Annotated in this window: 90 protein-coding genes and 1 pseudogene (2 of these 91 cut by a window edge); 52 read left to right on the forward strand and 39 right to left on the reverse strand. The window is 47.7% G+C overall.

The window, feature by feature from the left end; all coding sequences use genetic code 11:
- The 3 genes from BM082_RS01665 to BM082_RS01675 all read left to right on the forward strand — a co-directional run.
- Nucleotides 1-1,743 carry the 3' portion of a bifunctional 5-dehydro-2-deoxygluconokinase/5-dehydro-2-deoxyphosphogluconate aldolase gene (locus BM082_RS01665; RefSeq protein WP_026025198.1) on the forward strand. 195 nt of this gene lie to the left of the window's left edge, so only the last 1,743 of its 1,938 coding nucleotides appear in the window; its start codon lies off the left edge, out of view; its stop codon occupies nucleotides 1,741-1,743.
- 52 nt (nucleotides 1,744-1,795) lie between these two features.
- Nucleotides 1,796-2,686 (forward strand): myo-inosose-2 dehydratase, encoded by an 891-nt coding sequence (gene iolE, locus BM082_RS01670; RefSeq protein WP_017017376.1) that lies wholly within the window; start codon nucleotides 1,796-1,798, stop codon nucleotides 2,684-2,686.
- A gap of 101 nt (nucleotides 2,687-2,787) precedes the next feature.
- A complete protein-coding gene (locus tag BM082_RS01675) occupies nucleotides 2,788-4,299 on the forward strand; it encodes a CoA-acylating methylmalonate-semialdehyde dehydrogenase (RefSeq protein WP_017017375.1) in 1,512 nt (503 codons plus the stop codon).
- Between the two features lie 66 nt (nucleotides 4,300-4,365).
- Here the strand turns inward: BM082_RS01675 and BM082_RS01680 are convergent, their stop codons facing one another.
- Complete coding sequence (locus BM082_RS01680) at nucleotides 4,366-5,733, reverse strand: calcium-binding protein (RefSeq protein WP_074925010.1); 1,368 nt, start codon at nucleotides 5,731-5,733, stop codon at nucleotides 4,366-4,368.
- 486 nt (nucleotides 5,734-6,219) lie between these two features.
- A complete protein-coding gene (locus tag BM082_RS01685; RefSeq protein ID WP_017009659.1) occupies nucleotides 6,220-6,705 on the reverse strand; it encodes an acyl-CoA thioesterase in 486 nt (161 codons plus the stop codon).
- A 118-nt stretch (nucleotides 6,706-6,823) separates the two neighbouring features.
- Here BM082_RS01685 and BM082_RS01690 point away from each other — a divergent pair, with 118 nt between their 5' ends.
- Nucleotides 6,824-7,624: an RluA family pseudouridine synthase gene (locus tag BM082_RS01690; RefSeq protein ID WP_017013880.1), complete on the forward strand. Its 801-nt coding sequence runs from the start codon at nucleotides 6,824-6,826 to the stop codon at nucleotides 7,622-7,624.
- Between the two features lie 64 nt (nucleotides 7,625-7,688).
- Here the strand turns inward: BM082_RS01690 and BM082_RS01695 are convergent, their stop codons facing one another.
- Both BM082_RS01695 and miaE read right to left on the reverse strand, forming a co-directional pair.
- Nucleotides 7,689-8,429 (reverse strand): sporulation protein, encoded by a 741-nt coding sequence (locus BM082_RS01695; RefSeq protein WP_074925130.1) that lies wholly within the window; start codon nucleotides 8,427-8,429, stop codon nucleotides 7,689-7,691.
- A 245-nt stretch (nucleotides 8,430-8,674) separates the two neighbouring features.
- On the reverse strand, nucleotides 8,675-9,454 hold the full coding sequence (miaE, locus tag BM082_RS01700) for a tRNA isopentenyl-2-thiomethyl-A-37 hydroxylase MiaE (protein WP_026024554.1): 780 nt from the start codon (nucleotides 9,452-9,454) through the stop codon (nucleotides 8,675-8,677).
- Nucleotides 9,455-9,591: 137 nt separating this feature from the next.
- On the opposite strand from miaE, the gene BM082_RS01705 reads away from it, so the two are divergent.
- From BM082_RS01705 to BM082_RS01720, 4 genes are all read left to right on the forward strand, one after another.
- Entirely contained in the window at nucleotides 9,592-9,918 is a 327-nt protein-coding gene (locus BM082_RS01705) for a hypothetical protein (protein WP_017009655.1), read from the forward strand.
- 12 nt (nucleotides 9,919-9,930) lie between these two features.
- A complete protein-coding gene (locus BM082_RS01710; protein WP_017013878.1) occupies nucleotides 9,931-10,620 on the forward strand; it encodes a helix-turn-helix transcriptional regulator in 690 nt (229 codons plus the stop codon).
- A gap of 112 nt (nucleotides 10,621-10,732) precedes the next feature.
- Nucleotides 10,733-11,257, forward strand: a complete 525-nt coding sequence (locus BM082_RS01715; RefSeq protein ID WP_017013877.1) for a fasciclin domain-containing protein — start codon at nucleotides 10,733-10,735, stop codon at nucleotides 11,255-11,257.
- A 263-nt stretch (nucleotides 11,258-11,520) separates the two neighbouring features.
- Nucleotides 11,521-12,144 (forward strand): YajG family lipoprotein, encoded by a 624-nt coding sequence (locus BM082_RS01720; protein ID WP_017013876.1) that lies wholly within the window; start codon nucleotides 11,521-11,523, stop codon nucleotides 12,142-12,144.
- Between the two features lie 76 nt (nucleotides 12,145-12,220).
- On the opposite strand, the gene BM082_RS01725 is transcribed toward BM082_RS01720, so the two are convergent.
- Nucleotides 12,221-13,777: a SulP family inorganic anion transporter gene (locus tag BM082_RS01725; RefSeq protein ID WP_074925013.1), complete on the reverse strand. Its 1,557-nt coding sequence runs from the start codon at nucleotides 13,775-13,777 to the stop codon at nucleotides 12,221-12,223.
- A 408-nt stretch (nucleotides 13,778-14,185) separates the two neighbouring features.
- Entirely contained in the window at nucleotides 14,186-17,299 is a 3,114-nt protein-coding gene (gene rne, locus BM082_RS01730) for a ribonuclease E (RefSeq protein WP_074925015.1), read from the reverse strand.
- A gap of 525 nt (nucleotides 17,300-17,824) precedes the next feature.
- On the opposite strand from rne, the gene rluC reads away from it, so the two are divergent.
- A complete protein-coding gene (gene rluC / locus BM082_RS01735) occupies nucleotides 17,825-18,769 on the forward strand; it encodes a 23S rRNA pseudouridine(955/2504/2580) synthase RluC (protein WP_074925017.1) in 945 nt (314 codons plus the stop codon).
- 17 nt (nucleotides 18,770-18,786) lie between these two features.
- Nucleotides 18,787-19,416: an HAD family hydrolase gene (locus BM082_RS01740; protein WP_280138434.1), complete on the forward strand. Its 630-nt coding sequence runs from the start codon at nucleotides 18,787-18,789 to the stop codon at nucleotides 19,414-19,416.
- A gap of 78 nt (nucleotides 19,417-19,494) precedes the next feature.
- On the opposite strand, the gene BM082_RS01745 is transcribed toward BM082_RS01740, so the two are convergent.
- Nucleotides 19,495-20,082 (reverse strand): Maf family protein, encoded by a 588-nt coding sequence (locus tag BM082_RS01745; RefSeq protein WP_017013873.1) that lies wholly within the window; start codon nucleotides 20,080-20,082, stop codon nucleotides 19,495-19,497.
- A 246-nt stretch (nucleotides 20,083-20,328) separates the two neighbouring features.
- Between BM082_RS01745 and yceD the strand changes: the two genes are divergently transcribed.
- From yceD to ptsG, 14 genes are all read left to right on the forward strand, one after another.
- Entirely contained in the window at nucleotides 20,329-20,850 is a 522-nt protein-coding gene (yceD, locus tag BM082_RS01750; protein ID WP_017010180.1) for a 23S rRNA accumulation protein YceD, read from the forward strand.
- Nucleotides 20,851-20,865: 15 nt separating this feature from the next.
- Nucleotides 20,866-21,036 carry a 50S ribosomal protein L32 gene (rpmF, locus tag BM082_RS01755; protein ID WP_016961383.1) on the forward strand — a complete coding sequence of 57 codons (171 nt, stop codon included), beginning with the start codon at nucleotides 20,866-20,868 and terminating at the stop codon, nucleotides 21,034-21,036.
- A 9-nt stretch (nucleotides 21,037-21,045) separates the two neighbouring features.
- Nucleotides 21,046-22,071 carry a phosphate acyltransferase PlsX gene (gene plsX, locus BM082_RS01760; RefSeq protein ID WP_017013872.1) on the forward strand — a complete coding sequence of 342 codons (1,026 nt, stop codon included), beginning with the start codon at nucleotides 21,046-21,048 and terminating at the stop codon, nucleotides 22,069-22,071.
- A 5-nt stretch (nucleotides 22,072-22,076) separates the two neighbouring features.
- Nucleotides 22,077-23,039, forward strand: coding sequence for a beta-ketoacyl-ACP synthase III (locus BM082_RS01765; protein WP_017010178.1), 963 nt, complete (start codon nucleotides 22,077-22,079; stop codon nucleotides 23,037-23,039).
- Nucleotides 23,040-23,053: 14 nt separating this feature from the next.
- The gene (gene fabD, locus BM082_RS01770; RefSeq protein WP_074925019.1) at nucleotides 23,054-23,977 is read left to right on the forward strand and encodes an ACP S-malonyltransferase; all 924 of its coding nucleotides are present in this window, start codon (nucleotides 23,054-23,056) and stop codon (nucleotides 23,975-23,977) included.
- 56 nt (nucleotides 23,978-24,033) lie between these two features.
- Entirely contained in the window at nucleotides 24,034-24,768 is a 735-nt protein-coding gene (gene fabG / locus BM082_RS01775) for a 3-oxoacyl-ACP reductase FabG (protein WP_017010176.1), read from the forward strand.
- Between the two features lie 157 nt (nucleotides 24,769-24,925).
- Nucleotides 24,926-25,162: an acyl carrier protein gene (acpP, locus tag BM082_RS01780; RefSeq protein ID WP_007467184.1), complete on the forward strand. Its 237-nt coding sequence runs from the start codon at nucleotides 24,926-24,928 to the stop codon at nucleotides 25,160-25,162.
- Nucleotides 25,163-25,260: 98 nt separating this feature from the next.
- Nucleotides 25,261-26,499 carry a beta-ketoacyl-ACP synthase II gene (gene fabF, locus BM082_RS01785; RefSeq protein WP_017010175.1) on the forward strand — a complete coding sequence of 413 codons (1,239 nt, stop codon included), beginning with the start codon at nucleotides 25,261-25,263 and terminating at the stop codon, nucleotides 26,497-26,499.
- Nucleotides 26,500-26,575: 76 nt separating this feature from the next.
- Complete coding sequence (gene pabC, locus BM082_RS01790; RefSeq protein WP_017010174.1) at nucleotides 26,576-27,385, forward strand: aminodeoxychorismate lyase; 810 nt, start codon at nucleotides 26,576-26,578, stop codon at nucleotides 27,383-27,385.
- Nucleotides 27,382-28,395 (forward strand): endolytic transglycosylase MltG, encoded by a 1,014-nt coding sequence (mltG, locus tag BM082_RS01795; protein ID WP_074925021.1) that lies wholly within the window; start codon nucleotides 27,382-27,384, stop codon nucleotides 28,393-28,395. The genes pabC and mltG overlap by 4 nt, the downstream gene beginning before the upstream one ends.
- On the forward strand, nucleotides 28,392-29,024 hold the full coding sequence (gene tmk, locus BM082_RS01800; RefSeq protein WP_017010172.1) for a dTMP kinase: 633 nt from the start codon (nucleotides 28,392-28,394) through the stop codon (nucleotides 29,022-29,024). The genes mltG and tmk overlap by 4 nt, the downstream gene beginning before the upstream one ends.
- Nucleotides 29,014-29,976, forward strand: a complete 963-nt coding sequence (holB, locus tag BM082_RS01805) for a DNA polymerase III subunit delta' (protein ID WP_017010171.1) — start codon at nucleotides 29,014-29,016, stop codon at nucleotides 29,974-29,976. The genes tmk and holB overlap by 11 nt, the downstream gene beginning before the upstream one ends.
- A gap of 44 nt (nucleotides 29,977-30,020) precedes the next feature.
- On the forward strand, nucleotides 30,021-30,797 hold the full coding sequence (locus BM082_RS01810) for a TatD family hydrolase (protein WP_074925024.1): 777 nt from the start codon (nucleotides 30,021-30,023) through the stop codon (nucleotides 30,795-30,797).
- Nucleotides 30,798-31,329: 532 nt separating this feature from the next.
- A complete protein-coding gene (ptsG, locus tag BM082_RS01815; protein ID WP_017010169.1) occupies nucleotides 31,330-32,760 on the forward strand; it encodes a PTS glucose transporter subunit IIBC in 1,431 nt (476 codons plus the stop codon).
- Between the two features lie 112 nt (nucleotides 32,761-32,872).
- On the opposite strand, the gene BM082_RS01820 is transcribed toward ptsG, so the two are convergent.
- A complete protein-coding gene (locus tag BM082_RS01820; protein ID WP_074925026.1) occupies nucleotides 32,873-33,772 on the reverse strand; it encodes a LysO family transporter in 900 nt (299 codons plus the stop codon).
- A 131-nt stretch (nucleotides 33,773-33,903) separates the two neighbouring features.
- Nucleotides 33,904-34,824 (reverse strand): HDOD domain-containing protein, encoded by a 921-nt coding sequence (locus tag BM082_RS01825; RefSeq protein ID WP_017010167.1) that lies wholly within the window; start codon nucleotides 34,822-34,824, stop codon nucleotides 33,904-33,906.
- Nucleotides 34,825-35,273: 449 nt separating this feature from the next.
- Here BM082_RS01825 and BM082_RS01830 point away from each other — a divergent pair, with 449 nt between their 5' ends.
- From BM082_RS01830 to BM082_RS01845, 4 genes are all read left to right on the forward strand, one after another.
- The gene (locus tag BM082_RS01830; protein WP_017010166.1) at nucleotides 35,274-35,858 is read left to right on the forward strand and encodes a TfoX/Sxy family DNA transformation protein; all 585 of its coding nucleotides are present in this window, start codon (nucleotides 35,274-35,276) and stop codon (nucleotides 35,856-35,858) included.
- A gap of 175 nt (nucleotides 35,859-36,033) precedes the next feature.
- Complete coding sequence (gene dsdC, locus BM082_RS01835) at nucleotides 36,034-36,954, forward strand: DNA-binding transcriptional regulator DsdC (RefSeq protein ID WP_074925027.1); 921 nt, start codon at nucleotides 36,034-36,036, stop codon at nucleotides 36,952-36,954.
- A 114-nt stretch (nucleotides 36,955-37,068) separates the two neighbouring features.
- Complete coding sequence (locus tag BM082_RS01840) at nucleotides 37,069-37,521, forward strand: TetR/AcrR family transcriptional regulator (protein ID WP_017013863.1); 453 nt, start codon at nucleotides 37,069-37,071, stop codon at nucleotides 37,519-37,521.
- A 46-nt stretch (nucleotides 37,522-37,567) separates the two neighbouring features.
- Entirely contained in the window at nucleotides 37,568-37,939 is a 372-nt protein-coding gene (locus BM082_RS01845; RefSeq protein WP_017010163.1) for a hypothetical protein, read from the forward strand.
- Nucleotides 37,940-38,030: 91 nt separating this feature from the next.
- On the opposite strand, the gene BM082_RS01850 is transcribed toward BM082_RS01845, so the two are convergent.
- From BM082_RS01850 to BM082_RS01860, 3 genes are all read right to left on the reverse strand, one after another.
- Nucleotides 38,031-38,588: a porin family protein gene (locus BM082_RS01850; RefSeq protein WP_017010162.1), complete on the reverse strand. Its 558-nt coding sequence runs from the start codon at nucleotides 38,586-38,588 to the stop codon at nucleotides 38,031-38,033.
- A gap of 178 nt (nucleotides 38,589-38,766) precedes the next feature.
- On the reverse strand, nucleotides 38,767-39,267 hold the full coding sequence (locus BM082_RS01855) for a response regulator (protein WP_074925029.1): 501 nt from the start codon (nucleotides 39,265-39,267) through the stop codon (nucleotides 38,767-38,769).
- Entirely contained in the window at nucleotides 39,264-41,219 is a 1,956-nt protein-coding gene (locus BM082_RS01860; protein ID WP_074925031.1) for an ATP-binding protein, read from the reverse strand. Before BM082_RS01860 ends, BM082_RS01855 begins: the two co-directional genes overlap by 4 nt.
- 190 nt (nucleotides 41,220-41,409) lie before the next feature.
- Between BM082_RS01860 and BM082_RS01865 the strand changes: the two genes are divergently transcribed.
- The 8 genes and pseudogenes from BM082_RS01865 to udp all read left to right on the forward strand — a co-directional run bounded on the left by BM082_RS01865 (nucleotide 41,410) and on the right by udp (nucleotide 52,081).
- Nucleotides 41,410-42,726: a DUF945 family protein gene (locus tag BM082_RS01865; protein WP_074925033.1), complete on the forward strand. Its 1,317-nt coding sequence runs from the start codon at nucleotides 41,410-41,412 to the stop codon at nucleotides 42,724-42,726.
- A gap of 229 nt (nucleotides 42,727-42,955) precedes the next feature.
- The gene (locus BM082_RS01870; protein WP_017010158.1) at nucleotides 42,956-43,372 is read left to right on the forward strand and encodes a CBS domain-containing protein; all 417 of its coding nucleotides are present in this window, start codon (nucleotides 42,956-42,958) and stop codon (nucleotides 43,370-43,372) included.
- A gap of 225 nt (nucleotides 43,373-43,597) precedes the next feature.
- Nucleotides 43,598-45,064, forward strand: coding sequence for an MATE family efflux transporter (locus tag BM082_RS01875; RefSeq protein WP_017010157.1), 1,467 nt, complete (start codon nucleotides 43,598-43,600; stop codon nucleotides 45,062-45,064).
- Nucleotides 45,065-45,233: 169 nt separating this feature from the next.
- Nucleotides 45,234-46,649 (forward strand): SLC13 family permease, encoded by a 1,416-nt coding sequence (locus BM082_RS01880; RefSeq protein WP_017017364.1) that lies wholly within the window; start codon nucleotides 45,234-45,236, stop codon nucleotides 46,647-46,649.
- Nucleotides 46,646-48,003, forward strand: a pseudogene (locus BM082_RS01885) (ATP-binding protein). The gene BM082_RS01880 and the pseudogene BM082_RS01885 overlap by 4 nt, the downstream one beginning before the upstream one ends.
- Before the next feature lies 1 nt (nucleotide 48,004).
- Nucleotides 48,005-48,478: a response regulator gene (locus tag BM082_RS01890; RefSeq protein WP_074925035.1), complete on the forward strand. Its 474-nt coding sequence runs from the start codon at nucleotides 48,005-48,007 to the stop codon at nucleotides 48,476-48,478.
- 178 nt (nucleotides 48,479-48,656) lie between these two features.
- Nucleotides 48,657-51,059 (forward strand): zinc/cadmium/mercury/lead-transporting ATPase, encoded by a 2,403-nt coding sequence (locus tag BM082_RS01895; protein ID WP_017017361.1) that lies wholly within the window; start codon nucleotides 48,657-48,659, stop codon nucleotides 51,057-51,059.
- 248 nt (nucleotides 51,060-51,307) lie between these two features.
- Nucleotides 51,308-52,081 (forward strand): uridine phosphorylase, encoded by a 774-nt coding sequence (gene udp / locus BM082_RS01900; protein WP_017010152.1) that lies wholly within the window; start codon nucleotides 51,308-51,310, stop codon nucleotides 52,079-52,081.
- Between the two features lie 88 nt (nucleotides 52,082-52,169).
- Here udp and BM082_RS01905 read toward each other — a convergent pair whose 3' ends face one another.
- Nucleotides 52,170-53,339, reverse strand: a complete 1,170-nt coding sequence (locus BM082_RS01905) for a Card1-like endonuclease domain-containing protein (protein ID WP_017010151.1) — start codon at nucleotides 53,337-53,339, stop codon at nucleotides 52,170-52,172.
- Between the two features lie 392 nt (nucleotides 53,340-53,731).
- Between BM082_RS01905 and BM082_RS01910 the strand changes: the two genes are divergently transcribed.
- From BM082_RS01910 to BM082_RS01920, 3 genes are all read left to right on the forward strand, one after another.
- Entirely contained in the window at nucleotides 53,732-65,341 is an 11,610-nt protein-coding gene (locus BM082_RS01910; RefSeq protein WP_074925038.1) for a retention module-containing protein, read from the forward strand.
- A gap of 129 nt (nucleotides 65,342-65,470) precedes the next feature.
- The gene (locus tag BM082_RS01915; protein ID WP_017017359.1) at nucleotides 65,471-66,226 is read left to right on the forward strand and encodes a glycerophosphodiester phosphodiesterase family protein; all 756 of its coding nucleotides are present in this window, start codon (nucleotides 65,471-65,473) and stop codon (nucleotides 66,224-66,226) included.
- 139 nt (nucleotides 66,227-66,365) lie between these two features.
- Nucleotides 66,366-66,839 carry a Dps family protein gene (locus BM082_RS01920; RefSeq protein WP_074925040.1) on the forward strand — a complete coding sequence of 158 codons (474 nt, stop codon included), beginning with the start codon at nucleotides 66,366-66,368 and terminating at the stop codon, nucleotides 66,837-66,839.
- A 95-nt stretch (nucleotides 66,840-66,934) separates the two neighbouring features.
- On the opposite strand, the gene copI is transcribed toward BM082_RS01920, so the two are convergent.
- From copI to BM082_RS01945, 5 genes are all read right to left on the reverse strand, one after another.
- Nucleotides 66,935-67,483 carry a copper-resistant cuproprotein CopI gene (gene copI, locus BM082_RS01925; protein ID WP_074925043.1) on the reverse strand — a complete coding sequence of 183 codons (549 nt, stop codon included), beginning with the start codon at nucleotides 67,481-67,483 and terminating at the stop codon, nucleotides 66,935-66,937.
- A 69-nt stretch (nucleotides 67,484-67,552) separates the two neighbouring features.
- Complete coding sequence (locus BM082_RS01930; RefSeq protein WP_074925046.1) at nucleotides 67,553-70,672, reverse strand: efflux RND transporter permease subunit; 3,120 nt, start codon at nucleotides 70,670-70,672, stop codon at nucleotides 67,553-67,555.
- Nucleotides 70,669-72,390, reverse strand: coding sequence for an efflux RND transporter periplasmic adaptor subunit (locus BM082_RS01935; RefSeq protein WP_074925049.1), 1,722 nt, complete (start codon nucleotides 72,388-72,390; stop codon nucleotides 70,669-70,671). Before BM082_RS01935 ends, BM082_RS01930 begins: the two co-directional genes overlap by 4 nt.
- Before the next feature lie 17 nt (nucleotides 72,391-72,407).
- Nucleotides 72,408-73,790 (reverse strand): TolC family protein, encoded by a 1,383-nt coding sequence (locus tag BM082_RS01940; protein ID WP_074925052.1) that lies wholly within the window; start codon nucleotides 73,788-73,790, stop codon nucleotides 72,408-72,410.
- A 109-nt stretch (nucleotides 73,791-73,899) separates the two neighbouring features.
- Nucleotides 73,900-74,319, reverse strand: coding sequence for a hypothetical protein (locus BM082_RS01945; protein ID WP_244275885.1), 420 nt, complete (start codon nucleotides 74,317-74,319; stop codon nucleotides 73,900-73,902).
- 331 nt (nucleotides 74,320-74,650) lie between these two features.
- Here BM082_RS01945 and BM082_RS01950 point away from each other — a divergent pair, with 331 nt between their 5' ends.
- The gene (locus tag BM082_RS01950) at nucleotides 74,651-76,366 is read left to right on the forward strand and encodes an NAD-dependent malic enzyme (protein ID WP_074925056.1); all 1,716 of its coding nucleotides are present in this window, start codon (nucleotides 74,651-74,653) and stop codon (nucleotides 76,364-76,366) included.
- A 99-nt stretch (nucleotides 76,367-76,465) separates the two neighbouring features.
- Here the strand turns inward: BM082_RS01950 and BM082_RS01955 are convergent, their stop codons facing one another.
- Nucleotides 76,466-77,362: a LysR family transcriptional regulator gene (locus BM082_RS01955; protein ID WP_074925059.1), complete on the reverse strand. Its 897-nt coding sequence runs from the start codon at nucleotides 77,360-77,362 to the stop codon at nucleotides 76,466-76,468.
- Nucleotides 77,363-77,491: 129 nt separating this feature from the next.
- Here BM082_RS01955 and BM082_RS01960 point away from each other — a divergent pair, with 129 nt between their 5' ends.
- Nucleotides 77,492-78,370: a DMT family transporter gene (locus BM082_RS01960; RefSeq protein ID WP_074925061.1), complete on the forward strand. Its 879-nt coding sequence runs from the start codon at nucleotides 77,492-77,494 to the stop codon at nucleotides 78,368-78,370.
- 54 nt (nucleotides 78,371-78,424) lie between these two features.
- On the opposite strand, the gene yccS is transcribed toward BM082_RS01960, so the two are convergent.
- Entirely contained in the window at nucleotides 78,425-80,596 is a 2,172-nt protein-coding gene (gene yccS / locus BM082_RS01965) for a YccS family putative transporter (protein ID WP_074925063.1), read from the reverse strand.
- 245 nt (nucleotides 80,597-80,841) lie between these two features.
- Here yccS and helD point away from each other — a divergent pair, with 245 nt between their 5' ends.
- On the forward strand, nucleotides 80,842-82,998 hold the full coding sequence (gene helD, locus BM082_RS01970) for a DNA helicase IV (RefSeq protein ID WP_074925065.1): 2,157 nt from the start codon (nucleotides 80,842-80,844) through the stop codon (nucleotides 82,996-82,998).
- A gap of 6 nt (nucleotides 82,999-83,004) precedes the next feature.
- On the opposite strand, the gene BM082_RS01975 is transcribed toward helD, so the two are convergent.
- Entirely contained in the window at nucleotides 83,005-83,535 is a 531-nt protein-coding gene (locus BM082_RS01975) for a hypothetical protein (RefSeq protein ID WP_244275887.1), read from the reverse strand.
- A gap of 403 nt (nucleotides 83,536-83,938) precedes the next feature.
- Between BM082_RS01975 and BM082_RS01980 the strand changes: the two genes are divergently transcribed.
- Nucleotides 83,939-84,685, forward strand: a complete 747-nt coding sequence (locus BM082_RS01980; RefSeq protein WP_017010527.1) for a flagellar brake domain-containing protein — start codon at nucleotides 83,939-83,941, stop codon at nucleotides 84,683-84,685.
- Nucleotides 84,686-84,770: 85 nt separating this feature from the next.
- Here the strand turns inward: BM082_RS01980 and BM082_RS01985 are convergent, their stop codons facing one another.
- Together BM082_RS01985 and BM082_RS01990 are read right to left on the reverse strand one after the other, a co-directional pair.
- A complete protein-coding gene (locus BM082_RS01985) occupies nucleotides 84,771-85,181 on the reverse strand; it encodes a BLUF domain-containing protein (RefSeq protein ID WP_017010526.1) in 411 nt (136 codons plus the stop codon).
- 111 nt (nucleotides 85,182-85,292) lie between these two features.
- Nucleotides 85,293-86,954, reverse strand: a complete 1,662-nt coding sequence (locus BM082_RS01990; protein WP_074925070.1) for a VRR-NUC domain-containing protein — start codon at nucleotides 86,952-86,954, stop codon at nucleotides 85,293-85,295.
- Between the two features lie 76 nt (nucleotides 86,955-87,030).
- On the opposite strand from BM082_RS01990, the gene BM082_RS01995 reads away from it, so the two are divergent.
- From BM082_RS01995 to BM082_RS02005, 3 genes are all read left to right on the forward strand, one after another.
- On the forward strand, nucleotides 87,031-88,521 hold the full coding sequence (locus BM082_RS01995; RefSeq protein ID WP_244275889.1) for a bifunctional NUDIX hydrolase/phosphatase PAP2 family protein: 1,491 nt from the start codon (nucleotides 87,031-87,033) through the stop codon (nucleotides 88,519-88,521).
- A gap of 224 nt (nucleotides 88,522-88,745) precedes the next feature.
- Nucleotides 88,746-91,799 carry a D-2-hydroxyglutarate dehydrogenase YdiJ gene (ydiJ, locus tag BM082_RS02000; RefSeq protein ID WP_074925074.1) on the forward strand — a complete coding sequence of 1,018 codons (3,054 nt, stop codon included), beginning with the start codon at nucleotides 88,746-88,748 and terminating at the stop codon, nucleotides 91,797-91,799.
- Nucleotides 91,800-92,125: 326 nt separating this feature from the next.
- Nucleotides 92,126-92,545: a VOC family protein gene (locus BM082_RS02005; RefSeq protein WP_017010521.1), complete on the forward strand. Its 420-nt coding sequence runs from the start codon at nucleotides 92,126-92,128 to the stop codon at nucleotides 92,543-92,545.
- A gap of 99 nt (nucleotides 92,546-92,644) precedes the next feature.
- On the opposite strand, the gene aqpZ is transcribed toward BM082_RS02005, so the two are convergent.
- Entirely contained in the window at nucleotides 92,645-93,337 is a 693-nt protein-coding gene (gene aqpZ, locus BM082_RS02010) for an aquaporin Z (RefSeq protein ID WP_074925076.1), read from the reverse strand.
- A 354-nt stretch (nucleotides 93,338-93,691) separates the two neighbouring features.
- Between aqpZ and BM082_RS25030 the strand changes: the two genes are divergently transcribed.
- Nucleotides 93,692-93,847 (forward strand): hypothetical protein, encoded by a 156-nt coding sequence (locus tag BM082_RS25030; protein ID WP_017010519.1) that lies wholly within the window; start codon nucleotides 93,692-93,694, stop codon nucleotides 93,845-93,847.
- Nucleotides 93,848-93,952: 105 nt separating this feature from the next.
- Here the strand turns inward: BM082_RS25030 and BM082_RS02015 are convergent, their stop codons facing one another.
- Complete coding sequence (locus BM082_RS02015; protein ID WP_017010518.1) at nucleotides 93,953-96,331, reverse strand: YgiQ family radical SAM protein; 2,379 nt, start codon at nucleotides 96,329-96,331, stop codon at nucleotides 93,953-93,955.
- A 454-nt stretch (nucleotides 96,332-96,785) separates the two neighbouring features.
- On the opposite strand from BM082_RS02015, the gene BM082_RS02020 reads away from it, so the two are divergent.
- Nucleotides 96,786-97,016, forward strand: coding sequence for a hypothetical protein (locus tag BM082_RS02020; RefSeq protein ID WP_017010517.1), 231 nt, complete (start codon nucleotides 96,786-96,788; stop codon nucleotides 97,014-97,016).
- A gap of 106 nt (nucleotides 97,017-97,122) precedes the next feature.
- On the opposite strand, the gene BM082_RS02025 is transcribed toward BM082_RS02020, so the two are convergent.
- The 4 genes from BM082_RS02025 to BM082_RS02040 form a co-directional block, all read right to left on the reverse strand.
- A complete protein-coding gene (locus tag BM082_RS02025) occupies nucleotides 97,123-97,317 on the reverse strand; it encodes a hypothetical protein (protein ID WP_017010516.1) in 195 nt (64 codons plus the stop codon).
- A gap of 436 nt (nucleotides 97,318-97,753) precedes the next feature.
- Nucleotides 97,754-98,743: a DUF2860 domain-containing protein gene (locus BM082_RS02030; RefSeq protein WP_074925078.1), complete on the reverse strand. Its 990-nt coding sequence runs from the start codon at nucleotides 98,741-98,743 to the stop codon at nucleotides 97,754-97,756.
- A 175-nt stretch (nucleotides 98,744-98,918) separates the two neighbouring features.
- On the reverse strand, nucleotides 98,919-99,479 hold the full coding sequence (locus BM082_RS02035) for a DUF6942 family protein (protein ID WP_017013835.1): 561 nt from the start codon (nucleotides 99,477-99,479) through the stop codon (nucleotides 98,919-98,921).
- A 7-nt stretch (nucleotides 99,480-99,486) separates the two neighbouring features.
- On the reverse strand, nucleotides 99,487-100,356 hold the full coding sequence (locus BM082_RS02040; RefSeq protein ID WP_017010513.1) for a LysR family transcriptional regulator: 870 nt from the start codon (nucleotides 100,354-100,356) through the stop codon (nucleotides 99,487-99,489).
- Between the two features lie 148 nt (nucleotides 100,357-100,504).
- Here BM082_RS02040 and BM082_RS02045 point away from each other — a divergent pair, with 148 nt between their 5' ends.
- A complete protein-coding gene (locus BM082_RS02045) occupies nucleotides 100,505-101,719 on the forward strand; it encodes an MFS transporter (protein ID WP_074925132.1) in 1,215 nt (404 codons plus the stop codon).
- A 20-nt stretch (nucleotides 101,720-101,739) separates the two neighbouring features.
- Here the strand turns inward: BM082_RS02045 and BM082_RS02050 are convergent, their stop codons facing one another.
- On the reverse strand, nucleotides 101,740-102,912 hold the full coding sequence (locus BM082_RS02050) for a GGDEF domain-containing protein (RefSeq protein ID WP_074925080.1): 1,173 nt from the start codon (nucleotides 102,910-102,912) through the stop codon (nucleotides 101,740-101,742).
- A gap of 228 nt (nucleotides 102,913-103,140) precedes the next feature.
- Here BM082_RS02050 and BM082_RS02055 point away from each other — a divergent pair, with 228 nt between their 5' ends.
- Nucleotides 103,141-103,815, forward strand: a complete 675-nt coding sequence (locus tag BM082_RS02055; RefSeq protein ID WP_074925082.1) for a hypothetical protein — start codon at nucleotides 103,141-103,143, stop codon at nucleotides 103,813-103,815.
- A gap of 186 nt (nucleotides 103,816-104,001) precedes the next feature.
- Complete coding sequence (locus BM082_RS02060) at nucleotides 104,002-104,196, forward strand: DUF4250 domain-containing protein (RefSeq protein WP_017010509.1); 195 nt, start codon at nucleotides 104,002-104,004, stop codon at nucleotides 104,194-104,196.
- A gap of 38 nt (nucleotides 104,197-104,234) precedes the next feature.
- Here the strand turns inward: BM082_RS02060 and metR are convergent, their stop codons facing one another.
- Nucleotides 104,235-105,146, reverse strand: a complete 912-nt coding sequence (gene metR, locus BM082_RS02065) for an HTH-type transcriptional regulator MetR (RefSeq protein WP_017010508.1) — start codon at nucleotides 105,144-105,146, stop codon at nucleotides 104,235-104,237.
- Nucleotides 105,147-105,464: 318 nt separating this feature from the next.
- On the opposite strand from metR, the gene BM082_RS02070 reads away from it, so the two are divergent.
- Complete coding sequence (locus BM082_RS02070; protein WP_244275893.1) at nucleotides 105,465-107,069, forward strand: CHASE domain-containing protein; 1,605 nt, start codon at nucleotides 105,465-105,467, stop codon at nucleotides 107,067-107,069.
- A 50-nt stretch (nucleotides 107,070-107,119) separates the two neighbouring features.
- Here the strand turns inward: BM082_RS02070 and BM082_RS02075 are convergent, their stop codons facing one another.
- The 8 genes from BM082_RS02075 to moeA form a co-directional block, all read right to left on the reverse strand.
- The gene (locus BM082_RS02075) at nucleotides 107,120-107,563 is read right to left on the reverse strand and encodes an META domain-containing protein (RefSeq protein ID WP_074925086.1); all 444 of its coding nucleotides are present in this window, start codon (nucleotides 107,561-107,563) and stop codon (nucleotides 107,120-107,122) included.
- A gap of 395 nt (nucleotides 107,564-107,958) precedes the next feature.
- The gene (gene pstB, locus BM082_RS02080; protein ID WP_017010505.1) at nucleotides 107,959-108,714 is read right to left on the reverse strand and encodes a phosphate ABC transporter ATP-binding protein PstB; all 756 of its coding nucleotides are present in this window, start codon (nucleotides 108,712-108,714) and stop codon (nucleotides 107,959-107,961) included.
- A 17-nt stretch (nucleotides 108,715-108,731) separates the two neighbouring features.
- Entirely contained in the window at nucleotides 108,732-109,616 is an 885-nt protein-coding gene (pstA, locus tag BM082_RS02085) for a phosphate ABC transporter permease PstA (RefSeq protein WP_074925088.1), read from the reverse strand.
- The gene (pstC, locus tag BM082_RS02090; RefSeq protein WP_017013829.1) at nucleotides 109,616-110,527 is read right to left on the reverse strand and encodes a phosphate ABC transporter permease subunit PstC; all 912 of its coding nucleotides are present in this window, start codon (nucleotides 110,525-110,527) and stop codon (nucleotides 109,616-109,618) included. Before pstC ends, pstA begins: the two co-directional genes overlap by 1 nt.
- 83 nt (nucleotides 110,528-110,610) lie before the next feature.
- On the reverse strand, nucleotides 110,611-111,432 hold the full coding sequence (locus BM082_RS02095) for a phosphate ABC transporter substrate-binding protein (RefSeq protein WP_017013828.1): 822 nt from the start codon (nucleotides 111,430-111,432) through the stop codon (nucleotides 110,611-110,613).
- A gap of 339 nt (nucleotides 111,433-111,771) precedes the next feature.
- Entirely contained in the window at nucleotides 111,772-113,391 is a 1,620-nt protein-coding gene (locus tag BM082_RS02100; protein WP_017010501.1) for a putative bifunctional diguanylate cyclase/phosphodiesterase, read from the reverse strand.
- Nucleotides 113,392-113,524: 133 nt separating this feature from the next.
- Nucleotides 113,525-114,274, reverse strand: a complete 750-nt coding sequence (gene moeB / locus BM082_RS02105) for a molybdopterin-synthase adenylyltransferase MoeB (protein ID WP_074925090.1) — start codon at nucleotides 114,272-114,274, stop codon at nucleotides 113,525-113,527.
- A 9-nt stretch (nucleotides 114,275-114,283) separates the two neighbouring features.
- Nucleotides 114,284-115,343, reverse strand: partial view of a molybdopterin molybdotransferase MoeA gene (gene moeA, locus BM082_RS02110; RefSeq protein ID WP_074925092.1) — the 3' portion only. It continues 176 nt past the right edge of the window; only the last 1,060 of its 1,236 coding nucleotides appear in the window; its start codon lies beyond the right edge, outside the window; its stop codon occupies nucleotides 114,284-114,286.

Raw genomic sequence — 115,343 nt, forward strand, 5'->3', positions numbered from 1 at the left:
GAGCACATGGGGCGTTTTGTTCGTGAAGAGTTAGAACGTGTTGGCGTAGATACCAGCCATATCATCACAGACAAAGAGCGTCTGACGGCATTGGTGTTACTCGGCATCAAAGACAAAGATACTTTCCCGCTGATTTTCTTTCGCGAAAACTGCGCTGACCAAGCGATCACGCCCGAAGACATCAGCGAAGAATACATCGCATCAGCAAAATGCTTGGCGATCACAGGCACACACCTTTCAAATCCAAGCTCACGACAAGCCGTGATCACCGCCCTTAACTACGCGCGTAAACATGGTGTACGCACCGCATTGGATGTGGATTTTCGTCCTGTGCTTTGGGGCTTAACCTCATTGGGTGACGGTGAAACTCGGTTCATTGCATCTGATGATGTCACCAACCAGTTGCAGGAAGTGCTGGGCTTGTTCGACCTGATTGTCGGCACAGAAGAAGAGTTTCACATCGCTGGCGGTACTGAAGATTCCATCGGTGCGTTGAAAAAAGTGCGCGAATTCACGGATGCCACCTTGGTGTGTAAACGTGGCCCATTGGGTTGCAGCGTATTTACACACGAAATTGGCACTCAACTGGATGATGGCATCACGGTGAAAGGTGTGCGTGTCGAAGTGCTTAATGTGCTGGGGGCGGGTGACGCCTTTATGTCCGGTTTGCTGCGCGGATATCTGAACGACGAATCGTGGGAGCAAAGCTGCCGCTATGCCAATGCATGTGGCGCCCTGGTCGTATCTCGCCACGGTTGTTCTCCTGCGATGCCGACCAAAGAAGAGCTTGATAACTACCTGCTGCGTGAGCATGAAGTGCCACGTCCTGATCGTGATGCGATGTTGAACCATCTTCACCGTGTGACTACCCGTGAAAAAGCATGGCCAGAACTGTGTGTATTGGCGTTTGATCACCGTTCGCAGTTTGTCGAAATGGCGCTCAGTGCCGGGATTGATGTGGCACACATACCGCATTTGAAATCACTCATTTGGCAGGCAGTACAAGAAGTCACGGCAGAAAGTGGGCTGACCGGTAAAGCGGGTATTTTGTGTGATTCTACCTTTGGTATGGATGTGCTGAATGACGCGACAGGGTATGGCGATTCCGTGGCAGAGCGCTATTGGGTTGGTCGACCTATCGAGCTGCCTGGGTCGCGTCCACTTCGCCTCGAAAATGGCAATATCGGCACGCAATTGGCGAACTGGCCACGCGAGCAAGTGGTGAAATGTTTAATGTTTTACCATCCTGATGATGAGCGTGAGCTTCAACTTGATCAGGAAGAAACCTTGAAAGAGGTGTACAACGCTTGCTGTGAAAGCACCAATGAATTGCTGATTGAAATCATTCTTCCTAAAGATGCGCCCGTCGGCTCAGCCCACGATGCAGATGCCATGTATCAACGCGTGATGGAGCGCCTTTATAACCTTGGCATTAAACCCGATTGGTGGAAGTTGCCGCCACTCACTGCGAAAGGTTGGAAAGACGTCGATACCTTGATTGAGCAACGTGATTCGCATTGCCGTGGTGTTGTGCTGTTGGGGTTAGACCAACCAGCAGAACAGCTTAAAGCGGGTTTCTCTGCGGCATCGCAGTCTCGTACTGTTCGAGGTTTCGCTGTGGGACGCACTATCTTTGGCGAACCGAGCCGACAATGGATGCGTGGGGAGTTAACGGGAGAGCAGTTCGTGAATGCCGTGAAACGAAACTACATTGATTTGATTGATACATGGCGTCAGCGTTAATGGTTACTTTTTATTACGGCAGATCGGCAATCGCAGAGATGAGGAAACAGACATGGCAGTTCAATTAGGCATCAACCCACTGACATGGACGAATGATGATCTTCCCTCTCTGGGGGCAGAAACGCCCCTTGATGTATGTTTAGCGGAAGGAAAATTAGCAGGATTCACGGGGTTCGAATTGGGCAACAAATTCCCAAGAACGCCGGAAAGACTTGGTCCCATTCTGCGTAAGCATGAATTGGCGTTGGTATCCGGCTGGTATTCAGGAGAGCTACTCAGCCGATCCGTTGAGCAGGAAATCGACGCGGTGCAATCTCACCTTCATTTGCTTAAAACGCTGGGCGCAACTGTCATGGTGTTTGCAGAAGTGACAGGATGTGTGCATGGCAACCTCAATATGCCCGTTGAGCGTCGGCCTCGTTTCCCCGAGAATCGTTGGCAAGAATACGGCGAAAAACTGACCGAGTTTGCAAAGTACACCCAATCACAGGGTGTTCAAATTGCTTATCACCATCACATGGGCACAGTGATTGAAAGCGAAGCAGATATTGACAGATTAATGGATGTGACGGGCGAAGAAGTGGGTTTGTTGCTGGATACGGGCCATCTTCATTTTGCCGGGGGAGATCCGGTTGCTGTTGCGAAACGTCATGCTGCGCGCATCAATCACGTGCATTGCAAGGACATTCGACAATCCATTCTCGATGATGCTCACAATCGCCGACTCAGCTTTTTGGATGCAGTTCTCAATGGTGTCTTCACTGTACCTGGCGATGGGTGCATTGATTATTCGGGGGTGATGCAGGTGTTGAAAGACAACGAATATGAAGGTTGGCTGGTGGTGGAAGCAGAGCAAGATCCTGCCATCGCTCATCCGCTGACGTATGCGAAGAAAGGGCATAAAAATCTTGAAGCTTACGCAAGAGAGGCTGGATTGCTCTAGACAAATCAGTTCTGCACTGCGGGTTAAAAGAGGCAGTGCTGATAAAGAAAAATGAAAGTTAAATGACCCAGCATGAGGCTCAATACAGGGAGACCCAAGACATGGAAACGGCTCATAATTATATCAATGGCAGCATTGCCGAAAGTCAGACAACCCGCTTTGGTGCGGTGTTTAACCCCGCGACAGGCGAGCAAACCAAACAAGTCGCACTGAGTAGCGCCCAAGAAACGGAACAGGCGATTGCAGCAGCACAAGCTGCTTTTCCTGCTTGGGCGAAAACACCGTCACTTCGTCGTGCACGCGTCATGTTTAAATTCAAGGCTCTGCTTGAAAAGCATCAAGATACGCTGGCGCGTTTGATCAGTAATGAACACGGTAAAGTGTATTCAGATGCCGTAGGCGAGTTGACCCGTGGTTTAGAAGTGGTGGAATTTGCCTGTGGCATTCCTCACCTGCAAAAAGGGGAGAGCTCAGCGAACGTTGGCTCCGGCGTTGATAGCCATTCCTTGATGCAGCCGTTAGGTGTTTGCGCAGGGATCACGCCGTTTAACTTTCCCGCTATGGTGCCTATGTGGATGTTTCCGATTGCCATTGCAACGGGAAACACCTTTGTGTTGAAACCGTCTGAGAAAGATCCCTCATTGGGTTTGGTGCTGGGAGCGCTTTTGAAAGAAGCAGGCTTACCTGACGGCGTGTTTAATGTTGTGAATGGCGACAAAGAAGCGGTAGATGTGTTGCTGACCGATCCTCGTGTTCAAGCTGTTAGCTTTGTGGGTTCAACGCCGATTGCTGAATACATCTATGCCACGGCGTCTGCGCACGGCAAACGCTGCCAAGCGCTGGGAGGTGCGAAAAACCATTGTATCTTAATGCCGGATGCTGACATGGACATGGCCTCTAGCGCCATCATGGGGGCTGGGTTTGGCGCTGCGGGTGAACGCTGCATGGCATTGTCTGTCGTGGTTGCTGTGGGCGATGAAACGGCAGATACCTTGGTCGGCTCTCTGTCTGACAGCATTGCTAACATGCGTGTCGGTCCGGGCATTGTGGATGGTCCTGAAAACGACATGGGCCCCGTGATCTCCGCACAACATAAAGATAAAATTTTGGGTTATATCAATGCTGGTGAAGCGCAGGGTGCCAAGCTGGTGGTGGATGGTCGAAACTGCCAGGTTGAAGGACATGACGACGGCTTCTACGTTGGCCCAACTTTGTTTGATGATGTCACACCTGACATGAGTATCTATCAAGAAGAGATCTTTGGTCCCGTGTTGTCTGTGGTTCGTGTGCCTGATTACCAAACAGCGCTCGAACTCATCAATGGTCATGAATATGGGAACGGTTCAGCGATCTTCACACGAGACGGAGAAACCGCGCGCCAGTTCAGTGAAGATGTGTTGGCAGGTATGGTGGGTGTGAATGTGCCAATTCCTGTCCCAATGGCATTCCATAGTTTCGGCGGTTGGAAGCGTTCAATCTTTGGGCCATTGAATGTACACGGCAACGACGGCGTACGTTTCTATACCCGAATGAAAACCGTCACCACGCGATGGCCAGCGAGTGTTCGTTTGGAAAAGCACGACAGTCACTTCACCATGCCCACCATGGGATAAGTATTATTTGAATGATAAAAAGGCCGCTGATGCGGCCTTTTTTAACTGTATAATTTCATTCGGAAATTAGACGAAATCAAACATGTCGCTAGATACTTTGTTGGCATTAAAGTCTTCAAGGGTAACGGTTGTTTTGTTACCGAAGTCTAAAATAGTGTCGCTGCCAGATTGCGTCACGCCAACTTGTTTGAACGATGTCAGCAGTGAACTGTCAATCTGAAGCGTGTCACCTTGGCCTTTAGAGAAGTCCGCAATGGTGTTGTTGCCATCGCGATACTCAAAGAAGAAGGTATCCGCACCGAATCCACCAACCATGTAATCGTTGCCGTTACCGCCGACCAAGTAATCGTCGCCGTTTTCACCGTACAGGTGATCGTCATTACCGCCGCCATAGAGTTTGTCGTGTGCGGTGCCACCTTTGAGGGTATCGTTGCCTAAGTGACCTTCTAGGATATCGTTGTGGAAACCACCATCAAGAAAATCATTACCTTTACCGCCGTTGAGGAAATCGTCGCCGGCATCGCCGTACAGGGTGTCATCGCCCTCTGAACCACGCAGTTCGTCGTTATTGTTACCGCCATGCAGTTCATCGTTACCTGTGCCACCATGAAGGTAATCAAGGTTGTTACCGCCATACATGGTGTCGTTGCCTTCACCACCTAGCATTCTGTCGTTGTTGCCTTCACCAAACATGGTGTCATGACCGTCACCGCCAACAAGGTAATCATTACCACCGCCGCCGTTTAACATGTCGTTGCCTTCATCACCGAACAGTTGGTCGCCGCCGTTACCACCAAACAGATTGTCATCACCTAGACCGCCGCCGAGTTTATCTGCGCCGTCTTCACCTTGAAGGCTGTCGTTATCAGCACCGCCGTAGAGTTGGTCTGCTTCTGAGCCACCCCAAAGTGAATCTTCGCCTGCACCACCGCGAATAAAGTCTTCACCTTCATTGCCCCACAGAACATCGTTACCTTCATCGCCGTTGATTTCATCGTTGCCAGTGTGGCCGAAAAGAACATCATTACCGCGACCGCCAGATAAGAAGTCGTTACCATCGTTGCCTTGTGCTTTATCGTCGCCATCACCGCCATAGATTTTGTCGTTCCCTTCGTTGCCAAAGAGACGATCATGGCCAGTACCGCCAGAAACGTAATCATCGCCCAAACCACCTTCGACAAGGTCGTCTCCCGCATCGCCGTAAAGGTTATCATTGAGGAAGCCACCACGAACCCAATCGTTGCCTGCATCGCCGTGGACTTCATCAGTGCCGTCACCGCCGATTACCGTATCGTCACCATCGCCACCGTAGATAAAATCAGTGTCGCCGTCGCCCTGAATGTAATCGTTGCCGCCGTTCCCATAAATGAAATCAACACCTGGTGTGCCGATGATTTTGTCGTCGTTTTCCGTACCGTTAATGATGTTCGACATGTTCTTTACCTTGTATATTTTTGAGGATGAGAAAATATTGTTATTTTTTTAAAGTGCCACGTCATTTTCGATAATATGAAAAGAATGCCAATCCACCCTTTTCTCATTAGTGAGAATTAAGGTTTTAACTGAGTAAATAATCTAACTAAGAAGCATGCCTTTTATTTGAGCATTTCCTGAATTAAAGGTTTATCGATTTATTTATAATTTAAAATCAGAAGGTTAGTATATTCTTTTCACTATGAGGAATAAGCATGAAAAGTTAACCCATCCTTTTTGATTGCTTTTGATTAGTGAGTATGAATTTTTTGCCAAATAGCATGTATTGTTGATTTTTCCCAACGGTTTTTTCATTTAAATATGAGGCGTACGTTGTTTGCTTTCTTTAATCAATATTGAGAGTAAGCGTTGGATGGGATGGGGCAGGATTTGATGTTGGGTAGAAAAGGCCGCGAATGCGGCCTGTTTAGTAGCGTTACAGTGTGTCTACTTAAATAGCTTCACATGCGCTTCCATTTCTTCGCCGATTTGTTTACGCATGTTCATTAAGCGAATGGCAGACTGTTCCAATTCTTTATCTTCATCGGTTTCTGGCGTCCACTTGGGAATGGATGTGGGTTTCCCCACTTCATCAACCGCGACCATGATGACGATACAGTGCGTGGTGAGCCTGTTTTTGAGTTCCTTTGGATCGCTGGCTTGCACATCAATGGCAATGTGCATGGAGGAATTACCGGTATAAATCACCTTTGCGCTGACTTCGACAAGGTTGCCGACATGAATCGGTGCAACAAAACGAATGCCGCCTGCATAGGCGGTAATACAGTACTTGCCACTCCATCCCGCGGCGCAGGCATAGGCTGCAAGGTCAATCCATTTCATGGCGGCACCACCGTGCACCTTTCCGCCAAAATTCACGTCACTGGGCTCTGCCAGAAAGCGTAATGTTATGTCCCTTTGTTGTGCACTCATTGTTGTAATCCTTACTGCATGAATTACTTTAGTTATAACAAAGAATGAGGGAGACAAGTAGGGGATAGTCAGCGTTACTGTCACTTAAAAGGGATTCAAGAGATAGTTAAGGCTGTTTATGAATATGCTGTATGATGACGACGTTTTCATTCTTCAATCCAGCTCGCCATGTTTTGGCGTGCTTGGACACATTCTAAGACGCACTATGTCCGCTACTGATTCGCAGAACCACACCATTGTTGATGATTTTGTTGCACCTGCTTGCGAGGGTTTCATCTCGCTGCTGTATCAAGATGATGACATCTTATTGATCGACAAACCCAGTGGGCTGTTTAGCCTTTCCGGTAAAAACCCGCTGAATTGGGATTCGGTGCATTATCGCTTGGTTCATGGGCAAGAAGGACGAACGCGCGCCTTTCCCGATGCAAAACTTCCTCACCGCTTAGATTTCGGCACCTCTGGCATCATGGTTGTGGCATTGCATGCCGAGTCTGCAAAGCACCTGAATAAACAATTCCAAGACAGAGCCGTTCAGAAGCAATACATGGCGATGTTGGAAGGTTGGGTATCTGAGGATCACGGCCAGATAACGGCTGCCATTGCAAAAGACAAAACCCTGTTCCCGCGCGTGAAATTATGTGCCGACACAGGCAAGCGCTCGGTGAGCGATTATGCGGTTATTACGCGCTATCCCAACCCACAACGCACACTCGTCAAATACACGCCAGTGACAGGGCGAACGCATCAACTGCGCATACACAGTTTGTCGATGGGGCATCCTATTTTAGGGTGTGATTTGTACAGCAGCGATACCAGTGAGCGCTTGGCCTCCCGATTACAGTTACATGCAAGTGATTTGTTCTTTGTGCATCCCATGACGGGAGAAAAAGTGCACGGTCAGAGTGAGTGCCCATTTTAAAAATAAAGTTTTAGGAAAAAGAAAAGCCTGCTAAGCAGGCTTGGCGATGATGATGTTTAAGGTGTTATGCACCCAGCGTCGATGATAGTGCTTGCTGCACTTCCGCATCTGATGCATTGCGAGAAATGGTGAAAGAACGGTACATATCACCGCGTCCCATTGCGCGATCGATTTCTGCGAGGCAATGAATGCGGTCGCCGTCCAGAATGAAGGAAAGCTCGATTTCCTTTTTACTGAAGAATCCGCTGTTTTGAAACTCTAACTCTTGGTAACAGCCAGAACGTGAGGAAAAACCGTTGCCGTTCAATTGACCTTGCTCAACGTCTGCTTTCACCATGCGGTAGCCTTCGCTTTCAAGCAGGCTGATCACTTGTTGTACTGCAGGCAGAGGGCGAATTTCTAGGTAATCTCTGTCCGTTGGGTCGATAGCGAAATCAATGTCCAGCGACGTTTCTACCCACACTTTTGATTGGTTGTAGTTAGCTGATACTGCGGTGATAGGCGTTTCGTCATGTAATGGCATGTCGAAAGAAATCGATCTTTCTTCACCCGGCTGGATCACGAAAGGGTCAACGGCTTGCATCGAACCCAAAATGAAATTCTGATAACTCACGCTGTCGTCAGATTCCACTTTTACTTCGGTGCACAGTTTGAGTGAAATGGCATCGACTTGTTGCTCAATGTCGCCACCCTTAATGTGAATGGTGCCGGTTAGCATTGCGCCTTGGTAGACAGATTCGTTGTCTAAAACGGTGTCGACTTTAGCTGCACCAATACCTAATGATGCTTTCAATTTTTTAAACATGCTTGTCCCTTTTTCTTTGTGGCAATTCTCTTTGCTCATCTCTTATTTACATAAACCTGCCAATGTAGACAAGCGACAATAATGTTAATTCCCTGCATTCCCAATTCGTTGATAAGCAATAACTCACGAAGGAAATGAGCGTCACTTTATGTTGACTTAGATGCAGTGTTGGATAGCGAGATTGAACATTGAAGGCGATGTTGTGCTGTCAACGACCCATAAACTTGCTGAGGGTCGTGAACAATTTACGCGGCTTGCAGCGGTGACCCGCTGTGGAAACGGAACATGTCATCCGGTGTTTGGATCAGCATTGCTTCTTTTTCGCCGATCAGTTTGATGCGATCTTGAATGTCTCCGCCCGCGATAGCGGCGGCTAAGGTCAAGTAGTCCTGATAGTGGCGTGCCTCTGAACGTAGCAGTGAGATATAGAACTTCTGCAGCTCCGCATCAAGATAGGGGGCTATTTTTGCAAAGCGCTCGCAAGAACGCGCTTCAATGTAAGCACCGACAATCAGTTTATCGATCAATGTGGCAGGTTCATGCGTTCGCACGGCTGACATCATTCCTTTCGCATAGCGGCCTGCATGCAGAGGCGAGTAGGGCATGTCACGCTTTTCCATGATCTCGATAACTTGCTCAAAATGATGGAACTCTTCTTTAATCAAGCGAACCATTTTATCGATAAGATCTTGGCTGTGCTCAAACCCGGCTTTGGGCGTTAATGGTGCGCTCAAACCATTTTTCTTCGCGTGAAAAACACCATCTCGTTGACGTTGGTACACGAAATCTTCGTAAGGTTTTGCCCACTCTAAAAGCAATGAACCACTGTTTTTGTCGATGCCGTATTTGCGAATTAACCACATTGCGGTTTGCGCAGCTTTCAGCTCGCAGTTCGCGTGATCACGCAGCAGGATGGTTTCATTCTCTGGTTTAATGGCTTCATCTATCCATGCCTGTGGCGTTTCGCAGTGGAGAAATCCACGAACAGGCTCTAAGAGTTGTTCTAATTCTTGGCTAAGTTGCATCGACATTTCTGTTCTTTTTTATGGTGTTGAGGGCATCTATTATACAAGCAGCGAGAGTTGAGAGAAACTCTCCTGACATGTTCTGTCAGTAGCTGGCAGTAAGCTTCTTTCAACCCCACATGAAAGGAGAAAACACCATGGATAACATCGTTGAAACGGTGCGCTTTAAATTGAAAGAAGGCACGGACGTTCAAACATTCCTTGCTGCGGCAGAGGGTACATTGCCTTACATCAGTAGTTGCGAAGGGTTTGTTTACCGTTCATTGAGTTTGAATGAAGAAACACAAGAATGGACAGACATTGTGTATTGGACCAACCTCGCCAATGCGCAGGCGGCATCAAACAGCTTCATGCAAGATGCTGGTGCGCAAAAAATGGTGTCACATATTGATGGCGCTACACTTGTTATGGCGCATGAGTCCGTCAAAATGAGTGCCATGGGTGAGTGTGTAGAGTCAGCTTAGCAAGGAAGTTAAATGAGTAAATCGGAGCGTTTGTTTGAGCTGTTAACCCTGTTGCGTTCTAAGCGTTACGCGGTGACAGCCATGACGATGGCAGAAGAGCTAGGCGTCAGCGAACGCACGATTTACCGTGATGTCCAATCTCTGCAGCTTTCAGGTGTGCCCATTGAAGGCGAGGCAGGGGTTGGGTATCGATTAGGCAAAGGTTCTCATCTGCCCCCACTCATGTTCACCGAAGAAGAAATGCTCGCCATGGAGCTCGGTATGCGCATGGTGAGAGCATGGTCCGACAGGCAACTGGCTGCGGCTTCTCATTCTGCATCAAGAAAAATCCATTCCATCTTACCGGATCATCTTCGTGCCCAAATAGGGGCGTTCCCCATTGAAGTGCCAACATTTCATGTCGGCAGTGAAAATGCTGATCGCAATGAATTATTGCGGGAGGCAACGGCGCAGTTTAATAAAATCCAAATTCATTACGAAACGGGTGAAGGCATTGTGTCTGATAGGGTGGTACAACCGCTTGGGCAAGTCTATTGGGGAAAGGTTTGGACCTTAGTGGCGTGGTGTGAACTGAGGAATGACTACCGAAGTTTTCGCATCGATCGCATCCTGCGAGTTGATTCGTTAGCGGATACGTTTACTACACACAACGAGAAATCTTTTCAGCATTATTTAGCCGCAAGCTACGGCTGTGAGAAATAACTTTATTGCGTAAGGTAAACCATTTCAAAAATCACTCCGTAATGACTGTTCGCTGATCAGCTAAATCGAGCAAACGCTCTCAACCTTTAATATATGGAATAGGAGAAATCATATGATTTCTACGAAGGTCGTATCGTCTCTAAAATCAGCACTACTTTCTGTGTTCGTTGTATTTGCAGTTTCTGCTTGCAGCGCACAAGCTAAACATCACGAGTCAATGCACGAAAAACCAAAACAAAATATCGTCGAAATAGCAGCAGGAAACCCAGATTTCAGTACGCTAGTCGCTGCAGTGAAAGCGGCTGGCCTTGTTGAAACGCTTCAAGGGAAGGGGCCTTTTACGGTTTTTGCACCCACCAATGAAGCATTTGCAAAGCTACCAGCAGGCACAGTTGAAAGCCTATTGCAGCCAGAAAACAAAGACCAGCTTGTTGCTATTCTCACGTATCACGTTGTGCCAGGGAAAGTGATGGCAAAAGACGTGGTAGGTCTGACAGAGGCTACGACAGCGCAAGGCAGTGTTATTTCAATCGACACCACGAACGGCGTGAAAGTCGATAACGCCAATGTGGTCGCGACAGATATCGAAGCATCAAACGGCGTTATTCACGTGATTGATAGCGTGATTATTCCTTAGACAAGTTTGCTACGATTATTCCCACCCATCTCGATTCAAGCGGACCTTTGAGTTCGCTTTTTTTCGTGAAACCATACAGGTAATTTGCAACTGATGCTCTTCGTTTCATCGATTTGCCAATATATCTCAATTGTCCATATATTCGTCATCAATAACTTATTGTTTGTGCATTCATGAGTTTGCTAAGTTGAGTGTTTTAGCGAAAATCAATGTTAATACATTTATCTATTCGTTTAATTTTTATGACAAAAAAGAGATGACTTATGTTTGGGAAATGGTTGGTTGTTATTGCTGTACTGGGGGCGGTGTCGCTATCTGGCTGTGTGCGAGTTTTGTCTCCCGAAGAGACTGCTCCTGATATTAGTTATGTTTCAGCAGAGGCATTTAACATTGCAGTACGTGACGCTCGTCCATATGTTTTGGATGGAGATAAAGCGAGTAGTTTTGAAGGGTTGACTCGATCTGCGCTGGGTATTCCCTATAGCCAAAATACAGCGACAAAAGAGCCAATGGCCGATTATATAGCTAAGCGCCTAGAAGCAGGCTTCAAAAATAAAGGCATCGAAGTCAATGTAATCTCTACTGATATGAATACATCAAATAAAGAAATTTATGCAAAGAGTATTGAGTCTGGAAACAAGGGGATTTTGATTGTGTTGAAAGAATGGAAATATGATTACCATTCTTTCAGTGATAACTCGTGGTATGACATGGACGTTGTTATCGTCGATGAGTTGGGTAATAAGAAACTTGCAAAACGATTTGTAGGTGAAGATGACATCCCTGATTTTGATGACGCCATCGTAAACGAAATGCAACTGATCTACAAAGCGCGATTTGAGAAAGTATTTCAAGATGAGAGTGTTCGTCAGGCGTTACTTAACTAGTTGAAACTTTGATAATAAAAAGCGAGCTAGTAGCTCGCTTTTTTATTATCAAACTGTGAGTGACGCTGACTAAGCGTTAGCCTAACAGGTCGTCTGCCACTTTGTAGTTTGGATCTTCAATGTGGTTGATTTCAACCAAGCTACCTGCTTTTGTCAGTAGCGCCTGACAGTCTGGCGACAAATGGCGAAGATGCAGAGTCTTACCGGATTTGTTGTATCGGTCTGCCAAGGTATCAATCGCTTCAATCGCGGAATGGTCAGCAACACGTGACTTACCAAAATCTACGATAACGTCGCTTGGGTCATTCTGTGCGTCGAATAGTTCAAGGAAGTTAGCCACTGAACCGAAGAAAAGTGGGCCATTCACTTCATAGATTTTTGAGCCTTCTTCATTGATGTGGCTTGTCGCGTAAATGTGTTTTGCGTGTTCCCATGCAAACATCAACGCAGAAACAATCACACCAACAATCACGGCAATTGCAAGGTCAGTCATTACGGTAACAACGGTGACTAACACGATGACAAAGAAATCTTTCTTAGGTACACGGCGTGCCAGCTTGAAGGTTGCCCATTCAAAGGTACCGATAACAACCATGAACATCACACCAACAAGCGCTGCCAGTGGGATCATTTCAATCAGTGAAGAGGTGAACAAGATGAAGCAAAGCAGTGCAAGTGCGGCAACGATGCCCGATAGGCGGCCACGACCACCTGAATTTACGTTGATCATTGATTGACCAATCATCGCACAACCGCCCATTGCACCGAACACTGAACATGTTACGTTCGCAACGCCTTGACCCACACACTCACGGTTACCGTGACCACGGGTGCCTGTCATCTCATCAATGACGGTGAGCGTAAGTAGCGACTCAATCAAACCAACTGCAGCGAGAATAAGCGCGTAAGGCAAAATGATGTAAATCGTTTCTAGGCTAAACGGCACCATTGGCACGGCGAAGGTTGGCAGTGAGCCTGCAAGCGTTGCGTTCTCGTCGCCACTCATTGAGCGTAGGAAGTCCACCACTGTGCGTGTATCGAGATCAAGCAGCACGACGGCAGCCGTAACAGACACGATAGCAACCAGTGAAGAAGGTACTGATGTGGTTAGTTTTGGCAGGAAGTGAATGATTGCCATGGTGATAGCCACAAGGCCAAGCATCAATATCATTTGGCTGCCTTGAAGCCAATCTAGATTTCCTGCTGCATCTGGCGCTTTGAATTGGCCTAACTGTGCAAGGAAAATGACGATAGCCAAGCCATTAACGAAACCAATCATCACAGGGTGAGGCACCATGCGGATGAATTTTCCGAGCTTGAAAATACCGGCAGATACTTGGAAGAGGCCCGCGAGCATCACGGCAGCAAAAAGGTATTCGATGCCATGCTGAGCAACCAAGCTGACCATAACAACGGCCATTGCACCTGTTGCGCCTGAAATCATGCCTGGGCGACCGCCAAGAATAGAGGTCAATAGGCCCATGATGAACGCAGCGTAGAGACCAACCATAGGGTCTACACCTGCAACAAAGGCGAATGCAACGGCTTCAGGCACAAGTGCGAGCGCTACTGTCAACCCTGACAGTACGTCGTTTTTCACTGAGTGCTGGGGAAATTTAGGAAATTCAAACATTATGTAAATTACTTGTCTTTAGATGGGTTAAGGGGAATCACACAACATCGCTAGCGGTAGCAAAACGATCGTCCTTGTAATCACATAGCTAGCAATTAAACGTTCTTTCTATAAACAGCTGTCTCAACTGTTAAATGCTTGCGGATACTACCTAATAGTGTGATTTTGTTCAATGTTCGTAACGTAATTGTGAATCTTAATGATAAAGATATCAGTGTTTGACATGTTGAAGCGACAGCGTGAAATACGTGTATAGCATTAGGGTAGTCGTGTTCGGGGACAACGTAACGATTACATTAAATGCTTATACCCAAACAACCTCAAGTTACTTGTTCACCCAGAGTTTGTTTGGGTATAAATAAAAAAAGAGCCATGACATGCATGGCTCTTTTTTACCCTAGCCTTAACTTAGAAGTTAGGCTTGGTCGCGGGTGCTGCGGCGCGGCTAGTTGCCGTGTCACTACCTGCTTGTTTGGTTTGAAGACGCTCGGCACGGAACTCTGCAATTGCGACTTGGATTGGCGCAGAAGACACTTCTTGAGCTGGAGCGGGTGCTTTCGTCATTGGAGACGTTGCAACACGACAACGAATCACTGGCGCTTCTGCAGGTTTTTCTGCTTCAACCGCTGAGATTTCACTCGCTTCAATCACTTCTTTGATGTCTGCTTTTTCTTCGTTCTGAACTGGCGCTGATTCAACCACTGCTTCTTGAGCCACAGTCTCTTGAACCTCGGCTTTTGCAACAACGGTTTCTGGCGCTTGTTGAGCGGCAGGTTCTTCCGATACGGCATTCACTGTTAGTGGAAGTTCTTCGCTCAGTGCGTCTGCACCTTCAAATTTGGCTTTTTCTTCCAAAATCGTAGGCGTTGCAGGACGAGGGAATACTTTACCCATTGCCATTTCAGGGAAAGCAACACCGCTTAGGGCTGGTTTTGCTTCAACTGTTTTTTCAGCAACGGGGGTTTCTTGTGCCACATCAGCGATGACTTCTTCTACAACAACAGGTGCTTTCTGTGCGGCTTTCGACGGCCATACTTTACCCATTGCCATTTCTGGAGAAGCCACACCAGACTTCAGAACAACCTTGCTGCGCTTCTCTACAAAAGAAACTGCAGTTTCCATCATGTCTAGCTGGTCAAGACCTTGTTCTGTCGATTCAGTGTCGTTGTCTTCGCGGTAGTTGCGACGACGACGTTGACCACTGGCACGTAGGTGACGAGGTGAGCGACGGTTACGACGTTTCTCATCACGTTGCTCAGTTTGCTCGCCATCTTGCGCAGCCACAGTTTCGTTCACATCAACTTGTTTTGCTTCGGCAGCAACTGCTTTGCCCATCTCTTGAAGAGGGTTTTCAGCCACATTCTCTTGCTCAACAGACGTGTCGCCTACGCGAATTTTCTTGTCTAGTTTACGGCGTTGACGGCGTTGCTTGATTTTTTCCGTCTTCTCCGCTTTTTCCTGCTTCTCAACTGCAACTACTGGCGCTTCTTCTTTTACAGGTTTAGCGACTTTCTGCTGTTGGCGCTGTTCCGTTTTCTCTGCTTTATCAACAGGCTTACGGTTTTGCTTCTTCGCAGGTTTTTCTTGACGTTCTGCGTTGCCGTTGCGCTCGTTACGTTCATTACGCTGTTCTTTACGATCCGCCGTTTCTGGACGGTCTTTACGACGTTGTGGACGTTTCTCGTTGCGCTCTTGCTTGCCGTTTTCATCGCGTTGATTGTTGCGTGAACCACGACGATTGCGGTCTTGCGAACGTTTCTGATCACGACGATTACGGTTTTCTTGTTTCGGTTCTTCTTTCTGCTCTTGCTCAGGCTCTGATGCAAACAGACCAGAAATGAAGCTAACCAAACGCGAGAACAAGCCCGGTTGTGTTTCAGCTTCTTTGGTTGGTGCAGGCTTCGCAGATGGTGCTGGTGAAGCTGGCGCAGAGAAACCTTGAAGTGCAGGCTCTTCACGTTTCTTCTCGACACGTTCAGCAGGGGCGTCATCTTTTGCTTCTGCTTCGCGTATTGCTTCTAGTTGCTTAGGCAAGTGGTAAGAAAGCGTACTGTTTTCATCACCGCCACGTACACGCAACACTTCAAAGTGTGGTGTTTCCATGTCTGCGTTTGGCACGATAACAACGCGAACGTTGTGGTATTTCTCTACATGCTGAACAGAGCGGCGTTTTTCGTTAAGCAGGTAAGAGGCCACAGGCACTGGCACGATAGCCATGACTTGCGATGTGTTCTCTTTCAATGCTTCTTCTTCGATCAATCGAAGAATAGACAGCGACAGGGATTCGTTATCACGAATCACACCTGTACCCGTACAACGAGGACAAATATGGTGGCTCGCTTCTGCCAAAGACGGGCTTAGGCGTTGGCGAGACATTTCTAGCAGACCGAAACGTGAAATACGGCCGATTTGAACGCGGGCGCGGTCCATACGAACTGCTTCACGAAGGCGGTTTTCAACTTCGCGTTGGTGGCGAACAGGGGTCATATCGATAAAATCGATAACAACCAAGCCACCCAGGTCGCGAAGACGTAATTGACGTGCAATTTCGTCAGCCGCTTCTAGGTTCGTTTGAAGTGCGGTTTCTTCGATATCAGAGCCTTTTGTTGCGCGGGCTGAGTTGATATCAATAGAGGTCAATGCTTCTGTAGGGTCGATAACAATTGAACCACCAGATGGCAGACGGACTTCACGCTGGAATGCAGATTCAATCTGGCTTTCGATTTGGTAATGGCTGAATAGAGGCACTTCACCTTCGTAGCGCTTAACGCGCTGCAGGAAGTCAGGGCGGGTCGCCTGAATACGCTCACGAGCCTGATTGAATACTGTTTCGCTATCAATCAATACTTCACCGATGTCACGGCGCAGGTAGTCACGGAATGCACGGGCAATAACGTCACTTTCTTGGTAGATAAGGAAAGGAGCATTTTGAGAATCTGCAGCACCTAGGATACGTTCCCAGTTGTTCAACAGATAGTTCAAATCCCATTCAAGTTCTTCAGCTGATTTGCCGACGCCTGCGGTGCGAACAATAAGACCCATGCCTTGTGGCAGTTTAAGGCCTGACATTGCTTCTTTAAGTTGGCTACGCTCTTCACCTTCGATGCGACGAGAAATACCGCCAGCACGTGGGTTGTTAGGCATAAGAACAAGGTAACTACCCGCAAGGGAGATGAAAGTGGTTAGGGCTGCGCCTTTGTTACCACGTTCTTCTTTATCTACCTGAACAATCACCTCTTGGCCTTCTTTCAACACCTCTTTGATGTTTGGACGGCCTTGGTAGCTGTAATTATCTGGGAAGTATTCGCGGGCAATTTCTTTAAGAGGAAGGAAACCGTGACGTTCTGAACCGTAGTCAACGAAAGCTGCTTCTAGACTTGGTTCAATACGGGTGATTTTGCCTTTATAAATATTTGCTTTCTTCGATTCATGGCCTGGGCTTTCGATATCTAGATCGTACAAGCGCTGACCGTCAACCAATGCGACGCGCAACTCTTCTTTTTGAGTTGCGTTGATCAACATTCTTTTCATATCAAATTTTTCTCGATTATTTGTCGTTGTTATTAGTTGTCGGATACGAGACAAAAAACGCAATGCTGCCAGGTCCCAAGTCTGACATTAATGCAACCTCACGGCTGGGGAATCAGGGACGCTCTAGGGCACTACTTATTTACCCACTGACACGGAAATAAAGAAGTCTCTCCGGTTTACTCAGTCGGTTTTCCACCACAAATGGCGACAGTCTCTTTGACACTGGTTATTTTTCCCGTCGTGCCAACAAACTAACGGGTGCCTTAATCCTCATGTCTTACGCCAAATGCTGCATGATTAAAACGCGTTGAACTCTCATCGGAATCGAAACTACTAAGAAATAGTGCCGTGAATGGTCAATGTGTCTTGGTTAAAGCGGATTATGTTTACTCTGTTTGACGGCAATTTCGCCGTAGTGTGTAAAAAAGCTACAAACTTTTCTACAGTACGGCGCAACTATAGCAGGGACACTTTTTTGCGGCAAATTACTTTGATGCAATGTAGAATCTATGCCCTATGAATACAGAAAAACCTAAAGTGCAATTCATCGACATCTCCGATGACATTGCAGGCCAGCGGATCGATAATTTTCTCCGAAATAGGCTTAAAAACGTCCCTAAAAGTATGATTTATCGCGTTCTTCGCAAAGGAGAGGTGCGAGTTAACAAAAAACGTATAAAACCGGAATACAAGCTTCAAGAGGGGGATGTTATTCGTCTTCCCCCTATCAAGATCCCAGAGACGGCGCAGGTTGAAGCGCCTAACACCAAGCTTGATAGGGTCGCAGAGTTAGAAAATTGTGTGATTTATGAAGACGATCACATGCTTATTCTCAATAAACCGTCTGGAACCGCCGTTCATGGCGGCAGTGGGTTGCATTTTGGCGCGATTGAGGCCATGCGCGCATTACGCCCAGATGCACGTTTTCTTGAATTGGTTCATCGAATCGACCGAGATACTTCTGGCATTTTGTTGATTGCCAAAAAACGCTCGGCACTTCGTCATCTCCAAGCGCAATTTCGCGAGAAGACGGTACAGAAGTATTACTTTGCTTTGGTCATGGGGAACTGGAAACCAAGCATGCGTAAAGTGACCGCACCTTTACTTAAGAACGAAGTGAACAGCATTGTGCGGGTTAATCCGAACGGTAAAGCGTCAGAAACACGCTTTAGAGTGTTGGAGCAATTTAAAGAAGCGACCTTGGTTCAAGCGAGTCCAATCACTGGGCGCACACACCAGATTCGTGTCCATGCTCAATATTCAGGTCATCCTATCGCTTGGGATGATAGGTATGGTGATCGACGATTTGATGCTTATACGAAGAAATTTGGCTTGGGTCGATTGTTCCTTCATGCCGCAAACATTAAGTTCACGCACCCGAGCACAGAAGCGCTAATGGATATCTCCGCGCCGATGGAAAAGAAACTCGAGCGAACGTTAGAAGGACTACGCACCTGTTAAAGCAATATAAGCTAGTCATCTTTGATTGGGATGGCACTGTGATGGATTCGGTGGCACGCATTGTGTCGTGTTTAGAGGAAGCTGCCCGTTTAACGGGTGGTTTGCCAACGCTGTCGCCAGAGCAATTAAAGCAAATGATAGGTTTGAGCTTAGAAAAGGGGTTTGTATTTCTTTACCCAGATGTACCTTTCTCTCTGTTTGAGACGTGGAAGGCGCATTATGGTCAGCAGTTTCGGGATGATAACCCAACACCACATGCGTTTTATCCTGGGGTTACCGATACACTTGACACGTTGAAAAATGCGTCTGGCAAAGTTTTAGGGGTGGCGACAGGGAAATCGCGTATTGGCCTTGATAGGGCAATGGGTGAAACCGACAGTCAGCATTTCTTTGCCGCGACACGAACGGCTGATGAGACGTTATCAAAGCCCGATCCTCTAATGATTCATGCGTTGCTTGAAGAGCTCGGTATCAATCAAGAAGAGGCTGTCATGATAGGGGATACCTCTCATGACATGTTGTTAGCAAACAACGCGGGCATTGATGCGATTGGTATTACATGGGGTGTGCATGATGCTGCTACGCTATCTGAATACCATCCTGTGGCGATTATCAATACACTGCCAGAATTACTCAAACTGCCATAGACATAAGCGTTAGCAAGACGTAAAAATGAAAAAAGAGCGAAGATTCGCTCTTTTTTCGTGCCTGATAGAAGGGGTTAGTTAACCTAGAACGTTGATACCTTCTTGCTCTAACATTTCACGCAGTCGAATCAATGGAAGACCAATCAAAGTGTTTGGGTCTCTACCATCGAGCTTCTCAAACAATGCGATGCCTAATCCTTCACATTTGAAGCTACCCGCGCAATCGAGCGGTAGCTCGCGCTTCACGTAGTTTCTAATTTCTACCTCAGAGAGAGATCTAAAGTGAACGTGAAACGGTTCAACGTCGGTTTGAGCTTTTCCGGTTGCACTGTTATAGAGGCTTAAACCTGTATAAAAAGTGACGTGTTTGCCTGAAGCCGCACTGAGTTGGTCGAAAGCACGCTCTTCAGTATGAGGTTTGCCGAGGATCTTTCCGTCGATCACGCAGACTTGATCGGATCCTATGATCAAGGCGTTCGGATGATCGATACTGCACGCTTTTGCCTTATTTTCAGACAAACGCTTCACCAAATCGCTCGGATCTTCTTGTTCGTAAGGGGTTTCATCAATATCAGGCGAATGCGTTAGAAAGGAAATTCCCAGCTTTTCTAACACCATTTGGCGATATTTAGAGCCGGATCCTAGCACGACTGTTTGTTTATTCATCTAACGATGATCCTTTCTCGGAATATTCGTATACGAAGGTCAGTGTAATGTTTTACACTTGCGGAGGCGAGTGGGCATAGGATGTCCGTTGGCAATTCGTGCCCATTCTGTTTCAAATTCGCTAAGTGCCTGTAGTACAGAAAATAACCTTTTCTTCTCTGGGAGAGTGTGTATGCGCTACCTGTTAGAAGTAAAAGGCTAAATTTCTTTGACTCGGGATACTTTGGAGGCTAGAATTCGCGCCCTATGCAAAAGGTAAAAGTACCACTAACGGTTGACCCGTTTAAAAGTGCGCAAAAGCGACTTGATTATGATGGCATCATCGCAGTTAAGCAGCTTGAACGTCTTGCAGAGGTAACTGGAGGTGTGATCAGTGATGCTGATGTTAAACTTTCTTTTGATATTGATGCACAAGGACTGAAGATCGTAAGCGGTAACGTGAAGGTCGACGTCAATCTTGAGTGTCAACGTTGTTGGAAAGTCTACCCACATCATTGTGATATCGAATTTATTTACAGCCCGGTTTTCAATGAAGATCAGGTTGACAATTTACCAGATGCTTATGAGCCGGCATTAGTCGACGAAAATGGTGAGATTAACCTACTTCAACTTATCGAAGATGAGTTGATTGTGGCTTTGCCACAGGTTGCCATGCACGAAGAAGCTGATTGCGAAATCGATTCTGATGGTATGGTTTTCGGGGAAATCCCGCTTGCTGATGAGCGTCCGAATCCATTTGCCGTTTTGAAAAACTTAAAGCAAAAGTAACGAGGAGTAGGGTCCATGGCCGTACAAAAGAGCAAAAAATCACGTTCAATGCGTGGTATGCGTCGTTCACACGATGCGCTAACTACTAGTGCATTGTCTGTAGATGCAACTTCTGGTGAAACTCACCTGCGTCACAACGTGACTGCTGACGGTTTCTACCGTGGCCGCAAGGTAATCAACAAGTAAGGTTGAGCCTTGACTGGTCTAACCATTGCACTTGATGCGATGGGTGGGGACTTCGGTCCCCAGGTAACAGTGCCTGCCTCCGTGCAGGCATTGTTGCATTTCCCTTCGTTAAAAGTCGTACTCGTCGGTGATCACGCTGAGATCACCCGCCAGCTCGTATCGCTGGGTCAAGAACATGCCTCCCGCATTTCAATTGTTCATGCGGAATCTTCTATCGCCAACGACACGCGTCCTTCTCAAGCACTTCGCTCGAGTAAAGGCACATCCATGCGTATTGCATTGGAACTTGTCGCCGATGGCAAAGCTGATGCCTGTGTCAGTGCCGGTAACACGGGCGCACTGATGGCACTCTCTCGCTCCTTATTAAAACTTCTCCCCGGCATAGACAGGCCTGCGCTTGTTTCAGCCCTCCCAACCTTAGGTTCTCAACAAAGCTGGTTACTCGATCTTGGTGCAAATGTTTCGGTGGATGCTGATACCTTGTTCCAGTTTGCGGTAATGGGCTCTGTGCTTGCTGAAGAACAATTAGGTCATCAACCTACGGTGGGCCTGCTGAATATCGGTGAAGAAGAAATCAAAGGAAATGATTTAGTAAAGCGTTGCTCGGAAATGCTTCAGCAATGCTCTGCAGTCAATTACATTGGTTACGTAGAGGGCAATCAGCTCTATACAGGGAAGGCCGATGTGGTTGTCTGTGATGGATTTGTCGGCAACGTCAGCCTGAAAACCAGTGAAGGGGTCGCAAAGCTGTTTTTAGATAGCTTGAAGCAGCATATTTTGACGAGCCCATTTAAAAAACTGGTGGCTAAATGGTTATTTGGCGAACTTTTTACTGCGCTCAATCACCTGAACCCCGACCAGTACAATGGCGCAAGTCTGTTAGGATTGCGCGGCATTGTAGTGAAAAGCCACGGACGTGCTGATATATCCGCTTTCCAACACGCTATCGGGGAAGCGGTCCACGAAGTCGAACGGCAACTACCTAAAAAAATATGTGACCGTTTGGAAGCCGTACTACTCGAGAGGCATTATTAGTCTTCATGTTCAGTAAGATTCTAGGTACAGGCAGCTTTCTGCCTGCCCAAATCCGCACTAACGCGGATCTCGAAAAAATGGTTGATACCAGTGATGAGTGGATAACTGCCCGAACTGGTATTAAAGAGCGTCGTATTGCATCGGAAAACGAGTCTGTTGCAGTAATGGCTTACAACGCTGCTGTCCAAGCAATTGATATGGCAGCGATTGATAAGCACGACATTGACCTCATTATTGTTGCTACCACAAGCGGTGAAAGTGCATTCCCTGCTGCCGCATGTGAAGTCCAGGCCATGCTTGGTATTAGTGGTTGCCCTGCCTTTGATATTGCTGCTGCATGTTCTGGTTTTGTTTACGCACTGAGCGTTGCTGATCAGTATGTGAAGTCAGGCATGGCGCGTAACGCCTTGGTTGTTGGTTCTGATCGTCTTTCTCACATGTGTGATCCGACCGATCGTTCAACTGTCATCTTGTTTGGTGATGGTGCGGGTGCCGTTGTTGTCGGTGCAAGCGAAGAGCCAGGTGTGATCTCTACTCACTTACGTGCTGATGGTAAATTTGGCGAGTTGCTGAACTTGAAACACCCTGGGCGAGGTTCGCGTTCTCAAGTTGAAGAAGATGCTTGGCTAGAAATGGCAGGCAACGATGTCTTTAAAGTTGCTGTTACGCAACTGGCTAACATCGTCTCTGAAACGCTTGATGCCAACCAAATGGAAAAGTCTGAAATCGATTGGCTTGTTCCACACCAAGCAAACTATCGAATCATTAAAGCGACGGCAAAAAAACTGGCCATGTCCATGGATCAGGTTGTCCTAACGCTAGATAAACATGGCAATACGTCTGCCGCTTCTGTTCCGACTGCACTTGATGAAGCAGTACGTGATGGACGCATTCAACGCGGTCAAACGATATTGCTTGAAGCTTTTGGCGGTGGTTTCGCCTGGGGCTCTGCGCTGATTAAGTTTTAATAAGGAAAATTTCTATGTCTAACTTTGCTGTGGTTTTTCCAGGCCAAGGTTCACAAACTGTGGGCATGTTGGCTGAACTGGCTGAACAATTTGATGTAGTAAAACAAACATTTGCTGAAGCATCTGACGTTTTGGGTTATGACCTTTGGGCACTGGTTCAAAACGGCCCTGACACTGGCCTAAACCAAACTCACCGCACTCAACCTGCATTGCTGGCAGCTTCTGTTGCGATTTGGCGTGTATGGCAACAAGAGGGTGGAGCACAACCAACCGTATTGGCTGGTCATAGCTTGGGTGAGTATTCTGCGCTGGTTTGTGCAGGTGTTATCGACTTCAAAGAAGCCGTTAAATTGGTTGAACTGCGTGGTCAGCTGATGCAAGAAGCGGTACCTGCAGGCGTGGGTGCTATGTCTGCCATCATTGGTCTTGAAAATGACGCCATTGCTAAAGCGTGTGAAGAAGCTGCACAGGGACAAGTGGTTTCCCCTGTAAACTTCAATTCACCAGGTCAAGTTGTCATTGCAGGTAATAAAGAAGCGGTAGAGCGTGCAAACGTTCTGTGTAAAGAAGCGGGCGCGAAACGCGCATTGCCTTTACCTGTATCTGTGCCGTCTCACTGTGCACTGATGAAACCAGCGGCAGATAAATTAGCTGTTGCGCTTGATAGCATTGAATTCTCTGAACCGTCAATCCCAGTTGTTAACAACGCTGACGTTGCTGCTGAAACTGATCCTTCTGCGATTAAATCTGCTCTTGTTCGTCAACTTTACGGTCCCGTTCGTTGGACTGAAAGCGTTGAGAAAATGGCTGGTGAAGGCGTTGAGCTGCTGCTAGAAATGGGCCCTGGTAAAGTATTGACGGGTCTTGCTAAGCGTATCGATCGTAAATTGAACGCTGCTGCGGTTAATGATCCTGCTTCTTTGGAAGCGGCGAAGTAATTTCTGGAAACTGCAGCCAGTAACAGCTGGCTGCTGCAATTAAGGAACGAATAAGAATGGACCTGAACGGTAAAATTGCGCTTGTTACGGGTGCGAGTCGTGGTATTGGACGAGCAATCGCTGAAATTCTTGTAGAGCGCGGTGCAACAGTTGTTGGTACAGCTACCTCTGAAAGCGGTGCTGCGTCAATCAGCGATTACTTGGGCGAGAACGGTAAGGGCTATGCACTTAACGTAACATCTTCTGAGTCGATTGAAGGCGTACTGAAAGCGATTAAAGAAGAGTTCGGTGATATCGATATTCTTGTTAACAATGCAGGCATTACTCGTGATAACCTTCTGATGCGTATGAAGGAAGATGAGTGGCAAGACATCATGGACACCAACTTGACGTCTATTTTCCGCATGTCTAAAGCGGTATTGCGCGCGATGATGAAAAAACGTAACGGACGTATTATTAATGTCGGTTCGGTTGTTGGTACAATGGGCAACGCCGGTCAGGCGAATTATGCGGCAGCGAAAGCTGGAGTTGTGGGCTTCACCAAATCTATGGCACGTGAAGTTGCATCGCGCGGCATTACCGTAAATACTGTCGCTCCAGGTTTCATTGAAACCGACATGACAAAAGCGCTGAACGATGATCAGCGTGCAGCAACCTTGGCTCAAGTACCTGCTGGACGTTTAGGCGATCCACGTGAAATTGCGGCGACTGTAGCGTTTTTAGCGTCAACAGATGCAGCCTATATCACGGGTGAGACACTGCACGTCAATGGCGGCATGTACATGATTTGAGCACAAAAGTTGCAACACTAAATGATACAGGTCAAACTCCGACTGTTTATCGAGCAAATCGTGGTTTGACCAGCATTAAGGGTGTTGCAACTTCCACGTTATTGAATAAACTACTGCACATATCGCATCTGCGAATCTTGTAAGGAATAGTATTAATATGAGCAACATCGAAGAACGCGTTAAAAAAATCATCGTTGAGCAACTAGGCGTAGACGAAGCTGAAGTTAAAAACGAAGCATCTTTCGTTGACGATCTGGGTGCAGATTCTCTAGACACAGTTGAGCTTGTTATGGCTCTGGAAGAAGAATTCGATACCGAGATTCCAGACGAAGAAGCTGAAAAGATTACTACTGTTCAAGCTGCTATCGACTACGTTGTTGGCGCGTCTGAGTAATCAGAAAAAAAATTCTTCCAGGCGGTCAATTTGGCCGCCTGAGTTTTTTCTAGCACCTCACAATTTTAAAGAATCACCTTTCTCCGGAGAATATCATCGTGTCTAAGCGTCGTGTTGTTGTCACTGGCATGGGGATGTTATCGCCTGTAGGTAACACTGTTGAGTCATCTTGGAAAGCATTGCTCGCTGGCCAAAGCGGTATTCAAACAATTGATCATTTCGATACAACAGGCTTTGCAACCAAATTTGCTGGTCTAGTAAATGATTTTAATTGTGAAGATTACATCTCTAAGAAAGATGCTCGTAAAATGGATTTATTCATCCAGTACGGGATCGCAGCAAGTGTGCAAGCACTTGAAGATTCTGGCTTGGAGATCACCGAAGAAAACGCTGAGCGTGTCGGTGTAGCCATTGGTTCGGGTATTGGTGGACTTGGCTTGATTGAAGCTAACCACCGCGCGTATGTCGAAAAAGGCCCACGCAAAATCAGTCCATTTTTTGTACCGTCGACCATTGTAAATATGATCGCCGGTCACGTATCCATTAATTACGGTCTTCGCGGTCCTAACATCGCGATTTCAACGGCTTGTACCACAGGTCTGCACAACATCGGTCACGCGGCACGCATGATTGCATATGGTGATGCAGATGCGATGGTTGCAGGTGGCGCAGAAAAAGCATCTACCGAATTAGGTATTGGTGGCTTTGCTGCTGCAAAAGCCCTGTCTACCCGTAATGACGATCCACAAGCGGCCTCACGTCCTTGGGATAAAGACCGTGATGGTTTTGTTCTAGGTGATGGCGCAGGCGTCATCGTGCTTGAAGAATACGAACAAGCAAAAGCACGTGGTGCCAAGATTTACTGTGAGCTTGTTGGCTTCGGTATGAGTGGTGATGCCTATCACATGACGTCACCAAGCGCAGACGGCTCTGGTGGTGCACTTGCAATGAAAGCGGCTATCCGCGATGCAGGCATCACGCCAGAAGATATTGGTTACGTAAACGCACACGGTACGTCTACACCTGCGGGTGATGTTGCTGAAACGAAGGGTATTCGTTTGGCTATGGGCGCTGCTGCAGACAACACCATGGTGTCTTCAACCAAATCAATGACAGGTCACCTTCTAGGTGCTGCAGGTTCTGCGGAATCTATCTTCACCATCATGTCTTTGGTTGAGCAGGCTGTACCGCCAACGATTAACTTGGACAACCTCGATGAAGGTTGTGACCTTGATTATGTTCCACATGAAGCTCGTCAAGTGAAGACGGACTACGCTCTGTGTAACTCTTTCGGCTTCGGCGGCACAAATGGTTCGTTGATTTTCAAAAAAATCTAAGAATTTTTTGATAAACTAAGGCGGCTCGATACAGTGTATCGAGCCGTTTTTTTATTTGTAATTCAGGAACCCCGGAATGATTTTGCTCAATGGATTGGCTAGTGATGACATTTCAATCTCTGATCGCGGTTTACAGTACGGTGACGGCTGTTTTTCCACCCTTCTTCTTGAAAGGGGTGTAGTTGCAGCGTGGCCATTGCACGAAGCACGTTTGCGTGACAACGCATCCCGACTTGGGATCACCGATATTGATTGGCCTTCAGTTGCTTCTTGGGTACAAGATGCGGCTAAATCTACCGAAAGCACAGACAAAGCGGTTCTGAAAGTGATCATTACGCGAGGTGCGGGCGGGCGAGGTTACAGCCCTGAAGGCTGCAATGCGCCCAATGTCATTGTCTCAACGCATGCCTATCCAGCACACTATGAGGCGTGGCGGGAGAAAGGCATTGCGATGGTACTGCTTGAACAACCACTCGGCATATCTCCGCTCGCAGGCATTAAGCATTTAAATCGTTTAGAGCAGGTTATGCTCAAGCGTGAAGTGGACAGCAGCGGCATGGACGATGGGGTTGCGTGCGACATGAGCGGGAACCTTGTCGAAACCTCTGCGTCGAATTTATTCTGGCGTATCGGCAAGATGATTTATACCCCAGATCTTCAACGTGCAGGTGTGGCTGGTACGATGCGAACTCAGGTTATCGCAGCGGCGAAAGCACTCGGTTTTGATGTTCAGGAAGTTCTCTCTTCCCCTGACGCTTTATTTAGAGCCGAAGAAGTCTTTATAACAAATGCAGTAATGGGTGTGATGCCTGTTAGATGCGTAGAAACAACAAACTACAGCGCATTTGATGCTTGTAGAGCAATAACATTGAGGTTAAATGCGTGATTAAAAAACTGGCCCTTGTATTTCTGTGCCTCGTATTGGCTGCTGCTGGCGGCGCGTACTGGGCATATGGGGAAATTGAATCGTACGTGAGTGCGCCAATAGACACTCAAGAAAAAGTCCTCGTGACGGTACCGGATGGCGCGAATTATCATTCCGTTACCCGTACTTTGATTGACGACGGTGTGATTTCACCGTCTGAATGGTCACGATTTGCGGCAAAAACGCACCCAGAGCTCACTCGCTTGAAAGCGGGGACTTATGAAATTGACCCGTCAATGACACTTGCAGATGTGTTTGCCGTGTTTCGAACAGGTAAAGAACATCAGTTTGCGATCACCTTCGTTGAAGGAAGTACCTTCAAAGAATGGCGCGAAATCCTTAATCAAACTGACTACTTGAAACATGACACTGAAAATTTGAGTGAAGCGGCTATTGCCAAGAAGCTCGGTTTATCGTCAGAGAAAGTCGAAGGGTTGTTGTTGCCAGAAACCTATCATTTTGTAGCAGGGGAGAGCGATCTCTCTCTTCTTGTCCGTGCTTCCAAGCAACTTCAAAATGCGTTGGATTTGGCGTGGGCATCACGTGCTGAGAAGCTACCCGTAAAATCCGCGTATGACTTGTTAACGCTCGCCTCCATCATTGAAAAAGAAACCGCGGTGGATGAAGAGCGCGGTAAAGTGGCGTCAGTATTTGTAAATCGCTTGAACAAGCGTATGCGTTTGCAAACTGACCCAACGGTGATTTATGGCATGGGTGATAAATACGATGGCAACATCCGTAAGAAAGACTTACGCACGCCAACGCCATATAACACGTATGTGATTTCAGGTTTACCGCCAACGCCAATTGCGATGCCAGGTAAAGCTTCGATCATTGCTGCCGCGAACCCTGACAGTACACCTTATTTCTATTTCGTTGCCAGCGGTTACGGTGGCCACAAATTTTCGAAAACGCTCGCGGAACATAACCGTGCAGTCCGACAGTATCTAAAAGTATTAAGAAGCCAATGAACGGAAAATTTATCGTAGTTGAAGGCCTTGAAGGCGCGGGCAAAACCACTGCTATCAATAAGGTGTTAGAAACACTGAAAACGCATGGTATCAGCGACATTGAAACAACCCGCGAGCCTGGTGGTACACCGTTGGCGGAGCAAATGCGTGCATTGGTAAAAGAAGGCCATCCTGATGAGCCTTTGACGGACATGGCAGAGCTGCTTTTACTTTACGCAGCACGCATCCAGTTGGTTGATAACGTGATCAAGCCAGCGCTTAATCGTGGCGCGGTTGTGGTCGGTGATCGCCATGACATGTCTTCACAGGCATACCAAGGTGGTGGACGTGGTTTTGATAAGGCATTGATGCAAAGCTTGCGTAATACTGTGTTGGGTGATTTTCGTCCTGATTTCACGATCTACATGGATATTGACCCTGAGCTTGGCTTATCTCGTGCCCGTGCGCGTGGTGAGTTGGATCGTATTGAACAAATGAAACTCGAGTTTTTCCAACGCACGCGTGAACGCTATTTGGAATTGGCGGCAGCAGAAGAGCATGTTGCCATTATTGATGCATCACAATCGATTGAAGACGTTGCACGCGATATTCAATCAGCATTAGAACAATGGCTGAACCATGCAGGTTAACGTATACCCTTGGCAACACGACACGTGGCAACATTGGCAAAAGCTTCTCGGTCAAGATAGGCTTCACCACGCTGTCTTGTTGGCCTCCCCAAAAGGGAGCGGGCGTATTGCGCTAACTGCCATGCTGGCAAAAACCATTCTTTGCAAAAATGGCGTCGCTGAACCTTGTGGTGTTTGCCATAGTTGTAAGTTGTTTGATGCAGACACGCACCCAGATTTCCACCTACTCAAGCCTGAAGCTGAAGGTAAACAAATCGGTGTCGATGCAGTGCGTAAAGTGAATCAGTACGCTTGGGAAACATCACAACTGGGTGGTCAACGGGTTATTCTGATTCAAGATGCAGATCGCATGGGCGAAGCGGCGGCGAATGCGGTGTTAAAAACGTTAGAAGAACCGCCTTCGAACTGCCATTTTATTCTTCTTGCAGCGTCCATGGACACCATGTTGCCGACGGTGGTAAGCCGATGTAACAAGTGGAAGCCTAAACTGCCGCAGGAAAGCGTTGTAAAGCGGTGGGTTGAAGCCGAGCTGTTTGATTCGGTGCCACTTCAAGTGATCCGCATTAACCGTGGTGCGCCGCTTGCAGCGAAAGCATTTGTAGAGTCGGGTAGCTTAGGCGCGCATGAAGGGTTGCTTGATGCATTTTCTGGCTATGTAACAACGAAACAAGGCCTTTTCACGCTCACGGAGAAACTGATCAAATCTGGCAACGATGGCTTACAGTGGTTAAGTTTTCTATTGTTGGACGTGATGAAATTGCAACAGGGGACCCAAGAGGGGCTTGTTCACTGCGAATCTCTTCCGTTAGTTGAAAAAATTGGACGTGCCGTCTCCGCGTCTGTCGTTATGCGCCAACTAACAGCACTGAATAAGCTAAAGAGCGATTTGGTGAGAAGCACAGGCTTAAACAATGAACTAATGGTCAGTCGCTGGTTGAGTGACTTTCAGTAAGCACCTACAATGCATCGCTTTACAAGAATACCGGAGTTAACAACGTGCTAGTCGATTCACATTGCCACCTTGATAAATTAGATTACGACGATCTGCATACTGATGTTGCAGAGGTCATAGAGAAAGCGAAAGATCGTGGTGTGGATTACCTGCTCTCTGTTGGTGTAACCCTGCGCAGCTTTCCGACCATGATGGATTTGATTCGTCCATACCCGAATGTGTTTGCATCTTGTGGTGTTCACCCTCTCGACATTGAAGAAGGTTTCGACTTCGATCAACTGCGCACTTTGGCCGCGGATGATCGTGTTGTCGCGATTGGCGAAACGGGGCTGGATTACCATTACCAACCCGAGCTTGCTGAAAAACAGCAAGACGTTTTCCGTCAGCACGTGCGTATTGCTGTTGAGCTAAATAAACCTCTCATCATCCACACGCGCATGGCGCGAGAAGACACGCTCCGCATTCTGCGTGAAGAGAACGCTCAAAAGGTTGGGGGCGTGCTGCATTGCTTCACTGAAAGTTTTGAGATGGCAGAAGCCGCGATTGAGCTAGGGTTCTACATTTCTATTTCAGGCATTGTGACGTTTAACAAAGCGTCTGAGCTAAAAGATGTCGTCCGTCGATTGCCTTTGGAAAAACTGTTGGTAGAAACGGATTCACCGTATCTTGCACCTATCCCGTTTCGTGGTAAGCAAAATCAGCCTGCTTACGTTCGTGAAGTGGCGGAATATGTTGGCTTGCTGAAAGGCGTGTCTGCCGAAGAAGTAGCAGCAACGACAACGGAAAACTTTTTTAAGCTTTTCTCGACAGCGACTCGCTGAACCTCATCGTTCAAGACTTTTTAAGGGCTGCTTTTGCAGCCTTTTTCGTCTTTTCCCCTCGCGATTTTCGTAACACTTGGCATGTCACAAAGATAAATCGAGTTTGTAACAGTAAAGACCTATTTGGTTTCAATTTTTGTTGTTATCTCTTTTATCTATCTGAAAATTATAGTGAAAGTTAAAAATTCTTATCCTGTACTGCAATGATACTTAAACATGTTAAACACACTTAATTCGTTACATGAAATAACGTTAAGGCTCTAGGCATTATGAGTGTGTGAAATTCGTGTAGAGAGCGGTGATTCTGATTTTAAGTTATAAAATACAGTCACTTAGTGAGTATCAAAAGTGCTATTCGGTATCTTTCCTATGTGATCTATATTTAGTTTCTGAACAAACTCATCGTGTTACGTAGAGCCATCCGAGCTGCAGCCCTATATTACACATCGAAATACATTGATTAGCAGGTTGTCCTGAACTCACATGTTTCTGAGTTCAACGTACAACTAAAATTATTCTCAGGAGCATAGTTATGTTTAAAAACCTGTTTGCTAACCTGCAAAAAGTCGGTAAGGCGCTTATGCTGCCAGTATCGGTATTGCCGGTAGCAGGTATCTTATTAGGCGTTGGTGCGGCAGACTTCAGTTGGCTTCCAAGCGTTGTTTCAGGCGTTATGGAAAATGCTGGTGGTTCAGTATTCGGTCAAATGCCGCTGCTGTTCGCAGTAGGTGTTGCGCTAGGCTTTACGAACAATGATGGTGTTGCAGGTCTTGCTGCAATCGTTGGTTACGGCATCATGGCTGCAACTTTGGGTGTGATGGCACAAGTCATGGGTGTTGATAAAATCGACACTGGTGTTCTTGGTGGCATCCTCGTTGGTGGTGTTGCGGCATGGGCGTTTAACCGCTTCTTCCGTATTCAACTTCCTGACTACCTAGGCTTCTTTGCAGGTAAGCGCTTCGTTCCTATCATGACAGGTTTCTGTGCAATTGGTCTTGGCCTTGTACTTGCTGTTATTTGGCCACCAGTTGGCGGTGCGATTGCAACCTTCTCTCACTGGGCTGCAAACCAAAACCCAGTTGCGGCGTTTGGTATCTACGGCATCGTAGAGCGTTCACTTATCCCGTTTGGTCTGCACCACGTTTGGAACGTACCATTCTTCTTCGAAGCGGGTAGCTGTGTAAACGCTGCAGGCGAAGCACGTACCGGTGTTCTGACTTGTTACTTGGAAGCAGATGCAGCATCACGTGCTGCGGGTAACGGCTTCGGTCAGCTAGCTGGCGGTTACATGTTCAAAATGTTCGGTCTTCCTGCTGCTGCTATTGCAATGTGGCACACTGCGAAACCAGAAAACCGCGCGAAAGTGGGTGGTATCATGGTTTCGGCGGCATTGACGTCATTCCTAACCGGTATTACCGAACCAATTGAGTTCGCATTCCTATTCGTAGCACCAGTACTGTACGTTATTCACGCTGTTCTAGCGGGTACTGCATTCGTACTGACTAACATGCTAGGTATGGTTCACGGTACATCGTTCTCCCACGGTCTGATTGACTTCGTGGTTCTGTCTGCTAACTCTCAGAAAATGTGGTTGTTCCCACTTCTGGGTATCATGTACGCAGTGTTCTACTATGTAGTATTCCGTGTTGCTATCGTGAAACTAGACCTGAAAACACCTGGTCGTGAAGATGAAGACGAAGCAGTGGCTGTTACTGGTGGTGAGTCTGAAATGGCGAAAGAACTGGTTATGGCATTCGGCGGCAAAGACAACATCACTAACCTAGACGCATGTATCACTCGTTTACGTGTTTCAGTGAACAGTGTTGATAGCGTTGACCAAAATAGACTGAAGAAACTAGGCGCAGCAGGTGTTGTTGTTGCGGGCGGTGGTGTTCAAGCTATCTTTGGTACCAAGTCTGACAACTTGAAGTCAGACATGGATGAGTGGATTCGTAACAACTAATATCCATACGAATGACATCAATAGTTACCCCCTAGCTATTGAGATCGAAAAAGGAGAGCCTAGGCTCTCCTTTTTTATTGTCTGAATATGTATCAAATGACGTGGCGATGGCTCATAGCGCGACAAAGAACATCATTAGAATAGGGACGAGTAAGCTGAGGATAAAGCCACTTACAATGGCAATCGGCACACACTTAACGCCACCTGTTGTTTGAATGATTGGGAGGGTGAAATCCATGGAGGTTGCACCACCATAACCGATAGCCGTGAGTGGGTAGCGGCTGATTAATAGCGGAATAAGAACAATGGCAACCAGTTCTCTTGCAAGCTCTAATAGAAAAGATGCACCGCCATAAACAGGCCCCAATGCATCACCCATCAATATACCCGCCAAAGAATACCAACCGAATCCTGACGCCATCGCGAGGCCATAATTGTAGGGGAGCGACAGCAACCACGCTGCGATGAGCCCACCCCCCAACGATGTCACAATAATGACAGCCGCTACACTCAATCCTTTCTTGTTCAGAATAATTTGTTTCAACGTCATGCCGCTGTTTCTTAACTGTATACCAATCAAAAACAACAGAATAAGCAAAATTCCTTCACTGGCAGGGTCAACCCAATCCAAAGGGATTGGAAGCAATAGCCCCAATATCAATCCACCGCCTACGACAAATACCAGTTTCACAGATTCCATTAACATGGCTGAAAGAGGAACATCACGTTTGTGTTGTTCTGTTTTCGTGGATAGCAGCATGTCTAAAAAAGGAAGGGCAAGAAGGTTTGCTACACCAATACACAGAAAGAAGGTCGATGCGAGAAGCAGAATTTGATTGAGGTTGGTACTGAGATCGTCAAGGCCCGCCAAGCTTAATCCCATTAACCCTAAGATGACAAAGACAAGGCGCGAGGTTGAGCGATTGATGATATCGAGCAACTTATCGCTGTTAACTTTGATCAAGTAGCCTACGATAAGTGGCAAAAATATATACAGCATGCCAGGTAGCATTCAGAAAGACCTTATTGATAAAAAAGAGAAATCACGCTGAGAGTATCAGTGGAGATCAAATAAGGTCAATCTGTGCGCCGACGCTTATACGAGAAAGTCATCGGCAAGAAAGGTGAGGCTAACGCCGAGGATTAAAATCCACAGTTATTGATAATGCCATTGAGTTGAAGCCTGAAATCCGCATCATTCAGATTCGACAGTTCATACAGTGCTTCTGCGCCGGCTAGGGTGATTTCTACATCATGGTCATCAATGGCGTCGTCATTGGCCCTAAACAAGAGCAAATGGTTCGCCATGGTTGCAAGGTTAAGGTACGTCACGTCGTCGACTTCTCGTCGGATGCGGCGGTTTGTTGATACCTCGATAAAATCCAAGTCGAAACCCCAACTCTTTAGAATGAATCTGCTTGCTTCTTTACTGACGGAGTAAAAAACATGGCTCGCGATATCAAAATCTAAATAATTTCCTTCATCGGTGTAGTGTTGGAATGCGTTCACAGCACTGTAAATTCCAATGTCAGCGAGTAATCCAATCAGTAAGGCTTTCTCGACTTCAAGCTCACACTGCGTGTCATCGTATTTTTTCACTTTCTGGCAGAGCAGTGCCATTGTCGATGCAAACTCACGTGACGATGTCGCACTCTTTTTCAACAGTGCATTGCACTCTTCGCTAAATGGGGAGGATGTTTTCAATGTTTGGATGGCGTGCGCAGTAGCAATGCCTAGCACACGTTGTATCCCTAATCGGGATACCGCCATATTGATGTCATGGCAAGGACGGTTCGTTCTTGGACTAAAAATGGCAGAGTTTGCAGCACGGATCACCGCCGCCGTCAGCGTCGCATCATCCAGCAGAAGTGTCGAAACATCTTTCACTGTACTGGTTTGTACGTAGCAAACACGCTGCAATTTGAGGACGACGTCAGGGATCGGAGGTAACTCGAGTGTCCCATCTTTCAAAGAGCGGTAAACGCGCTGGAAAAAATCAGTCTCAATCGCTTTTAAGTGTTTGTCACGGCTAGGGTTAACCCAAAATAAAGAAAGGTGATCCATCTTTTTAGACTCGAAAAAACATCCAATGAATAGTAATCCTGATGCGTTCTAAATGAAACATGTAGCGCATTTTATTTGAAGCAGTAACAATTTTTAATGCGTGCTGTCTAGTATCTTTGTCATGGCGAAAACTGATAATAATATTAATTAGATAAAAGCAAGTTAGCGATGAATTGGGGTGAGAAATCTGAACTAAATTAACGTTTATTACGCGTAATGTATGTAATACACGACAATAAGTTGCGAGTGCCTGTGGCCATTTAACATGTGGTAAACATAAATATTACACACCATAAACGTGACGGATGTTGCGTTTTTGGTACAACGTGCGGTGTTGAGTGATCTAGTGCATGGTTTTCTATGCCTTAATGGGTCATCATTAATTTGCGTTGAGAATTTACTGGGTTTTTAGCCGGGGAATTGGCTTTTTGGGGAGAAAGGAGGCACCAATGCTGGAAGTGAAAAGTGGCTTTGTCGAATACTTGTCTCAGTTTGGTGAGACAGAAAAACGCTCCATGTTTGGTGGTACTGGTTTCTTTGTGAGTGGAGCAATGTTTGCACTCGTGAAAGAAGATCGTATCTATCTACGAGGTGGGGCAGAGCTTACAGATAAACTTATTGCGAAAGCGTGCAAAAAATTCGTCCATGTAAAGAAAAGTTCTACCGCCATTGTTAATTACTACGACATCACCGAGCTTTATGAGCAGGAGGATGACGGCTTAGATGCAATGGTAAAAAAGTCCGTCGAGAATTCAGTGGCGGAAAAAGAATACCGCGATTCAAAATTAAACAAGCGTCTTCGCGATTTACCCAATTTGCGTTTGACTATTGAGCGAATGCTTAAAAAAGCTGGCGTAGAAAATGTCGATATTTTCTTTTCAATGAGCCCAGAAGAATTGTTCCGCAAGGTTCAAGAATCTCACGGCTATGATGTCGATATAAAATTGCTTTGGATGTTTGCTGGTGCGCAAACGGGTGTTCATTGGACCTTGCTCAGTGAAGAAACCAAGCAGCAATTGCTTCGCGCAGTCTAAATACCGTTCCCAAGAAAATAGCCGCCCAGTGCGGCTTTTTTTGTCGCTGCGTTTTACGTTGTAGCCTGTTGAAGAGATGATCACCTTCGGTGTATTGGGTATTTAGGCATGTACGGTTCGGGGGGATATTGGTACAGTCTTTGTAACGAAATGAAAAATAAAACAGTGACTTCGTATGAAATTGCCTCAACTCTCTTCTTCCTTACTTGCAGGGTTACATTGCTTTTCCATTGTGGCTGAAACCATGAGTTTTACGCGTGCCGCTGAGCAATTACACCTCACCCAAAGTGCTGTCAGTCACCGTATTAAGAAACTAGAACAAAGGTTAGATGTAGCCTTGTTTGTTCGCCGTCCTCGCCATTTGTCGCTCACCAATGAAGGTGAGCAACTTAAATTGGTGGTGACAGAGCAATTTTCCGCCATTAGCTTGAAGTTGTTGGAGCTGAACCACGCAAAACCTGTTGGGGATTTCATCATCTCTGCGCCCCCGACTTTCGCTCAACGCTGGCTAGTTCCTCGCCTTCATCAGTTCGCAGAAGCGTTTCCTGATGTAACGCTACACCTCAGAACGCGTAATGATTTGGTGGATTTTAAAGCCGAAGCCTTTGATTGCGCCATTTACTTTGGTCATGGACGTTACACGGGTCTTTGCAGCCATCACCTATTAGACGATGCCATTCTTCCCGTATGTAGTCCTTCATATGCAGAAAGGCACGATTTATATGGCAACCCTCACAAGCTCGCCGAATGTCAGCTGTTGCATGATGCTGCTCCTTGGGCGAGTGCCAGTTTGAGTGATGAATGGTTGTATTGGGCGAACGCAAACGGGGTTGAGCTTAATGGCACCAATCACAGTTTTGACCGAGCGGATTTGGCGTTAGAGGCTGCATCGTCAGGGATGGGGGTTGCCATTGGGCGCATGGCATACATCCAAGAGCATCTCCATTTTGGGCGATTAGTCGCGCCAATCGATTTATCGGTGAAGTCACCATATAGCTTCTACTTGGTTTATCGAGAAGAACAGCAAGGCAATGCAAAGATTATGGCGTTCAAACAATGGCTGTTTGAACAGATTCCAGCAAATGGAGAATTCTGACCTTGAGCGTCAAGTTACTGACCTAAATGATAACTACATCGAAAAATCCGCTGTATTCTTTTTGTCCAAGCTTATAAGATACGAAGTATGCTAAATCGAAAATACGTTAACTAAATGGCCAAGAATACGAAAGAAGGTGCGCTGCAAACCGAGGCATTGGTGCATCAAACCATCATCGATATTTTCATGGAACATGGATGGGAGGCTGTGACCTACGGCAGTATTGCCAAGCTTACAGGGTTAAGCCGAAGTGGTATTCAACGCATCGTACCGAGTAAAGAAGCGATGGGTGAAGCATTTCAAGGACAAGTGTTTTCATATGTGTTCGATAAGCTAGATACTTCTTCGCCTGAGGCTGTTGTTACATCGTGGCTCAATGCGTTTGATGACCCTAAATTTTCCAATTGTATTCGTTACCTTGTCGGCGCTGTTCATGCAGAAGACATGGGTAAGCGAAAAGCCGCGAAAGGGTTGGAAAAAATGTCATCACTGCTTGGGCGAGAAACCACGATTACACTCATGGGATTGTCGGTTGTTAAATTACTGGACGTTGACCTCGTTGACTGATTGAGGTCGATTGGGTATTCATCTAACGAAACTAAAGGGATAGACAATGATTCAGCCTCGCTTCGCATTACTGGCAGTAACGTCCATTTTTCTGCTTTCAGCGTGTGCCATTAAACCCGCTGAAACCGTGACGGTTTATAAGAGTAAAAATGCTGTGCAATGTGAAACCTCTGGAATGAGTGTGCACGACAGTGCCAATACCTTGTCTTCTTATGGCGTGACAGTGAAGTCTTCACAATGCGGTGTACTAACGGAAGTGATGTTTGCGAGCGTTTGTGGTGCGAAAACCGGCGACATTGTTATCCATGATATTGGTGCGAGAGAAGAAGCGTTGGCTGGAGAATTGGGGTATACCAGCATTGATTCTCTGAAAACGGGCGAGGTTGCTAGTGGCTTCGCCGTGGTTGATTGTAAATAGGTAAGAACAATAAGCCGTTATCAATCAAAACATGCCCAATCAGAACATATAAAAAAGGTCTCTACATGTAGAGACCTTTTTTTGTAAGACATTAGAACTTAAAGCGTGTGCTCAGGATAACCTGGTCGCCATATGCTTCATTGAATCGAAGTTGTGCACCGATTGCAAAAAGCTCAGTCGCGTGGAAACGGCCAAAAACAGAACCAAATACTTCATCTTCGTCGTCGATAGACAGGTGACCAAGTTCACCACCCACTTCAAGTTGCGGGCCTAACCACTGACGAACACCCAAGTTCACTTCGACGCCGAATTCAGTGTCACCCTTGAAACGGTCACGTGCTTTCATTGTGCGTAAGCCCAATTCGCCGTAAACATCTGCCCAGTTGTTGATAGGTGCGTGGAAGCCAATTGCAGCTGTGGTGTCGAAATCGCTGTCAAATTCAGTATCAGCTTCAAAACGGATATGGGCATTTGGGTGAATCGAGGTGCTAAAACCAGCGCCGTAAGTCACAGGGCTAATCCCCACGCGAGCTTCGAAGTAGTCATAGCTGAAGTTACTCATGGTACCCTCGTTAGCCATACTTGCAGCAGAAAAGGCAGCAGAAGAGGCAGCGGCTAGCAAAATACCAGCAATCTTAGTTTTGCGCATGGAAGGTCTCGTGATGATTTTAAATTTGTGACGCTATTTTAATAGAAGTCGCTTTTGCGAAACAACAGCATAGCGCCTTAAATAAGGCGCTGATTGGTAAATATTAGGCAAAACATAGTGAAAATGTGGACAAGAACGGGCGGATTTCGTGAGGCCGTTCTGAATTTCGCGTTTTCGATTAACAATCCGAAAAGCTTAAACGGTTATCGCTGATGGCTTTCATCACACGTTCTGCGTCCAGAATGCTCACCCATTGCATCAAATTACTGTCATGTTTGATCATGTAGGTCGTCAGTTGTTCGACAACAATGTGCTTGAGGTTTTCGCCTTCCCATGGCTTTGCAATGAAGTAATCCAAGCTGTTGTGGTTCACGGCCTGAACAGTGTCTTCTAACCCTGCTTGGCCAGTCAGAAGGATTTTTCTTGCGTTGGCACAATCGCCTTTCCCATTTAGCTCAATGAGAAAATCGACCCCTAAATCTTCAGGCATGATGTGGTCACAAAGGATGAGCGCGAGTTTGTTGCCATTGGCATTTGCTTCAGCAAGCACTTCACGTGCTTCGGCAACAGATTCTGCAGCTTCTATAATAAAGTGCTCTTCCAGTGACGCTAAGTCATGGGTCACGCTATCGAGGACATCTCTTTCATCGTCCACGCACAGGATAAGATATTTACTCATTTTTCCTCCTTAGAAGCCGCAAACAGTGGGGTATAGGGTAGGGTCACTGTCATCGCGGTGAATTCGCCAGATGACGATGCCACTTCTATTTTCCCTCCGTGATGCTCAACAATCTGTCGGCAAACCGACAATCCGATGCCAAGCCCGAAGTGTCCTTCCCGTTTTGTGGTGTAGTTCAATTCAAAGATTTTATTTTTGATGGTTTCAGGAATGCCCGAGCCGTTGTCGCGAACGGTGACTTTCACCGCTTTTCGACTCTGGTAAACGGTTTCTCGCGTTGTCACATGAATTTCGCCATCAGAATCAACGGCATCAAGCGCATTGGAAACCAGGTTCGTCCAAACTTGCTGAAGGGCGATAGGCATACATCGAACGTCTCTCAGGTCGCCATAATCTCTCACCACTTTGAGTCTTTTAAGCTGATTTTCAAACATCACTAAGGTGTCTTCTATGCCCTCATGAAGATCGACATCTCGCATGGTTTCATCATCTTGTCGGGCATAGGTTTTTAAGCTTTTCACCATGTCTGCAATGCGTTGTGCGCAAACACTGGTGGAGCGCAATAAGCTACCCGCTTGATAGAACATGTCCCACTGCATGAGTGTTTTTTCAAATCCTGTATCCAAGGTGTTCATCCACGTTCGAATGTCTGTCGGATTATCAAACCCCATGTTTACCGCTTTCCTTGCGAGTGTTCTATCGCCAATCATAGGCTCGATGGCTTTTGCTCTTTGGCGTGCATCGGCGGTCGACATGGGACGAGAAAGCAGTGCCTCAGCCATGATTTGGTTGGCTTGTTCTTTGGCTGTGTCATTAAGCTCGGTATTGATGAGTTCACCAATACTGTCTTTCAGCGTATCGCTGTTTCTTAGAATCGCAGAAACGGGGTTATTGAGTTCATGGGCAACACCCGCAACCAACTGCCCTAGCATGGCCATTTTTTCTCTTTCGATAAGCTGTTTATGTGCCAGTTCGAGAGATTTTAGCGTTTGCTGCAGCTTCACTTCAGTGGTGATACTGCGCTTGAGGCGTCGGTTAAAGTGTCGTAACAAATAACTTGTAAACAATGGCAGCAAGTCGTTTCTTGCTTGCATCACCTTGCCAAACAAGGCGCGGTTTAGCTTGATGACGTTGGTGGGTTGAAGGGTTATCCCCGTAGAAAAAGAAACATCGCCCGTCACAAATGACATGCCACCAATCAGGCTACCTTTTCCGAGTCTCGCCACTTCATGAGAAGCGCCGGTTTCGTCTCGTTTCAATAATGCCACTTCGCCGTCTACAACAAACCAGAGGAAGCTGTTTGGCTGGCCTTCATGGGTCAGTAAATGGTCTTCGCTGTAACTTCTGAAGGCGTGGTTTTCGTCGTTATGATCAAAGTAATCAGTCAGTTCATTGAAAAGCTGTTGAGCCAGTTCATCATCCGACGTTCGAATGGCAGACTCGATAAACCCGTGGCGATAGCTGGCGAGACGATTCTCGATATGTGCATCAAGTAATCGACGTTGGTCGAGGACATTGCAAAACTTAAGCAAATCGTCGGCATTGTGCTTTAGCACGTAGTGGGTTAACTCCTTACGGGCCGTCATGATCATCTGATCTGGCTCCCAAGGCTTGGTCATGCAGTAGTTAAGTCGCCCTTCATTGACGGCCTGCATGATCACTTCAATTTGCGCTTGGTCGTTGAGCAGGATTGTTCGCGCGCCAGCAGAGGCGGGTTGATTGTCGATATTGATCAGAAGGTCAACGCCGTTATCTTCGCCAAGGTCGTGGTCGCAAATGAATAGCGCGACTTGGCGGCCTTGTTGATGCAGTTCACTGAGTGTGACAGTCGCGGAAGAAACGTTATCAATACAGACGATGTCGAAGGAGGAGGAAAAAGCGGCGAGCTCTCGTTCTAGTTGCGCCAAAATCTCTGCGTCATCATCAAGACAAAGAATGACATATGGGTGCATGTGCTTACCAAATACCTGCATTTTTTATAAGTGTATAGGTTTGTTCGTCTATAAGCTGAGAACAAGACTGCAAACTGACACATACTGTGAGAAAACATTAACGCTTCAGATTAAAACCTTATTAAGCCATGGGGTTAAGTCCTTTGTTGGTTTACACTTGAGGCCGTTAATTTTTTCTGTTGGAGCAATCATGATTTTTGGGAAGTACGCAGCCATTGGTGGTGCCGTGGCTTTAGTTGTCCTTTGGCCTCTCGCATCTGGACATGTGGGCCAGTCAATTTACGACCGCGAAGTTGAACAATCACAATCGCCATATGCTGTTATTACTAGTGAATCTTATGATCGTGGATATTTGTCTTCAGACGTTGTCACCAAGGTATCTTTGGTAGGCTCTGCCAAAGAGCAACTTGAGTTAGATGGCATTCCAACCAGCTATGTGCTGAACAGCAAAGTGTCTCATGGCTTCCTTAGCATCAGTACGGATTCAGTACTTGAAATGACACCTGAACTGAAAGTGCTGACAGACAAGCTTTGGCCGAACGGTGAGTCGCCATTTACCTTCCATTCGGAAACGGGCATCTCTGGTAAAACGGATTACACCCTGTCGATGGCTGCAATCGATGCGAATGAAGAGGGCTTGAAAATCACGAGCACGCCGTTTGTTGTTGATGGGTCAATGGACAAGGCGGGTGTGATTTCTTTCACCATGAACATGGATTCATTCGGCTTTGAATCTGAATATGGAGAAAATGCGAAAGTCACCAATATGACGGGTTCAGGCCAAGGTGAGTTAATCGACGATATTTGGGTGGGTAGCCAGAAAGTTAACTTTGGTCGTTTTGACATTGATAACCAAGATGGCCTGCCAGCGACATTGACTAACTTGAGTATCGAAGTGAAAAACCTCCTGTCTTCTGCATCAGGTGGCGACGTGAAAAGTGCTGACGCTGAGGATCTGCGTTTCAACAATGAAAACCTGATCTCACTGGAGAAGTTTGAAGTAAAAGACGAGCTTACTTTGAACAACCTGAAATTGGGCATGAACTTCGATGCGCTTGATTATACTGCCATGACGACGTTAGCAACGGTTGCTGATGCAATGGGTGAAGAGCCTTCTCCAGAAGAGATGGAAGAAATGATCAAAGCATTGGATGCCTTGGTCGAGAAAGGGCTGAGTGCGAAACTGAACCCACTAGAGGTTGATACACCAGAAGGCCAGATTGATGCGAACTTGGATCTGCAAGTGGCTTCAGGTCTTACTAGCGTGTCGCAGAACTTCCAAGCACTTCCAAGCAAAATCAGTGGTGAATTGAATCTAAGCGCACCGGCTGCGTATGTTAATGGCCTGCCAGAGTTAACAAACATGGCAGAAAACCTAGCGCAATATGGATTCGTTTCTCAGAGTGAAAACATGGTGAAACTGAATGCAAAAATTGAAGGCGACCAATTGGTGTCTCCTACAGGTCAAAAAATCCCAGTGGGTTTGCTGATGATGCTAATGATGTAATGCAACTGAGTGATTACTAGAAAAAGCCCGCGCGAAACGCTTTCGTGCGGGCTTTTTTGTGGGAAAAACGCCCGAGTTAAACAAATGTTGAAAATTCACTCTAGTCTTTGTGACAAAACGTAAAAATAAGCTCAATAGGGCTAGTAATTTCGCCAACTTAGTCGACACTGAATAGTAAGACAGAGATTTAATCCCTGTTTCTACATTCAGTCCAACACTAGGGGGATGCATGGAATCGATAAAAGTAAAAGATTACATGAACAAAAGGCCTGTCACATTTAAGGCCTCCATGACTCTGTCGATTGCATTAGAAAAAATGCTCAAGGCTGATCAAACAGGTGGCCCAGTTGTCGATGATAACCATCATGTTGTCGGTTTTTTGTCTGAGCAAGATATGATCCACAAACTACTCAAAGTTGGGTACTACTGCCAAGATACAAACACGGTTGATGATTGTATGCACAAGGCCGTTGAAACAGTGACGCCTGACGACAGCATTATTCGATTGGCAGAGCAAATGCTGCCAGGAAAACCCAAAGTGTATCCTGTTGTTGAACATGGTCGCCTCGTCGGCATCATGTCTCGTCGCGATATTCTTAAAGCCATCGCAACACAAATCGACGATTGTTTTCACCACCCAGTGTAACGTCCTTCGTGTTTATAACGGCAAAATGAAAAAGGGTGCATTACGCACCTTTTTCTTATCCTGATTATATCTACTGAAAACACTGCATTCGGTGGAATCACGAAAAACTCATACTATTCCTTTCTTCGTTGTTTTCTCATTAATTTGATAGACTGCGGCTCAAAAATTTTGTGCCGCTAAAAGCAAATACGGCACAGTAATGTGTTAATTCGACCGGAAGTCATCATGTCTAACCAGCAACAAGCAAAGTTTGTCAATGGATCAATTATGCGCCACATCACCGTGATGTCTACTTCAGGTGCTGTGGGGTTGATGGCGTTGTTTCTGGTTGACCTCGTCGACATGTTCTTCATCAGCTTGTTGGGTCAAGTAGAGCTTGCTGCTGCGATTGGCTTTGCAGGTACTATCGTCTTTTTCTCTACATCCGTTTCAATCGGTACGTCAATTGCCACTGGCGCGCTGGTAAGCAGAGCGCTGGGTGCAGGAAAAATGGACGACGCGAGAAAGATTGTGGCGAGCGTGATGATATTTGCTGCGCTTGTTAGTGTGGTGACAGTTGGCTTGGTCCTTTTCTTTCTCGACGATATTTTAGGGTTGATTGGTGCAACGGGGGAAACCGCTGTTAAGGCCAAAGAATACCTCGTTATTATCTTGCCGAGTGCCCCGCTAATGGCAATGGGTATGTGCGGCGGTGCTGCCTTGCGTGGTGTGGGTGATGCTAAACGCTCGATGTCAGCCACGTTAGCGGGGGGCGCGGCCAATGCCGTTCTCGATCCTATCTTTATCTTTGGTTTATCGATGGGGATTGAGGGTGCGGCGATTGCGTCTGTTATGTCACGCGTTGTTCTGTTTGGTGTATCTTATCATGCGGTGCATCACAAGCATGATTTGATCGCGAGGCCGTCACTCACGGATTTATCCGAGCACTTTCGTGCCATTACCCAGATTGCGGTGCCTGCCATCGTGACAAACACTGCAACGCCATTCGGCAATGCTATCGTGACCGCACAAATCGCGAAGTTTGGTGCAGATTACGTGGCTGGTTATGCCGTGATTGGACGTTTGCTCCCGGTGTCATTCGCACTCATCTTTTCTCTTTCAGGGGCTGTTGGGCCGATTCTCGGACAGAATTTTGGGGCAGGGCGCTTTGATCGTGTTCGCTTAACCTTGTCCGATTCAGTAAAATTTGTCTCTGCCTATTGCGTGCTGATTGCCGTGATCCTTTTCTTCTCTCAAAGCTTCATTACTACTGCATTTAGCTTGTCAGGAAATGCAGCGTCTATGGTGAATCTGTTCTGTACCTTTATCGCCATTAGCTTCATTTTCAATGGTATCTTGTTTGTTTCCAATGCTGCATTTAATAACCTCAATCGTCCAACGTGGTCGACGTTACTGAATGTCGGAAAAGCGACACTAGGTACTATTCCCTTCGTTTATGTTGGAGGCGAGTTGGCGGGTGCAGAAGGTGTGTTGATCGGTCAGGCGCTCGGCTCTGTCTTCTTTGGCGTGGCAGGTTATGTGTTGGTAAACCGTTTGATTAAACAGCTTTCAGACGAGAATGAAACAATTGAAGACACTGTGGCGATTGAGCCAGTTGTACCTGTGGCCGCATTCAGCAGTTGCCGTGAAGTGATGGCGGAAGACGGTGAAGAGCTACAAGACAAAGATGGAAAGTGTAAACCGTCAGCCTAATGCTGACGGATCCCTACCATGGAAAAAGCAGAAACCCCGCGTTTGAAAAGTGAACGTATCCACCCAATTTATTGATCTAATTCAGTAAAGCCTGAGCGTATTCCGCGCAAAATGTCCCCGTTGCCCACTCACTGTGGGTGTTTTAGCTTTTAAGGGACTACAAGCGATTATGCGCATTCAGGCGAAATATCTACTTCCACTTCTTATTCCGTTGTTGGTGTTAGTTCTGCCAGCTTCGGCTTTTCCTTTTGAATCCATGACAGTGATGCAGCAGCGTGCCATCGCGTTGTTTTTGTTGGCTGCGTTGTGCTGGGTGTTAGAGCCCATTCCTATCTATGCAACCTCCGTCGTGGTCATTGTTTTAGAACTGCTTTTCTTATCCGACAAAGGGCTGATTTGGTTCAGACGTGATGCAGGCTCGCCAGAGTTCGGCGGTTTATTGAGTTACAGCGATATCATGGCAACTTTTGCCAGCCCGATCATTATGCTGTTTCTTGGTGGCTTTTTCCTTGCAATGGCAGCAACCAAATACCGTTTAGATATCAACCTTGCACGCGTGTTGCTCAAACCCTTTGGCGCAAAGCCTCAGTGGGTCATGGCGGGCTTAATGCTTATCACTGCCATTTTCTCTATGTTCATGTCGAACACGGCAACCACTGCCATGATGCTCGCGATTCTTACGCCCATTTTGGTGCTGTTTAAGCCGAATGACCCAGGCAAGATCGCGTTTGCACTGTCTATACCTGTTGCCGCAAACATTGGTGGTATTGGCACCCCAATCGGTACACCACCCAATGCGATTGCGTTGAAATACCTGAGTGGCGAAAACATGATCACCTTTGGTGAGTGGATGGCATTTGGTGTGCCGTTTGTGGCCATAATGCTGGTGCTTGCATGGGCGTTACTGTGTGCGTTGTTCCCTTCAACAGAAACCAACATGTCTCTGGACATTAAAGGAAAATTCTTAAAAACACCGAAGGCCATCACTGTGTATGTCACGTTCGCGGTGACTGTGGGGCTTTGGCTCATGGGTTCAAGCCATGGCATGAATTCTTACACCGTGGCCTTGATTCCCGTCGCTGTTTTCTCGATGACGGGCATCATCAACAAAGAAGATCTTAAAAAGATTTCATGGGACGTGCTTTGGTTGGTGTCAGGTGGTTTTGCATTGGGCTTGGCCTTGGACAGAACCGGACTTGCGAAATTATTGGTTAACAGCATTCCGTTTGAAAACTTTGCGCCAGAAATCGTGCTAGTTGGTGCAGCAGCGCTGTGTTTGCTCATGGCAAACTTTATGTCTCATACCGCTACCGCTAACTTGCTGATGCCAATTATGGCAGCGCTCGGTGTGTCAATGACCTCGTTGACGCCGTTGGGCGGCGAGATGACGCTGATCCTGGTGGTGACGTTTGCAGCATCGTTGGGCATGTCTTTACCAATCAGCACACCGCCGAACGCCTTGGCTCACGCAACGGGCCATGTGAACAGTAATCAGATGGCGAAAGTGGGTGTCATTCTTGGCGTGGGTGGTGTGGCACTTAGCTTTGTGATGATTTGGATCTTGAGGTTGGTGAACTTCCTATGAGTTCAACGACAGCACAATGCCCAATCTCTGAGCATGAACCCGTGCTGGCTCGGATCATTCGAGACTACTTTTGCTCGCCTAACCGACAATGTCAGGTCTTGGCGGGCATTGCTGTGCTTGAACAATCGGGGCACAACGACCGCTTGTATTACCTGAAAAGTGGCAGCATGGCGGCCTACTATCAAGAAACAGATAGCAGCCATCCCGTGCTGGTATTTCAAGTTGAAGCGGGCATGTTCTTTGGGGTGCACAGCTTTTTCTCTGGCACCTTCAAAGCCTCGACAACCGTGATTGCGCAGACGGATTGTGAACTGGCGTGGATTGATATTTCAACGAAAGCCGTCAATGAAGACACTTATGGTTCATTGAGTGCGCAGTTCATGCCTGTGATGGTGAGTGAACTTTCAAAACGCCAACAGCGTGCGAGCCTAAAAGCAGTCGCGAATGCGCAGTCACAACAAAACTCTTTCGTGCTGAGCAGATGACGACCTTGGGTCAATTGGCCGCAGGCATTGCGCATGAGCTTAACAATGCGGTCGGCGTGATTGATAGCAAAGCGCAACGCTTGCAGGACACGCTGTCTTCATGGCTTGCCACGTATCAGCCGGACGCACAGCCTTTTTTCGATGTGGGTTTGTCTCAAGGGCAGGGTGTGTCTTCCAGTGAAGCACGTTCACGGGGAAGAACGTTCGAGAAGCAGCATGGCTTATCGAGCAATAAAGCGCGTCTGCTTGCCCGCGCATTGCCGCAAGATGCGGACATAAACGTGTGGTTGGCTGACCTTGATAATGCCTTGCATTTTTGGGAGCAAGGCAGAGAACTGCACGATCTGCAAATTGCTGCCCAACACGCCGTTTCTATTGTGCGTTCTGTTAAGCAATTGGGCGGCGCAGACCATGAGCGAAACGAGCATGTTGATATCAATGACACGCTGCAAAAATCGCTCTCCTTGCTTCAAGGTGCCATTCGCGGCGTGACCGTGACGCAAACCTTTGGTGACCTTCCTTTGCTGGTGGGCAGCAGCACGGAGTTCGCACAGATTTGGGTCAACCTCATCAAAAATGCCACTGAAGCATTGGCCGACACGCCATCACCAAACATTGATATTTACACCTTCACGTCTAAGGGCTGGCTGATTGTCACCATTGCCAATAATGGCCCTGTTATTGAAGAGAGTGTACGCCGCAAAATCTTTCAACCTAATTTCACCACCCGTAAAGGTGGGTTGTCTTTTGGCCTGGGTCTTGGATTGTCAATCGTCCAACGACTGGTTAATGAATATAACGGCTCTATCGCCGTCAAAAGTGACGCGGACATAACGACGTTTCGAGTCCGATTACCGCTAGGGGAATAACATGGAAAAAATCAACATTATCTGCGTTGACGATCAGCGTGAAGTGCTTAGCGCTGTGCTTAAGGATTTAGCGCCTCTTGCCGACATTTTTCATATTGAAGATTGTGAATCTGCAGATGAAGCCCTTGAACTTATCGACGAGTTAGATGCGGAAGGCGAGCACGTTGCCCTCATCATTTCCGACCATGTCATGCCGGGAAAAACGGGGGTGGAATTGCTTACTGAAGTGTCGGCAGATACACGTTTTAGTCACACGCGTAAAATGCTTCTGACAGGGCAGGCAACCCATGCCGATACCATTGAAGCCATCAACAGTGCCTGCATTGACCGTTATTTCGAAAAGCCTTGGAAGGCTGAATTACTGTGTGATGCTGCGAAAGCGTTAGTGACACAGTACATTTTTGACTTGGGCATTGATTATCGTGATTACCAAGATGCGCTGGATACCACTGTGGTGTTTGCACGTTTGAAGTAACGCATTGTTGAAAAGAGAAAAGAGAAAAGAGAAAAGAGAAAAGAGAAAAGGTCGTACTTTCAGTCGCAATGAGATGTGACCTTGAATCGAAAACCGGATTTTTCTCACGTGGCACTTGACCTTGGAGTTATCTCCAAGGTTTACACTGAACGTATCAACCCATAAAGGAGATAAGGTCATGTGCCATTCTTGTTCATCATCGCGTTGCAAAAACACCGCGCATGCGCATTCATCAACACACCTTCAGAGCACGACAGTCTCAAGCGAAACCTGCTGCAACACGTCAAGTACCGTTGCGTCATCATCGTGTTCTGTTTCTGATGGCATACAGGAGGACAGCGACGATCCTGCGCGAGCCAGTGGTTGTCGCCAAGAAAAAGGCGTTAATATCGTTCACGAACATGAACACAATCACAAATCATCCTGTTGTGCGACATCCAAACCTGAGCCAGAAGCCGTTATCAGTGGCAACAATGTGGTTGAATGGCGCGTGTCTAACATGGATTGCCCAAGCTGTGCAGGCAAGCTAGAAACGGCATTGCGTGGCATTGACGGCCTTGTCGATGCAAAGGTACGTTTCGCGACAGAAAAACTTGTTGTCAGCTTCTCTGCGTCGCCTTCAGAAGCATCGCTCTCTGCCATAAAAAACCGTGCTGAAAAAACAGGTTTCCCCCTTACTTCTGTCTCTGAACCCAAAAAAGCCCAAGCGCCGCTGTCACTTATTGAGCGCATTCAAAAAGAAGGCGTGTTGATTGCGCTCATCTCTGTCATGGCGTTAGCGGGTGTGTTGTCTTTCTGGAACACAGAGCTTTCGAGCACGTTGTTCACGTTAGCGACCGTGATGGGTTTGTTACCTATTTTGAAAAAAGCCGGAACCCTAGCCAAAAGTGGTTCGCCATTTTCCATCGAAATGCTAATGAGCATTGCGGCATTGGGGGCCTTATACCTGGGCGAAACCGTCGAAGCAGCCATGGTGTTGGTGCTGTTTTTGATAGGTGAGCGCCTTGAAGGGTATGCGTCTTCCAGGGCGAGGGATGGCATTCAAGCGTTAATGGCACTGGTGCCGGACGACGTTATTCGCATTGACGATGACGGCAAACGTAAAAGCGTCGCTGTGTCGAGTTTGCAGCCTTCACACTGCATAGAAATTGCACCAGGCGGCAGATTGCCTGCGGATGCAGAACTGATGGGTCACACTGCCAGTTTTGATTTGAGCGCGTTGACGGGCGAATCGATCCCCGTAGAAAAACTGGTGGGCGAGAACGTCCCCGCAGGCGCGTTGGTCGTTGACCAAGTGGTGCAACTGCGTGTTGTGTCAGAACAAGGCAAGAGTGCGATTGACCGTATTCTTACGCTGATAGAAGAAGCGGAATCACGCCGCGCGCCCGTGGAGCGTTTTATCGACCGCTTTAGTCGCTGGTATACGCCATTGATGATTCTGGTTGCCGCACTCGTCGTGATTGTGCCGCCGTTGCTGTTTGGCGAAAGTTGGGATACGTGGGTATATCGTGGTCTCGCGCTGTTGCTCATTGCCTGCCCGTGTGCCTTGGTGATTTCAACGCCAGCGGCGATGACTTCAGGCCTTGCCGCTGCAGCAAGGCAGGGCGCATTGATTAAAGGGGGTGCAGCACTAGAAGCTCTCAGCAAGGTGGATTACATCGCCTTCGACAAAACAGGCACCCTGACGGAAGGCAAGCCAGTAGTGACTGATATTCTGACATGGTCAGGCGACGAGCAAACATTGATCGCGCAGTCTGCAGCGATTGAAACAGGTTCGCATCATCCCCTTGCTAAAGCATTGGTTGCCGAAGCAAAGCATCGACAAGTCCCTGAGTTAGTTGCTCAACAGATGAAAGCGACCGTAGGGCGAGGCGTATCTGGTTTGGTTGAAGGGAAAATGATTGCGCTGGTGGCGCTCGACAAACTTGATGCCACACAGGACATCAGCGATGCGCAGCAAGACGCTGCACAAGCGATGGCGATGTCAGGAAAAACTGTCGCTATTGTTTTCGTCGACAAAGAAGCAAAAGGTGCCATCGCGTGGCGTGATGAGCTGCGTAGTGAAGCAAAAGAGACCGTGTCTGCACTCAACCTTGAAGGCGTCCGCTCCGTCATGTTGACAGGAGATAACCCCAAAGCGGCGGCAGGTCTTGCTGCACAGTTAAACATGGAATACCGCGCTGGTCTTATGCCTGAAGGTAAAGTTGATGCCATCAATGAACTTGCGAAAATAGCTCGTGTTGCCATGGTGGGGGATGGCATCAATGATGCGCCAGCAATGAAGGCGGCAACCATTGGCATTGCAATGGGCGGGGGGACTGACGTTGCACTTGAAACTGCAGACATTGCTCTGAGTCACAATCGCATTGAAAGCTTGCCTGATATTGTCAATCTAGCGCGCGCAACCATGTCTAATGTCCATCAAAATGTCGCCCTGGCCGTCGGCCTAAAAGCCATTTTCCTCGTGACCACTGTGCTTGGTTTTACAGGGCTATGGGTTGCAGTGCTCGCAGACAGTGGAGCAACAGCGATCGTGACCATGAATGCACTAAGATTGTTGAAATGGGGCAAAAAGAAATAATTTACGTATTGCTAATATAAGTGGGCATGGTGACGGTAAATCTAACGATATTGTTTGTTCATAGTGATGAGTATCTACAATTTGTGAAATCATGTGAAAGCAGGATGGTTCAAAAGTGATATTAATCACTTTAAAATTTTCACTGGACGCTATTGTGAACATATTGAATGCCACAGCCCATTTTCTAGTGGCAATGTAGATAAGAGTAATGACTTATCTTGTTGAACCCAAGCATTAAGGAAAGCGTTATGACTGAGCAAACTGTATTTCATCTAGGTGTTTCTAAAGCGGATCTTGAAGGTGCCAAAATGGCGATCATTCCGGGAGATCCTGCTCGAGTTGAAAAAATCGCAGCATTGATGGAAACGTCGAAATTCCTTGCTAGTCACCGTGAGTACACCTTGTACTTAGGGCGTATTGATGACAAGCCAGTCGTGGTATGTTCTACCGGCATTGGTGGCCCATCAACATCCATTGCTGTTGAAGAATTGGCGCAGTTGGGCATTGAAACCTTCCTTCGTGTGGGTACAACCGGTGCGATTCAGCCGAACATCAATGTTGGCGATATGATCGTGACGACGGCATCTGTGCGTTTGGATGGTGCAAGCTGCCACTTTGCGCCATTAGAGTTTCCTGCGGTTGCAGACTTTGACGTTGCGACAGCGATGAAAGTGGCTGCGGATGCGTCAGGTGCAAAAGTGCACACAGGCGTTACTGCATCGAGTGATACTTTCTACCCAGGTCAAGAGCGCTATGACACCTTCAGTGGTCGTGTTGTGCGTCGCTTCCAAGGCTCAATGAAAGAGTGGCAAGACATGGGAGTGTTGAACTTCGAAATGGAATCGGCAACTTTGCTAACCATGTGTGCAAGTTCAGGGCTGCGTGCAGGATGTATCGCCGGCGTTATCATCAACCGCACACAAAAAGAAATTCCAGATCAAGCAACCATGGCCGAAACCGAAGCGCGCTCTATTCGTGCAGTGGTTGAGTCGGCGCGTAATCTGATGAAGATGGATGGATAATCGCGTCATTTCTAGCGATTAGTTCTTCGAGTTAAGATAAGAAAGCCAGCAGAGATGCTGGCTTTTTTTGTTTCCGTTGCGTCTCTACTTATGCAAAGGACGTCTTTTCATAACCACCGGCTTTCAGGAACCATTGGTGTAAGTGGGTTTTCAAGTCGCCCAATTGATCAGGGCCAATGAGAGCCAAACCAAGGTCCGTTGCGCGAGTTATGTCATGATGACGAAGCGGGCGGAAGCTGACCAACATAGCGCGCGCTTGGAGGCCGCCTAATAGGTCGCGAATAGATTCCAACTTGTACAAGGTATCATCACCGTCGCTCGACATTCCTTTGGTTTTGCACTCGATGATGTGAAGTTTGTTATTCACCACCGTGGCAACATCCAATTCATTACGCACTTCTTTTTCGCCAATCTGGCGATAAACTTGCACACCCAATGAGTAGTCTTGAATGGTCAGCAACTCACGCTGAATTTGTTCAACGATGTGGTGCACATACCATTCGAGCCATTCGCCATTCGCAAAACGGCGCGCTGCTTCGTTGGCGAAGGTCAAGGTGCCACCTTGGTAGGATGACAGCCCTGCATCGTTTAGATCATCAATCAGCATACCCAATTCGCGGTAGCCTTGTTGTTTCTCACTCAGCTCTACATCAAGACGCTGTTCTTTACGACAAGTGGTCGCCAAGTAATTTAACGTGGCAAGGCCAGGGCCAAGTTCATAGGCATTGCTTGCCCATTTGTGGCCGACGGTTTCAATGGTGGTTTCAAGTGGGCTTCGAATATTGTCTTCAAGCAACTCACAACGTGCACCGAAAATAGTGAGATAGTCGCTAATGTTGATGTGATCTTCCACCTGTTGCTGTTGTCGACCTTCAGGGAAAAGCCAGCACAGCTCGTCGCTGAAAGGTTCAATGACATAAATCGGCCACTGGTAGGTGCGGAACACTTCATAGGCAGAAAGTAGACGGTGGCGCAGTCCGCAGCTTGCATTGAAGTAAACTTTAGCGCTTTCTTGCTTCAGTTTCTCAGCTAACTCAACAAGCTTGGACTTGATGAGTGGGATATTGATGTCTGTAGGGATCACGTAAAATTCAGTCTGAATGCCTTTCGGTAGCAAGACCTTACTCAGCTGATCAAATTGGTTCTGCTGTTCCTCAACGCCAATAAAGATGACTCTCTCGGCCTGTGATTGGCGGTGCAGCAAAGCGGTGACCAGCCTCACGGGGTCTTGGTCGATAATACCAACATGAATGGCCATAGTTACTCCATGGTTAGTCAGCACTACGAACATTTCGCATGCCGACTTATTGTTATAGTTCTTCTAATATCTGGTCGCGGCGCGAGATATTCAAGTACTTAGTAATTTTTCTCTCTGTTTAAGATAGGAGTGATTCACTTCTATTCGTGTTTTGCACAAAAAGTGCCACCAATATTGGCCTGTTTTCCTAATCTTAATAGTGTCACTTGTTTCATTGTTGATGATTTCCAAAAAATTCATCGATAAACCCCGTCTCACTATTTCTCAATGTTGAGCCTTCAATGAAACTAGGGGAGTGAGCTTATGACACGCATCTCCTTGATGGTTAGACTACGTGCACATCATCAAGGACATACGACTGCAATTCGACATGCGAAGCACTGGGGAGAGTTATGATTGGTCACGAGTTTGATTCCAAATTAGACGTTATCGAGGTTAGAGGACAGGCGTTTCTAGTCACGAATGATGCGAGAATCATTGGCCTCGAAAAAGGCATGCACATCGCGCCGAATCAAGTACTTTTGACAAACAACGACAGTGATGTCGTGGTTGCCCTAGATGGCAACGTCTTTCAAATCGATAGCCAATGCGCTTCCTGTTTGGTTCCTGCAACCGCGGGTCAAGATGCTTCTATTGCGACAACGCCAATTCAAGCCTATTTCAATGGTGAGGTATTGGATTCAGATTTGCCTTTGAATCTTGACGTTGCCCAGCTCCAAGAATTGATTTTACAAGGTGTCGACCCCACCGAAATCTTTGAAGAAGCAGCAGCTGGTGAAGCCGCTGAAGGTTCTTCGAATGCAGGTTTCGTCGTTATTGAGTACCTTAATGCCTCCACACTTGCTGAAGCCGGGTTCGATACCACAGGACCGGCAGGTGATAGCAATATCATTCCAGACTTCTTTGGCGACGATGACAATCGCAACGATGGCGGTGATACCACACCGCCTGTTCCGCCTCCTCATGTTGATGGTGCTGGTGGCCAGCGCATTTCGCTTTCCGTCGATGAAGGTGATCTCGATAACTCACCTTACGGCGCACCGACCACGGCGGCGTTTACGATTGAAGCTGGCACTGAAGCGTTAAATCCCAGAACGCTACAAATTGCGCCGAGTGCTTTAACACAATTTGAGACGGAATTGAGCACGATCACTTCAGGTGGTGAACCTGTCGTGTTCACACGTTCAAGCACGGCGTCTGGTGATACGGGTACGTTTACGCTGGTGGGGACGGTTGATGGCGAAGTGGTCATCACTTTGACGGTGACGGCAACACAAGATGGCGACGATTTGTCTGTCAGTGCCACGCTCGATCAATCTGCACCGCTGGACCATTTGAGTGGTTCAGGCACATACATTGAAATCAACGGTGATGCGATCACCATTGATTTGCCGTTACAAGTGGCTGATAGCTCTGGCGACTTACTTCAACAACCTGCGCAAATTCAGTTAATCAGCAACGATGGTGCCGCCCCTATTGTGGGTACCGCTAGCGTTGAGATAGAAGAGCCGCAAAACAACCCCGTCAGCGAGAAGCGCGAATCCACGACTGAAGGCATTGATCTTGGCAGCGACAATATCACCAAAATTGAGTTTGACAATACACAAGCCAAGCTCGCTTTTGATGGTGTCACCAGCCATAACCAAGAAACCTGGGTGGACACTTCTGTTGATGGTGTGGTGACCCTACGCGTCGTTGGCTCGGACGAGGCCGTACTTGAGATTTCGCTAAAAGTACCGTCTGCGTCGGGTGAAACCGCCGCGTATGAAGTGACACAATTTTTGCCTATCGACCAAGATGAAGATGTTGTCGGTGATGGCAACTTTGAACAGTCTACATTTACACTGCCGTTCAAGGTTTACGATAACGACGGCGATGTGAGTAATGATTCCGAGGTGACGTTCACCATTAAAGATGGTGTACCGACAGCGGGAGGCGAGCGCCTGAATGCTGCCGGTGATCCACAAGACTTCTTGGCTATCGATGAATCGGGTACTAGCCAAGATACCTCTGAACGAAATTCAGCGACAGGTTCATTTGATATTGAAGCGGCGTCGGACAAGTTGATGCCAGACACGTTGAGCATTGAAGATTTTGCATCGCTTCAAACAGAGTTGATGGAGCTTCAGAACAATGCGGGTGAAAATGTTGATGACGTAAGCTTGGTGGAGAGTACTGATGCAAGTGGTAATCGTGTTCTGACGATCACCGCATCCATCGGTGGCGAACCGGCGTTGGAGTTTGTGTTCACTGCTACACAAGCTGCGGGCGCTATCGATGTCACGGTAGAAACGGCATTCCATCAATATACACCGCTTATTCATCCGCAAGACCCAGATGCAGCGCAGCAAAGTGGCAATGTCACCGCGGATGACAAGACCATTACCATCAAAATTCCGGTACAAATCCAAGACTCTGATGGCAATAGCCTCATAAATCCTGACTCGACCTTTGACCCAAGCGCACCTGATCATCAAGGCCGTGTGGTGACATTCGAAGTGACGGACAATGCGACCGAGACGATTGATGAGACCACGGTTGATGCAATAACGGTTGATGAAAGTGGCATTGATGGCAGTGCGACCAGTCACCAAGGCTCGCAAACCAGCGGCACTTTGAACATTGATGATACCAACAACAGTGGTAGCCCAAACAACTTGAATGTGCATGATGGCTCGGGAGACACGTTAGCGGATTTCAATTTTGAAACCGACTACGTGACGTACCCTGATGGCCAGCCTGTCGAGTCGGGCGGCTTTCCTGTTCGTATGGAACAACGCCCTGAAGGCGATACCTTCCCGAAAACCTATTACGGCGTTGCAGATGATAATTCTGGTGACCTACGTGATGTATATAAAGTGGTCCTCGCGTCAGATGGCACTTTCTCCTTTGAATTATTAGCAGGGCTTGATCACGCAGAAGGTGATGGTATTAACACCTTAACCTTTAATCTGACCGCTTTCGCTACCGATGCTGATGGTGACGTCGCATCAAAAATCACTGTGCCGATCACTGTTACCGATGACATTCCGCGTACAGAAGGCAATTTGTCTATCGACATTGATGATCTCGATACCGGCGCTATCTCGGTCAATGTCTTTGAAATCACCGACCCATCACAAAACCCTGGCATTGAAGACCTACAAGGGGCAGATAGCAACACCCTCATTACCCGTATCTTTAATGGTGAAGAGTGGGTGGATGTGTCAACGCGTCGTGAATCTGAAATTGATATCTTCTCAGAAGCGGATCCAAGCATCCAAATCGGTACCGTCGTGATTGACCCAAGGACCGATCCTGTTGGCCAAATCACGTTTAACTTAACCGATGAAGAGTTCACTGGGTCGATTGATCAGTCCCTTCGCTATGAAGTCACGGATGGCGATGGTGACAAAGTAGAAGGCAGTATCTCGCTGGTCATTGATGTCGATGCGGCGGGTGGACAAAAAGTGTCACTTACCGTCAACGAAGGTGATTTGGATGACGCGACCTACAGTGAAGCATCAAGTTCAACCTTCGCGATTGAAGCGGGTACAGAACGTTTGGTGCCAGGGTCTCTGCAAATCGCACCAAGTGCACTTGCCTTGTTTGAGTCAGAACTGGCGACGATTACTGCAGGTGGCGAGCCCGTTGTCTTTTCGCACAGCGTGGAAGGTGACGACGTCGGCACCTTTACCTTGGTCGGTAAAGTGGGTGATGAGGTCGTTGTGACGCTCACCGTCGTTGCCGAGCAAGACGGCAATAGTTTATCCGTCACGGCTACATTAGATCAGACGGCACCGCTGGACCATAGCTCGGGCACAGGCACTTACGTCAACATTGATGGTGACCAGCTAACCATCAACTTGCCGTTGCAAGTTGAGGATACGACGGGCGAATTGATGTTGGCGCCGGCCGAAATCACCATGGTCAGTAACGATGGCGCGGCACCAATCATTGAAGATGTGGCGGTTGAACTGCAAGAACCACAGAATAACGCAACGGATCCTGTTGTTTCTTCTACGTCCGACGGTGTTGATTTGGGCAGTGATGAAATCAGCAAAATAGAGTTTGATGCAACGGCGGCTGAAAGCGCGTTTGACGGCATCACAAGCAATGGTGAAGAAACCTATGTCGATACGTCTGTCGAGGGCGTTATCACACTGCGTGTGACGGGCACTGATGAAGCGGTACTCGAAATCGCAATGAAAGCGCCAGAATCAAGCGGCGATGATGTTTCTTATGAAGTGAAACAGTTCCTTCCCTTCGACCAGAATGAAGACGTTAGCGGCGATGGCAATTTCGAGCAATCGACCTTTAACCTGCCGTTTACTGTCTTCGACGCGGATGGCGACGAGAGCAACAGCGCGGAAGTGAGCATTACCATCAAAGATGGTGTGCCAACAACCGGTGGTGAGCAACTGGATGGCAGCGGAAATCCTGTCGACATACTTGAGCTCAGTGAGAATGTCACAACCCAAGATGCATCAGAATCTAATTCTGCAACAGGCTCGTTCGATTTAATTGCTACATCTGACAAATTGGTGCCTGATACATTAAGTATTGAAGATTTTGCGTCATTGCAGACCGAGTTGATGGAGCTGCAAAATAACGAGGGCGAGAACGTCGATAGCGTGACGCTGGTTGAAAGTGTCGACGGCGACGGTAATCGCGTGTTGACCGTTGCCGCATCTGTTGGCGGGGAGACAGTGCTTGAGTTTGTCTTTACTGCAACGCAAGCCGCAGATTCTCTGGATGTCACGGTAGAGACCGCGTTCCATCAATACGCGCCATTGAATCATCCACAAGATCCAAGCACTGCGCAGCAAGAAGGTGGTGTGACGGCAAATGGTGACGTTATTTCGATCAAAATTCCTGTCCAAATCCTCGATTCTGATGGCAACAGTCTGATCAACCCTGACAGCACCTACGACCCAAGTGCGCCAGATACACAAGGACGCATCGTCACATTTGAAATTAAAGATGATCAAGTCGATACGGCAGAAGAAAGCACCGCCGATACCCTCACTGTGAATGAAAACAGCATTGATGGCAGTGCGACGAGCCACCAAGGCTCTCAAGCCAGCGGTAACTTGAACATTGATGACACCAACGACAGTGGCAATCCTAACAACCTCGATACCAACGATGGTGTGGGCGACAACTTGAAGGATTTCAATTTTGAAACCGACTACATCACATACCCTGACGGTCAGCCGCTGTTGTCAGGAGGTTTTCCTGTCCGGATGGAACTGCGCCCTGAAGGCGATACGTTCCCGAAAACCTATTATGGCGTTGCCAGTGATGAGAACGGTGATGATCGTGATGTTTATTCATTAGTATTGGAGTCTGATGGCTCATTTTCTTTTGAGTTGCTGGCAGGGCTCGATCACGCAGAAGGCGATGGGATCAATACCCTGAGCTTCAACCTGACGGCATTCGCGACTGACGCTGATGGGGACGTTGTTTCTCAAGTCACCGTTCCAATCACAGTGACCGATGATGTGCCGCGCACAGAAGGTAACCTCGCCATTGCGATTGATGATCTCGACGGCACACCAGTGACCGTTTCACTGGATGTGTTTGAGATCACTGACCCATCACAAAACTCTGGCATTGAAGACCTACAAGGGGCGGATAGCGTAACGTTAATCACGCGTTTGTTTAACGGTATTGAATGGGTGGATGTGTCTACGCGCAGTGACTCTGAGATAGACATTTACTCAGAAACGGATAACGCTATCAAGATTGGTACGGTGGACATTGACCCTCGTACAAGCCCTATAGGGCAAATCACCTTCACGTCAACGGACGCCAATGTGATTGGTTCCGTTGATCAAAACATCCTTTTTGAAGTGACCGATGCAGATGGTGACGTGGTTGAAGGCAGTATTGCGCTGACCATCGAAGACCAAATACCCACCATTGTTGTGAACCCATCGACATCGGGAGAGCAGCAAGAAATCAGCGGCGTGGAAGACCAAGGTCAAGACAACACCGATACCGAAGCCGATGGCGTGACGCCTGCGAATGGCGTTGCGATCAACATGCAATTGAGTGTGGGTGATAACGATCTGGGTGAAGCGCTCGAAGAGAACGGCAGTTTAGTACTCAACGGTGAAGTGACCCTCGCAACACGTGATGCTGCTGGTGACATTGGCGGGACGTTCTACTTTAACGGCACGGCGATTACACCTGATGGTGATGGAAACATTGTGTTTGATAGCACCATGTTTGAAGCCGTTGATGGTTCAGACCCTATTACGTTTAACCTCGTGGGCATTACCTTTATTCCTGACCCTGATTACTCGTCATATGACGACACTGATCTGATTGAGTTTGATGTCGAGCTTGAGGTCAATGGCCACGACCCTGTCTTTACGTCATCACCGATGCAAATCAATATTGACGGCATCGCGGATACGCCAAGTATCACCTTGATTGGTGACGCCGCCGATGGTGTGTTTGAGATTCAAGAAGATCACGACCCGTTTGACCCGTTCAACCCGGAACCTTTCCGTTTAGGGGATTTAGTCAGCACCGAACTGCAAGACACAGACGGTTCAGAAACGTTAGGTCTTGAGATTACGCTTTCACCTGATGTGGGTGAGTTACGCGGTGGACGCATCGTTCTTGAAGACGGTGTGTGGAAGTTGGCCGATCCGTCATTGTTGAGCGGCGTGAGCTTTACACCGGATGAAAACTTCAGTGGTGATATTACGGTCACCGTGAAAGCCATTTCGACAGAAAGTGACCCAGCATCAGTCAATACTGCTGAGACGGACACTTCGTTCATCATTCGCGTTGAACCTGTTGCGGACGATGCTCGGCTCACGACGCGACGTGTCTTTGGTACGGAAGATGCGGGTAATGCTGACCCAGACATTGCTGAGGGCAACACTGCCATTGCCCTTGGTAGTGCGATCACGTTGCAGTCGCTGGAAGATACCGACGGTTCAGAGGAGCTCTTCGTCCGCATTTTTGACATTCCAGATGGGGCAGTGCTGCAACTGAATGATGGCACGACAATCACGCCACTTACTGATACTGACCGCGTGTCGATTGACGATTTGGACAAACTTGAAATTGTGCCTCCTGTGCACAGCAATGAAAACTTCACCTTGCAGGTTGAAGGTATCGTTGTAGATACAGCCACAGGCTCTGCTGACAGTGAACGTATCATTTCAGCTGAACCGATAGATGTCGTTATCGCGGGTGTCGCTGATGTTCCCGTGTTTGACGTTAACAACCCGGGCACTGATGCCGGAGAATGGGCATTTGATACTGACACTGGCATTGTGTCGACAACCGTGCCGGAAGATGGCGTCGCGGGTGACGGATTGGTTGCAGTCGATTTCAACCTGGTGTCTGGAGAAAATGCGCTATCGCCGTCAGACACATCAGAATCTCTGTCTCTGATCATTTCAAATCTCCCTGAAGGTTTGAGTTTTGTTCAAATCGACGGCAGCGGCGCAGAAACCGAAGTAGAAATTACCTTTGCGGGCTGGGTGACGAACGATGCGGGTGAATCCGTACAAAGCTATGTGATTGACCACAGCACGTTTGCAGATGGCAATGTTTATATCAAGTTGCCACCAAACCTCACTGAAGATATCAAAATCGATGCGCGTGTAGTTGCCACGGAAAATGACGGTGATGAAGCCGTTCTAGATACCTCTATAGAAATCAAGATCGACACCCCTCAGATTGATGCCGAGGATTATGTGGAATCCACGTCTATCGGCAAAGAAGATGAGTGGGTCAACATCAATTGGAAGCCTGATCTGTCAATCGCTGGTATCGATGAATCCAACGCTCAAGGTGCGGAAGAGATCGTTGTCGGTGCTGTAATTTCGGGTTTTGAAGCCACTGACAGTGTTCAACTGGTGAAAGGCACAGACGTAATTACGCTGACGCCAGCCGGTGGCACCATTGTGATCTCAGAAGCACAGATCACTGATGGCTACCAATTGCAGGTGAAACGCGCAGAAGACAGCGATATAGACCTGACGCTGAATACCGTTGTAACGGTAAGGCAGTCTGATTTCGAAGACCCTTCAATCACCACAGAGAAGGACATTGAAGGTGTGGTGAACATTAACATCGAAGCTAAAGTCGAAGAAGACAGCGTGTTGACCTTCGTTGATAGTACTGGGGCTTCAACGTCAACCCTGTCCACAGAGACTAACGGCGTGCTCGAGTTGAAGAATGCGATTCGATACGACGAACTCGATTTATCGAGTGAAGAAGTGCCAATCAAGGTGGTTATCACTGATCTTGCCGATGGGTTCTATGTCACGAATGCTCTTTATGACGGGGACGGTGGTTGGATTCTGAATGACCCTAACGACTTTAACATCGTAGCGCCGGAAAGTTCGAGCGGCACGACCACGTTTACTTTGTCGGCATTGATCGTTGATGGAGGTGACAATAATGAGGGCGATGAAAGCCTACCTGTGAAGGTGAGCAGCAATACCATTACGTTGACTTACCAGAACAATACTGACGTGGACAATGTTGCACAGGCTATCACTGTGCCTACAGCCCCTGTCGTGGCAACGGGCGATGAAGATAATCCAATCTCTTTACAAAGTTTGGGCGAAGCATTAAATCTAACGTGGCCGACAACCGGTGACACGGAGTTTGACCAGGTTTCCTTTGTCATCAAAGGCGAAGATTTACCGCAAGGTGCAGTGGTTGGCGGGGCGAACTATCACATAGATACTGATACCTATGTATTTGATCCACCGGGTATGCAATCCTCAGGTAACGCGTATCCAGACGGTTTTGATCTGACTGAACTTACGATCACAGCCCCCACCGACTTTGCTGGCGAACTACAAATACCGATTTCAATCGTTAACGTGGATTCGTCGAGCGGTAACACGTCAACCGTCGATGTGACCGTGGAACTGCACGTTAACCCGTTAGCGGACGTGTTACCGCCAACAGGTACAGAGCAGCCGAGCGATAATTCCTCCGATTACAGTTTATCGTTGACGGTGAAAGAAACCCAAGGGCTTGATGAAAATCAACAGCCTGTGACGGGAACGGCAACTGAAGAAGTGGTGTTTGATGAGGCGCTAGAAGATGGCCTTGTGATCCTTAGCATGTCAGTCTTATTGGCTGATGTAGATGCAGTGAATGGCGAAGAAACGATTTCAAATGTCGTACTGACCGTTGATGAAAGCATGGGTAAGTTTTTGCTGCCAGACGGGACAGAAAGTACGACGATTTCGCTAGATGGCATGGATATTACCAATATCAAATTTAAACCAGCGCCAGATTTTAGTGGTGAAGTCAGCATTGACGGGAGCTTAACCATCACAGATACGGCGACCATTGATGGATCGGAAGTGTCAGATTCTCGCGATGTCACCACGTCCTTCACGTTTGACGTGACGCCAGTGAATGACACCGTCACCATCACGCAAGATGGCGTGGGACTCACTGATGGTGAAGAGATCGAAGTTGAAGGCACTGAAGACGTATCTGGTGGTATTTCACTGGCGTCTATCGGTGCATCTTTCAGTGATGTCGATGGGTCTGAAACCCTCTCATCGGTGATTGTTAGCAACGTGCCAGAAGGCTTTACACTCAATGCACCTGCATCTAATGCCGGTGGAGGGCAGTGGGTCATTGCTGCTGAAGATTTGTCTAATCTGACAAGTCTGTCTGAAATAGCCCTAGTGCCGCCGAAAGACTTTAGCGGGACAGTAGATGTCGTGTTGACGATTTACACCAAAGAAGCGGGATTGAACTTTGTTGTTGGTGAAAGCCAAGATCTCACGCTGACGGTTACGCCTGAAGGCGATGGTGCAACTGCAAGTGTCGTTGCAACGGCGTCTACAACAGAAGACACGGCAGTCACGCTTGAGATGGAAATTAATGCCATTGACGCAAACCCTAGCTTGAACACTGCGGGTCAACCTGCTGGCGTGAGCTTTACAGAAAATGGCCCAGAGACCCTACTGATCACGGTTTCAGGCATTCCTGCCGGCGGTAAGATCATCCTCCCTGATGGTGTAACAGGTACCGTAACACCTGAAACGTCTGACGGAGGTGAGGTTGTTGTCGCCGTTGATAATACCAGCTTGAACGATTTGACCTTCTTACCACCGCCGGATGCAAATGGCGAGTTCGTCTTAGATTTGGCGATTCAAACATCCGACAATGGCCAAGTCTCGGCTGATGTGGTGAACAAACAAGTCACTGTGTCAGTGTCTGCTGTGAATGATGCCCCAGTCAACATCATTGCTGACAGCTATGCTGCAGAGGAAGACGCCATTTTGACCATCACCGACCTTCAAGTCAGTGATGTTGATGTGGCGGAAGGAACCTCGATTGTTGCTGTTGAACTTGTGGTGGGCGCAGGCAACGTGCTTGACCTAGTCGGTGATACAACAGGTATTGATGTCACGGGTCAAGGCACCAATACCCTCATATTAGAAGGTGATATTGATGCGATTAACACCTTACTTGCTGAGGGTGTAACGTACGAGTTTGCGGGTGAGAACACCTCAGGCTCGGATGAGATTCAAATGACCACCCGTGACCGAGGTAACTTCGGAACGGGCGGTCAGAAATTTGACCGAGATACGGTGGATATCATCGTTGCACCGAAAGCGGACTTACCCGAACTGACATCCGCAGCGCAATTGGCATCCATGCGTGCAGCAACGGGTGCATTAATGCCATTACTTGGCCTAATGGCCAGTGTGGTTGACCCCATTGCTGATGAGTTCTCCGTGACATTCAGTGGACTAGGTACTGTTGGCCAGGTGGTTGATAGCACTGGCAGGCCAGTGGGCACCGATAACGGTGACGGAACGTGGACGTTTGACCAAGGCACACTCGCGATGACCGACCTGTCGACGCTTAACCTCACGTTTAGTGGCCAGCCAGCGGGTGACGTGACAATTACAGCACTGTCTGATGTGGGTGACGGTGAACCGCTGTCATCAACCATTACAGTCAATGTCGATGTCGTGGATACGGCGACTGATGCCGTGTTGAACGACGCCGACAACAGCAATGCTGACCTTGTGATTGATGGCACAGCCAATACCACGGTATATGGCGGTGCAGCTGACGACATCCTTGTCGGTGGCTTAGGCGAGGACATCCTTGTCGGTGGGGCCGGTGATGATGAGCTGTGGGGCGGAGAGCGTAACGGTACCGGTGATGGTGAGAAAGACACCTTCGCGTGGGAGTCGGGCGACTTTGGTACCGCAGCGGCACCAGCAACTGACACCATCAAAGACTTTGAAACAGGCGTTGATGTTATCGACATTTCTGCCGCATTCGCAGCAGATGGGATCTTCACCTTTACGGAATTGGCGAATCGTCTCGACATTCAAACCGTTGATGGCAATACACGCATTCAAGTGTTGGATGAATCAAGCAGCCCGATTCAAAACATCATTGTTGAAGGCAAAACGCTCGATAACTTGCTAGGTATGGATGCGACGACCTTGACGCAAGATGAAGTGCTTGAATCCATGTTAATGGCAGGTCAACTAGTCGTGTTCGATTCATCGGCCACGCAGTTTGGTACTGAAGCAGATGATGCCTTGGTGGCAAACCCAGCAGGTGAACGTGTTTTTGCGGGTGATGGCAATGACACCATAGAAGCAGGGCTTGGTGATGACATTCTTGTCGGCGAAGAAGGTGATGATGTGTATACCTGGACTGCATCTAGCGTTAGCACAACGTCAAACACTGATACCATCGCTGACTTTGAATTGGGTGACAGTGTCACGGGTGACAAGCTTGATGTTTCAGCACTTCTGCCGGATACGGTGGATAGCTCATCCAGTATTGCAGAGCTTCTCGATTACATTCGTCCTGAAATGACAGACGATGGATTGACCTTGCACGTTTCGCAAACAGCGGGCGGCACAGAGGTACAAGACATCGTGCTGCACAATGTTGGCTTCACCGAGCTGGGTCTCGACTCCGGGGCCACAGGCACGCAAATCCTTGATGAACTGCTTCAGCAGCAAGCGTTGAAACTCGATTAATGTTCGTAGTGACAAATTAAATGTCATGATATGAAAAGCACTGCACTCTTGCGGTGCTTTTTCTTACCGCTGCTGTTCGTTTACTGTCGGCGGCGCTATATTGAAGAAAATCAATAAGACAGTTGAACCATGAAAACCTTATTTGCTCACCGAGGTATGTCCTCTCTCGCACCAGAAAACACGTTAGCCGCATTCTCTCTTGCCCCTCAATATGGACTTGATTGGATTGAGTGTGATGTCGATATTCTTGCAGACGGTACCATTGTCGTCAGCCATGATGATACCTTGGATCGCTGCACTGATCGCCCTGGCAGTCTTTATGATTTAACACGAGAAGACCTGCAAGATATCGATGCGGGCAGTTGGTTTGCTGATGAATTTATAGGGGAACCACTTCCGACATTCGCTGACTTGATCGCCCTAGTGAATACCCTCGAGATCAACGTTAACGTCGAAATCAAATCGTGTACCGCAGGGTGGGAGATGTCAGAAAAGCTGATTGATGGCGTGCTGTCTGAATTGAAGAACCTGAACAAAACCAGCGACCTTCTCGTGTCGTGTTTCAACCCGCTTGTACTGGCGGAATTCAAACGTCGCAGCCCACACACTAACGTGGCGTGTTTGTTCTCTCGAGAGATGTTGTTAGAAGGTGATTGGCTCTCTGTTTTGCAAGCGTGTAAAGCAGATGCCATCAACGTTGATAACGAAGGGCTGACGAAAGAACAGGTGATTGAAATGAAAAGCCATGGCTATGCCGTTAACGTGTATACCGTGAACCATTTAGGGCGCGCCAATCAGCTCTTTAACTGGGGCGTTGATGGAGTGTTCACGGATGTTGGGCAAAATTTCCCTTCTCGATACCGACATCTTAATCAAGAAAAATAGTATAAGTTCCTCTTATTGATAGGTGGTGCTTATTGAATTGATAATAAGCACCCATTATCCCTCCCGCCTTCGTTGCCGTAATCTAACCCCATAAGCAAAGAGGACATTGAGCCTCAGACAAATATCAAGGGGAAAGACCATGACAACCATTAACATTGGCATCAACGAGCAAGACAGATTGGCAATCGCGCAAGGTTTAAAGCATCTACTGGCAGACTCTTATACCTTGTATTTGCAAACTCACAACTTCCATTGGAACGTCACGGGTAAACAATTCCGTGAACTTCATATGATGTTCGAAGAGCAATACAATGCTTTGGCGTTGGCGGTGGATGACATTGCAGAGCGGATTCGTACATTGGGTGTTGCGGCACCGGGCACGTATAAAGCGTTTGCGGAATTGAGTGCGATTGACGAAGTCGACGGTGTACCGAGCGCGGATGACATGGTTGATATTCTGACGCATGGTCATGAGCAAGTGGTGCGTACAGCTCGCCATGTTCTCAAACTTGCACAACAAGCGGATGATGAATCCTCAGCATCTTTGGTTTCAGATCGTATGCGAGAGCATGAGAAAACAGCGTGGATGTTAAGAGCGCTACGCGAGGTATAGTTCCCTCAATGTGTGTTGCTTTTCACTATAGCGAATTAAAAAACCGACAGGAGGTCATGTCGGGCATGACGCCCGACATGACATGGATGACCATTTTATAGCGCCAAGCTTTTTACCATTCCTGCCTCCGCATGCCCGGGAATATTGCAGGCAAACTCCACGTTCTTATCGCCATGAAAATGCCACAACAATTGTTTGGCTTTACCGGGTTTTACCGTGACCGTGCTTCCTGAATCATGGTCGTGGTGACTTGTCGTGGTTTTCATCATTTCTCGGTGCTTCAATTGTTCATCCAGTGAGCCGATTGAAAATTCATGATCAATGTTGCCAATGTTCATTACCACAAATTGCACCACGTCATTCGGTTCGATGGTCACGTCTTTTTTGAAATTAATGCGCATGTCATCCGATAAAATAACGTGAACGACCTTGTCTGGCTTTGCGCCATTCGCGGGCATACCGACCGCAGACATGCCCTCCATATCCATCATGTCGGAGTGATCCATCTTGGTGTTATCCATTTTTCCATGATCCATTTCAGCATGGTTCATTTGGCTATGATCCATGTTTGAATGCTCCATGGCGTTAGAAAAAACGCTTGTCGAAATGAATGCGAGTGATAGTGCAAGGAGTGTTTTTTTCATAATGTATGCCTTTTTGTCAGTCAATTTTAACCGCCGTATCTGCTCAACGGACAGATGCGGCGATAGGTATTAATGAAGTTCTTTGTGTTTCCACAGTTTGAAAATTGCAGGGATCACCAACAACGTGAGAAGCAGGGCAGACGCCATGCCCCCAATCATGGGTGCGGCGATGCGCTGCATAACTTCAGAGCCAGTGCCTTCGCCATACATGATGGGAATAAGGCCAATGATGACGGTAAGCACTGTCATCATGACGGGGCGAACACGCAACCCTGCACCTACGCGGATAGCATGGGTCAGATCGTCTGCGTTTAATTGACGGGATTGCTCGATGGCATCTTGTTTCATGCCATGCCACGATTGGTTCAAGTACACCATCATGATGACGCCAATTTCGACTGCAACGCCGGCCAGCGCAATGAAGCCAACACCAACCGCAATGGAGAAATTGAAGTTCAGGAAATACATCAACCAAAGCCCGCCCACCATTGCCAGTGGGAGTGTCGCCATGATGATGAGCATTTCACCCACGCGGCGGAAACTCATGTAGAGCAACAGCATGATGATGGACAAGGTGATGGGTACAACCACGCTCAAGCGTTCTTTTGCACGCTCCATGTATTCGTATTGCCCTGACCATGCCAGCGAGTAGCCCGCAGGCAGTGCCAACTGCTCGGCAACAATCTGCTGTGCTTCCGTGACGTAAGAACCCAAATCGCGTTGATCGATATCGACGAACACCCAGCCATTTGGACGTGCGTTCTCGGTTTTGATCATGGGCGGGCCATCTTCATAACGAATGTCAGCAACGTCAGCCAACGCAATGCGCGCGCCATTCGGCGTTACTAATGGCAGCTCTTGAAGCTTGACGACGGAATCACGGTAATCTTGCGGGTAACGCACATTGACGGGGTAGCGTTCTAGCCCTTCGATGGTTTCACCAACGTTCATACCGCCTACAGCAGTGGAAATCACTTGTTGAACATCTTTAATGCTTAAACCGTAACGGGCTGCTGCACGACGTTCGATATCGATGGTAACGTAGCGTCCTCCCGCCACACGTTCGGCATAGACAGACGCCGTGCCCGGAATCGTGTTCAAGATGGGTTCGAGCTGCGCACCGATAGATTCAATCACGGCCAGTTCTGGGCCTGCGATTTTGATGCCGATAGGCGTTTTAATGCCCGTTGCCAGCATGTCGATACGTGTTTTAATCGGCATAACCCAGGCATTAGTCAGACCGGGGAATTGAATCAGACTGTCGAATTCTTTTCGTAGCGATTCTGTCGTGACGCCTTCTCGCCACTCAGTGCGTGGTTTCAACTGAATCACAGTTTCAATCATGGTGAGCGGCGCGGGATCGGTAGCAGTTTCTGCGCGTCCGATTTTGCCCCACACGGTGTGCACTTCAGGCACGGTTTTGATCAGCTTGTTGGTTTGCTGTAGTAACTCACGCGCTTTGCCAATGGAAATGCCCGGGTAGGTGGTGGGCATATACATCAGATCGCCTTCATCCAACGGCGGGATAAACTCGCTCCCCAATTTGCTGGTGGGGTAATACGCCGACGCCAGCAAGGCGAAGGCAACCACAAGCATGGTTTTCGGGAAACGAAGGCTGAGGTTGAGTGCGGGTCGATAAAGCGCCACTAAGCCTCGGTTGACCGGGTTTTTATGCTCGGGCAACACCTTACCGCGAATGAAGTAACCCATGAGCACGGGAACCAGTGTGATCGCAAGGCCCGCAGATGCTGCCATCGCGAAGGTTTTCGTGAAAGCAAGCGGTGAGAACATTTTGCCTTCTTGCCCTTCCAGCGCAAACACAGGCACAAAACTCAATGTAATGATGATGAGCGAGAAGAAAAGCGGCGCGCCGACTTCTTCTGCGGCTTTGCTGATCACCTGCCAACGGTTTTTGTCGGTTAAGGGTGTGCGCTCAATATGTTTGTGTACGTTTTCGATCATCACAATCGCACCGTCCACCATGGCACCAATGGCGATCGCTATGCCGCCAAGTGACATGATGTTGGCGTTGATGCCTTGCCAATGCATCACGATAAACGCAGATAAAATACCTATTGGTAAGCTGATCGCGATGATCAGGGATGAGCGAATGTGGAAAAGAAAGAGCGCGCAGACCAACGCAACAACGATGAACTCTTCCGCCAATTTCTTCCAAAGGTTCTCAACGGCGTCATCAATCAAGGTTGAGCGATCGTAGGTGGCCACGATTTCCACACCGTCAGGCAAACCGCGTTGCAGTTCCGCGAGCTTCTCTTTGACGTTGGCGATGACATCACTGGCGTTTTCACCAAAGCGCATGACGATCACGCCACCCGTGGCTTCACCTTCACCATTGAATTCAGAAATGCCACGACGCATCTGCGGACCAATGTTGATGTCCGCAATGTCGCCTAACAGCAGGGGCGTGCCTTTCTCTGTCACCTTGAGTGGAATGGATTGAATGTCTTCTACATTCGTCAGGTAACCCGTGGTGCGAACCATGTGCTCGGCTTCTGCAATTTCAATCACCGATGCACCGGTTTCTTGGTTGCCGTTTTGAATCGCGATGTTCACTTGTTGCAGCGTCAGGTTGTAGGCGCGCAGCTTTGCAGGATCGATCTGCACTTGGTACTGCTTCACCATGCCGCCAACCGTTGCGACTTCTGATACGCCCTCAACGGTTTGCAGTTCGTACTTCAAGAACCAATCTTGTAGGCTGCGCAGTTCTGCCAGATCGTGCTGTCCGGTTTTGTCCTGCAAGATGTAGCTGTATATCCAACCCACGCCCGTCGCGTCGGGGCCCAGTGTGGGTTTTGCACTAGGTGGAAGTTTTGGCGCGACTTGACTTAAATACTCCAACACGCGCGATCGTGCCCAGTACATGTCGGTATCATCATTAAATATGATGTAAACGTAAGAATCGCCAAAGAAGGAATAACCCCGCACCGTTTCTGCGCCGGGCACTGCAAGCATTGCCGTCGTCAGAGGGTAAGTCACTTGGTCTTCGACGACTTGTGGCGCTTGACCTGGGTAGGTGGTTTTGATGATGACTTGCACATCCGACAGATCGGGCAGGGCATCAACGGGCGTGTTTTTCACGCTGTACAAGCCACCAAGGGTAAGAAACACCGTCGCGACCAACACGAGAAAACGGTTGGCGATTGACCAGCGAATAATGGCACCAATCATTGTTGGCCTCCTGCCATTTCAAGCGCTTTGAGTATGTAGCTTGAGCCGTGTTTAACCACGAGGAACCGAACGGTTTGCCCCTCAGAAAAACCCACGAGATCCACGCTTTCATCGGCAGAAAAATTCATTTCTCCCGCGTCCCATTGCCATTCATTCACGGCATCGTGGCGCAGTGTGATCATGCCGAAATCGGCCATCAACATGGAAATGTCACCAGTGACCCACACTTGGTTTACGGTAGATGACTCGCTCAACGTGAAATCGACGATTTCATATTGGCCTGATGGGGCTTTTTTCATTTCAAAGTCGATACGCTGACCTGCCTTGGCGTCGGGCATGTCCATGCCGTCTGCTAGGGTGAAGTTCATTACCATGCCCGGCCAATTCCACTCAGGAACAGGCTCATGATTAATGGTGAACATGCGGTGGCCTGACATTACATCGGTGATTTCACCTTTCGCCCACATGGTCTCTGGCACGCTGTCTTGCGGGTTTTCTTTTATAGCATTGATGCGAGACAAGTCGGCGGTTTGGCTCGATTCTGAATCCAGCATAAAGTGTGCGGATGTCACCACGCGGTGTTGCTCTGTTAATCCGTCCAGCACTTCAATGCGGCTTCCGGCTTCTCGGCCAATTTCAATGCGAGCAGAACGGTATTTTCCTTCGCCTTCGGCAAGCACAACCCGTGTAATACCACCTGAGCGGATCACCGCGCTATTCGGCACGGTGAGCACTGCTTCATCCGTGACAGGTTGAAGCGCAATATTGGCGAACATGTTTGGTTTAAGTTCGCCATTGGGATTGTCGAACTTTAAGCGCACGCGCAAGGTGCGGGTTTTTGGATCAAGAATGGGATAGACGTAATCGATGTTCCCTTTCCATGCTTTTCCGGGGATCGCATCTAGCGTCATGGTGGCGAGGCTGCCTGCTTTCATCCAGTGTGCTTGACGTTCGAAGACCTCTGCATCAACCCACACTTCATCGAGTGGGCCCGCACTTATTACCGCTTGTGCTGGCGACAAATAGCCACCTTCACGAATGTTCAAACTCGCAATGATGCCGTCTGCCACGGCCTTGATATCGACGGTTTGTGATGCTTTTCCACGTTTGACGATAGATTGGATTTGTTCGCGGTCTACACCCATCGAAACCAAGCGCTCAGTCGCGCCTTTGACCAAGCCTTTTCGGCTCGTTCGGTAGGCGTTGAGCAACTCTTCTTGGGCTTTTACCAATTCAGGCGAGTAAAGGGTAAACAGCACATCGCCTTTGGTAACTTTCTCACCAACGGCGTTGATATAGAGCTTTTCCACCCAGCCCGCGATACGCACATTGGTTTGCCAAAGTTTGCTTTCATCAAACGCGATATAGCCAACGGTTTCGATACGCGGCGCAAGCTTGGCCAGAGAAACACCTTCGGTTTTCACACCAAGGTTGTTTTCAACGGAAGGGTTGATTTTAACCGTGCCTGCTTGGTCATTTTTACCCGCAAGGTCATCTTCATAAACAGGGACTAAATCCATGCCCATTGGCGATAGGCCGGGTTTGTCTCGCTGATAGTTAGGGTCCATCGGGGCGACCCAATACAAGGGTTCTTTCTCACCGTTTGCTGACGCCTCGGCCATGTTTGGCATGGAATGGCCTGACAGCAGAAGGTTTGCTCCAAATCCAATGGCACCGCCAACGAGCAACGCGAGAGTGGCTATTTGCATTGTTTTCATTATTTATCCTGCCTTGCTTACTGCTGATGACGTGGTGTTGGGTGAGAAATGTCAGGCTGAACCGCATCGAATTCGAAACCGCCTAATAACGCAGCAAGGTTGCTGTTCACAAGGTTCAAATCGGTAATCAATCGCTGTTGTTCAAGTTCAAGCGCTAGCTCATCCGCGGCGGCTGTGATGACGTCATTGAATTGCGACGTGTTGTTTTGGTAACCACGTTCGACGGCATTGGTGCGCGCGCGAGCTTGAGAAAGCAGGGTGGATTGATAGCGATTGAGCCGTTGTTCAAGGTTGCTTCTGTCAACCAGCAGTGCATTCACTTTTGCGTTCATTTGCGCAAGAAGCAGGTCTTTTTGAGACTTGGCTGCGCCGACTTGGTATTGCGCGGCGGCGTAGGTGCGGTCTTGTTTGTTTTCGGTAAACAGGGGAACGTCTAGGGTGACATAGGCGCTAACAAGATCAGACGCCGGTTGGCCGTTCATGCCATTCGCTTGGCGATGGGCATACATCACTTCTACGCCGAATTGGGGGCTATAAGCTTGCTCCGCAATATTGACCTGTGTTTTGTTCACTGCGATGGCCGCATCGGCCATTTTTACCATGGGGTGCTGCGCCAGTAATGCGTAATGTGCTGTGTCGTCACTGTGTTGGAGACGCGTGTTTAACGCACGCCAATTCAGTGTATTGGTGGCAATCAGGTCTTGTTCATGTTGAAGCCAGCTTGCGCCCAACCATTCAGAAAGCTGGGAAACAATGCGGCGCTGCACTTGTGCGTTAGCGTGAAGTTTTTCGTCTAACTTACTCACTTGAAGTTGAGCATTCAGTAGATCCTGCGCTTCACTCTTGCCGATGGCGTAATTGGTTTGGATGAAGTTAGCCAATTCACGCACCAAATGCTGGTTTTCACGCAGGATCCTTTCAGCCTGTTGTTGATACCCCAACTCAAGCCAAAGTTGTGTCATGTTGTTGGCGATATCCAGTTCACGAGAGGCAACTTGAAGCGCAATGCCATCCGCTTGTTGATTGGCTTTTGTTGCTTGCAGAGAAAGGGTTGAACCACGTTCGAACTGTTGCATCAGCCCAACCGAAAGGTTGGTCATTGGGTCTTCATCAAACTGAAAACTGTCAACAGGCAAGCCGCCGAAGCCGACCTTGATTTTAGGATCCATCAAGGTTGAACTAGCAATGCCCGTTTCACGCATGGCTTGCGATTGGGCGTAAAACGTTTGGCGGCTTTTATCCTCAGTTAATGCTTGTTCGATGAGATGTTTCAGCGCCACTGGCGTGCTTGAAACGTCTTCTTTGATGATGTGCGTCGTTTCACCCGCCGCAAATGCAGGCAATGATGACCACGCCGCGGCACAGATCGACAGTGCCAATACGCTTGGTTTTATTTTCACAGCTAAATCCATTCTGTATACGTCAAAGCCAACGCTAGACGCAGAAAAATCCTCTGCTAGAGACACGCTGATAGGCGTGCAGAAAGCAAATAAGAAAACAGAGAGAGATTTACGCTATTGGGGGTCTATACAGGGAACGCGGAAAGGTTATCAACGCATGGTTTGATTCAGTAGGGACCAGCGCCAACGCCGTGCGATGTAAAACGGCTTGATGGTCAGAGGCGAGAAACGCAAACACACTGACGCAGACAAGTGTGCAGCAGTTGGTTTCCATGTCATCCATCGATCCACAATGTGGGGATTCGGTGTTCGACGTTTTCGGGATGTTGGTGTGATGTGCATGTGGGTTCGACGACCTGTCCGTCATCTGGCAATCCAGCACATTGGATGAAGCCGTGTGTGGTGTCACTTGCTTCGTTGGCAGCATGTCCATGGCCATCATTGTCGATCCTGATGCAACACCAGACATCAGCATGACGAGCAAGCTGATGAGAGATATCCAGTATGTGCGGAAGGACGAAAAGCGCATGTGATGATGTCAACAAAGCCAATATTGATATAAGCGTAAACGTTCCAGTAGGGGGAAGGTCAATGCGATTTCGATAAAATGGCACTTATTGAGTGCTGTATGAATAATATTTGAGCGGCGTGTTTTTGATTTATTACTCATTACCGCTTGGGTTGGGGGGAATAATTCACCGATGAAATGGGTTTGCGCTTTCTTGGTTTAATGCAACCAAATCAGAGCCAACTAACTAAAATTAAACGATTTTCCAATTCAATCATACTTCACATTTTCTTTCTCAATACAGGCATAACATCGTATCGGTTTGTTTATTAATGGATAAATGGAGCGACTGATGACTATAGGTAAATATCTGCGTTGGAAAGATGAGCAAGGCAATGTGTTTCGACCTGTTTCTCTTATTGGTACGGAATTGCTGAATGACCGCACTTTGAACAAGAGCACGGCATTTACCTATGAAGAGCGCGAAGCGTTCCAGTTAAATGGTCTGCTTCCACCGCGTGTTCAGACCTTTGAAGACCAGCTAAATCGTGTGTATGACGGGTTTAGAAATGCGTCAACCGACATCGAGAAATACCTTTTCTTACGTTCGCTGCAAGACAGGAACGAAACCCTTTTCTATGCGTTATTGTCTCGTCACGTTGAAGAGATGACGCCCATCATTTACACCCCAACCGTGGGTAAAGCCTGCCAAGAATTTAGCCACCGTTATCAAAAAGCCCGCGGTTTATACGTCACGGCGGACAACGTGAATCAGATGGGTGAAATGGCACGCCAGTTTGCAGGCAAAGACATCAAAATCATCGTGGTGACAGACAGCCAAGGCATTCTTGGGATTGGTGACCAAGGTGTGGGCGGCATGGGTATTCCGATTGGTAAGCTTTCCCTCTATACGCTCGGTGCGGGTATTCACCCAGCACACTGTTTGCCGATTGCACTGGATGTGGGCACAGACAACCAAGATTTGCTCAATGACCCTATGTATCTCGGTGTGCCACGTCGTCGTATGCGCGGCGACGAATACAAACGTTTCATCAAGCGCTTTGTCAAACAAGTAACGCGCCATTTCCCGAAAGCCGTGCTGCAATGGGAAGACTTCAGTAAATCGAACGCGTTCGATAATTTGAGTGATTACGAAGATGTGTTGCCTTCGTTCAACGATGATATTCAAGGCACTGGCTCTGTGGTGCTCGCGGGTATTCTTGGTGCATGCAAAATCAAAGAAGAAACCTTGATTGACCAAACGTACGTGGTTTATGGCGCGGGTGCAGGTGGCGTCGGCGTCGCCGACCAAATCTATGCGGGCTTGTTGAAAGAAGGCTGTGCACACCAAAACGCGAGAGACAAGATCTTCATCCTCGACTCTCAAGGATTGGTGTTTGATGACCGCGAAGGGTTAGACGAATACAAAAAACGCTATGCCAAACCTCGCCATATTGCGAAATGCTGGGTAACGGAATCAGTCGAAAAAGTCACGCTGACAGAGCTCATCAATCACCATCCTGTGACTGTGCTTCTTGGCACGAGTGGCATTGGCGGTGCGTTCAAATCGGAGCATGTTCAGAAGATGATGGAATACACATCGCGCCCGATGATTTTCCCATTGTCGAACCCAACGGCGAATTGTGAAGCCATACCTGAAGACATTTATCAGTGGAGTGATGGTCGCGCGATCGTTGCAACAGGCAGTCCGTTCGCGAGCGTGAGTTACCAAGGGCGCGAATTCCGCATCGGGCAAGGGAACAATGTGTTCATCTTCCCGGGGGTTGGCCTAGCATCTATTGTCTCTCAAGCAGAGAAAGTGACCTTGGACATGTTCACCATGGCGTCCTATGCCTTGGCAGAATGTGTGTCAGACGACGATTTGGCAGAAGGTTGTGTGTATCCGCGTATTCGCGATTTGAAAGACGTGTCGCTGGTGGTGGCGAAAGTGATTTTGGAACACATTCAGGCGACCAACCCGAATAGTTGTTTACGCGGGAAAGAGATTGAGCAAGAACTTGCGCTGCACATGTGGGAGCCCGTTTACTTACCTTATCGCAGGGTGTAGCGATATCTCCAATTGAAAACAAGAACGCAAAGCCGTCCACGGGGCGGTTTTTTTGTCTTTATTCTTCAATGCTTTGAATGCTTTGAACGTTTTCATTGATTAACGAGGGTTAAACCATTGGCAGAGTGCGTCTAAGGTCAGTTGCACCGCTGGGTGTTTCGCGTCTGATTTTCGGGTTAACACATGCCAAGTCAGAGGAAGGCCATTTTCTGTCAATGGCACGGCGGCGACGAGCTTCTGCGTTAACGAGCGAGTGATTGCCCATTTTGAAAGTATGCTGATCCCCAAATCAACCCCAATCATCTCCACAATCGCATCGGTCATTTCGACGGACTGAATGTGGCGAAGGCGAATACCTGAAGGCTTGATAAACCGTTCGTATTCAAACCCTGGCAATGCATCGAGACTGTAAGTGAGGTAATCCACGTCGGCGAGATCTTCTGCAATAATCCAAGGCTTATCGGCGAACGGATGTTGAGGATGCGTGACAAGAACCAGTTCATCTTCAATCAATGGGGCAGAGGAAAAGGCAGAGTTATCGATATTCACTGGCGAAATCAATAAATCCGTTGCACCTGTTAGCAAGGTATTTTCTGCCTCTCGGGTCGCGGCCGCCACGAAGTCGACCTGCAATTTTTCTCGTTTTACGGGAAGAGAGGCCAAAAAACCGGGAACCCAATGATAAGCACTGTAGGCTGCGACGCCTATTCTCACGAGGTGACTGGCGTTTTGTGCCGTTTGCTCAAAGTCTTTTTCAGCGCGAGATAGCTCGGGCAATAGCAATTGTGCTGCCTGCACCAAGGATTGCCCTGCCGGTGTTGGCCGTAATCTACGTCCCTCACGTTCAAAGATAGGGCTACCTAACCGCCGCTCTGCCTCAGCAAGGCGATGACTCAACGCAGACTGTGTGACGCCTATGGCGTCTGCAGCACGACCAAGACTGCCGTATTTCCCCACCGCTTCCAGAAGTTTCCAGTGCTTAATATCTAGTCGCATAACGTCCAACTGTTTACATGAGAGTTGTTCATGCTTAACGCCTATATTTCATTAATTATATGACGGAAAAGCACCTATTATCCAATGAGAAACGGGAATGTCTGGACAGCGTTATAAGGGGGTTATCGAATGGGTGTGGTTGTTATGATGGGAGCAGCCATTGGGTTTGGACTGAATCCATTGCTGTCTCAGTTACTGCTTCAGCAGGGATACTCGCCTGAAGTGGTCGCATTCTTTCGCTGTGGTATTCCAATGTCACTGGCGCTGCCGTATTTGGGGGCAATAAAAAATAATGCATCAGAATATGTCAGAAGCATGGTCATTGGCGTGTGCTCTGCCTTAGGAATGCTCGCATTTTTAGCGAGTTTTCAATGGGTTTCTCCCACCTCCATCATCCTTATTTATTACACCTACCCCTTGTTTGCGATGTTGTTGGGCTGGCTGTTTTTTGGTCAAACGCTCACGCGTAATCGTCTGATTGCAGCCTGTATCATTGGATTGGCGGTGTCATTGATGCAAGGGTCATTGGACGCCTCAAATGCGCCATTCGGGTATGTGCTACTTTGTTTTGTCGCACCCGCTTCTTACGCACTCGTGATTAACTACCTTTCTCGTCCCATCCTCCCACTTCAGGTAGGCGAGCGAATGAGTGCCACATTAGCAGGTCATATGTTGGTGATTATCCCTGTCATCTGGTTTTCTCAACCGACACTTGTTATGCCCGAGACGTTTGAACAAAGCGGGCTTATTTTGGCAATCGGTGTCTTTGCGGCCGCAATACCTCAATACCTTTTCGTGAGAGGGACGCTACTGTTAGGTGGCGAGAGAGCCACCATGATCAGCACATTCGAGATCGTATTTGCATTGATGTTCAGCGTGGTCTTACTGGGGCAAAACCTAGAATACGTGGAGGTTGTCGCGTGTTTACTGATCGTGACCGCAGGTTTAATACGATTCGAGCCTGAGCCTTCAATGAAAAAGGCTCAAGCTCGAACGGTGGTGGGGTGATGTCTGGCTCGGTATGTTTCAGCGGTGTTCCAAGCAAACCGCGCCTTGGACATGCTACGATTTCGAGTGCTGTAACGCTTTCTCCGCCAGCTTGTCCGTCAGCATGTGCATCTCTGGCAAGATGCGATGGATAAGATGAAGCTGCTGCAACACCATGCCCGCGGAGCTGCTTTCTTCCTCGCGCCATTTACCAAGATGTTTCGCGAGTTCATCGTCATAGCAAGATTGCACATCGCTTTCTTTAGACAGCTTCGCCACCAAGCAATCCAATTCTTTGTGGATGCCTCTGTGTGCTTTCGAGACCAATTCGTGAATGCTGTCGTCATCCATTTGCATGCGGTGTGCGCCAAGTGCGGAGATATAACTCAACATGGCATGGTTTAAGCACAAGAAGCGGAAACTTTCGTCAGTGGCTGTTTGGTATCGGCCGGGTTCAGCCAACATGTTACTGATGGCGGTAGTGAGCTGTGCATCGTTATTGTGTGCTTCACGGCGCGCGACGCGATAGGCCATGGTGTCGCGTTTTCCTATGCGGTACTGACCGATGATTTGCGCGAGATAATCGCGGTTCGCGGCCACTGCATCTTGCATGATCCCGCGAAGGCGGTGCGCTTGCCAATCCGGCAGCACAAAGCGCACAGCGATGACCGACAGCAAACAGCCAATTAAGGTATCGCCCAAACGCGGCAACATGACGGCATATCCTTCGCCCAATTGGTTGAAACACATGAGCACCAACAAAGTAATGAAGGTGGTTGCGGCGGCATAGTGTGTGGTTCTAAAGGCGAAGAACAACACGCCAAATAACACCATTAACACCAGTTGCCCCGTCGGATCGGGGAAAAGCGTAAGCAGGGGCAGGCCAATCAGTAGGCCGATCAAGGTACCTGAAACGCGCTCGGTGAGTTTGCTGCGGGTTGCGGAGTAATTGGCTTGGCAGACAAACAAAATGGTGAGCAAAATCCAATAGCCGCGCGTAAGGTCAAGCGCTTGAATAATGCCGTAACCGACAGCCAACGAGAGGCAGAGACGCACAGCATGGCGGAACAACAGCGATTTCGGCGTCATCTGCGCCCAAATGCGCGAGATTTTGTCACGCAAGCTGTGTGCATCTGGGTCGGCAATCTCTTTGTCTTCGTCAGTTTGCGTGGCGTCAGGGTTGCTGATGTTTGCTAACTGGCGTTCAACCGTCGCAAGGTTACGGAACAAGTAATCCAGCTGGCTTAATAGGGCATTCCATTCAGGGTTGTTCTGTTCTTTCACGTAAATCAGCGATTCGTTTAACTCATCCAATGCTTTGATGCTTTCTTCACCATGACGATAAGGGCGAGAAAGGGTTAAGCAGTGTGAGACCTCCAAGCAGGCTTTGGCTTGAAGACGCAGTAAACGCTGAAGGCGGAAAAGAATATCACTGTGGAAGAACACGGTGGCGAGATCTTGATAGCGATAGTGCGATGAGTTTGCACGTTCGTGAATGTCTTGCGCCAGAATATAAATCTTCAATAGCTGGCGGCTACTGTCGTTCAAACGTCCGCGTCGAACTCGATTCAGTAGCGAAGCCTTTGCTGCATTGAGCGCGTTCACCACATGGCGGTTTTGGTCAGCATCCGTTAAGCGCAACGCCTGAGGGTTTACATCTCGACTCGGATGGAACATGTCTGATTTTTGGTCGAGGTATTTCCCTAAGGTTTTGAACAGCGCAGCAAGACTTTGTTGAACAGGCTGCATGGGCCAAAGCATCAACCACACCAGCGAAATCACGCCATACCAAGCTGCCCCAGCCAACAACATGGCAGGTTGGAACCACAAGTTTACGGATTCGTGCGCACCAAGCATGGTGTAAACCGCTGTGAGCAAGGAAGCAAAGGCGATGCTGGCATAACGCGGACCTATCGCCCCAAGCATGGTAAAACCAAATGTGGACGAGATTAAGCCAATCGTGAACAACAAGGGATAATCGAAAAGGAGTTCAATCGAAAACGTTGCAATGGCAAAACACACGAGCGTGGTAATGAGCGCTGAGAATCGACCTGCAAGGTTGTCGTCGGTTTCTGCCAACGCGGAAGCGATGATACCGAGCACCAAAGGCGTAATGGCCTCAGTTGCGCCAAACCACCAACATGGCAGTGCAACGCCAACCAGTGCGATGAACACACGCACACTGTAATTGATGCGACTGTTTGCCCAGTATTCTCGAAGAGTTAAAGAGGATCGTTTAGAAATCATACGAACAGAGATAAGCCTCGAATGCAGGTAAGATAACAGATTAGAAAGGGCATCCAAGTGGCGAGATCAAAAAGGGTCGGCATTTTCAGTCCCATTCCTGCACATCGCACGCTTTTGCTGACAATTCATACAAGTATCGTTGCACAAGTCGGCTTTCCGCAAAGGATATCGATGAGTTGGTGCCCATTCCTTGGTATTCTGAGTCACTATAGAAAACAACGAAATAAAGCGATAGACGCACCCCGATGAAATTATCCGCGAGCCGATTGGCGCAATGGTTTGTACAAGGCGATCACTACAGCATCCGTTTGGATGAATCCCGCCTAGTGTTCGAATCCAAACACATCACTGAAACCGTGCCTTTTTCTATTTGGGATGGTCAGTGCCGCATTTCCCGTGGCTTATGGTGGGGGAAATTGACGGTGATTGTGTCGCCGGCGGATCGTCCTGCGCAAACCCTCACTGTGTATGGGTTGCCTTGGCGTGAGCTGCAAGCCTTCGCTGAACAACTGACGGGTGAATATCAAGTCTGGTTAGCAGGGCAACAGAAGCGCTTTATGTTGGTGGAGCACGAGTTATTTGCGCTTCGCGATATCTTGGCCGATCACCAAGGGTATTTGCGTGATGCAGATTTAAAAGCATGGCGTGAAAAAGCCGATGCCGTGTTTGAAGCCCATACCCTGCATCCTCAAGTCTTCTCTGTTGCAAACCCTGCGCTGTATCAAGCGGTTTATGGTTGGATTCAAAATGGCGATGCCAAGCGCATGGCGAGAAACCAACGCTGGCAAGATAACGAGCGCGAACGTTGGTCGGCATGGTTTGATGAGGCAGAGTCTTCCCCTTTGAATGCATCGCAGCGAGATGCTGTGTTAATGGACGACAACCACAATTTACTCCTCGCGGGGGCAGGTTCAGGAAAAACCAGCGTGCTAATGGCGCGAACGCGTTACCTTGTTATGGGTGAACAAACGACGCCTGAACGTATTCTAATGCTGGCGTTCGGTAAGAAAGCCAGCGAGGAAATGAAGACGCGATTGCAGGCACATCAACTGACGAAAGTGAATGTGTCTACTTTCCACAGCTTTGCCACGACAATCATTAAAGAGGCAACAGGGCAAGCGCCCGTGATGGCTGACCTTGCGACGGACGAAGAGAGCAAGATGAGCTGGATGACATTGTGGTTGGCGAAAAACTTAGCCAACCCAACGGTAGAGAAACGTTGGCAGAAACACCTGGCGCAATGGAAAGTGTCCGGCTTGAGTGCAGACCGCCCATTGGTTGAGCAAGCCCATGAACCCAAACTGCACAAATGGCTATGGCGACAACTGGACTTACTTCAACAACAAACCTTGTCTCAAACTGCTATAAAGCAACGCATTCAAGCATTGCAGCCGAGCACGACAGAACGCGAAGACGACACGACGCTCACTGAGTTGGATTCACCGAACACCAACATGGTCGCCAAAGCGTTAAGCGAATTGTCCTTGGTTTGGCCTTTGGTTCGGGATTATCGCCAACATCTGACGCAGAACAAAACATTCGACTTTAATGGCTTGATCATTGAAGCCACTAAAATCCTTTCCAAGAAAAACGCCACACTTGCGTCGCATTATGACCACGTGATGGTTGATGAGTATCAAGATATTTCGCCGTCACGCTTGGCACTGCTTGAGGCAGTGTGTGGCGGCAAACGAGACCGATCTCCGTCGTTGTTTGCGGTGGGTGATGATTGGCAGGCGATATACCGATTTGCAGGTTCAGACGTGAGCTTAACCACGGATTTTCTAGCTCGCTTTCCAAAAGGCGAAATTCGTTACCTTGATACGACTTATCGTTTCAACTCCATGCTGGGCGATGTCGCAAACCGATTCATTCAAGTGAATCCAACACAGCTTTCAAAACCGCTCAACAGTCACCGACTGCAGAAGAAAAAGGCCGTTACCTTGTTGCCCACTGAGCGCATCGCGGCAGCCCTAGACAAACTGGCGTCGTCACAAGGCGAAAAATCGGCAAGCGTGCTGATCATTGGGCGTAACAATGCCAATAAGCCAGCGGATTTGGGCCAATGGCATTCTTCTTATCCCTCGCTAGACATCCGTTATGTCACCGCTCATGCCAGTAAGGGGTTGGAAGCCGATTACACCTTCATTGTGGATGTCAATGAAAACGTCTTCCCCGCAAGATCGTATGCAGAGGGTCTTGAAGGGGCATTGCTGCATATGGAAGAAGGGGTAGAACATGCAGAAGAACGCCGATTGTTCTATGTCGCGCTGACGCGAGCTAAGCATCAATGTTGGGTTTGTTGTGAGCCTGAAATGGCTTCAGTGTTCGTGAAAGAGTTGTGGCAGGGCGATTATCCTGTTTCTTGTTCCATTACTAAAAAGCAACTAATGGCGAACTGAACGTGATTAGCTGCTGGTGTTGCTGGCTTGAACACCACAGCGCAATATGGTGGCTTGTCCTGAATCATCACTGACCATGAGGTGGAATCGAAAGGCCAATGCGTCATTGAAGAGTTGCTTTTTGGGATGACTGAGCGCACTGCCCATGAGACTTCCAAAGGTTTTGAAGGCGTGCACTGAGCTTTGCCCGGACACTGCAACGCCCAATGTGGCGCAAATCGCCAAATTGTCGATGATAGAGGTGCGCATAGCGTCTTCATCATCATCAATGACGGCAAGGAGGGCGAACGTGTCTTCGTTGTTGATCCAAATCTCCCCGCTATCGATGACCAGCTTTTCTCCCTCTTGCGTGGGCTGCCATTCATTGTGATAGCCCAGCATTTCTAAGTTTGCTTTGGTTTCACCCGCGCTGGGGTAGCTTTGAGCATGAAGCGGGCCTCCCCCAAATAGGGTGAGTGATATCAAAAGAGGCACTGGGAAAAGCGTCTGAAATCTATTCAATAGGGTTGAGTACTCTGAGGGTTGCATATGTTCCATTGTAGTCATTGATGCTTAGATCGTGAATAACATGGACCGCTTCACCTTGAGCTCTTAAAAGAAATGTCACTGTACTTTGCATAACTAATTTGTATGAAAAGTGAAGCAAACGCACAAATTACAATAAATCGAATACTGTGCGGTTTTTCACTAAAGATCTTATTTTAAAAGGTAATTTTGTATCAAGAAGCCCTAATATTTCTTGTTATATCACATTGAATTAATGTGATCTTTTGCCTATATATAAATAAAGACATTAATGATGCTGTGAGTTTTTTATCTGTAATAGGTAATGCTATATGTAAAAAGCATGGACAGTTTTTCAATATGTGGCCGATAGAAAGTTAAGACACTTACAGTAACCCATATTTTAGGTCGTGGATCCGGCGAGGTATAACTGAGTATGAATTCTACACCAGCGAAAAAGCCGCCGGCAAAAGCCAGAGAAAAAGTGGTCATGGGCTTACGAGCCATGGACTTTATTCAGCATGGTACGGAAGCCTCGTTAGAGATAGTGACACCACTGGGTCAACGATTGAACTTCAAATCCAACTTCATTGGTTTTGATGATCAACAACATATCTTCTTTACCATGCCGAAACTGTCCAAAGGTGATTATGAAATGTTTTTCACCCAAGGCTTTAATGTTGATATTGAAGGTGTGTCAGAGAAGGGTGAAGGGGCATTGGTGAGGTTTCGTACGCGCATCGAGCATGTGATTTATCGACCAGTTTCTTTGATTGTTTTTCCTGTGCCGCAGCAAGCTAAATTGGTGCTATTGAGAAACGAGATTCGTTATGACTTACGTCTTCCTGGCGATATTCAGCTTTCTAACCGTAAACTGCGCGTTATCTTAACGGATGTGTCTTCTGGCGGGTGTGGGTTTGCCTATGACGCGATCTCTCCTGAGTTTGATGTTGACCAAAAGATTGTGATCGAAGTCATCAACAGCACCACGCAGGATACCTATGCGCTGAGTGGGGGGGTGAAAAACGGACGTACAAAGCGTGGTAAACAGACATATGGCATGGTTTTCGATGAACCGGGCAAGGCAAACTGCCGCCGTTTGCTTTCAACGTTGATTTACGATGGTACGAAATACGTGTTTAAAAACCCGAAGAAAGACCAAGCGCTGGGCGGAAAAACGTAACCACGTTATTGGTTTTTTATTTACGCCGAATCATGAAAAAAGCACCGAGGAATCGGTGCTTTTTTTATTGCTGGAGCTGGTGGTTTTACTCTCTGAAAACGAGCAGCAAATTGAGCGCGTCGCCGGGGTTGATTTCAGTGGATGGGTCATCGTCAAAAAGGCGGTTAAAACCGTCTAGCCGTGGGTCAGTGTGGCTGAGTTTGTGAAACCCCATGCTCCAATCTTTAAACTGACGTTCGACCAGCGATTTTCGCATCATTTCTACGATACCGTAGTGGCGATGATCCCTACATATCTTTTCAAACAGTGACGAGACAACGTGCTCGTCACCTTCGATGGCTTGAATAAAGTCGCCATCTTTGTAGAGCAACATACCTGTGATGCCAAGCGCTTCGTTATTACTGCGAATATCACAAAGCATGGTGTTAAGTTCGGATTCGGTAAAAGGGCGTTCTGCACTGCTGATATAAACAATTTGCTGTAGGTTGTTGCTCATTGTTTGCTCCAAGATTTATCCCTAAGCAACCTCTTAACGCGGGTTCGACGAGAACGTTTCAGTCGGCAGAAGAATACTGCGAATACGTCCTCATTAAAGTATGTATTAAATTTAAGAATTTGCATTTGAGCAAGGCGATTTATTTGCGTCCTCAACATATAACACCTTGCTGATGATGTGATGGCTGTTTAGGAAATTTAACCAACGAACCTGATGATGCTGGAGCTTATCACCCGGTCCTTTCACTTCGATAAATTGGCAGGTATTTCCTTTCACCATGAAAAGATCAGGATGCCCAGCTCGATTAGATTTCGGGTCAAACAATATACGTTCAAAACACGCCACGAGTTGAGGCGGCGTCAAGCTCAACAACGCTGCCGTGATCTGTTCTTTGTCGATATAACCCCAGACAACCCAATCATTCGCCAATCCATATTTCTGCTCAAACGTTGCGAGTCGTTGCTTGACGCTTTCTTCTTGGGTTTGTTGTGCCAAGGCATGTAAGCGCTCCTCAATGGCGGATTGTCGTGCGGCATAAAACTCAGAAGAAAACATGTCGCGAGGGGAACGCTGGAACGGGTTGAGAAATGCCCCCGAGACAGGGCTGTAAATGATGTCCCAAAACGTCAAACCAAAGAGTGCATTCAGCAATAGGTTCTCACTGAACCATACTGTCCATCCTTGTTCGGTGAAATGCGCTGCACTGGCGACTTCCACGCGAGTATCCAAAGGCAACGAAAGGTGAAGCGCTTCATAGAGGTGTTCTGTGGCAACAGGGCAATCAAAGTCGGTTTTCTTTGCCAGTTGTTTTGCGATACGCGCAGCCACGTCTTTTTCATCTTCATTGAAGGGGCTGGCGAGCATGTCGTTGACCCATTCACAGGCGCGTGACCAATCGGATTGCTTCATCGCGATACGCGCTTGGCGCTCCCTTGACGGCGGAAGAGACGATTGTGAGAAGAGCAACATGGCCTCTTCGATGTTTCCAGCGCGCTCTTGTTCTCTCGCCAGTTGGTTGATCAGTCGCTGTCGTTTTCGTTCGAGTGGTGGCCACGCTGTTGTAAAAGGCAGTGCTTTTGATAGTTCAAGAAGGGCATGTTTGTCTTTTTTTTCCGACAGTTGCCAATATTGCTCAGAAAGAGAGGACAAATCTAACCAGTCTTTCATTTGGTCTCTACTTGTAAACAACCTCACCTCCGCAGTAAGTGATACGCTTTCGAACCGCTGAATGCCTAGGTCACTTAAAACAAACTGACTGAGGTCTTGCCGCGCGTTACCAAAATACAAAAGTAAGAAAATTGGCATCACGTCGAGCCGAACGTGTAAGCACGAAAATGTCAGTGGCTCGGCGGTGGGAGAGTGCGTTGCAATCTCTTCGATGAGGTCCGCTTTCTTACTTTTTTTGTCCAGTGGTAATACATCGAAATGACTCAAAAGCTCAGGCTTTGTCAACAGTGAACAAAGAACATCAAAAGGAGGTGTACGCTCAATATCAATGAATGTTGCTTCAGCGAGAGAAGAGATGGCATGCGGCAGGTTGTCGATTTCTGGGTAATTGAGTTTGTCTTCACGAAACCAATGCCCTTTTCGGGAAAGAAATCGCACCAGTAAGCATTGTGCATTCGTGGGTAAATCATGAAATGCCGTTATCCAGTCTCCTTCTTCTTGGGTAAGAAGATCCCCGTAACGTAGGGTTACGGTGTCGATGATAGAAGCAAAATTAGCAAGGTAATAATGCGGTGGGAGATCTGGAAAAACAGCAGTATCGGTCATTGTAGTGAATGGTTGGGAATACGAACGTTTGATTATGACTGCCTCTTGGTGATGTCACAAACGAACGTGGCTAGGAATGAGAATAATAAAGGACACGTTTACGGTGAAAATGCTGAAACTGGTAATCGGGCTAGGGGTTATGTTTTCTGCATTTGTAGGGGCGGAACCAGCAAAAAATTCAATCAACAGTACGTTGCCAATCAAGGCGGCAGATTGTTTGGTGGTGGACAAAGACAAACATATCTTAATGATCGAAGAAGCCATCAGCGGTAAGTTTTCGATACCTGGTGGTTCAATCATTGGCGATGAATCGCCAGAGGTGGCGGCAAAACGAGAAACATTCGAAGAAACAGGGTTAGTGGTTAACGTCGGAAAACAAATCGCGCGTACCTATAATTCCGCCTTGTATGCCTGTGAGTTGGCAACGCCTGCGCGTTTCTACATGGATCAAAATGGTCAACGCATTGTGATGGTTTGGACCGCACCACACTTCGGGAAAGAAGTGACGCGAGTGCTGCTCAAACCGGACAATAAAGCCATGCGAAGCAATTACCGCTTTCCTGAACACAAGTGGCAATTTCCGAATTGGGTACCAGAAGTGACGCCAAGCGCGTTTGTGTTTTCTCCTGGTGAAATTGGCACATTGATTCCTTTCTATGAATCCCAATTGATCATGCTGCAAGAGTGGCACAATACGATTTCAAGCAATGGATTGACGCTGTTTCTGTCCAAAATCGTCATCCTGATCGGTTGTGTGTTTTCACCGCTTTTCTTTCTGCTCACTTTGCCATTAATACGAAGCTATCATGGCCATCGTGCGTTGCTGATTTATGGTGCAGGTATGCTCACCATGGCGACGTTTACCTTGATTCTGAGTACGGTCATTGTTGTGCCTCGTCCTTACTTTATCGACCCTGTGTTCGGCGTGCATAACACCTTGGGTTACACTTTACCAAGTACCATGGTGACATTGACGACCATGCTGTTTGGCTGGGTTTGGATGACGTCAAAAACCGCTGAAAAACAGCGTAAATACCGTTGGCTGATCGCAGTGTGTGGCGTGGTGTCGATTCTGTTTGTTAGTCTCAAGGTCTTATTGCTGGGTGAACATTACCCAACAGATGTTTTGGTTGGCATTGCATTGGGGGTCGCGGGTTCATTTGGACTTCACCATGTGAGAAAGTGGCGATTCACAGATAGGCGCTACGTGTTAATTTCAGCACGCTTTTGGATTGCAGCGTTCGCGGTTACAGCGGTCATTGGCGGGGCAATTCACAAGCCACATATTATTTATCTGTCAGCGATCTGTCTTGGCGTGTATAGCGCCCTGATGTGGTTAAAATTCTTCCCTGTCTATGTGTCACCCATTAAGCGGCATGTTCAGTTGACGTTTTTTTCGCTTCTTTCAATGGGCGTACTCGCGATTGTGGGCGTTGATCATTGGCTTACTGCGAGGTATGCCGTGAATACCGTGATTGTGGCGGTGCATTGCGGGGCGTCATGGTCAATCGCGGTGTGGCTGTTGGTGGTGGCTCCTAGGGTGTTACCCAACGTATTGAAAATCTGATTGTCGTCTTGATGGATGCATCGCCAAACATCTTGAATAAGCGGTTGAAAATACACTGGCTGAAATGAAAGCTTTGTGTTTTCAGCCGCTTTTAGGTTGAGTCGAGGAGGAAATCCGCTTTGAAGCCGCCCTTGGCTGTTGTAAAGTTATGCGCAGTTAAATAATCCGCATACTGCCAGTTACCGTAAGGATCAACGGTGCAATTTCTGGCTTCAGGGAGCAAGATGTTACCAGTACTCAATCATCAACATACGCTTGACCCAGTTGTTGGTCGCTATCTTGATAAGCTAAAAGAGCTGGGTTTCCAAGGTGAAACCGAAACCTTCTATGCGAGTCGCCTCGCTGTCGCAACAGACAACTCTGTTTACCAGATGTTGCCTCAAGCCGTCATTTTTCCAACGTCTACTCAAGATTTAACCCTTGTCGGTAAAGCCTCTTTAAACGGCGATTTTGATGCTATTCGATTCTCTGCGCGTGGGGGCGGTACAGGCACCAACGGTCAATCACTCACGCAACATGTCGTGGTGGATGTTTCCCGCCACATGCAGAAAGTGCTTGAAGTTAACCCTGAGGAAGGCTGGGTGCGTGTTCAAGCCGGTGTCGTGAAAGACGCGCTCAATGATGCACTTCGCCCACATGGCTTTTTCTTTTCTCCGGATTTGTCGACTAGTAACCGTGCAACGGTCGGCGGCATGGTGAACACCGATGCGTCGGGCCAAGGCTCGTTGCGTTACGGTAAAACCTCTGACCATGTTCTGGCATTGAAAGCCGTACTCGCAGATGGCTCTGAGCTTGATACCGAATCGCTTCACTATGACGTTGTGCAAGCAAATGAACGCCAAGATTATGCAGGACATGCACTGCGCGAAGTATCGCGGATCTGCCGAGAAAATCGCGCGGATATCGACGCGAAATTCCCGCCGCTGAACCGTTTCTTGACGGGCTATGATCTGAAAAATGCCTATCAACCTGAACACGACACGTTTGATATCGCACGCGTATTGTGTGGTGCAGAAGGCTCGCTGGGTTTTATTTCGGAAGCCAAGCTGAATATCACGCCAATTCCCAAAGCACGCACTTTATTGAACGTCAAATACGACAGCTTTGATTCTGCATTGCGCAGCGCACCTGTAATGGTGGAAGCCAATGCGTTGTCGGTAGAAACCGTTGATTCACGCGTATTAAATCTGGCGCGTGAAGACATTGTCTGGAACACGGTCAAAGATCTGTTGACCGATGTGCCGGGCAAAGACATGCAAGGCATCAACATTGTTGAGTTTGCGGGCAACGATGTTGATGAGATCGAGGCACAAGTTACATCACTTTGCGCGCGATTGGATGTGCTGGTCGAAGCGGGTGATCAAGGTGTGATTGGATATCAAGTCTGTAACGATTTGGCGTCTATCAACAAAATTTACAACATGCGCAAAAAAGCCGTTGGCCTTCTTGGCGCGGCGAAAGGTGCAGCAAAACCTGTCGCGTTTACTGAAGACACCTGTGTGCCACCAGAAAACCTCGCTGACTTCATTGTCGAGTTCCGCGCGCTGTTGGATAGCCATAACCTAAACTATGGCATGTTTGGTCATGTGGATGCGGGTGTGCTTCATGTTCGTCCAGCCCTTGATTTGTGCGACCCCGAACAAGAACTTCTGATGAAGACAATCTCTGATCAAGTGGTTTCGCTGGTGGCGAAATACGGCGGCTTGATGTGGGGCGAGCACGGAAAAGGATTCCGTTCTGAGTACGGCCCTGAATTCTTTGGTGACGATCTTTTTAATGAACTGCGTAAAGTAAAAGCCGCGTTTGACCCGCATAACCGCATGAACCCAGGCAAGATTTGTACGCCGTTTGAAAGTACGGATCAGTTGGTGAAAGTAGACGGCGAGAAACGTGGTGCTTTTGACCGACAAATCCCGATTCAGGTGCGTGATAGCTTCCGCCAAGCGATGGAATGTAATGGTAACGGCTTGTGCTTTAACTACGACACCAGCTCTCCAATGTGTCCGTCGATGAAGATCAGCTATGACCGTCGTCATTCGCCAAAAGGCCGTGCAGGTATCGTGCGTGAATGGCTGCGATTATTGGCAGAGCAGGGTGTTGATCCGTTAGTACTTGAAAAAGAGTTGATGGATGAGACGCCATCGATTCGTCAAATTTTCGATCGCTTCAAAAACACGTGGATGGCGAAGAAAGACGATTACGATTTCTCCCATGAAGTGATGGAAGCGATGAACGGCTGTTTGGCGTGTAAAGCCTGTGCAACCCAATGCCCGATTAAAGTGGACGTACCAAGTTTCCGTTCGCGCTTTATTAACCTTTATTACAGTCGTTATCAGCGCCCTGCTAAAGACTACCTCGTTGCAAACATCGAAACCATGCTGCCTTGGATGGCAAAAGCGCCTGTGCTCATCAATGCAATGACTCAGCCTAAATGGGCGAAAGCGGCGACGAAGGCCACCATTGGGTATGTTGATGCGCCTGCGTTGTCTGTGCCGACATTGATGGAATCGTTGGACGGACATCATGCCACCAAATTCGATTTGCAGTGGCTACAGGCGTTGAGTGAGTCAGAGCGTTCTCGTTACGTCCTGATCGTGCAAGACCCCTTCACCAGTTTCTATGAAGCGGATGTGATTCGTGATTTGGTGAGCTTGATTGAAAAGCTAGGTAAAAAACCTATGCTTCTGCCGTTCAAGCCGAACGGAAAAGCGCAGCACATTAAAGGCTTCTTGAAAAAGTTTGCGAAAACAGCGACGAATACGGCGGCGTTTCTTAATCAAGTCGCCGAACTTGGTGTGCCGATGCTGGGTGTCGATCCGGCATTGGTGTTGTGCTATCGCGATGAGTACAACGAAATCTTGGGTGACAAACGTGGTGACTACCAAGTGCTCACTGCTCATGAATGGCTAATTGAAGAAATTAATCATCAGCCGACCAAAGAGCAAGCAGACACGGATGCGTGGTATTTATTTGCTCATTGTACTGAAAAAACCAAGATGCCAAATGCGGAAGCAGAGTGGGGCAAGATTTTTGCGCACTTTGGCGGAAAAATGGAAGCGGTCGCTGTCGGTTGTTGTGGCATGGCGGGTACCTACGGGCATGAAGCTGACAAGCTGGAAAATTCAAAAGGCATTTACGGTTTGAGTTGGCAGCCACGTCTTGAGTCTTTACCGCCAACACGCACCATGGCAACGGGATATTCATGCCGCAGCCAAGTGAAGCGTTTTGAGCATCATAAAATGCTTCATCCTCTACAGGTATTACTCAAACTGGTGTAAGCCATTTTGTGATTTGTTCGATATCACCATGTTTGTTGAATATCATAAAGGGGCGTTTGCCCCTTTTCTTTTTCTCAGCAATCAGCCTCTTCTCACACCAAACACCAAACACCAAACACCAAACACCAAACACCAAACACCAAACACCAAACACCAAACACCAAACGCGTAAAACCTCACAATTTTACGTGCCGTCGCAATTGTAGAGCGGGGTGATCTCTGCGAACTGATAGGCTTAGCAGTATTCCTTATACCTAAACACACTCTTAATGAGTAAGTTCTTTGAGGTTGGTTGGGTATGCCTTTTTAAAAAGGAGTCTGTCGTTATGTCTTCACTTCAGCCACATATTACGTTTCATGGCATGTGTCGAGACGCGCTTCAATTTTACACGGATGCGCTTGGCGGTAAGATTGTCACGTTAAGCACTTTTGATGAGTCTCCCGTCGAATTTCCTTCTCATTTTCTTAATCGTGTGATGCATGCAGAATTTGTTTCTCCCGAGCTTTCTTTCCTCGCCTCAGACGGTCTAGATGACTCATTAGCCCAAGGGTCTGGTGATATTGCATTTCATGTCAGTTTTACAGAGCAGAGGCGTCAAGACGTGATTTTTTCAGCATTGTCAGACCAAGGTCAGATCATCATGCCGTTGGACTATACGTTTTGGGGAGTAAGGTTCGGAATGGTTACAGATAAGTTCGGTGTGCGTTGGATGTTAAGTTGTTCTGCAGAGAACCCAGAAGATTAAAAGGCCTCTGAAACCAAGCAACGAAGCGAGCAAGGTGTCAGAGGCCATAAAGTTAGAGGCATTAGAATCAGGATTATTGAAGCCTGATTCGCAGCAATATTAATCTTCGTTAGGGCTTAACCAGCGATAAATGACACCAGCAAGAATAGCGCCAATCAGTGGTGCGACCCAGAACAGCCACAGCTGTGAAAGCGCCCAGTCACCAACGAACAAGGCAGGGCCTGTGCTTCGTGCTGGATTTACAGAGGTGTTGGTTACAGGAATGCTGATGAGGTGAATCAGTGTGAGTGATAAACCAATTGCGAGACCAGCAAAACCAGGGCTAGACAGTTTGTGCGTCGCACCAAGAATGACAATCAAGAACATAAACGTCATCAAGACTTCGGTGATAAAGCTCGACGTTAAATCGTAGCCGCCTGGTGAGTGTTCGCCGTAACCATTTGACGCAAGTCCACCAGCTAAATCAAACCCTGGCTGACCACTAGCAATCATGTAAACGGCGTATGCACCGACGATACCGCCTGCAACCTGAATCACGATGTATGGTAAGAGTTCGCTGGTTGGGAAACGACCGCCAGCCCATAGGCCAACAGAGACGGCAGGGTTTAAGTGGCAACCAGAAATATGGCCAATGGCATAGGCCATTGTGACAACGGTTAAACCGAATGCCAGCGCGACACCTAAGTACCCAATACCTACGTCGGGTACTCCAGCTGCTAATACAGCACTACCGCAGCCTCCCAGAACTAACCAAAACGTACCGATAAATTCGGCAGTTAATTTTTTAAACATAACAAAGCGTCCTTTTCACATCGCCTCTTATTGGCGAATTGTTTTAATGCAAAAGTATGGAGTAGGAGTTGTTCCTGTACTGCGCTTTAAACGTAGCACATTGTATGGCTTTGTCCGCTTTGTTGGATAGACCCACCCAAAGCGACAAGCGTTTAAACGACTTCAACTATTCGGAAAGGGTCACATGCATCTTGGAAAGCTGATGGGGCGCGTGGTGGATGTTTCGAAGGGAACTGGGGGACTGAACTCGGTATAACTTGGATTTAGAAGGTATACTCTATTGAAAATCAAATCGTTGCCTTGACTAAGGCGTTAAGCAATGATCACTACGTAACGCCAAAGCGAGGCTTGTAAATGATTAAGATTGTTTTTATTGTTGGTTTGATACTCGTTGGACTTCTGGCAGTAAAATTTGTGGATGAAAAAATGCAAAAGAAGATTGCCATCGTGTTCGTTGCCCTTGTGGCTGTTGCTGTTCTTAGCCTTGTCGTTTCCGAACTCATTCGCTAGCAATGCCCGCTTAAAAGCAAAAAAAAGTCATGTACAGATAAACAAAAAGCGAACCATTCGGTTCGCTTTTTTCGTTTCTATACCGCAAAGAAGGCGGGATGATGGCTAGCGTGCGGTTTGACGGCTACGCTGTCCAGCAGGACGTTTCTTACCGCCCCCAGAAGGCTTGGCTGCAAATGGCTTACCGCCGCCTTGCTTCTGTCCATTTCCAGCAGTATTGCCAGTAGTAGGGCGCTTACCGTTACTTGGTTTTCCGCCATTGCTCGGCTTATTACCGTTGCTTGGTTTACTACCATGGCTTGGGCTTTGACCATTGGTAGGGCGACCACCTGCAGGTTTACCATCAGCGGTTTTACGCTGCGGTTTGCGAATATCAGGTTGATTAGGGTGTTTCGTTGCGAAGCGTTTCGCACCGTGACGGCCAGAACCGCGACGTTGAGCGAACGTTTGTTCTGCTTCTGTACCAGGTTGTGGGATCAAGCAGCCCGGACGATCACCGATAAGATGCTTTTTACCCATGTTGGTAAGCGCTTCACGGATCATCGGCCAGTTGGCTGGATCGTGATAGCGAAGCAGGGCTTTATGCAGACGACGCTGAAGTTCGCCCTTAGCAACAAACAACTCTTCGCGTTTCTTGTATTTCACGCGCTTGAGTGGGTTCGTTTCAGAGTGGTACATCGCTGTCGCATTACACATCGGTGATGGGTAGAAGTTCTGTACTTGGTCACACTGGAAGTCGTTCTGTTTCAACCACAATGCGAGATTCAGCATGTCATCATCTGTACAGCCTGGGTGCGCCGCAATGAAGTAAGGAATCAGATACTGTTTCTTACCGGCTTCTTTGGTGTACTTGTCGAACATTTCTTTGAAACGGTCATAAGTCCCCATGCCCGGCTTCATCATCAGATCCAGTGTGCCTTTCTCTGTGTGTTCAGGGGCAATTTTCAGGTAACCACCAACGTGGTGCGTCACAAGCTCTTTCACGTACTCTGGCGATTCAATCGCAAGGTCGTAGCGAACACCAGATGCAATTACCACTTTCTTCACGCCTTTGGTTTCACGTGCTGCGCGGTAAAGGTCAATGGTGTGCTGGTGGTCGGTGTTGAGCTTTTCACAGATTTTAGGGAACACGCACGATGGGCGGCGGCAGTTTCTTTCTGCTTTCGGGTCAGAACAGCCTAAGCGATACATGTTGGCTGTTGGGCCACCCAAATCTGAGATGACGCCTGTGTAACCTGGCACTTTCTCGCGAATGTCTTCCAATTCATTCAGGATGGATTCCTGAGAACGGTTTTGGATGATACGACCTTCGTGTTCGGTAATAGAACAGAAAGAACAACCACCAAAACAGCCACGCATGATGTTGACCGATGTTTTGATCATTTCATACGCAGGGATTTTCGCGTTGCCGTATTTCGGGTGAGGAACACGAGCATAAGGAAGACCAAACACGTAATCCATTTCATCTGTTGTGAGAGGAATTGGCGGCGTGTTTACCCAAAGCTCGCGGTCACCGTGTTTTTGAGCCAGCGCGCGCGCTGAATACGGGTTGTTTTCTAAGTGCATCACACGGCTTGCATGCGCGTATAGGATGCGGTCGTTAAGCAGTTTCTCGAATGAGGGCAGACGCACATAACTATTTTCAGCATCGTGACGAGCAGGGCGCACCATTACTGGCTTCGCAACGTCTTCTTTCGCAGCGTCTTTTGACGTTTCACACGCCGTTTCCACAACATATGGGTTAGACATCACCATGGCTTTACCTGGTTTGTCGATGCGTGTGCTGTCTATTTCTGACATTTCTTCCGGTGCCGCTTTTAACATCACTGCCGTACCAGGAATGCGGGTCATGGTTTTGATGTCTTCGCCGCGAGATAGGCGGTGTGCGACATCGACCAATGCGCGTTCTGCGTTACCGAATAGCAAAATGTCGGCTTTTGCATCAGACAGTACTGAACGGCGAACCTTGTCAGACCAATAGTCGTAATGCGCGAGGCGACGAAGACTAGCTTCAATACCGCCGATAACAATCGCAGAATCTTTATAGGCTTCACGGCAGCGTTGCGAGTATACCAATACAGCTCGGTCTGGGCGCATGCCGCCTTTGTTGTCTGGTGTGTATGCATCATCGTGGCGTGGTTTGCGGTCAGCCGTGTAGCGGTTAATCATGGAATCCATGTTGCCAGCAGTGATACCGAAAAAGAGGTTAGGTTGCCCTAACGCCATGAAGGCATCTTTATTCTGCCATTCAGGTTGCGCAATGATACCTACTCTGAAGCCTTGTGCTTCGAGTACACGACCAATAACAGCCATACCAAAACTTGGGTGATCGACATAGGCATCACCCGTGACAATGATGATGTCACAGCTGTCCCAACCAAGCATGTCCATTTCTTCACGGCTGGTAGGAAGGAATGGCGCAGCGCCGAAGCACTCAGCCCAGTATTTTGGGTAATCGTAAATAGGAGTAACAGAATTGCGCATTTTTTGACCTCTTTCTCGCAAGGCGGCAATTATAGCGACTTGGAGGGGTGAGAGCCAGCGAGATTAAACCCGCACTTTTACAAGGTTTTTAGAGAATTTGTTTGTCGGCTGCCATTGCAGACCATCTTGCGGTTTTTAACGCCAAATAAAAGCACGGTGAAGTACAAAAAGTGAAGAAAGTTTATCGATTTTATTGGAGGGAAATAATGGAGAAACAAACAACACATAACAATACATCGACGGATATATATTCATGTATTGGCATAATAATTTTTAATGAGAACTAATAAGTCTTATTAAATAGACATGAAATTAAACTTAATGTCTTTCTATCTTGACTTAATCCTTCAAAGTTTTAATTATTTATGTAACAACACTATCAATAGCGAAACACAGCATTGAATGCGAGTCGAATATGAGCAGTCAGTGTAAAAAATTCCAACGGAGGGAATCTATGGATAAGCAATACAACCAAGCGGTCGATGTGTTAGCACAATTGCGAGTCGGTGATGCAATCAGCGATGCGCTAAGAGCCGACGCGAAAGAAGTGGCTAAAGAGGTGTTTGAAAAACACTGCCAACATTACGACCTCAATGAGATCGATGAGATGCTCCATAGTGAAGCAGTATGCACGACACTGAGGAATACATGGACCGACATGATATGTGATGTTTGGCATAGCTGACTGCTGCTACCAGCGTATTGTCACCTGCAATACCGTCAATGTTGTAGGTGGCATGTTTAAAGCAATCTTCCGATCCTCAGATCAAAATCGTACTGCCTTTTAGCCATTAAAACGTCAATCTTTTCTGACCTTCAATTTCATCCAATCTTGCTTCATGCCCCAGGATGGCATCGGCTTGCTCTGCTGGTGTGGTGAGTTTTCTCAGTGCAGCATCTAGCATGACATCAAGCGTATCAACGGTCTTTGCGCGTCGAAAAAATATAAGCCAATCCGTTCGGTTGGTTGGTTGTGTTGTTGACATAGTTGACCCAAAAATATTTTAAGATGTATTTAATGATGCTTTGAAGAGCACCTTGTTTTAAAAATAGTCGAGAGCGCACTATTGTGCATATTTCGACTACTTAAATGGATATGTATAGAAACGACATTGCCATGATAACAACTGAAAATAGCGCAATGCAGTAAATAGTATCACTGATGTTTTATTGCGCTTAATTTAGGAATAGACCCAATCCCAATAGGGTAGGGGAACTTTCAGAACATACCCTAGGGCACTATGTGCTTGAAAGCAACAATGGTGCGTTAAGGCAGCAAAGGTGCTTCAAGAAAACAAAGCTACTCCAATGAAACAAAGCTACGCGAGGGCAGCAAAGATGCTCTGGGATAATAAAGATGCTCTGGGATAACAAAAGTACTTAGGGACACCAATGATGCCCCAGGGTAATAATGGCTTAGCGTTAGAATCTGAAGTTGACGCCCGCTGAAGCAAGGTATTGGCGCGAATCATAGAAGTCGATATTGGATTCGGTATTGTTGTACCCCGCGAGAACCACCAAAGACAGTGGGTGGATCTCAAACAAATGTGCGTATTCGTACGCTAGGAAAACCCCGTATTTGCTGTCTTCGCGTGGTTGTCCAAAAATGGGATTGGCTGCGTCATACTCGCTATATTGATAGCTACCTGTTAGCACGATTTTATTTCTTCCCGCGAAGCTGAAATATGTCAACTCGCCGCCATACGCTTGGTAAGACATGGCTTGACCATCAGCATCATGGTTAAAGTAAATCAGAGAAGGTGTAACACCCAATCCACGCCCCAGAAATTGGCGATAGCTGACTTTGGAATAAAACGTGTCGCCGCTGCGTTGAAGTGACGCTTGTGCTGATTGCGACAACCCCAATGCTTGACCACTTTGTTCATTGTCGATGTCCGTTTCTGCGTAAGCAACATCAACTGACAATGGAGACCCACCAATAGACGAGACGTGAAACCGATAGGCATTACCGGATTTTTCTGTTTCAGTGCGTGGGGAGTTTGTTATGAAAGGATCAGCCCAAATGCCTTCGTTTACTAGCGTGGGTAAGTAAGACGCAGTGATCGTAGTGCCCGAGCCAAATTTCTGCTTGTAGCCAGCTTCAAGTGCGATAGTACCGATAGCAATATCTTCGCGAGACGTACCCACAAAGAGCTGCTTATCCAGACCGCTGCCAAAGGTAAATGCAAGCTTGCCCAATGCGCCGAAAATGGCATCCGTTTCTCGACCCCCGTTGCTGTTTAGTTCACCATTTTTGGTTTCTTCGCCGCTTGTTGAAAGGTTCGAATCTGTTGATACGACACCACCCAATACTGAAATTTCTCCGCTCAATCCACCGTGGTCAGCAAGCTGCGCTTGAGCAAAAAGCGGCGCTATTGCCAAGCCAATTAAGGCGTATTTGTTTGTTTTCATTTTAAAGTCCCTGTATGCGCGGCACGTTGTTATTTGCTTAAATGCCACTGCCAACTTCTACCAAGAATGACAGGCGTTTTTTTGTCTCATAAATTAAACGTAGTGGCAGGGTTTTCATCATATCAGAGCTTTATTGCGATGTGTTTAACGAAGAGATGAAAATGTTGCATATACGTTATTCATTACAATCATTTATGGCCATTAGTTTTGTCAGTACGTCTATTTTGCTATTTGAAAGCTGTCGATAGTCGAAATAGGGACAAATCAGAATGGGCAATGTTGGGTGCTTAGCAAATTCGTTGTTTATCCAAACACACGAGCCTGACAGTTCCAGTTTGTGTGCGTGAGTTCGCCCAGCAATAATATGTAGGGCAAGGTGTTTGGGATCACTGTGTTGTGTTTGAGCTGAACGTAAAGGGTTAGCATGACCAAAGTGCAGCGCTGTGTTTGATTCTGCCTGTAGAAGCGCTTGATCTCTGAATGCTTGCCACGTTTTGTATCCATGCGGATAGAAAGGGCTACTTTCTGGCAAGGCAAACATCAATTTCGCGTAAACGTTGAATACCTTTCTCCAACCATTTCCTCCTGCTTCGCCTAACGCTTTGATGTGCCCCTTTTGAAGAGATGTATAAAGGGGGAGGTCGTCAGCATGCCCAAACACGTTTTCAACCGGTGGGGCTTTTTCTACATAAACATGAACGCGGGCATGCGGGTTACCAAAGGCGAATGAGGTCATTATGTACCTATTTGTTTTGTTGTATAAAGTCGATGAAAGCGCGATCAGCGAGAGAGAGATACCCGTGTTTACGCCATGCCATGGCGATATCAAGAATAACAGGCTCTTCAAAAGGAATAGGGACTAGGCTGGGTTCATATTCAGTCACCATTTCAAGCAGTGCTGTTATCGCGAAACCATGCCTGACAATATTTAGAATCATCGCCAGTAGGTTTGTTTCGAAAGAAAGGTGTGGCGTGATTTTTCGTTCCACACATATGCGGTCGATGAATTCACGGTGAAAATATCCCTTCTTGAACATCACCAGCTCCTCCTTAAAGAAATCATCAAATGACATAGATTTCACATCGGCAAGCGGGTGATCTTTACTCGTGACAGCCACCATTTGCGAGGAGATCAAATGCGTGGTTTCGAGTGTTGCGGGAACATCCTGACTGTGAATGACGCCAATATCCAGTTCGCCATCCAATAACATCTGGCGAATAGATTGCGTGCCAGCTTCCACAACAATCAAAGTGAGATCGGGGTATTTACTTTTGAATCCCATAAGCAGAGAGGGGAAGAAATACGAACCCAGCATCCCAGGAACGCCTACGCGAACTTCCCCTTTTTGAAGACCACGTAACTCGGCCATTTCAGTGCTCGCATCCTCGACGTGTTGAAGAATGCGATACGCGTGGGGTAACAACACTTCGCCTTCATGTGTGAGGTGAACTTGGCGTTCATTTCTATCAAAAAGCGGCAGGCCAACGCTGGCCTCCAGTTTCTTTATCGCAATGCTCAATGCTGGTTGTGCGATATGAAGCGTTGACGCGGCTTTGGTAAAACTCCGGTGTTCTGCAACGCTGATGAAATAGCGAAGTTGACGTAAATCCATGTTCACTTTCCTTTAAGTGCTCTCCTTAACGAAGGGATTTCTTATGTATTAATAAAAGATCTCACTTTGATAAATTTAATATACTTCATTTATTGATTCTGTATTGCTACTTTCAAGTTATCTTGTGAAACAGACTGCGTCTAACACCATGATTGAATTGAATAGTCCTGCCTATCGAAAAGCCACATTTGCTCTCTCGTTTGGGTCATTTCTGGTGTTTTGCAATCTCTATCTTTTCCAACCCATGTTGCCAGTGTTTGCTAATACGTTTGATGTTACTGCCACCAAAGTGAATTGGCTGCTAGCGGCATCGACCTTGGGTTTGTCTGTGAGCTTGCTTCCGTGGGCGATGCTTTCTGAAAAAATAGGCCGTCGCGACGTCATGCTAACCAGCTTGGTGCTCATCCCTTTGGTCAGTATTGCCTCTCTTTGGGCAGAATCATTTTGGACCTTGGTATTACTTCGCGGCTTAATGGGCATTGCGCTGGCGGGTTATGCCGCGGTTGCGGTGGCTTACATTGCAGAAGAATTCAGCCCAATGGCGCTTGTGATGGCTGTGGGCGGATACATCAGTGCGAACTCGATTGGCGGTATCAGCGGGCGCTTAGCGGGAGGATTTTTGTCTGATGCCTTTGGTTGGCACGGCGCGGTTATCGGAATGACGGCCTTTACTGTTCTCGGGATCGGCTTTGTTTATGCGTTGCTTCCCTCTCAACAACACTTTTCTGCATCCAATACGTCATTTCGAGCGCAGTTCTCTACCATTCGTTCACACCTGACCAATCCTCTGTTGCTTCTTGCCATGATGATAGGCGGAATTAACTTCGCGATTTTCGTGAACATTTATTCCGTGACCGCGTTTCGCTTAGTGGATGCACCTTTCAATCTTCCTGTGAGTTTGGTTTCAACCATTTTTATTTGTTATCTGGCTGGGACGTTAACATCAAAACTGAGCGGACGATGGGCGAATCGACATTCCGTGTTTAGTGGGTTGCTACTGGGTACTGGCATCACAATGCTTGGCGTGCTGGTAGCAAGTGTTGATGCCATAAGCATGGTCATTGTCGGACTGTTGATTGTTGGCGGGGGGGCCTTCTTTACCCATTCCCTTGCTTACGGATGGATAAGTCGAAAAGCGCAGCAGGGCAAAGCGACAGCGACAGCGTTGTATCTTGTTCATTATTACGTAGGTGGCAGTTTAGGTGGCTTCTATCTTATTGGTTGCTGGGAGTATGGGAGGTGGCCGCTCGTTACGCTAGGGGCAATGTCGTTGGCGGCCGTGAATGTGTTGTTGATTCATTTACTGGGTGTTCGCGAAAAAACACAAACCCCCAGTGTTGTTGAACCTACGATCGTAAAGTGAGTTCCCAAGCTATTAGAGTATTAGCTCGCGAATTCTATCCAAGGGCGTCGGCAATTGTCTTTGCTTTCTTTGGCCTTCGCATCAAAGACAAGCGCGCAGTTACGGCCTTTGTCTTTGGCGCAATAGAGTGCTGCGTCAGCTTTTTCGAGCAATGTTGAAAAATCATCCTCAAACGATTCGCTGGTAGCAATGCCTATCGATGTGGTGATGTTGATTGGCGACGCTAAACCTTCCACGGCAATGTCTAAGTCTTGGATATTTTGCATGATTCGGTTTGCCACGTATTTTGCGTTGGTCGTGCTGCAATGTGGCAGGAACAGAATGAATTCCTCTCCGCCGAAACGTCCAAAAATATCTGATTTTCTCAATGTCTGTTGTACAGAATCTGAAAAGGCTTTGAGTACCACATCACCTGCAAAGTGACCGTATCTGTCATTCACACGTTTAAACCGGTCAAGATCCATGATGAGGACGGAATACGGACGCGATTTAAAGCGCGTATTTTCAAAATCGCGCTTAGCAAGTGTCAGCAGCATGCGTTTGTTATAAACACCTGTCAGTGGATCAAGCGTGGCGTGTCGGTATAAACGAAGCATCATGTGGACTTTGGACGTTTGTGCCCAAATCACCATCAGTCCCACCACGGTTTGTAGCCAGTAAATGGCCATTTCCTCGAGTTTAAAAAGCGCACCGCTTGATGCATCAACATGAAGTTGAACGGCAGCGGTGAAAGCCATAAAGCTCAGAGATTCACGAATAGTAAGTGGAAAGATCGCTAACAACACAATATGCACAAAGGGCAGTAACGTATAAAAGTACGTTGTACTTGTGACTGAGTGTTGGTAGTCGAGCGTGCTATTTGCGAACAAATAAAAGCAATTTACAGACACGACAAAGGCAGCAATAGCGAACCTTCCTGCGGGAAGTGTGCCGTGTTTTGATGCTTTTTGGCCGATGATGAAAACCGTGAATGCGAGAATGACACGCAATGTCACTAAAGAGTGGGATTGAATACCAAGAAGGTATACATCAACGGGTATCCAAGCGAGGGTTAAAAACGCCCAAACATAACACAAGGCGGAAATTCTAGGACTGAGATAGGTCGCGCGTGTGGTATTAAAGCTGGTCGCATGCTGTTTTGCGCTCCATAGCTCGAACCAAACAAAAGATAAGCGTTTATACGATAACTCCATGTCTTCGTAGCCTTGTGCTCATTGTGTTTAAATTTTCACCCAAAAAACGGGTAACTCTCCACTGAATCTTTGAAGTGCGTTCATAAACGCTGTCTAGATATATCATTAATTGCATATAAAAATGAGTGCGTACAAGTTAATCATCTATTTTTGTGAGGTTATCTATGTTGTTGCACCTATTTGGTGAGCACATATAATTGCTCTCAAGATTCTGATAGGTAGAAACATATGTACGACGTAATAAGCACCGTGACCATGGCTGGATTGTTAGGTGCTCAATTAGTGCTAACGCTTGTGTTGTTGAAAGGGGATATTTGCCCAGGGCAACGTGGCCGCTTGCACAAAGCATTCTGGTTTCTGGTGGCGGGTTGGGCCATTGTGACGCCATTTTCTTCTTTCTCTGCATTGCCATTCATCGCGCTGGGTATTTTTTCGCTTAGATCTAAATCAGGGAAAACACGCCAATCAGGGCCAATTCCTGTGCTGCATTTAGCGAACGGCTTTGCTGTGCTTGCGGTATTAATGGCAGCGGTGGAGCAGGGGCTGACAACCGGCCTGTTGATGCTTTCTCAGGTACTGCTGGTAGGTGCGGTAACCGCGCATTACTTGTTGGTTAAAGCCCGCTCGCGTTTACAAGCATTTCACCGAATCCTTCCTGTGGTCGGTATTTTTGCCGCCATGATGATGGCGTTGATGTTGGCGGTTTCAAGTGCCATGTTACCGGATCAAGAATCGGCGGCTTTGGTTTCTACCATACTGACCAGTCTTGGCCTTGTGTTGTTAGGCGTGTGTATTTGGGCGATGCATTTGATGCGTCAAACCCCCCCTCATGTTGCTCAACTTGGCGTTGCTTTTTGCGTGCTGTTAAGTGCGTCAACCATCGCGATTGCACCGTTCATGTAATGGCCAAATAGCACGATTGTAACAGGATTAATAAAAGGCACAGATAGTGCCTTTTTTCATGCCCGCTGATCGCCCGTATGACCCTGACGCTCTGCACTTTAGGGCAGAACGTTGTTGCTAAATGTTAGAAATACGCGACCAAGCGAACCTTGTTAGGGTTTTTGCGAATTTGTCAGGAGAGAAAGTATGGCAATCCATCATCTTGAAAAGCTCGAAGCGCCTATCGTTTATGGGATTGTGAATGAGAAACTGCGCTTGGAATGTGGCAGTTTAGATGCCCTGATAGTGAAGTACGATCTTGATGCAAATGAACTGCAGCACCGTCTCGATGAAATGGGATGTTACTACGACGCGGATGTGAACCAGCTACGTCAAAAGTAGCTGGGTTTGGTTGCGCATATTGCGCTCCGACGTGTGGCTTAGACCTTCTTAATGCCGATCAAATGGGTATGGCACTGCGTTCTTGCAGTCGCAAAAAATGCCGTTAAATAAGGACGAGATGCTTCTTGGCTTCTCACGGCCGCGTACAAACGACGCCACAATCCTTTCCCTAGCGGTCTATCAACCACCAATCCTTGACGAGAAAACTCGCTGATCGCCCAGTTTGGTAGGGCTGCAACCCCTAGTCCTGCTGTGACCATCTGAATAAGCATTAACGTATTGTCGGCAGATTTGAACTGAGCAGGCTCGATACCTGCAGGTTGTAAGAAGTGCTTAATTACGTCCATACGTTGTCGTTGAACGGGGTAGGTGAGAAGCGTTTCGTTCGCCAAATCTTCTGGCGAGATGCTTTTCTTGTTCGCCAATGGATGTGTGTCCGCTAGCACCAAGCGCATTTCGAAATCAAATAAGGCTTCGTAATGAATTTCACTGCGTTGAGCGATATCAGACGTAATGACCACATCCAGTTCACCCCCCGCAAGCGCGGGCAAGGGTTCGAAGCCGAAACCAGAAGAGAAATCTAACGTCACCAATGGCCAACTGACTTTGTACTCTTTCAACGCAGGCATGAGCCATTGAAAGCAAGAGTGGCATTCAATCGCCATGTGCAGTCTACCTTGGGCGTCTTCTTTCAGCGCAGCCAAATCTGTTTCTGCCCGTGCCAGTCGTGGTAACACATCATCAGCCAACGCGAGTAGCACTTGTCCTTCCGCCGTAAAACGCACGGGACGTGTCTTTCTCAAGAACAGAGGCGAACCAATGCGCACCTCTAAGTCTTTGAGTTGATGGGAGAGTGCGGACTGAGTCAAACACAACTGTGTGGCAGTAGAAGTGAGTGAGCCTGTGTCTCTTAACACTGACAAAGTGCGTAGATGCTTAACTTCAATCATGAATTTTTCTCAATATCCTTTTGAGTAAATTGAGTTTGTTTTAAGAACTCTAATCAATCGAGGTGGACATGTAAACATCTGGACGGCCAATTAGGGGTGGGAATGTTCAGAGACTGCGCGAACCGTCGAATAACTGACAGTAATCTGTCGTGAAAAATACCCTAGAGGGACACCGCTTTTCAGCTACTTTTGTTGCTAATACGTTACGACTCACTAGAGTTCAATCAAATGAATACAAGCAGTTAAAACACCTTTGGCTGGCGATTTTGTGATTTATGCACAACAATTAGTTAACACATTTTGCTGGTGGGGTAGGCAATGGCAAAGAAGATGATGGCATCAACGTTAATAACAGTCTTTATTGGGCTGTTTTTTTCGTTCCTTGCCGCCATGTCTTTGCAGCGTTCCGAACAACAATCCGTCGAGCATGAAATACAAAAAGATGTTGAGAATGCAGCGCTGTCACTTGGCAGAGAACTAAACATCGGCATTGAATTGCTCTACGCACTTCGTAACCAAGTTGCATTGAGCGAAGAAATCAACGAAGACGCCTTCGTTGCATTTGCCGACAGTGTGATGAATCGACACCCGAATATCCGTTCGATGGAATGGGCTGAATATTTGGTTGAGAAAAATCGCGATCTTTATGAAGCAGAGGCAGCACTTGAGTTTGCTTTATTTGAGATTGTAGAGCTCAGCGCGAATGGTCAATTGGTGAAAGCCGCCTCACGTAGTCAGTATTTTCCTGTCAGATACGTCACTCCTTATGAAGAAAACCAAAATGTCATGGGGTTTGATTTAGCCTCACGCCCGTCAATGAAAGATGCGCTTGAAATGAGTTGGTATCGCGGCGTACCTATTGCGACGCCAGCCATTCGATTAAAGCGAGAGTTTGAAGATCACAGCGGCTTCTTGATGCTGCTGCCTGTCTTTATCGGTAACCCTGAGACACAAACAGACAGGGAAGCGGCGCTACGCGGATTCCTTGTTGCCTTGTTCGATGTGCAAGATATTTTTGATATCGCTATCAGTAATACCGTCAATGAGGACATTAATCTGGAACTCATCGACAAAGGTTTGAATGAACAAAGTGACGTAATTTTTGAGAACGTCGTGGACTTGGCTGAACCGCCTGTGATGAAACTGGGTTATACATCCAAGCCGATCTACTTTGCAGGCCGAGAATGGGTGCTGCGCGGCACGCCAACCGTTGATTACGTAAAAGCGCGCATGAGTATTTTCCCTTACATGATATTCGTTGTCGGCATGATCATTTTCTCGTTGCTGGCGTACTTGCAGTATGTGTTACAGCACCGAGCATTGAGCATACAAAAGCGTGTGGATGCAAAGACGAGAGAATTAAGAGACGCAAATAAGAAACTCGAAAAAATGTCGAAATCTGATGGGCTGACAGGTCGATATAACCGAGACTACTTTGATGAGTGTGTCGATGCCGAAGTGAAGCGTTCTCAGCGTGATCGTCTGGCCATGAGTATGCTCATCGTCGAAATTGACCACATGTCAGCTTATAACGAGAAACATGGCCGTGTGGGCGGTGACAAAGTGATTCGCCTCGTGAGCCAAGCACTGGCAGACAAGTTAAAACGTCCAGGTGACTTACTTGCACGCTATGGGGGTGAGTCTTTTGCCATTCTGTTACCCAACACCAAAGATGGCGCACCCATCGCGCAGCTGTGTTTTGATGCACTGAAGGTATTAAAGTTGCCTTTCGACAAAGAAGCGGGGGATGACATTATTACCGTGTCTATCGGTGGCGTAACCGTGTTGAAGTCAGAAGAGATTGATCCTGCCAAATTCATGGCTTACGCAGAAATTGCGTTGAACAAAGCCATTGCTGAAGGGCGAGACCGAACGCATTGGATCTATTCCTCAGAAGACAATCAGCCTCACGTAGGAGGCTGATTGTTCGTCACTGACGCATTATTCGAATGCGTTGATGGGCTAACTTGCTATTAGTTAGTGCCGTCAGTCAGTTGAAAACGTAGCGTGTGGTCGCTGTTTTTCAGTACTAGGTGTTGTTTACCTAGTTCCACTGAGCTCCAGTTACCTAAAACGTTCGACATAACACCTTCAAGTGTCATCGCTGGCTCAGGACACGCCATCATGGTTGTTGCCATTTTGTCGATGCGGAACTGGTCGCCTTTCAATTCAGCTTGGCCAAAGTAACGGTTACAACCGCCGTGACCGTTAGCAGCGAATGCTTCGCCAATTTCTAGGTTTGGCGCTGCAAAGCCTTCTGGAAGATCCAGCGCTTTACCGTCAACACTCTCTAGCACCCAGTTATGGTTTTGCATGTTATCAACGGTAACGTCCATTGATGTTCCTTGGCCTGAGCTAGCAGCACAGCCAGCTAAAATTGCTGGCGCGAATAGCATTGCGATTGCGGTTTTTTTCATTATCAACTCCAGATAGAAAACTGAATCAGCTTCGATAGAGACAGTCTAGTCAAGGCTTGGTTCAACACCTGAGCGATCAACTGGACGTTTACTGACTTTCGCCATTATTCCGATTATTGCGACGTAAGCAAGTCAGGAAAGTGTCAAAACCCTAATAATTATGTGAATACTGTCGATGGAATGAACAACTGGCGGATATTATTCGGACAGAAACAAAAAAGCCCCCAAATTCAAGGGAGCAAGGCTGAATACCATCGCTTTGTTGTCGTTATAGTAAAAAGACAGTCAAACGGAGTGAAAGGTCACTGTCTTTAACCTACCGACGTCGCCATTACGCTGAGCTAACGTTAGACAAAACTACCATTAGGCATAGCCACCGTTAGCCAAAGTCACCGTTAGCCAAAGTCTCCATTGACGTAACCCAGTGTTCGATGATCGGTTGGGTTCATGAAAATGTGTTCAGTGTCATTGTGCTCAACCAGCTCGCCCATGAGGAAGAAAGCTGTACGGTCTGAAATGCGTCGTGCTTGTTGCATTGAGTGGGTCACGATGACGATGGTGAAATCTTTCTTTAAGGTTTCCATCAGATCTTCAATTTTCTTGGTCGCAATCGGGTCAAGTGCCGACGTTGGTTCATCCATCAAGATAACGTCAGGTTCCATGGCGATCGTACGTGCAATACACAGACGCTGTTGCTGACCGCCAGACAGACCAAAGGCATTCGACTTCAATCGGTCTTTCACTTCATCCCACAGTGCCGCACTTCGAAGGCTTTTCTCTACTACCTCGTCGAGGTGCTTTTTGTCACTGATGCCTTGAGCGCGTAAGCCATATGCCACATTTTCATAAATACTCATTGGGAAAGGGTTTGCCTTTTGAAACACCATACCGACTTTAATGCGAAGATTGGCAACGTCGATGTTGCCATACACGTCTTCAGCATCCATTTCGACTAGGCCATCAATTTTTACGCCTGCAATCAAATCGTTCATGCGGTTCAAGCAGCGTAGTAGGGTGGATTTACCACACCCTGATGGACCAATGAGCGCCGTTACTTTCTTGTGAGGAATTGGCAAGTTGATGTTTTTCAGTGCGTGGGTGTCGCCATCGTTGTAATACAGGTTCAGATTTTCAATGTTGAATTTGTTCATGTTCTTAATCCTCGGGCTCAGTAAGTGGCTTTGCTGAATCTGCTTGCAATCAGTTTTGTCAGCATATTGATGAGTAGCACGACAACAATCAGTACGGTGGCGGTGGCGTACGCCTGATGCCATTCGTGAACCGTGTAGAGCTCCTGAGTTAATTTATAGAGATGGACAGTCAATGTTCTGCCTGAGTCGAGCAGGCTATCTGGAATGCGCGCGACCATACCAGCGGTGAGGAATACCGGGGCGGATTCGCCAATCACACGACCAACGCTCAAGATGATGGACGTAACAATCCCTGGCATTGCACTTGGGAGAATCAGCTTCCAAATGGTGTAGATCTTTGAAGACCCCAATGCATATGAGCCTTCGCGATACGTATTTGGCACCGCAATCAAGGCTTCCTCTGTGGTTCGGATAATCACAGGAAGAATCAAAATACTCAGCGTCAACGCACCCGAGAGAATCGAGAAGCCTAACCCCAGTACTGCCACAAAGAAGGTCATACCGAACAAACCAAAGATAATGGACGGAATGCCCGCCAGTGATTCCGTGCAGAAACGAATCACCTTTACCAGTTTGCTGCCGACCTTTGCGTATTCGGTCAAATAGATCGCCGTCATGATGCCAATGGGTGCAGCGATAGATATGGACGCAAGTACCATGTAAATGGTTGATACGATCATCGGCCAAATGCCCGACTCTTCGCCAATGCGGGTGTAGTCACTGGCGATGAATGACCAGTCCACATACTGCAAACCATTACTCAAGATGTACCAAATAATCCAGAACAGGAAACCGACGGTCATCGCGGCGGCTGTCCATACAATGGCAAGTGCGACTTTGTCTTTTAGGTGGCGAGTGCGCGCGTTTTTTTTGCTGACGTTTTGTAAAATAGACATCGTCATTACCTCGCTTTTTCGCGATTAAGATAAAGCAGTGAAGCATTCAATATCATGATGAAAACAAGCAGCACGATACCTGTGGCGTAGAGTGCACTGGCGTGAACCCCTGATGCATAAGACATTTCTAGAGCAATGTTTGCTGTAAGCGTGCGCGCTGAATCTAAAATGCCTTCTGGCATGGCGGGCGCGTTCCCCATCACCATGATGATCGCCATGGTTTCACCCAATGCGCGTGCGATACCCAGAATCACTCCTGTCATGATCCCTGAGCGTGCGGCGGGTATGAGCAACTTAAATGTGGTGAACATGTGTGATGCACCCAGCGCCAGAGAACCTTCTTTGTAGGTTTTAGGCACAGCGCGAAGTGACGTTTCAGACACGGCAATGACCGTAGGGAGGATCATGATGGCAAGCACCACGATACCGGCTAACAAGGTGTTTCCCGCTGGAACGTTAAATACGTCCTGAATCAATGGCACGATGATCACGAGGCCAAAAAAGCCATAAACCACGGAAGGAATGCCTGCCAATAGTTCGACTGCAGGACGGATAATGTTTGCTAGCCACTTAGGGGCAATCTCTGCAATGAAGACGGCAGTTAGTACGGCAATCGGCACGCCCAGTGCGACAGCACCCAGCGTGGATGCCAGAGATGCCACAATCATTGGTGAAATACCGTATAGGGCAGGGGGTAGCCATTCTGACCCTGTAACGATGCCTGTAATGCCTGCTTCTTGAATCGCAGGGATGCCTTCAAGAAAAATAAAGTAGCCAATGGTGGCCAGCGAAAGCACGCCAATAACGGCTGCTGCTAGGAATAAAGAACGAAAGATGGCTTCTCGCCAATCTCGGCCTCTACGGCGACCGAGCTTGCTGGTGTATTGCTTAGGCGCTTGTTCGGCTGCGATGGTCATGGAAACTCCAGATATCATGCACTGACAGTGTGGATGTAAAGTAAAGCGGCCTGAAAAGATGTGTCAGGCCAAGGTATTTGGGTTTACTGTGCTGACACGTAGCCTTCGTTCATTACGATTTTTTGACCGTCTACAGAGACAACCCAATCAAGGAATTTTTCTGCAGCTGGTGAAGGTTTGCCATCTTTACTAAGAACCAGGAATGGTCGTGCGACAGGGTAATCACCTGATGCAACGCTTTGCTCTGTTGGGGTCACGCCATCGATTTGGATGGCCTTCAGTGATTCGTCGATGGATCCTAAAGAGATGTAGCCGATCGCAAATGGGTTGTTAGCTACGATGGTTTTGACCACACCGTTCCCATTGCCAACTTGTGCGCGTTGGGAGATAGCAGACACTGTTATGCCGTTCACTTTGCGCTTTAGATTCATGATGTCTTCGAATGCACCACGTGTACCTGATGCAGTGTCACGCGTAACAACGACAACGGGTTTGTTTTCGCCACCCACTTCAGACCAATTCTTCACTTCGCCACGGTAAATCTTGGCAATCTGTTCAATGGAAAGGTCGTTAAGCGCGTTACTGTTGTTGATGACAACGGCAATGCCGTCACGTGCAATCACGGTTTCTTTTAGCGAAGGTTCTTTTTCTGAGTCTTTCAAATCACGTGAAGACATGCCGAACATGGACGTACCATTCTTCGCCGCTTTTACGCCAGCAGAAGACCCTGTACCTTGTACTTCGATGAAGGTGCTGTTGTTTTGTGCTTGGTACGTTTCGGCCAAAATTTCCATTACTTCTGTCACAGACGTTGATCCTGAAACCGTGATGGTTTCCTGCGCTGAAGCGGAATGGGCAACCAATGCGCCTGCCATGCATAAAGCGGTGATAACGTTTGATTTCATGATAACTATCCTTAAAAAATGCCTTTCTATGAAAGTGTTGTTTGACTCAACGAGGCAACTTTAGGAGAGTTTTGTGACATTCATGTTTCACTAATTTGAAGCATTAATGACGAGACAAAGAACCATATAAGTCACTAATGTTTCAATTTAGAGTCATATTATTTCATGATGAATGTGGCGAGTGTTCAGCGATTTGACGCGAGGTTTTCGTGTCATGTGGCAGTGTGTGTGAGGTGCAAAGATGATGATGCTTTGTATTCGGTATCCGTGATGGGGAGGCCTTGTTTGGCTTCATTATCACAACAGATAGGTTGTCGCTCAGATCGAGTAGACGGTTGATCAGTTCTGGCTGGCAACACGTGTATTGGTGAGGGTGGCTTGTTGAAGCCATTCGTCGGTTTGAGCGAGTGTCATTGGGCGGCCATACCAATAGCCTTGAAGCTTGTCACAACCAATTGAGATGAGATATTGCCCTAGCGCTTCGGTTTCTACACCTTCTGCAACGACACGACATTCAAGGCTGTGCGCTAAGTAAATGGTCGATCTAACGATAGCTTCATGGTTGCTGCTATACAGTAAGTCCGTGACGAAACTACGGTCGATTTTAATTTCGTCGATCGGCATGTTGCTCAGGATTGAAAGGGAAGAGAAGCCCGTGCCGAAGTCATCGATACTCAGATACACACCCAGTTTTTTGATTTTCTCCAATACAGCCTGCGCCTTGCAAGGGTTCTGCATCATGCTCGTTTCAGTGATTTCGAGTGTGAGTTGCGCGGGGTTAATGGGGTGTTTTTTCATGAGGCTGCTTAGGAAGGTTTCTAGCGCATCATCTTCTATATCTCTAACTGATAGGTTGATCTGAACCTGTGGTGTGATGCCTTGTCTACGCCATGCAGCCAGTTGCGTCACCGTGGTTTCAAGCACCCAATGCGTAATTTGCTTAATGGCATTGGTCTGCTCTGCGATGGGGATAAATTCGTCAGGACGGACCGAATAGCCATCGCCCAGCGGCCAGCGTAGAAGCACTTCCAGCGTCATTTGGTTTTGATTGTTCACATTTATGACGGGTTGAAAATACAGGTCAAAATCCATGGTGGTCACGGCTGTGTGAAGCATGGAGGCCAGTTCTGTCTTGTCATAAAAGTGCGATGAGGCCGAAGGCTCGTAAATTGAATAAGGGGCTTGTATGCGTTTTGCACTGTACATGGCGATCTCTGAACGCTTCAACACTTCTTCTGCGCTGGTGCCATGTTCGGGAAATAGAGAAACCCCCGCTGTACTGGTGACGTTTACGTCGTGTTCGTTGATCGTGAGTGGGTGGTCTAAATACGATTGAATGCTCTCGATGTAATTGGGGATATTACTGTCTTGCGGATCATTAACAATCAGGGTGAAGCGGTTGCCACTGGAACGCGCGAGAAAAATGTCAGCATCAATGAACTCTTTAAGTCGTTCAGAAAACTGCGCGAGAAGCACATCCCCTTTCTGATGGCTAAACACTTCGTTAATGTTGTTGAAGTTATTTATGTCAAACGTGATGAGTGCGAAGTGCTGTTCGCTGAGATTAAATTCATTCACTTGCTGGCTAATGGTTCGAAGCAAAAATCGACGATTGGGAAGGCCAGTGAGTGGGTCGTGAGATTCATTGTGATGCTGCTGAAACTCAGCAAAAGCGATGCGCTCCATGGATTGGGATATCACACCGAAAATCATGACGCAGAATATACCGCCGCCAAAGAAAATCATGGAAACAATGAATTCAATGGGTGTCGTCGTCGGCTTCATTGACAAGAAAGCAGCAAACGTTAAATAGCCAAGCACAAAACCGAGCATGACAGGGATAAAACTAAACGTGGAAGGGCGTTTGTCTCGTTGGTAGAGAGCGATCGAAGAGCGCAATGCCGACACGATGGCAAGCATGCCTAATATCACAAGGATGATAGAGAATGTTTTTATCATCGTTATCGATAGTTGCCCGTAAACAAAAAGAAAAATACGCAGCGATGGTGAGAACACATCCGCTGCGACCTTCTTAAATGTAGTTTACTTTTTATGAGCTTGTATGCATTGTCAGCAAGCAATTATGCGTTTGTCAAAAATTGCAGACAGGGCAGTTTGCGTTTCTAGGGAGCGTAAAACTGCGCCATGAGCTGTCCATGGCATCGAACATCATTAGCTTGCCTGATGGCGGTGTACTGAAGCGAGAAAGTACCTTGATTGCTTCGAGTGCTTGTGACGCGCCAATGATCCCGACCACTGGTGATAGGATGCCTGCTTCAACACAGCTGAGCGCTTGTGCCCCAAACATGGCACTCAGGCACTCATAACATGGCTCATCTTCGCCATAGGTAAACACGGCTACTTGTCCTTCTAAGCGAATCGCAGCGCCGCTAACCAGCGGGGTTTTGTGCGTGAAGCAAAGTCGGTTGAGTTGGTTTCGTGTTTCTACGTTGTCGCTGCAATCCATGACGAGCGAATGTTTGGCGATGAGTGCCGAAAGGGTTTCATCGTCAAGGCGTTCCGCATGCGTATTGATGACCACATGGTGATTGAGTTGACGCAAGGCATTCGCGGCTGAATCGACTTTGAGCTCGCCAATGGTGGTGTCATTGTGAAGCACTTGACGTTGAAGGTTAGAAAGTTCGACCCGATCATCATCAATCAACGTCATTTCTCCAACGCCCGCAGCTGCGAGATATTGGCTCGCTGCGCAGCCAAGACCGCCAGCACCCAATATCAAGATGCTGGCTTGCTTCAACGCTTCCTGACCGTCGAAATCAAACTGTCTCAGAATGATTTGGCGGTTGTATCTGAGCTCTTCTTCAGGCGAAAGAATATCCACTGCGATCCTTTAATTTAACACGGCGTTGAAGGGTTCAATGGTCACGTCTTCATTGACGTCGATATGGCCTCTGTCTTGCTCCAAAATGGCAAAACAGTTGGCTTGAGACAATGAACTGAATGCACCAGAGCCTTGGTTGCCAGTGGTGGAAACCCAAAGCTGACCTTCTGTATCTACATGATATACCGCGCGCTGGTAATCCGTGCGACCTGGTGATTTCTTGAAACGTGTTGCGGCTTTCGCTTTAAGCGCAATGGTTGGTTGCCATTGTGTATGACCGCCAAGTTTCGCCAATAAAGGCTGAACCATCGCGTGCAGTGTTACCAACACTGACACTGGGTTGCCCGGCAAACCGCAGAAAAGCGCGTCTTTAACAGTACCGAAAGCGAAAGGTTTACCCGGCTTGATGGCGATTTTCCAAAAACCCACATCGCCTTCTTGGTCAAGAATGTCTTTGGTGTAATCAGCTTCACCCACGCTTACGCCACCCGATGTCACGATAACGTCTGAAACTTCCGCCGCTTTTAGGAAAGCGTCACGTAGTTGATCTGGGCAATCAGGGATAACCCCCATATCAATTGCTTCACAGCTCATCTTATCGAGCATGGCACGAATGGTGTAGCGGTTGCTGTCGTAGATTTCACCTTTACCTAAAGGCTCTCCCACTTGACGCAATTCATCGCCCGTAGAGAAAAACGCCACCTTGGGTTTACGGATCACGGTGACGTTTGCAATACCAAGTGTTGCGAGCATCGGTACTTCGCGAGGTGTCAGAAGCGTGCCTTTTGGAATAACGACAGCGCCTTGCTTAACGTCGTCACCGATTGGGCGAATATTCTGTTGAGCGGTCGCAGACGCAGTAAAAGTAATCTGGTCACCGTCTACGTTTGTTTGCTCTTGCATGATGACGGCATCAGCGCCTTCTGGCACTTCTGCGCCGGTCATGATGCGAATACAAGTCCCTTCAGGCCATTGGCCTTCAAAAGGAATGCCTGCGAAAGATTTGCCTGCCATGGTAAGGGTGCGCGATTTTTCTAAATCTGCACAACGCAGGGCATAACCATCCATT

The organism is Enterovibrio norvegicus DSM 15893, from assembly GCF_900115495.1.
Lineage (GTDB): Bacteria > Pseudomonadota > Gammaproteobacteria > Enterobacterales > Vibrionaceae > Enterovibrio > Enterovibrio norvegicus.

What these genes read in the sequence shown, in the direction of transcription:
- BM082_RS01695 (WP_074925130.1), bottom strand. Translation starts at nt 8,429, where the DNA reads ATGTTTAAAAAATTGAAAGCATCATTAGGTATTGGTGCAGCTAAAGTC.
- BM082_RS01880 (WP_017017364.1), top strand. Translation starts at nt 45,234, where the DNA reads ATGCGCATTCAGGCGAAATATCTACTTCCACTTCTTATTCCGTTGTTG.
- rluC (WP_074925017.1), top strand. Translation starts at nt 17,825, where the DNA reads ATGAATACAGAAAAACCTAAAGTGCAATTCATCGACATCTCCGATGAC.
- rpmF (WP_016961383.1), top strand. Translation starts at nt 20,866, where the DNA reads ATGGCCGTACAAAAGAGCAAAAAATCACGTTCAATGCGTGGTATGCGT.
- tmk (WP_017010172.1), top strand. Translation starts at nt 28,392, where the DNA reads ATGAACGGAAAATTTATCGTAGTTGAAGGCCTTGAAGGCGCGGGCAAA.
- BM082_RS01865 (WP_074925033.1), top strand. Translation starts at nt 41,410, where the DNA reads ATGATTTTTGGGAAGTACGCAGCCATTGGTGGTGCCGTGGCTTTAGTT.
- BM082_RS02020 (WP_017010517.1), top strand. Translation starts at nt 96,786, where the DNA reads ATGGATAAGCAATACAACCAAGCGGTCGATGTGTTAGCACAATTGCGA.
- acpP (WP_007467184.1), top strand. Translation starts at nt 24,926, where the DNA reads ATGAGCAACATCGAAGAACGCGTTAAAAAAATCATCGTTGAGCAACTA.
- BM082_RS01685 (WP_017009659.1), bottom strand. Translation starts at nt 6,705, where the DNA reads ATGAGTGCACAACAAAGGGACATAACATTACGCTTTCTGGCAGAGCCC.
- BM082_RS01920 (WP_074925040.1), top strand. Translation starts at nt 66,366, where the DNA reads ATGACAACCATTAACATTGGCATCAACGAGCAAGACAGATTGGCAATC.
- BM082_RS01930 (WP_074925046.1), bottom strand. Translation starts at nt 70,672, where the DNA reads ATGATTGGTGCCATTATTCGCTGGTCAATCGCCAACCGTTTTCTCGTG.
- BM082_RS02035 (WP_017013835.1), bottom strand. Translation starts at nt 99,479, where the DNA reads ATGACCTCATTCGCCTTTGGTAACCCGCATGCCCGCGTTCATGTTTAT.
- copI (WP_074925043.1), bottom strand. Translation starts at nt 67,483, where the DNA reads ATGAAAAAAACACTCCTTGCACTATCACTCGCATTCATTTCGACAAGC.
- BM082_RS02075 (WP_074925086.1), bottom strand. Translation starts at nt 107,563, where the DNA reads ATGAAAAAAACCGCAATCGCAATGCTATTCGCGCCAGCAATTTTAGCT.
- BM082_RS01850 (WP_017010162.1), bottom strand. Translation starts at nt 38,588, where the DNA reads ATGCGCAAAACTAAGATTGCTGGTATTTTGCTAGCCGCTGCCTCTTCT.
- fabG (WP_017010176.1), top strand. Translation starts at nt 24,034, where the DNA reads ATGGACCTGAACGGTAAAATTGCGCTTGTTACGGGTGCGAGTCGTGGT.
- BM082_RS01895 (WP_017017361.1), top strand. Translation starts at nt 48,657, where the DNA reads ATGTGCCATTCTTGTTCATCATCGCGTTGCAAAAACACCGCGCATGCG.
- BM082_RS01955 (WP_074925059.1), bottom strand. Translation starts at nt 77,362, where the DNA reads ATGCGACTAGATATTAAGCACTGGAAACTTCTGGAAGCGGTGGGGAAA.
- pstA (WP_074925088.1), bottom strand. Translation starts at nt 109,616, where the DNA reads ATGACGATGTCTATTTTACAAAACGTCAGCAAAAAAAACGCGCGCACT.
- ydiJ (WP_074925074.1), top strand. Translation starts at nt 88,746, where the DNA reads ATGTTACCAGTACTCAATCATCAACATACGCTTGACCCAGTTGTTGGT.
- BM082_RS01845 (WP_017010163.1), top strand. Translation starts at nt 37,568, where the DNA reads ATGATTCAGCCTCGCTTCGCATTACTGGCAGTAACGTCCATTTTTCTG.
- BM082_RS02055 (WP_074925082.1), top strand. Translation starts at nt 103,141, where the DNA reads ATGTACGACGTAATAAGCACCGTGACCATGGCTGGATTGTTAGGTGCT.
- BM082_RS01975 (WP_244275887.1), bottom strand. Translation starts at nt 83,535, where the DNA reads ATGGAACATATGCAACCCTCAGAGTACTCAACCCTATTGAATAGATTT.
- BM082_RS01890 (WP_074925035.1), top strand. Translation starts at nt 48,005, where the DNA reads ATGGAAAAAATCAACATTATCTGCGTTGACGATCAGCGTGAAGTGCTT.
- BM082_RS01875 (WP_017010157.1), top strand. Translation starts at nt 43,598, where the DNA reads ATGTCTAACCAGCAACAAGCAAAGTTTGTCAATGGATCAATTATGCGC.
- BM082_RS01825 (WP_017010167.1), bottom strand. Translation starts at nt 34,824, where the DNA reads ATGGATCACCTTTCTTTATTTTGGGTTAACCCTAGCCGTGACAAACAC.
- BM082_RS02030 (WP_074925078.1), bottom strand. Translation starts at nt 98,743, where the DNA reads ATGAAAACAAACAAATACGCCTTAATTGGCTTGGCAATAGCGCCGCTT.
- BM082_RS01860 (WP_074925031.1), bottom strand. Translation starts at nt 41,219, where the DNA reads ATGCACCCATATGTCATTCTTTGTCTTGATGATGACGCAGAGATTTTG.
- helD (WP_074925065.1), top strand. Translation starts at nt 80,842, where the DNA reads ATGAAATTATCCGCGAGCCGATTGGCGCAATGGTTTGTACAAGGCGAT.
- pabC (WP_017010174.1), top strand. Translation starts at nt 26,576, where the DNA reads ATGATTTTGCTCAATGGATTGGCTAGTGATGACATTTCAATCTCTGAT.
- BM082_RS01675 (WP_017017375.1), top strand. Translation starts at nt 2,788, where the DNA reads ATGGAAACGGCTCATAATTATATCAATGGCAGCATTGCCGAAAGTCAG.
- BM082_RS02025 (WP_017010516.1), bottom strand. Translation starts at nt 97,317, where the DNA reads ATGTCAACAACACAACCAACCAACCGAACGGATTGGCTTATATTTTTT.
- iolE (WP_017017376.1), top strand. Translation starts at nt 1,796, where the DNA reads ATGGCAGTTCAATTAGGCATCAACCCACTGACATGGACGAATGATGAT.
- BM082_RS01855 (WP_074925029.1), bottom strand. Translation starts at nt 39,267, where the DNA reads ATGAGTAAATATCTTATCCTGTGCGTGGACGATGAAAGAGATGTCCTC.
- fabD (WP_074925019.1), top strand. Translation starts at nt 23,054, where the DNA reads ATGTCTAACTTTGCTGTGGTTTTTCCAGGCCAAGGTTCACAAACTGTG.
- yccS (WP_074925063.1), bottom strand. Translation starts at nt 80,596, where the DNA reads ATGATTTCTAAACGATCCTCTTTAACTCTTCGAGAATACTGGGCAAAC.
- BM082_RS01715 (WP_017013877.1), top strand. Translation starts at nt 10,733, where the DNA reads ATGATTTCTACGAAGGTCGTATCGTCTCTAAAATCAGCACTACTTTCT.
- rne (WP_074925015.1), bottom strand. Translation starts at nt 17,299, where the DNA reads ATGTTGATCAACGCAACTCAAAAAGAAGAGTTGCGCGTCGCATTGGTT.
- dsdC (WP_074925027.1), top strand. Translation starts at nt 36,034, where the DNA reads ATGAAATTGCCTCAACTCTCTTCTTCCTTACTTGCAGGGTTACATTGC.
- udp (WP_017010152.1), top strand. Translation starts at nt 51,308, where the DNA reads ATGACTGAGCAAACTGTATTTCATCTAGGTGTTTCTAAAGCGGATCTT.
- BM082_RS01910 (WP_074925038.1), top strand. Translation starts at nt 53,732, where the DNA reads ATGATTGGTCACGAGTTTGATTCCAAATTAGACGTTATCGAGGTTAGA.
- BM082_RS01725 (WP_074925013.1), bottom strand. Translation starts at nt 13,777, where the DNA reads ATGTTTGAATTTCCTAAATTTCCCCAGCACTCAGTGAAAAACGACGTA.
- BM082_RS01935 (WP_074925049.1), bottom strand. Translation starts at nt 72,390, where the DNA reads ATGAAAACAATGCAAATAGCCACTCTCGCGTTGCTCGTTGGCGGTGCC.
- BM082_RS01995 (WP_244275889.1), top strand. Translation starts at nt 87,031, where the DNA reads ATGAGAATAATAAAGGACACGTTTACGGTGAAAATGCTGAAACTGGTA.
- BM082_RS01745 (WP_017013873.1), bottom strand. Translation starts at nt 20,082, where the DNA reads ATGAATAAACAAACAGTCGTGCTAGGATCCGGCTCTAAATATCGCCAA.
- BM082_RS01870 (WP_017010158.1), top strand. Translation starts at nt 42,956, where the DNA reads ATGGAATCGATAAAAGTAAAAGATTACATGAACAAAAGGCCTGTCACA.
- BM082_RS01765 (WP_017010178.1), top strand. Translation starts at nt 22,077, where the DNA reads ATGTTCAGTAAGATTCTAGGTACAGGCAGCTTTCTGCCTGCCCAAATC.
- BM082_RS01990 (WP_074925070.1), bottom strand. Translation starts at nt 86,954, where the DNA reads ATGACCGATACTGCTGTTTTTCCAGATCTCCCACCGCATTATTACCTT.
- yceD (WP_017010180.1), top strand. Translation starts at nt 20,329, where the DNA reads ATGCAAAAGGTAAAAGTACCACTAACGGTTGACCCGTTTAAAAGTGCG.
- BM082_RS02015 (WP_017010518.1), bottom strand. Translation starts at nt 96,331, where the DNA reads ATGCGCAATTCTGTTACTCCTATTTACGATTACCCAAAATACTGGGCT.
- BM082_RS01830 (WP_017010166.1), top strand. Translation starts at nt 35,274, where the DNA reads ATGCTGGAAGTGAAAAGTGGCTTTGTCGAATACTTGTCTCAGTTTGGT.
- pstC (WP_017013829.1), bottom strand. Translation starts at nt 110,527, where the DNA reads ATGACCATCGCAGCCGAACAAGCGCCTAAGCAATACACCAGCAAGCTC.
- BM082_RS02095 (WP_017013828.1), bottom strand. Translation starts at nt 111,432, where the DNA reads ATGAAATCAAACGTTATCACCGCTTTATGCATGGCAGGCGCATTGGTT.
- metR (WP_017010508.1), bottom strand. Translation starts at nt 105,146, where the DNA reads ATGATTGAAGTTAAGCATCTACGCACTTTGTCAGTGTTAAGAGACACA.
- BM082_RS01710 (WP_017013878.1), top strand. Translation starts at nt 9,931, where the DNA reads ATGAGTAAATCGGAGCGTTTGTTTGAGCTGTTAACCCTGTTGCGTTCT.
- BM082_RS01945 (WP_244275885.1), bottom strand. Translation starts at nt 74,319, where the DNA reads ATGCGCTTTTCGTCCTTCCGCACATACTGGATATCTCTCATCAGCTTG.
- BM082_RS01840 (WP_017013863.1), top strand. Translation starts at nt 37,069, where the DNA reads ATGGCCAAGAATACGAAAGAAGGTGCGCTGCAAACCGAGGCATTGGTG.
- BM082_RS01985 (WP_017010526.1), bottom strand. Translation starts at nt 85,181, where the DNA reads ATGAGCAACAACCTACAGCAAATTGTTTATATCAGCAGTGCAGAACGC.
- aqpZ (WP_074925076.1), bottom strand. Translation starts at nt 93,337, where the DNA reads ATGTTTAAAAAATTAACTGCCGAATTTATCGGTACGTTTTGGTTAGTT.
- BM082_RS02060 (WP_017010509.1), top strand. Translation starts at nt 104,002, where the DNA reads ATGGCAATCCATCATCTTGAAAAGCTCGAAGCGCCTATCGTTTATGGG.
- ptsG (WP_017010169.1), top strand. Translation starts at nt 31,330, where the DNA reads ATGTTTAAAAACCTGTTTGCTAACCTGCAAAAAGTCGGTAAGGCGCTT.
- BM082_RS01720 (WP_017013876.1), top strand. Translation starts at nt 11,521, where the DNA reads ATGTTTGGGAAATGGTTGGTTGTTATTGCTGTACTGGGGGCGGTGTCG.
- BM082_RS01905 (WP_017010151.1), bottom strand. Translation starts at nt 53,339, where the DNA reads ATGGCCATTCATGTTGGTATTATCGACCAAGACCCCGTGAGGCTGGTC.
- BM082_RS01680 (WP_074925010.1), bottom strand. Translation starts at nt 5,733, where the DNA reads ATGTCGAACATCATTAACGGTACGGAAAACGACGACAAAATCATCGGC.
- BM082_RS25030 (WP_017010519.1), top strand. Translation starts at nt 93,692, where the DNA reads ATGATTAAGATTGTTTTTATTGTTGGTTTGATACTCGTTGGACTTCTG.
- BM082_RS01980 (WP_017010527.1), top strand. Translation starts at nt 83,939, where the DNA reads ATGAATTCTACACCAGCGAAAAAGCCGCCGGCAAAAGCCAGAGAAAAA.
- BM082_RS02070 (WP_244275893.1), top strand. Translation starts at nt 105,465, where the DNA reads ATGGCAAAGAAGATGATGGCATCAACGTTAATAACAGTCTTTATTGGG.
- BM082_RS02100 (WP_017010501.1), bottom strand. Translation starts at nt 113,391, where the DNA reads ATGATAAAAACATTCTCTATCATCCTTGTGATATTAGGCATGCTTGCC.
- BM082_RS01950 (WP_074925056.1), top strand. Translation starts at nt 74,651, where the DNA reads ATGACTATAGGTAAATATCTGCGTTGGAAAGATGAGCAAGGCAATGTG.
- BM082_RS01915 (WP_017017359.1), top strand. Translation starts at nt 65,471, where the DNA reads ATGAAAACCTTATTTGCTCACCGAGGTATGTCCTCTCTCGCACCAGAA.
- holB (WP_017010171.1), top strand. Translation starts at nt 29,014, where the DNA reads ATGCAGGTTAACGTATACCCTTGGCAACACGACACGTGGCAACATTGG.
- BM082_RS01705 (WP_017009655.1), top strand. Translation starts at nt 9,592, where the DNA reads ATGGATAACATCGTTGAAACGGTGCGCTTTAAATTGAAAGAAGGCACG.
- pstB (WP_017010505.1), bottom strand. Translation starts at nt 108,714, where the DNA reads ATGAACAAATTCAACATTGAAAATCTGAACCTGTATTACAACGATGGC.
- BM082_RS01820 (WP_074925026.1), bottom strand. Translation starts at nt 33,772, where the DNA reads ATGCTACCTGGCATGCTGTATATATTTTTGCCACTTATCGTAGGCTAC.
- BM082_RS02040 (WP_017010513.1), bottom strand. Translation starts at nt 100,356, where the DNA reads ATGGATTTACGTCAACTTCGCTATTTCATCAGCGTTGCAGAACACCGG.
- BM082_RS01960 (WP_074925061.1), top strand. Translation starts at nt 77,492, where the DNA reads ATGGGTGTGGTTGTTATGATGGGAGCAGCCATTGGGTTTGGACTGAAT.
- BM082_RS02005 (WP_017010521.1), top strand. Translation starts at nt 92,126, where the DNA reads ATGTCTTCACTTCAGCCACATATTACGTTTCATGGCATGTGTCGAGAC.
- BM082_RS01690 (WP_017013880.1), top strand. Translation starts at nt 6,824, where the DNA reads ATGAATATGCTGTATGATGACGACGTTTTCATTCTTCAATCCAGCTCG.
- miaE (WP_026024554.1), bottom strand. Translation starts at nt 9,454, where the DNA reads ATGCAACTTAGCCAAGAATTAGAACAACTCTTAGAGCCTGTTCGTGGA.
- BM082_RS02045 (WP_074925132.1), top strand. Translation starts at nt 100,505, where the DNA reads ATGATTGAATTGAATAGTCCTGCCTATCGAAAAGCCACATTTGCTCTC.
- BM082_RS02050 (WP_074925080.1), bottom strand. Translation starts at nt 102,912, where the DNA reads ATGGAGTTATCGTATAAACGCTTATCTTTTGTTTGGTTCGAGCTATGG.